The following is a 115,343-nucleotide window of genomic DNA, read 5'->3' as shown; positions in this document are numbered from 1 at the left end:
ATCAGGCCGTCCCGGCGTGGTGGGGGTCCCAGACCTCGGCGGCCGGCAGTTCGTCGAGGTCCAGGTCGTCGTCTTCGGGAACGGGCCGCAGCGGGAGGTCTTGCTGGTCGTCGGTTGGCGGTCTGCCTCGCTGGGCATCGCGGTGAGCGGCCCGGCCGCGGTGGGCGTCGCGGGTCTGTCGGATGCGCGCGGTGCGGGTCCAGGTTTCTGGCGCGTCGACGCGGTTCTGCAGTTCGAGTAGAGCGACGGCGACCTCGTCCTGGTCGGCGGGGTTCCGCCCGCGTAGGGCGACAAGCCGGCGGGCTTCGCGGACGGTGAGGTCGGTGAACGGCTGGTGGGCATCCAGTGCGTGGGTCCAGCGCAGCACGTGCCACCGTCCGTCGGCCGGGTCGTGGAAATAGGCGTGCAGCAGGTTGCGGGGATCGCGGCGGATGGGCCAGAGCCCGTCCGGGTAGGGCGAGCGGGTCTTGCGGTAGCGGTAGAGGATGTCCGCGTTGTAGGTGAGGTAGCCGATGCGGACGCCGGCCGGTTGGATGGTGCGGCCCTTGCCGTCCGCGATCGGCAGCAACTCGTAGTAGAGGTCCGGGTCGGTCGGGCAGTCGACGTATCCGGCGGCGGCTATGGCCATCGTGTATGCCTCGTTCGGGGAGGCGTGCAGGTCGGGGAAGCCGTGCAGGATCAGACCGGAGTGGTGGCGGCGCTGGTAGATCGCGACGACATATTCGGCGAACAGTTCGGCGAGGTCGTCGATGCTCCACCGGGCGCTGTCCTCGACGTGCGCGCCCCGGTGGGCGATGTCCGAACCTTTGTAGCCGGCCACGTGTTCGCAGAACTGCCGGTTGATCGTCTCGAAGACCCGCTCGACGTGAGGTTTGTCGGTGGGGGTGAATGTCCTGGCGTCCTGGATGCTGATACCCAGCCGTCGGCAGGCCCGGGTGACGACCTCGGACTTGTAGGGTTTGCCGTGGTCGAACAGCAACGTCTCCGGGTAGATCACCGGCCGGGCCGCGGCATGGGCGAGACGTTCGTCGACGGTCAGGATCCGTTCGTGCGGGATTCGCAGCATCGCGAAGCGCAGGGCGTCGGGCCAGTGCGGGCGCATCGGCTCTGGGCTCATGACGTCCGCGAGCAGCAGGCCGATGTCGACGCTTTTGGTGCTACGGGGTGTGAGCCGCCAGGCCAGCAGGGACCGGGTCGCCAGGTCCAAGGCGACGGTGAGTTCCACCGGCACGGTGACGTTGCAAGCCGGGTCGTACGCGATCACGTCGAGTCCGGTGGTGTCCATCATCACGACTTCGCCTGGTCTGGTGGCGGCCACCGCTCCGTAGGTCCGGTCGGGCTGATTCGCCGCGCGGATCCGCCGGGCGGCGGGATCGCTGGGTCTGCTGTCGACCAGCAGGTTCACGATCCGCCGGAAGCTGTCCTTGCCGGGCAGCACGACCACGCCGGGCCCGTGCTGGGCGTCGAGCGGTTCTGGGTCCGGCGGTGAAACCGGTTCCCGACCGTTGCTGAGGAGTCCAGCCGGTCGGCCGCGGCCTGCTCCCGGATGGCTGTGATGATCCGTGGATCGACGCGGGCCAGCGGTGCGTGGGGGCGGGTCTTGCGCTTGTCTGCGAGGCCGATCAGCCCGTCACGTTGCCAGGACCGGCGCAGCTGCCAGAGCCTGCGGCTGGTCAGTCCCAGCTCGCTGGCCTTGGCCTCGATCCGTTCACTCAACGTCGTGTGCGCCGGGTCGTAGCCGACGTGAGGTTTGCCGCTGGCAGGGTCGCCGGATCGGTAGCCGGTCTCGGCTTCCAGCAGGTGGGCTTCCATCTCCTCGACCCGTGCCCTTTCCGCGGCGGGCAGGCCGAGCAGCACCGCCTCCCGGTCCGCCGCGCCTGCGGTCGGGGCCGGCCGGCTGGTCGTCGGGGTCGGCTCGGTTTGGAAGCTGGGATCGCCCAGCAGGGCACCGACGAGGACGAGCTGCGTGCGGCCGGTCTGTGACCGTAGCCGGATGCCGGTGTCGGTGAACCCGACGACCTGGTGTCGCTGGTCGTCGAAGGTGATCCAGTCGCCCAGGGCGAGCCTGGTCTTCCCGGTCATGACGGCTGTGGGGGTGCCGCGTGGACCAGGGTGTGCTCGCGCAGCGGCGTATCCAGGTCGCAGAGCAGCCGGTGGTGCCAGAGGAGGTGGAAGACCACCGGCCGGGCCAGCTCTGGCGCGCCGGTCGCGGCGAGCAGGTCCGCCAGCCGCACCGGATCCGCCGCCGAGCTCAGGACGGGCGTCACCAGGCTGGCGGTGGCCCGTAGCGGCCGGCGGTAGCCGGCCAGCCAGGCAATGGTGGCGTATCGCTGCCTGGGTGGGACGGTCACCATCTCATAGGCCCAGCCCAGCCGGCCGCAGGCCACCGCGGTCCGCTCGGCTTGCCGGACCACCGCGGGATCGTGCCGTCGGTGAGGGTTCTTCACGTCCACGACGAGTACCGATCCGTCGCTGCGGCGGGTGAAGATGTCCGGGACGTGCCGCCATTTCCCGTCGGTGTCGTTGCCGTGCAGCTCCAGGGCCTGGGTGGCGATCGCGGTCACCGTCACGTCGAAGTCCAGCAGCGTCAGCCACTGGCATTCCAGAAAGCTTTCGTAGGCCAGCAGCCCGCTCGCGGTGGCCGACCAGTAGCGGCCCGGGGTGTGTTTCTGCCCGTGATAGGCGGGGATCGTGCGGACCGGCGGGCAGGTCTCGAACGCGACCTCGCCGACCTGTTCTGCCGTCACGAGCCGGTCGACGCCCCCGGCGTCGAGGTAGCGGACTTTCACCCTGCTGTCGCCGCTGGGGTGTCGGGTCATGCGCTGATCCCATGGCGGGCCAGCAGGCCGACGCCGTAGCGGCGGAGCTCTGCGGCGGCTGGCGCCGGCAGGTCCGCGACGAACGCGCGGCGGTGGGCGCCGTCCAGCCGGTGGGCGGCGCCGCGCACCGGCTGCCCGTCCGGCAGCCAGGCCGGATAGGCGGGGGCGTCACGGATGTCACCGCTGGTCAGCTCGGCCCAGATCCAGGCGGCGGCGTGCCGGCGTTGCCGTGGGACGATGCGCACCCCCGACCTGGCGTCGATCCGCTCCGCCACGGTCGGGGGGAGCTCGGCCAGGCTGGCCAGCGCTGTGCGGCGGGCGGCGTAGTCGACTGGCCCGCGGGCCGCCAGCCGGTCCATCACCGCCGACGCTGCGGCCCAGAAGGCGTCTGGCTCCGGCAGCCGGCGGACCAGCCCCGCGTTCTGGACTACGACTTTTGCGTGGCCAGGCATGCCGAGCCTCTCCGTCGCCGCGTGCCAGGAACGGGCGCCGAGCAGGCGCGCGCACGCCGCGGCCGTCAGCCGCCGTCCGACCACCTCATTGCATCCCGGAAGGCGGGAGGCGACCAGCTGCCGGTAGTCCTCGGCGCCGATCAGATGGGGAAGGTGGCGGAACTCCAGTCCCGCCGCAGTCGGCGTCCGCAGCACTGGCCGCACGGTGGCGTCGAAGACCCGGTGCCGGGAGCGGCGGATCGCCTTCCAGAGCCGCGGCAGGATCCCGGGGCAGTCCACGGTCCACATCTGGTCACGCCGCCGCTGGTCGGTCGACGTGTTCAGCAGCTGGGCCTCTGCCGCCGCCAGCGGCATCAGCAGCTGCGTGCACGCGTCGGGATCGGCGGCGGCCAGCGCCCGAAACGCCAGCAACAGATCTGCCGCGGCATGGCCGACGTTCGGCGGGTTCCGCGCCCGTAACGCGGCTTTGCTCGACCGGGTCTGCGCTGCGGTCGCGAACGCGTCAGCCGCCACCGGCGGCATCCCTGGATAGGCGGCGACGTAGTCGACGGGCGCGAACACGCGGTGCAGCGCCGCCGCGAACCGCAGCCCCCGGAACCAATCCGCGGCCCCGACGGGGACACCCGCGATCGTCGTGGGCCCGCCGAACGCCGCGTCCAGCACAGCCTGCTGCGCGGCGAGCAGGTCGACTGTGGCCGGGCGGCCCTCGATCTGGTCCAGCCGCTGGCTGCACCCGGCTCGCTCGGCGACGTGTGGGCCGGAATTGCCGCACCGCAGCACGTCCACCGCTCCTCGGCGTGCCACCCCTCCTCGGCTCGCGTGCCCCCGACGCAGCCGCAGCCCGCAGCGGGGACAGCAGTCCGCCAGCAGCACCCGGTGCCGGGGGCACGCCGCAGCAACGCCCAGCCGCCACCACAGCAGCCACATCCCGTTCGACTCGGCCAGGCACTGGGAGCAGGCGCGGCTACCGATGAACAGCGCCCACTCCCGCAGCGCCAGCGGCCTCAGCGACGCGTCACGCGCCACGTCCAACCCGGTGAAATCCAACGCCGTCCCAGCGAACCGTGACAGACACATCGTCTCGAACGTCACGCTGGGCAGCCCGGTCGAGGCGACCAGTCCGGCAGCCGTGGCCGGGGTCAACGTCACCCCGTAGAACCGGGGCTGCATGGTGCTGCCTCCCGGCCCCACCCGGCACTCCACCCCCAGCCACCTGGCCGCGTTCCCTGTCGATGTGCCTAAGTCGGCGGCGACCCGATCTACCCACGACCCGAACGCCTCACCTGCCGCTGGCACGACAACGGCCGCGAGGCGACGCACCGAGGTTTTCGATGGTCCGCCGACGACCCGCGTTTCTGAGGGGTTGGGCCATGTCCGATCACCAGCGGCCGAAACAGAAAGATCAGACGACATGATCCGAATCGTCGCGATAGACCCGGCTCCGGGCCGCCGGACACGCCGAGCGCCGTCCGGCCAAGAAAAGGAGGCAACGGGAGGATCACACCGTGGCGCCAGGTCAGGTCGGCTCGCGCTCTGCTGTGCCGACCGTGCGGGTAGGCCCCGCCGACGCCTGCGCGCCGGCAATGTAGGCAGCGGTCAAGACCGTTATCACGTACGCCTGGAGAAAAGCGATCACCGCCTCGAACCCGGTGAGAATGATCGCCAGCAGGAGCGACGTCACGCCAAAGATGTAGGGCGGCCTGGGAAGCAGATAGGTGGCCCCGAGCGAGAAGATCAACAGCAGCATGTGGCCGGCGAACATGTTGGCGAACAGTCGCACCGCGAGAGTGAACGGTCGGATGACCAGCATGTGGACCACTTCGAGGGGTGCCAGCAGGAATTTGATCCAGAGCGGCGCGATAGGCGCCGGATTGATCATTTCCAGGAAGTAGCCCCGTGCGCCGTGGGCCCGGATGCCCGCGTAGTTGAAAAGCACCAGGGTGACGGCCGCGAGCAGCATCGGGATCGCGATCCGCGACGTCGCTGGGAACTGTGCGACGGGAACGATCCCGAGGAGGTTGCAGGTCAGCACGAAGCAGAAGAGAACGACCAGGTAGAGGGTGTAACGGCGACCCTGTTCGCCGATCACCGCCCGGGAGACCTGCAGGTCGATGAAGTCGTAGATACTTTCGCAGATATTCTGCATGCCGCGGGGAACGATCTGCGGGCGGCGGAACCCGAGCCAGAAGACGACTCCGACAAAGAGAGCGGAGAATATTGTCAGTCCCGTAGCCTTGTTCAGATAGAAATCGATCGGTCCGAGGTGGACGTCGAACCAATGTCTTGGTTGGAAGACGGCCGTGGTTGGGGCGTGGAAGCCCTCGCCAGTGGTGGGTGGCGTTGTCATCGAAGTCTCCAAAGCCGCGATGCGGCGATAAGAGAATGCGGGATGCCTCGCGTCCGCCTTACGCGTCGACGAGAACCCGTGCCACGCGGTCTTTTTGGCCAGAGGGGAGCCGTGGTGCGGGAGGTTTTAGTTCTGCGGAGAGCGGTCCTGGGTGGAATCGAGGAAGGCGAGGAGGCGATTGTTGACGTCGCCGCCGTGCTGGAAGCCCGGTCCGTGGCCGACTCCGGGCAGGATCTCGGCGTGGCCGTGCGGCATGAGCGCCACGCGGGCCTGGGCGCGGGTGGGATGGAGTAGGGGGCTGCGTTGCCCGATCAGGACGAGGGCCGGGGTCTGGATGGCGCGCAGGTCCTCGTCGGACAGCGGTGCGGGCGCGGGCCGGCGGGTGCGGAACGTCCGCGCGCCGGTCAGCAGGACCTTCTTGAGCTCGGGGACGAGCAGGACCGGGTTGTCCAGCCAGACCGCGAGCCGCCGGCGTAGCGGTGCCGGCGCGAGTCCGGCCATCCCATGCAGATACATCATCCAGATGAACCGGGCGCTGACCTTCTCCAGCCCGCCCGGATCGAGCGCGGTCACGCTCACGACCCGGTCTGGGGCGTGGCGGGCCTGGTTGAGGGCCAGCCAACCGCCGTAGGAGTGCCCGATCAGGTGCGCCCGGTCGATGTCGAGGCCGGCGAGGGTCTGATCGAGCCAGGCGGCGCTGTCCGGCGGGTCGTGAATAGGCCGGCGGGCCACGCTGCGGCCAGGATCCCCGAGGGTGTCCAGCGCGATGACCGGGCGCCGGGCGAGGGCGACCAGGAACGGATACCACTGGACCGCGTTCGAGTTCGCGCCGTGCAGGAGCACGACCGGCACGCCGGTGTCGGGACCGTGGCGGTGCACATGGGTCGTGCCGAAGTCGGTCTCCACGTCGGCTTCCGTCCACGGCGTCGGCCACAGCGCGGCGAAGGCCGCGTCGTACGCGGCGAGGAACCTGGCACGCTGCTTGTCGCCGCGGAACCGGCCGACCGCCGGGTCCTCCTGAGCTATCATGGTACCGTTGTATCACGAAAGGATGCGATGCCGAAGCGGGTTGACCACGAGCAGCGCCGCCGCCACATCGCCGACGCACTGCTGCGCGTCGCGGCCACACAGGGGCTGCACACAGCCGGGTTCCGGGAGGTGGCGGCCGAGGCCGGGGTGTCGGTGCGGCTGGTCCAGTACTACTTCCAGACCAAGGAGCAGTTGCTGCTGTTCGGGCTGCGCCGGGTCGGTGAGCAGTTCGCCGAGCGGGTGCTGCCGCGCCTCGCCACCGCCGGGCTGCCTGCCGCAGGCCGGGAGCGGATCGAGTTCGTCCTGCTCGCGACGCTGCCCCTCGACGCCGAAAGCCGGTCGCTGCACGTCCTGTACAACCAGTACTTCGCACTCGCGCTGACCGACTCCTCGTTGGCGGCCCAGCCCTACGGCAGCGACCCCGACGCCCTGGAGGCATGGCTGATCGAGCAGCTACGCGCCTGTCAGGCCGACGGGCAGCTCCCCCCGGAACAGGACCTCGCCGACGAGGCGCTGGCCATCCTCGCCCTGGGCGTCGGGCTCGGCAACGCCATCCTCGGCGGTCGCCGATCAGCAGACGACGCCCGACGCGTCCTCGCCCGCCATCTCGACCACCGACTCGGCCCACCTCGCTGAACGGCGTGCACGCAGCGCGAGCGGCCCAGGCCGGCACACGGCGCTCCAGCCTCCCGTCGTCCGCGTCAGCCGCCGGCCGGCGTACTCGCTCCGAGGTAGAACTCTGATCCCCATCGGGCACCCACCGTCGCGGGAAACGGTTCGACGCGGACGTAAGCCCCCTCGTGAGGCGCGTCCACTATCATCGCCTGACCATTCTGGATGCCAAGGAAGATGCCGACATGGGCGACAGCGGCTGGTCCACCACCGAAGAACACCAGGTCCCCCGGCAGCAGGGGCCAACCAGCTGAAACAAGCGGGCCGGCGTTGTACTGACCCTGGGCCGTACGAGGGATCTGGACACCCGCGACGGCATAGGCGGCAGCCGTCAGACCACTGCAGTCGAACCCGGGCTCGCCATTACCACCCCAGACGTAGGGCTTACCGATCTGCCCGCAAGCGAACTGAACGGCAGTCAGCGCGACGCTACTGAAATGATCGATCCCGGACTGAAACGATGACTGAAATGTAGCGCACGCTACTGAAGCGTTCGGGTTCGGTTCAGAGTACTGGGTGGCTTGGGTGAGGACCTGGGCGATGTAGGCATCCGAGTGGTTGTAGTTCCAGAGGGCGCCGGTCAGGTCAGTGGCGGCGTGGTTGTCGCACAGGTAGGCCGCGGCGGCGTAGACGGCGTCCTGCGGGTTGTAGAGCGACGGCGGGTTCGCCCCTCCCGCCGGCAGTTGGTGGTGCGCGACGACTGCGGCGAATGTCGGGGCGAGGAACTGCATGGGACCGCCGGCTCCGGCGCTGTTGGTGCCGCTGGCCACGCCTGGAAGCCGGCTGCGGCCGTGATCGGATTCGACTTCACCGATGGCCGCGAGGGTTGTCCAGGATAGGCCGGGGCAGGTGGTCGCGGCCTGCATGTAGAGGGCGAGGTAGTCGGTGGGGATGTCGTCGAGCGCGGTCTGGCTGGGACTACCACCGCTGGTGCAGCCGAGGAACCAGCCGACGACGGGCACGCAGAGGGCCCGTTCGGCGAACTGCCCTGCGGCGGCTCCCATGATCGCGATGAGGAGGACCGCCACGGCGGCGGCGGCGGCGAGGTATTTGGACGTGGCCGCTCACCCCTGGTTGTTCGCGGGCGGCATCGGCGTCGGCGGGCGCAGTCCTGGGCCGGTCGAGGTGTTCGTGGAGCGGCCGTCGACGGGCGCGGGGGGTCGGAGTCGGGGCCAGGCGCGGGTCAGCTGGTCGAGGGGTAGTCGGCCGGCGCGGGTCTGGGTCAGTGGCAGCCAGCGGGCGAGGGTGGGATCGAGCTGGCTGTCGGCGGGGACGAGGCTCGCGGCGGTGGTGGCGACCGGGACCATGTCGGGCAGGTCGAGTCCGGTCACCGCCGCGGCGAGTGCTTGACGGGCGTGGGTCTCGCGCTGGGCGGTGGGGAACCAGAACAGCACGGGCGTGCTGATCCTCGTCGCCGTTGCGAGGCGGCCGTAGTCGCCGATCTTGAGGGCGAGGCGGCTGACCTGCTCGGTGGCCCAGTCGAGTTCGAGGAACCATTCGATCTCACCGCGGGTGGAGGTCCAGCGGCCGTAGGCGTCGGGGCGGACGAGGTCGCCGAACGCGCGCAGGCAGCGGGTTTCTGACCACCAGGCGGTGAGCGTGCCGGGTGGGGTGGGTTGGCGGGTGTGGGCGATGAGGCTGGTGAAGAAGCCGTTGACGGCGAGGGTGTGGGCGAGGCGCTGGGAGTGGGCGATCGCGAGGGCGCGGGTGTGGCGGTAGCCGGTGTCCTTCAGCTCGATGCCGTCCTCGGCGGCCAGGACGGTGGCGCCGGCGGTGTCACAGACGTAGTGCGCTGGGGGTAGTCCCTGTCCGACGGGGACGAGGGGTTGGAAGCGGTCGAGGACGCGCCAGCGGTAGAGCTCCAGCAGCCGGTGGTTGGCGGCCCGGCGGCTGGGCCAGGCGGCCTCGACGAGCTGGTGGGTGGTCAGTACCCGGTGCTCGTGGACGAGGCGGGTGATCCACCGGTCGCGGGGTGAGAGGTGGCGGGCGAGGAACGTCAGATGCGCGGCGTCGGCGACGATCCGGCCGTCGGTGGGCCGGGGCGGTGTGCGCAGGGCACGTTGGGGCTGCGGGTAGGCGACCATGAGGACTCCGGAGGTGGTCAGCGGGCGCGGCGGCGTGGATCGGCCTGCGGCTGGGGGGCCGTGGTATCTGGTGGTGTCGGCGCGGGGATGGGCGCGCGGCGGCGCAGCTCCCGGCGGATCTGCGTGGCGCGGCCGGGCACGGGGGCGGGCAGCTTCTGGGTGCGCAGGGTGAAGGCGGGTGCCTGTTCGCCGGCGACGACGAGGCGGGCGGCGGCGTGGAAGGCGCCGAGGTGGGCCAGGTCGTGCTCGGACAGCCGTGGCTCGACGTGGCGGACGAGGTGCTTCGCGTCCGCCGGTGACACCGTGAAGTAGATCTTGGAGCGGGCGTTCGCGGCGATGGCCTCTTCCAGATGGCGTGGCAGCTGGGCGAGGTTCTGGTGGGCCAGGGTGATCCCGAGCCGGTAGCCGCGGGCGGCGGCGAGCATGTCCTCCAACGCGTAAGGCAACGTCAAGAAATGGTGGGCTTCATCGAGGAACAGGCTGGCGTCTGGCCTTTTGCTTTGGGGCATCCGGGCGCGCCGGGTGGTGGCCTGCCAGACCGCCGACACGACGATCGAGCCCATGAGCGCGGCGGTCTCGACGCCGAGGGCGTCCTGGGCGATACGGACCAAACAGACCCCGCCGTTGTTCAGTACGGCGTCCATATCGACGGTGGACGGGCCGGCGGCGATCGCCGCCCGCACGAACGGCCGCAGCAAGAACCCCCTCAACTTGTTCATCAGCGGGCCGACGGCGTGCGCGCGCGCAGGCTCGGACAGCGCCTCGTACCACTGCCAGAAGCCAGCGAGGATCTCGTTGCCGTCACCCTTTTTGATCTCACCGACGAGGCGCTGCCGGTAAGCGACGTCGGTCAGGAGCCTGGGCAGCTGGGTCAGGACGGGAACCTCGGATTGGGCGGCGAGGGTGAGCAGGCCAGCGCGGAAGATGTCGTCGGTGCGTGGCCCCCACGACTCGGCGTAGACGCGGCTGAAGATGCTGACGAGGTTGTCGACGGCGCGGCCCCGGTCGGGCTGGTCGAGGGGGTTCAGGCACGGCGGGCGGCCCGGCGAGTCGGCGTCGAACAGCACGAGGCGGCCGAGGGCGTCTAGCGGGTAGCGGGCGAGGATGTCGACGACCATGTCGCCCTTCGGGTCGACGTTCACCACACCCCGGCCGGAGGCGATGTCGTCGAGCGTCATGCGGGCGAGCAGCTCGGACTTGCCGCTGCCGGTGGCGCCGAGAATGTGCAGGTGGTGGCGGGCGTCAGGGACCCGCAGGCCGACCGGACGGGCATGTCCGCCGTCGGAGCGGCCGACCGGGCGGACATGCGGGCCGACGCTGGCGACGCCGGGCGGTGGTGCGACCGCTTTCGCCCCGGCGCGTTGCAGGCCGGGGACCGCCGCGTCGAGGGGTAGGTGGGCCAACGCGCCGAGTTCACCGACGGACAGGAGGTCGCCGTGGCCGAGGTGGCGGGCGGCGAGGAACGGCAGAGGGTGGCGCAGCCGGGCGCGTGCGAGGTAGTTGTGCTCGCCGTAGGCGGCGAACGCTGAGGCGATGGCGTGGGCCCGTCCGCGCAGCGCTCCGTCGACGCGGCGAGTGGTGTCGTCGTCGGTGTGCTCGTCGACGACTGCGGCGATGGCGTAGCGGACGCGGACCTCGAACTGGGCGCCGCGGCCCTTGGTGACGATCGCGCGGTCTTCGGCGGACAGCGCGAGTGACGTCTGGTGGTCGAGTTTCGGTGGGGAGGTCTGGCGGGCGCGTCCGCTGCGCCGTGCGTGGGGGGTGAGGAGGTCGAGCAAGCTGCCGATCGGGGTGGGCGACCCGCCGCCCCGTAGCCGCCGGGCCGCTCGGCGGGCTTTGATGACGCGGCGGCCGGTGACCGGTCGGGCCAGGATCTGCACGGCGGCTCGCTGGTTGCGGGCCAGCCCACCGGGCGCGGCGAGCAGCGCGCGGATCGGGTCGGCGTCGTGGTCGGTGCGCAGCGGCAGCGCTTCGGGCCGGGCAAGGCGCAGTTCCCCTCCGGCCGCGAGCAGCCGCCGGCCAGGCCGGGTCACGACCGGCAGCGGTCCCCGCGCGGGATCGGCACGGGTGTGCGCCCCGGGCCAGGCCGCCTCGACGGCCCGTTCCACGAATCCGGTGGGGACGACGCCGGGCACCCAGATCTGGATGCGGACCCCGTCGGCGGAGAACAGGTATTCCCAGGCGAGGTGGGGTTGACCGGCCCACCGCTGCCAACGGGGGCGAAGCAGCCCGAGCAGGTTCGACCACAGCACGGTCGCCCCGGCCGGGTCGACGGAGGGCGGCGCGAGAACAGTGACAACCCGGGCACCAGCAGCCAGGTGCCGTTGATAGCGGCGGCGCAGGCGGGCCCGGCCGGTGAGCAGGCCGACGGCGGCTATCAGCAGGAGCGGGCCGGCGACGGGTCCCCACGTCAGCGTCCACGCGCGCAGCGCGCTGAGGAGCTGGTGGAGAAATCCCCACGGGTCGGTCAGGTAGGTGGCGAGCGGCGAGGACGGCGCGCCCGCCGCCGCGGCGAGCAGATCCATGGGTTCCGATCTCCTTGCGGGTTGGGGCGGTGGCGGTCAGGCGGGGTCGAGGTAGATCTGGCCGTCGTCCGCGGCCGGGTCGTCGGGCCCGGTGAGGTTGATGAAGCCGTCGTCGACGAGGTCGGGGTCGGCGGCGAGTTCGGCCGGGTTGGTCGTGATCAGGCGGTGTTCGATGTCGGAGGCCAGCGCTTGGAACGCGACCCGCTGGGCACCGGCGGCGAGCAGGCCTTGGCCGCGGTCGGCGGACAGCAGAAATTGCCGTTCGCCGTCGGACAGGTCGAACAGGCCGGTGATCTCGTCAATCGCTTGCGGCGCTTGGCGCAGCAGGATCTGGGTGGCCGAGTTCGTGACGATCGCTTTGCCGAGGTCGGTGGCCAGGACGTCGGCGGTGTCCTGGGTGGCGACGGTGAGTCCGGCCCAGTGCTTGCGGGCTGCCTTCGCCATCCGGAACAGGAACGCGGCGCCGGCGGGCTGGCGCATGAGCAGCCACGCCTCGTCGACGACGACCATCCGGGGACGGCGGTCGGCGGGGTTGGACACGCGGCGCCAGACGGCGTCCAGGACGAGCAGCGTCCCGATCGGTTTCACCTCGTCGGCGAGGTCGCGCAGGGAGTAGACGACGAGGTAGCCGTCGCCGCTGCCGCTGGTTGGTCCGTCGAACAGTCCGGAGAACGCGCCGGCGGTGTACGGGTGCAGCCGGGCGGCGAGCGCCACCGCCACCGGGTTCTGTGTCCCGGCGAGGGTGGTTGCGAGGTCGGACAGCAGCGGCGCCGGCTGGTTCCAGGTGCGCGGGTCGGCGGTGATCCCGGCCGCCTGGTAGGTCGCGGCGATCGCGACGTCGAGCACGGCGCGTTCGGTTGCCGTGAGTTCGCCGATGAGTACGGAGATCACGGTGTGCAGGAACAGGCTGCGCCGCACCAGGGCGTCACGCGGAGCGGTGCGCCGGCCGTCGGGGGTGGTCTGGATCGGCAGGTCGAAGGGGTTGAGGCGCACTCCGGCGGCGCCGAGATGCAGGTAGGTCGCGCCGACGGCGTGGGCGAGGCGGGCGTATTCGTCTTCGGGGTCGACGACGTGGATCTCGACGCCCCGGAAAAGCGACCGCAGGAGTTCGAGCTTGACCAGGTAGGACTTCCCCGACCCGGAGCGGCCGAGGACGACGGCGTTGTGGTTGTCGACGTCGCCGAACCGGTCCCAGTGCACCAGCCCGTTGCTGGCGACGTTGAGCCCGTAGAGCACCCCGGACGGGGCCAGCGACGTCGGGTCGACGGGCGGCAGGTCGGGCGAGGTGAACGGGAACGCCGCCGCGAGCGCCGCAGTGTCGAAGGTGCGCCGCATCCGGAGCTGATCGAGACCGAGAGGCAGAGTGGTGACCCAGCCTTGCAGGGACCGGTAGCTGGCGGGTTTCGCGTCCAGCAGCAGGCTGGCCGCGAGTGCCCGGACGGCGGCGACCTCGTCGGCCAGTTCCGCTTCGCTGGCCGCGTGGATGGTGAGGTAAAGGCCGAGGCGGTAGAGCTTGCCTTCGCCGCGGGCGACGCGGGCGGACAGGTCGTAGGCGTCCTCGGTCGCGGCCTCGACCTGCGGGTCCACGAGCCGGCCGCGTTCGTCGCCGAGCTGGCGGCCGGACTCCAGCTTGGCCAGCTGGCGGCGGAGCCGGTGGGCGGCGGTGACCGGGTCGATCGGGTCGATGTGGACCGCGACGTCGACGCGGCCCGGGTAGGTCAGCAGTGGTGCGAGCCAGCCGGCGTGGACCTCGCGGGGATAGCCGGTGATCGCCATCGTGGCGAGCAGGTCGCCTCCGACTTCGAGGTGTCGAGACGCGATCGTCAAGGAGTCCGGGACGAACGCCGCCGCGGCGGCGTCGATCGATCGCGGGGACGGGCCGTGGGACGGAGCGGCCTTATGGCGTCGGGCTCGACTCATCAGGCCCGCCCCCTGCGCACGTCGAGGGTGCGTCGCGCCGGCGGGCGGGAGCGTCGTGGGGGCGGCGGCACGTCGGGGACCCAGCCGTCGCGGCTGTCCCAGTTGTCGAAGGGGTCGGCGTAGCCGTCCGCGTCGATCGGGTCGTCCGGGTCCTCGACACCTGCGTCGTCCGAAAAGCCGTCGTCATCAGGCAGAAATCCGACGGCCGGGTCGGCGGTGATGACCTCGTCAGGGGCGGCGAGCGCCCCGGGTGGCACGAGGCCGGCGGGGTTGCAGGCCGCGGCGAGCACGCTGGTCGCCGTGCCGGCGTCCAGGGGCGTGACGACGATCCCGGCCGGGGCGAGCAGGTCGGTCGCTTCGGCGAGCCGGCGGGCGAGACGGGTGTGGGCAGCACGGCGGGTGGCGTCCCCGGTACGGCGGGCGTCGCGGGCCGCTGTCCGCCGGCTGGTGAACGTGGCCAGCGGGGACGCGCCGCCGAGCCCGTCGACAGGGCCGGCGGGGACGAGCGGTTCGCGCAGGACCAGCAGGACCTGGCGGGTCAACAACGCCATGTCGGCGGTGAGCTCGGCCAGGTAAGTGGCGTGTTGGCGGGCCGCGTGGGCGAGCGCGGGGTGGGGCAGCTGGTCGGCGGCGTCGTCGAGGTGGCGGATGTGGCTGGTCAGGTCGGCGGGCATCGCCCGGATGAGGATCTGCACCGGCGCGGTGAGGCTGTGCAGGTAGCGGGCGAACACGGCGACCAGGGCGTCCTGCTCGTCGGGGGTGCGCAGCGCGAAGTTCACCGTGGACACGACCGCGACCACGGCCAGCCCGTCGGCCCCGAGGTCGATCACGCCGAGTCCGCCGGTGCCGGTGCCGGTGACGGTGCGGGCCGGCAGCCGCAGCGGCGCCGCCGGCTGGCCGCCGGCGGGGTGACGGTCATCTGGGGTCGCGCGGGCCGCCAGCCACCTGGGCGGGGGGATCACCCCTTCCGGGGCGTTGATCCGCTGGCGTGGGCTGGTGCGTTGGCGGACCGCGGCGACGAGCAGCTGGTCCAGGGAAAGGCCATCACGGTGGCCCAGCACGAGGACACAAGCGGTGACGGTCACCGGGAGCGCGAGCAGCGCGAACACCGGCAGCGCCAGCAGCGGGCGGGTGAGGGTCCAGGCGAGATAGAGGCCAGCGGCGGTGAGGGTGAGGATCAGAACCTGCCGGGCGGTCAGGTTCGCGATCAACCGGTCCTCGCGGTCAACGTCAGCAGGGATGCGCACGGGATTCGTCATGACGGGTCGGGTCGCCTTTCAGGCTGGGACGGACGGGGTCGCGGCCGGGGCCGGGTGGTCATGCCGGGCAACATCGGCTGCCGGAAGCGCGCCACCGGCGGCACCGGAGCGGCTGTGCGCGTGCGGCGGGGAGCTGGCCGCGGCGCGCGAGTAGCCGCGCCGCGTCGGCTGCCCGCGCCCGGCTGCGGCGCGCGACGGCCTGGCGGGGCGGGGACGGGCGGGAGCTGCTCGACGTCGAACGGGAGCAGGGTCTGACCGTGCTGGTCGATCCACGTCCCGCCGTCGCGGGCCAGATACCGTCCGCCCTGGCCGAGGGCGCTGTTGAACGGGATCGACAGCTGGCGGTGACCGGGCCTGGCGCGCGTCCTGGCCGGTCGTGGGGGGCGGGGCACCCCGCGGGCCGGGCCGGGCCGGCGCACCCGGGGGACGCGGGTCATCGGGATCAGCCCCTGGCCGGTCGGGTCGACCTCGATGCGCTCGTAGGGATCCGACGGCCCGTTCCTGGGGCCGCCGCCGGGCCCACGCCGGCGCCCGCCGCGCCCACGACCGGGCCCGCCCCGGCCACGCCGGCGGCCTCGGGGAACGGTCGGGCGGCGGCGTGTTCCGAACCCGCCACGCAGCAGACCGAGTGCACGGCCCATCACGTAGGCACGCACGATCCGGCCGAGCACGCCGCGGCCCTGGCCGATCCGCGGCATCAACCAGAACGGCAGTTTGAACAGGAAATAGACCATCGTGATCGCCGCCAGCAGGTTCACGATCCCGTCCGGCGTCGGACCCAGCAACGTGAACCCGCCGGGGGTGAAGAACAGGCGGAACGAGGCGATCAGAACGAAGGCCTGGGCGACCTGAATACCCAGGACCGAGAACAACGCCCGCCACCACCAGAACGCGATCCGCTCGGTTTGCGGGAGGGCATGACAGGCCAACGCCAGCGGCCCTATCCCGATCAGTACCACCGTCAGGACGACTCGGCCGATGTAGACACAGAGCAGCGCGACAATCGCACCTGCCAGGAACAGGCCGAGGAAGATCGAGAAGATGTCGCGGTAGGCGCTGTCGGGGCCGCCACTAAGCGCGCCAAGAACGATGGTGCGTAGCTGAGTGGAGGCGGATTGCGGGTCGACGCCCTGGCCGAGAATCGCTGCGGGGAGCGGATTGGCCAGTGCGATCGCCTTGCTGGCGAGGAACTGGGAGAAGGCGGCGGCGAGGAAACCCACCGGGATGCGTGGCGCGATCTCTTTGATCGAGGTGCGTGTCTGGGTTGTCCCGTAGGCCATGACGGTGATCCCACCGGCCATGATCAGCAGGCCGTAAGCGGCGACGGTGATGGCCCAGGAGGTCGACCACAGCTGGCCGATCGCCGGAAGATCCGAGGGCGCTGGAGTCGTCAACAACGTCCGACCGAGCAGGTCCAACAGCGGATTCAGGCCGCCGATCACCAGCCCTCGGAAAAAGTTGTCGACGGCTTTCGTGATCTGGTCCACGAGCCAGCCGGCGACACCGCCAGACCCCCCGTCACCGGGGATGGTGGGCGCCGGTGGGGTCGTCGTCGGTACGGGAGCCGACGGCGTGACCGGGGTGCTCGGCGTCGCGGGAGGGGTCGTGCACGACTGGTCGCCGCTCGCGCAGGTCTGTGGTGTCGATCCACCGGACGGGGCGCTGCCCGTGCTGGGCGTATCGCCGGCGGTATCGCTGGGCGCGGTGGGAGACGGTCCCGGCTGTGCCTGCGGCGTCGCCGCGGGCGGTCCGGACGTCGTTGGCGTGGGCGGTGTGATGGGGGTGGCGCCGGCGGCCCAAGCCGTCCTGGGCAGGGCGAGGAGCACGACCACCGCGGCCAGCAGCAGCCCGGCGAGCCGCAGCCCCAGGCGTTTCCGGATGCCCGGCACGCGGACCGCGGGGCGGCGCTCTGTGGCGCGGGCGCCTCGGGGAAGCACGGTGGGGGTCATGGCTAGCCCCCGACGATCTGCTTGAGAATCGCCACGCCGACCGGGGCGAGCGCGGTCAGGGCATAGCCCCACCCGGCGTTGCGGAACGCCTCCTTGGCTTTGTTGATCTCTGCCGGGTCGCCGTTGGAGATCAGGTAGCGCACGCCGCCGGCTGTGAGAGCCACCGTCGAGAGCAGCGCGAGGATCCCCATGACCCAGTTGCGGATGTTGTTCAGGACCGCGTTCAGGTCGCCCGCGACCGGAGGTCCCGGCGGCACCGCGGGAATCGGCGCGGGGGCGGGGGTGGCGGCGAACGCCACGCCGCCGACGAGCATCATCACGGCGATGACGGCGGCGATCAGCAGAGTGCGACGCAGCGCGAGACGGCGACGGGTACCACCGTGTGCGGGACCAGCCGCGGCCGGCGGACCGGTCGGGGTCATGCGGACACCTCCGCCAGCGAGCGCGAGCCGGCCGGCAGAAAGCGGTCCGCGTCTGTCTGCGGCCGGGGCTGGCTCGGGTGCGAGCGCGGGGTCCGGCTGGTGTCGGCCGGGTCGGTGAGGTGGTCCGCGAGGCGCTGCTCGGCGCGCTGGCGCAGTCGGGAGGCCCGCTGAGGTGCCATCCCGTGGTGGCCGGCCCAGGTGCTGATCGAGAGGTCGTCGAGGCGGGTCGCGGCGATCAGGTCGGCCTCGGTGTCGGTCAGGAGTCCGGCGGCGACCGCGCCGGTGAGGACCTGGTCGGGACCGGTCGGGACCGGACCGAACCACGGCGCCTCCGCCTGGGCGAGGGTCTCGAACAGGTCCGTGGATGGACGGGGGGCTTCCCGCTGCTGGACGGTCGCCGCCAGGCCGGCCCGGTAGGTGGCCCACCGCAGCCGCACCGTGATCCGCGGTAGGTCCAGGCGGACCGTGGCCGCCGCTTCGAGGAATCCGGTCAGCACCTCGGCCTGCACGTCCGCGGTATCGAGGGCGCTGTAGCCACCGAGCCGGGCGGCCACCGCGCGCAGGGCCGGCAGCGCCATCCCGGCGACACCGACCGTCCACGCGCCGCCGTAGTGGCGGGAGCGGCGGAGCACCACCGCCCACGCCGCGTCGCGCACCGTCTGTGGGCAGGAGCCGGCCAGCAGGAGGTCGCGCAGCTCGTCCAACGCGACCAGCCGCGCTGGCAGGCCCGCCACCAACGCGCCGTCCAGCCCCAGCGGCGACGGGCCGGCGACGAGTAGGTCAAAGCAGTTCCGCAACGTCGCCAACGGCAACGCGGACACACCCCGGCCGACCGGCGGGGCAGGAGCAGAAGACATTCCGTCAGGCATTTATCGCCGTCCTTCGCTGTCGCGGATTTTGGACAGCCATCAGGAAGCCACGTCGTGCCCAGCAAAAAGCCAGAATGATCTACCGGTGAATGCACAGAGAAGATCGCTGTCTTCCACAAGAAGCCCAGAGATCTTGATCCGAGGCTCCTGGCCGCCCCCGAGTCGAGCTGCGGCCAGGCGTGGCTGGCGCCTGCACAGCAGGCCCACGAGCTGCGGTGCTGTGACAAATCACGAAGATCTCTGGGCGCCACCGCCGGCAACGCGACCGGTCGGCAAGAATGCCAGCGAGAAAAATCTTGAAAAAGTTTTTGGGCAGCTCTCTGGGTACTGCCCAGCGATCTCCCAGCGATCAATAGTCCGGTCGGACTAGGTCATGCCCAGCGAGAAAAATCTTGAAAAAGACTGTCGGCCTGGTGTCGGAAACATGCCCAGCAGACGGTCTCCTTTCACGACCGCGGAAACGCCCCGCCGTGAAAGGAACCCTCTCGATGCCCGTATCCGACCCGGACCGCGACACCCGTCCGGCGACCGTCTGGCCCTGCCCGCCCGAGGGCCCGGACCGAACGCCGGCCGGCTGGCTTCAGACCGCCGTCGAACAGCTCGTCGCCACCCACACCCGGCCCGGCGACCCGGTCCGGCTCCTGACCCCGCCGCCGGACGAGACCGACGCGCCCACCGACGGCCGCAGCGAGACGCAGGAGGACCTCCTCGCCGCGATAGCCGGGGCTGTCGCCCGACTCGGCCGCACCGTCGAGGTCCGCCCCGCGCCCACCGCCGAAGCCCCGCGTCCGTCCGGGTCCGAATCCGGACCGGACCTCCCCGAGCACAATCTGAGCGGCGACCGCCGCCCGCTGGTTCTCACGGTCGTCGAACCGACCGGGATCGGCTGGCTCCATGGCGTCCCGTGGGCCGACATGCTCACACCAGGCGGCCGGCTGGCCGTGATCACCCACAGCGACACCGTCGCCGGCTGGCTGATCGACCCCACGGTCGACCTGAACGCCGCCACCGCCCGCCACGGCCTCGCGCTGCTTGACCGGTTCGTCCTGCTCGAAGTCCACCTCGACGAGCTCGACCAGCCGCGGACCCCGCAGCCACGGCGAAGCGTCGCCCGCAGAGTCCACTCCGACCTGTTCCTGTTCGTCCCGGTCGCGCCCGCCGGGCCGCAGGAGCGCCGATGACCGGCCACGCCGCGCACCCGCCCGAGCGGCGGTCCAGGACCGGACTCGGACCGGTCAGCCTGCTCCCGACCGCGATCGGATCGCCGACCGACCCCGCCGACCGCCTCCGTCTCAGCGGCGACCAGCTCCCGGACCGCCCCGCCAGAAGTCGGGAACCAGGCCGGTCCGCCAGCCACCTCAATGACGATCTCCGACTGGCCAGGCGGACCGGTGCCGCTAGCCGCGAGGCACGCTGGCGACCCGCGCACCGCGCGGTCCCGCTCGCCACCGTGCCCCACCCCCCGAGGCTCGACGCCGCCCCGCCCGCGACTGGACGGGCCTGGCCCACCCACGACGATGTGCTGCTCTTTCCCGGCGGTGGGCAGCAGCCGCGGCTCCCACGACCACCGGACCAGCCGGCCGCCGCCGGCGCGCCTACCGCCGCGGCGAACCGCGCCGCCTAGACCCGCCCCGCGCTGGTCCGGCGGTGGCATCGCGCCGCGACCGGCCCCATCCCCTTTGGCTGGAGCCCACATGTCTGACCTGCTGCCCATCCCCGCGCTGCCGCCCGCCCGGCCCGAGCCGCAACGCCGGCCCAGCTGGTGGGAGCGGTTCACCCACCCCCGTGCCGTGCGCCAGGCGCGGCTACTCGCCGCCCACCACGCCTGGACCACCGAACGCGCCCGCCACGCTCAGATCGACCTCGTCCGCGCCGGCTTCCACCTCGGCCCCGTGCCCTACGGCTATCTCCCGCACCAGGTCAGCGTGCCGGATCAGCACGGCCAGTCCCGCCGCCGCATGCTCCTGGTCCTCGACCCCGAACCCGCGGCCGTCGTCGGGCTGATCTTTCAATGGCGAGTCGAGGACCGGCTCACCCCCAGCGCCATCGTCACCCGCCTACTCATCGTCGATGACCTCTACGGCATCGCCGACCCGGCCACCGGCCTGCCGCGTCCCTGGACGCCTGCGTCGGTCGGCCGCATCCTGGCCAACCCCGTGTACACCGGCGCCACCGTCTGGGGCCGCACCCATGCCGGCCGACCCGTCCCACCCGAACACTGGGTCGTCTGCCTCCACGCCCACCGTCCGATCATCGACGGGCGGACGTTCTACCGCGCCCAACTGCTCGCCCCTCCCGGTCAGGGGGTCTTCAGCCCGCATCTGCCGTCCTGGGAGATGCCCCCAGACCCTCCGACCGACCCGGGAACCGGTAGCGGCAACCGGGGTGTACGCGCGTGACGCCATTCCCACCACGCCTGTCCTCATTCCCAGTCAAGAGGGCGCCGGCCCCCGCGTCGCGGTATGACGGCTGCGGCTTCCCGCCGTATAGGAATCCGTGGTCGGAATCGAGATCACAATGAGCCACACGGCCGCTACAGGCGATTCGGGGTCTCCTTCCAGCGGAAGGCAAGACGTGGCCCGCCACGTCGACATCGACGGGATCGATACCGTCGAAATGACCGCCGAGGAATACGCCACCGCCGTGTCCGCTCTGACAGAACTCGTCCTACAGTGGGAAAGGAACGGGGCGCCGAACAAGGCGGCCTGACGCCCTTACCGACCCTCCCTCAAAGTGGGCCGCCGTCAACCCGCACAAGAAAGGAGCGTCGGTATGCCGCGCCCATTTTCGGCCCGTCAGTCCACCGCGAAGAACACGGCGGACATCGTTTCCGGTGCCGTGCCGGTTGTCCTCTACCTCCGGCACGGCACCTGCGACGGCGATCAGTCCCTTGATGCACAGCACGAGCAGGTCTTGGCCTTCCTCGCGGCCCACACCACCGGCTTCCACCTCACCCCTACCGGCAACGCCGCCGGCCGGTCTCGGGTCCGGGCCGCCGGACCACCCGGATCCCGCGCCGACCAGCGCCGCGAATAGACCCGCCCGTCCGTCGCAGCAGAAAGCATCCAGGCGCAGGAAAGGGGAATAGCCGCCATGCCGCGCTCGACCGCGCGCCGCACCACCGCAAAACGAACCCAGCAGGCCGTCGCAGCGCTGCCCGAGACCGTGCGGGTCGGGATCTATCTGCGCCGCTCCACCGACGACGAGCACCAGCCCTACTCCATCGAAGTCCAAGACGAACGCCTACGCTCCTACGTCGACTCCCAGCCCAACTGGGTCGTCGCCCTACGATTCGCCGACGACGCCTCCGGCGCCACCACCCAACGCAAGGACCTCCAACGGGCGCTGAGCGCGGCCCGCAACGGCCTGATCGACGTCCTGCTCGTCTACCGCGTCGACCGGCTCTCCCGCAGCCTGCGCGACACCGTCCAACTCCTCGAAGAACTCGACAAGGCCAAGGTCGTGTTCCGCTCGGCGACCGAGCCGATCGACACCTCGACTCCCATGGGCCGCATGCTCCTGCAACTGCTGGCGATGTTCGCCCAGTTCGAACGCGACATGATCATCGACCGGGTCATCGGCGGCATGGAACGCAAAGCCTCCAAGGGCCTCTGGATGGGAGGCAGGCGGCCGTTCGGCTACCAGGTCGACAAGACCGCGAACCAGCTCATCATCGACGAGACCGAAGCCCCGATCATCAGGACGATCTTCGACCTCTACATCCGCGAGCGCCTCGGTACACGGGCGATCGCCAAGACACTCAACAGCCGCGGCTACCGCACGACCGTCGGCGGGCCATGGTCCGGCCATCAGGTCATCCGCGTCCTAGACCACCGGATCTACCTCGGCGAACTGACCTTCCGAGAGATCACCGTCACCGGCACCCACGCCCCGATCATCGACGAGGAGACATTCGAGGCCGCCCAGAAAATCCTCACCGAACGCAGCGAGGACACCTCTCGCCGCGCCTCCAACCCCTCCGATTACTACCTCACCGGCCGGATGCGCTGCCCCCAATGCGGCAAAGCCGTCATCGGCACGCGCGCCACCGGCCGCAACCACACCTACCGCTACTACACCTGTCGGACACGCAACCGCTACGACAGCAACCAGTGCGACGCGCCCCGCCTCGACGCCGGCGCCGTCGACGCCGCCGTCCTCACCGCCCTCACGACCTTCTACCGCGACCACCAGCAACTCATCGCCGACACCGTCGCCAACGCCAAACGCCGCCACCGTGACGCCCGCTCCGACCGCACCGACGAACTCACCGCCATCGAAACCGAACTCATCCAGACTGACCAGGCCATCGACCGCTACCTGGGCGCCTTCGAGCGCGGTACCCTCGACGAAGGGATCCTCGCCGCCCGGCTCGAAGCGCTGCGTACCAAGCAGAAACAGCTCCGCCACAGGCAAGCCGAACTCACCGAAGAGATCGACGACGCCCCCGTCATGCCGACCCGCTCCACTCTCCGCGCGGTCACCAGACACATCGAGACGATCATCGAGACAGGTGACGATCTCCGACGCAAAGCCCTAATCGAAGCCCTCGTCGCCGAAGTGAAGATCGTCGGACCGGACAGGCTCAGGCCGATCTTCAAAGTGCCAAGACCCCACGCTCCAGGGGACGCCGCCAAGGCAGACACTGGAGCCACCGACCGGCCCAAAGCGACCCGACCAGCCTCGAACGACGCCCCCCAAAGAGCCGCCGCAGCCGTCCTACCAGCCACAACGCCCCCGAAGGGAGCGGTTCGCGCAATGCCTACATTGGTGGGGCGGGTGGGGCTCGAACCCACGACCGGAGGATTATGAGAGCGACCTTCGGCGACGTGGCCGCTTGTCGCCGCGTGCCGGCGAAGATCGTTTGATGCCGCGTCGTCCGCCCAGCAAGGCCCCCCGAGCCTTGGCCGCCGTCGGTATATGCCGCAATGTGCTCCACCGGGGCGCGCTGTGCTGTGTAGTTCGGCATCACGTCGGCGTCATCGATCCGCCGTCCTATCGGAGAAGCTGCAACACACTGTCAATGACACACAGTGATGTCGATCCGAGCCCGGTCCGGTACGCGGGCTCCCGCTGGCGGCCCATCCGATCTCGGCAGGGCGGCTCTGGCTTTCTGGATCGCGATACATGGGCATTACGAGCGTCGCCCACGACTGATGGCGGGACCGCGGGAGGTTGATCGTCTGGCGGCGAGGGAGATCATCGGCCAGCTCGATCTCTCCGACGCGCGCCTGGCCCGCCGCCGGCCGGTCCGGTCGCTCCTGCCGTTCTGCGGGGATGGGCGCGACCGCGCCGGCTCGCGTTTTGGCGTCCCCGCATGCTCGGAGAAGCGGCGTAGGCGCGACAGGTGCGCGACGCGGGGGCCCAGCGAGGGTCAGGGTGAGGGCGGTCGAATGGACGGTGTGATGTAACCGGGTGAGGGGTGCTGGACATTAGCCGGATGACGACCCGCGAAAGGACTGCCCCTGTGCACCGTGCCCTCGTTCGAGGCGCTGTTCGGGGAGCACCGCGGGGCGGTCCTGCGGTTCGCGCAGCGACGCCTTGGTAGTGACGCCGCCTGGGACGTCGTGTCGGAGACCTTCCTCGCGGCTTGGCGCCATTGGCAGGGCAGCCCCGCCACCTCGGAGGAGACCAGGGCGTGGCCGTTTGGAATCGCCGGCAATGTCGTGCGCGACCAGCGCCGCGCGGGGATCCGACGGCTACGGCTCGAAGTCCGGATGGTCGGGTTCGTGCGGCTTGTCCTCGCCGACATCGATCTCCTCATAGACCAACTCCGATCTTTCGGCAAAGATCTCGGTTACGGGGCCATGCTCCGGTCGATGGTTGTTCGTTCGGGGGGACGGCACAGCGTGGATGGTCTTTGGGCGGGCGAGGACGACGGGGCTGTCGCCGCTCCCGGCGGCGTGGCGCCGGAAAGCGCGATCGTGTGGGACCTTCCGTGGCCACGGAACCCGCACTTCGCGGGCCGCGTCGGCGAACTCGCGGCGCTGAACGCCGGGCTGGCCGCATCGGGCGCGTTAGTCCTGCTGCCGGCGCGGTCGCACGCGCTGGGTGGTGTCGGCCTTACCCAGCTGGCGGTCGAGTACTGCTACCTCCACGCCGCCGAATACCAGGTCGTCTGGTGGGTGCGAGCTGATGGCCTGGCCTTGATGACCGCGTCGCTCGCCAGGCTGGCGGATCGGCTCGGCGTCTCCCATGCCGGGTCCGTGATGAACACGGTCCGTGCGGTGACGGCGCTCCTGGCCTGGGGACCTCCGCAGGGCCGCTGGTTGCTGGTTCTGCAGGACGCCGACGCGCCAGAAGCGGTCGACGACACTGCTCGTGCCCTGGGCGACTGGATCTCCGGCGCAGAGCCGTCGACCATCGTGCTCGGTCTGCTCCAGGCGGCGCAGTCCGGCAACGGCCAGGTACTGGTGACGTCGCGCGACCCCGGGTGGTCGACGAGGATGCGGACCCTGGAGGTCGATGCGCTGCCGGCGGCCGATGCGGTGTCTCTCCTGCGCGGCCACGTGCCACAGATCGGCGCAGAGGACGCACACGAACTGGCGGCGGCGCTCGAGGGGCTCCCGCTGGCTCTGGACCAGGCGGGGGCGTTCCTCGGCGCCACTGGAATGGAACCGGCGGAGTACCTGAGCCGGCTGCATGCCCAGTCGCACAGCCAGGCGCGGGAGGAGCGATCCGCGCCGGCACCGGCGGTCGCGGCGACCTGGGCCGTCGCGCAAGACGTGCTGGGACCGGCGGAACCAGCCGTGTTGCTTCTCGCTCAACTCTGGGCGCATTTCGGCGCCAGCCCGATTCCCCTAGATCTGATCCGGCCCCGGACGGCCGGCCTACTGCCGCCGCCACTCCGAGAACTGGCCGATGCTCCGGCGCTGTTCACTGCGCTGTTCACTGCGCTGGTCGACCGGCTCGTCGCCTTGGCCTGCGTCCGCCGCACGAACGGCACCGTCTCGATGCACAGACTGACTCAGTGGACACTGCGTGACGACACCCCGGCCGATCTGCGATCAAAACTGCGTGCCGTGGCGCGAGCGCTGCTCGCGCAGGGCGAACTCGTTTCGTCGACACGGAACCCTGCCGCGTTGGAACGGTCCGCCGATATCCACGTCCACGCGCTTGCGACCGGTCTGGTCGGTGACGACGGTGCAGCCAGTCGACGCGTCGTCATTGTTCTCATTTCCCACCTGTCCGCGCTCGGCGACCACGTGAATGGCCGCCGCCTTGGTACCGACGCGCTGCGCAGGTGGTCGGAGCCTCTCGGCGAAGACCATCCCGATCTGATCACGACGCTCGGTAGCCTGGGCGCGGTGGCGCGCTCCCAAGGCGACTATCTCGCCGCACGCGACATGTTTAACGAGCTGCTGAACATGTCGCGTCGGACGCTCGGCGAGAACGCGGGCGACACTCTCCGCGCCTGGTGTTCGCTGGCGTCCGTGATCCTCGACGGTGGTGACCCGGCCTCCTCGCGGGAGATGTCCGCCGACCTCGTCAGCCGGGCGCGCACCGCCCTCGGAGAGGACCACCCCGTCACTCTGAAAGCCGAGCACAATCTCGCCCGCGCGCTTCGCTACCAGGGCGACACCCGAACGGCGCGCGAGATCTTCTCCGACGTGCTGGACCGAGCGCGCCGGGCGTTCGGCGAGGACGACCCTAACGTGCTCGTGACCGCGCACAACCTAGCTTCGACCTTGGCTGCCGAGGGCGATCATGAGTCGGCTCGAGGGATGTTCGAAGATGTACTCGCACGTGCACGGCGTGTTCTAGGCCCGGATCACCCGGCCACGCTCACCACCACTCACTACCTGGCAGTCGTCATGCACGCGGCGGGCGACTGGTCCGGCGCGCACGTGATTTTGGAAGATCTTCTTCCCAGGCGCCGTCGGGTTCTCGGCAATGACGACCCGCGCACGCTCGCGACCGCGCATGCCCTCGCGTCGGTGGCTCGCGAGCGCGGCGACTATGCGGCCGCGCAGGCGATGTTCAGCGATCTGCTCGCCCGGCGGCGGCGCAGGTTCGGCGCCGACGACCCGAGCGCCCTGAAGGCCGCCCACAACGTCGCGTCGGTCTTGCGGGTTCGGGGTGACCTCGCGGAGGCGAGGGGCTTGTTCGAAGATCTGCTGCGGAGGCGGACCCGCGTTTTGGGTGAGGATCACGTCGACACGCTGACGACCCGCTATGAGCTCGCGTTCGTTATACGGTCACAGGGTGACCCATCTGAGGCCAAGGAAAGGTTCAGGGATCTCCTTTCCAGGCTCCAGGAGGTGCTCGGCGCTCGACATCCACTGAGCGAATCGGTGCGGCGGGCGTCGGATGAGCTCGATTCTCTCGCTGCTGACGATGGCCCCGAGGAGCGGTGGGAATGAACCGGAGCTCGGCGCCAGGAGCAATCTCTGGCGCCGGAACGGGATTCCGCGCGGACCGGGCAATTGAGAAGTGGTGGAATTATGAAAGAGCTCTCCGAGCAAGAAATACAGGCGCTGATCGATGCATTTCCCGGGCCTGTGGAGGCCAGGGAGATCCTGATTCGTGCGGGTGTACGCGCGGGCAGCGTGACCTGGGAATCGGTGACCGCCACGATGTTTTGGCGAGGAGCCGCGCGTCAGCTCGCCAGCGGTCTGCTGATTGACGGCGCACTCAGGCTGCTCGAGGCTGCCAGTGACGAACGTCCGGGAAATTTCGTATTCACCGCCGGCGTCAAGGCTCGGCGCCCGGCCAGCGGCCCACGCCCCTCAGCCCGCGAAGATCCCGTCGACCCGGCGAATTGGCCACGTTATGAGGGCGTGCTGGCTGGCTATCTGCGGGCGCCCGCGCAGAGCATCTCGGACGCCGAAACCGACGCCAAGCTGCGCGCGGACCTTCTGAAGACCTGTACGTACCTGCACGCGGTTGGCCGATACGACGTGGCTCGCGAACTAGCCGCTGGCCTGCGCGGACACCTGACCGTCGCGCTGGGAGTCGACGACCTGGACACGTGGGCCGCGGCGCACCACCTTGCGAGCGCGCTCCTCGGCGGGAAGGACTATGAGACGGCGGCCGTGCTCCTGACCGAGGTGCTGGCCGCGCGCGAGCGGCGGCTGGGCGCACGCGACCCGGCCACCAGCGCCACCCGGGCGAACCTTGGCGTGGCCCTCACCCGGCTGAATCGACTCCAGGACGCGGAGGATCATCTCCGCACGGCGCTGCGAGACCGGATCGCAATCCTCGGTGCCAACCACGGGGACACGGTGATGTCGAGGTTGAACCTCGCCGCCTGGCACCGCGAGCGCGAGGAGGCGGACGACGCCTACCGGCTCGATGCCGAGGCCCTTGCCTCCGCCGAGAAGCACCTGGGCGGCAAGCATCCGCTGACGCTGGAGGCGGTGGTCCGCGTCAGCGTGGATCTCATCTGGCTGGCCCGCGGCTACCAGAAGCGAGACGCGAAGGAGGCGAACTATGCTTTGGCGGTCGAAGGGCTGAGACGCGGCCACGGCGGCCGGATGGAGATCTTCGGCGCGGACAGTGTGGCGACGCTCGAGTCGGCCGCGCCGTTGGTAGCGGTGCTACTCCAGCTCCGGCGCTGGGTCGAGGCCGAGCCACTCGCGCGGCGGACCTTCTTGGCGAGTCAGCGTGTCCTTGGCCCCTCCCATCCTTTGACCTCGCAACTCGGGCGCTACCTCGAACTGGCCGAGGAAGCCATGCAGGCCCGGCGCCGACGGTAGTCCTCACGGCAGCGGGTTCTGGATCTCGGGTGGGTCGTCCGGCTCACCGAAGGGCTCGCGGTCCGGTGCCGGCCGGCCGGCACCGGGGGCCGCGTCGGCGTTCCGCGGAACCGGACCATAGCCGTCCTCGGGCGGGTCGGTGTCCCGGCCATCGGTGTACCAGTCGGACAGATCACGTGCGCGGTCATTCCCGCGCTCGCGCGCTCGGGCGACGACCTGTTCCGGGCGGTCGAGCGGGTAGTCACTGGGGCTGTCGGCCTCGTCGAGCATCGTCACGGCGGCCTCGTTGCCGTGGCGCGCGAGGACCAGCGGCCCGGCAATCAAGGTGAACCCGGCCAGCATCGAGGTCTCGCGGAAGAATCCCAGCACTGCCTGACCGCCTCGCCGCGTGGCCTCGTCGAGCTCGGCGGAGCTGCTGGCACTCGCCGGCGCGACGGCATCCAGCGCGCGGCGCGCTTCCAGACGGACGGCCTCCGCCGTGTAGCCACCCACCGGCCGCAGCAGGTACATGCGCATCCAGGAGCCGCGAATCACGTCGCCGGCCAGGGAGACCTCGAGATGGAGCGCATCGAAGACCGGTTTGACGTCCTCCTCGAACTTCGAGGCTCCCTGGTCTGTCAGGTCGTCGGAGGAGTACACGCCGCCTTCGAACGCCATGCCGTATTTCTGATACAGCTCGCGCCGACGGGCGGCAGCTTTCAGCCGGACCTCGAGAATGCCGACCTCGAGCTCCATCTGCGCCGCGACGACCTCGCCACTCACCTGACGGCCCTCGCTGTCGGTGGAGGCGACTACCAGGCTCCGCTTGATGATGAGGGGTACCAGGTCGATGAGGACACCGGCGAGCAACAGGACCAGGCGGGTTGGCAGTCGGGTGGTCGGACGTTCCGCGAGGTAGTCGATACCTGCCTCGATGCGTGGCCCGATGCCGTCGTCGGCGGCTATGGCGGTCTGGCTGTCGAGCGTGCGGTCGTGCGTCTTTCCCTGAATCTCGCCGGCTTCGTTCTGCAGTTGCGTGAGCGTGGAACCGTTCTTGGCGTTCCATTCGTCCAGGGCTTTCGTCGCCGTGGTCAGATCCGAATCGCGCGCAGTCGCCGCGACCCAATGCCGTTGTAAGGCGCTTGATCGCGAGGTGTGAGGTACCCGGCCGCGCCTGAGCTAACGGTGACGTTGGGTGACGGTCGGGGGTGGGGTGGGAGGTCGCCGGAGCGGAGGATTTGGGTGCTGGGAGTGCCCGGATTGCGGGGTTTGAGCGGATCTCCGGGTGAGGTGAAGGGTGTCGAAGCCAGTTCCCTGACCCGGAGTCCGCCGTGTCCTGTTTCTATCCTGTCGTCCCGTCGGTCGCGCTGCCCGGGGTGGCCTTCGGCCGGGTCGGTGCCGGGCTGCTGGCGGTGCGTGCCGAGGACCTGGCCGCGGGGCCGGTTCGCACGGCCGGGCGCCGCGGCGGCGGCCGGGCGCCGGCCCGCGACCGCCGCGGCCTGCTCACGCTGGCTGAGGGCGCGCTCCCGGCCCGCCACGGCGACCAGGTGATCGTCTACCGGCCGGTGCTGGCCGGGACGCTCAGGGCCTACGACAACGGGGATCTGGCCCTGTCGGGCCGGGCGGCGGACCACGTGTCGCTGGGAGCGGCGGAGGCCGAGCTCGACCGGCGGCTCGGCCCCGGCGCGCTCGACCGGCTGATCGCCGAGGCGTTCACCCAGTTCCAGGCGACGACACCGCCCGGCAGCGACGACGCCGCACCTGATGACGCCGTGCGCGGGCAGGAGACGGCGTTGGCGTTGACCCGGGGGGTCGTCGTGCGGGCGCTGGTCCTGGGGTCGTGGATGGCGGGCACCGGGTGGGACGACGTGCTGGCGGCGTTGTTCGCGCCGGTCGCGGACGTCCCGTTCACCCGCTGCTCCGCCACGCCCGGCGGGCCGGCGTTCTCCCGGGCGCGGCGCGGCGTGCCGGGGGTGGTGGTCGCCGCGGTGTGCGAGGCGGTCCTGGTGGTGCTGCGCGCGGAGCTCCTCGACCCGCACGACCCACAGGCGCTGGCCGCGGGAGCGTTCCGGGTCGCCGGCTTCGACGGGACCCTCCTGCGGCTGCCCGACACGGCGGCGAACCGGGAGCGCTTCGGGGCGGGCACCGACCCGGCGCCGTTCCCGCACGTCCGCCTTCTGATCGACGTCGACGCTGGGACGAAGACCCCGCTCGGCTACGCCCACGGCCCGTCCTCGGGCGCGAAGGACGCCGGTGAGCAGACGCTGCTCGAGCAGGTCGCGACCGCCACCCCGGCGATCTGTCACCCTGGGCTCCTGCACGTCGGGGACCGTAACTTCCCCGGCGCCGAGCGGCTGAGGCGGCTGACCGGCGCCGGGATGAACCTCGCGGTGCGGCTGCGCGCCGGGATCACCGTCGACGTCGACACGTGGCTGCCCGACGGCTCGGCGCTCGTCGACCTCGGCACCGACGACGTGCTGCACGGCTGGCGCGACGTCGAGTGGGACGTGTTCGCCGACGGCGTCCACACCGGTGAGACGTTCGCCGTGGCCACGAACATCACCGACCCCGCCGCGCTGCCCGCGCTCGCTCTCACCGCCGGCTACCGGGCCCGATGGGGCGCGACCGAGACCCCGATCCGCGAGACCAAGGCCACCCTGAACGACTCCGGACCCGGAGCCGGGCCGATGCTGCGCGCCACCGACCCGTTCGAGGTCGACCAGGAGATCCCCGCTCTCCTGCTCGGGGCGGCTCTCCTGCGCGCGGTGCAGCGCAGCGCCGCCGCGCAGGCCACCCCCGCCCAGCGCGGCGCCCGCGCCGGGCAGCCGGTCCTGGCCCGGGAACTGTCCACCAAGGCCACGGTGCTCGCGCTCACCCGCCACCTCGGCGCGGCGACCCCCGGCCTGCCCGACGAGGTCGTCGCGCACCGGCTCGCCGCCATCCACAGCGCACTCAGCCGGCGGCGCAACACCCCCGACCGCAACCGCACCCGCGAACGCCGGGCGAAGAGCGTCTCGGAGTTCCCCCACGCCGGACCCGGCCTCACCACCCGCAAGGTCGTCTACGAGACCCGGATCTGCGGACCGATCACCGACACCCTCACCACGGCGGCCCCAACACTCACGCTTCCCGATGTCACCGAACGTGACCACACTCAGCCAGCCATGGCAGCCTGACCCACGCGATCAAGAGAGTTTCACTGGCATTGCGCCGCGACCTCGTAACCCGGCCGGCCCGTTCCTGGGAAGGAGGCGCAGTCGACTGTGGTTTCGGGATCATTCGTCAGGTGGCTGACGTTACCATTCTGCTCGCAGGCGAGCCGCTCGCGCGCGGCGTTCTTATTGTTCTGCAGCTGGCGTTGCTGGTTGAGCAGCTGGGCGTAGACACCGGTGGGCTGCCCCTTCGCATCGACCAGCCCGTTCGCCTGCGCGCCGGTCGCCGTGTTCGTCTCCGTATTGACTGCGGCCGTGTTCTCCTTGGAATGGTTGGCGGCCACCACTCGGGTCAGGCTCGGCGCGAAAAGCAGCTGAACGAGCATCTCGGAGACGAGAACACCGAACACGATAGCGACACCGACCCGGCCCCAGAGCCCGTACAGCCGATGAACGCCGTGGCGCCGGCCGGACTTGGTCGTCGCCGGGCGCACCGAAGACGTCCCGACCTGGCTGGTGATGGAAAGCTCAAGCGCGTAGATGAAAATGGCCCAGACGGTGGCCGCCTCCCAGTAGCTCAGGTGACCCACGAACCTCGCCGCGCCCCTGGTGCTCGATGAGCCGGTCAGGTCGCGCAGCGCTTGGGCGTCGAGGGCGAGTGTCAGGAAAATACGCGCGCAGATCCAGTGAATGGCGATGACGACCACCATGGAGAGCCCGAGCGCGCGGTAGCCCGCGCGGCGGCCCGCGGTCATCACGTCACTCGGCCGAGTTCCCGTCAGCCGAATCGGCAGCCCGAGCAGCTCCCACCAGAGCTGCTTCACGGCCGTGACCGTGTGACTGCGTGCCTGCGCCGCCCAGATCCTCAGGACCTTCAGCGACGAACGGACCCTGTCGGCTGCCGGCGACATCAGACCCTACCGCTCGGCGACGTAGGGGAAACACCAGGAGTAGAGCAGCCGACCTCGACGGAAAATATCTTCATGCGCCCCCCGACCCATGACTGTCGCGTGTCGCGACGTGCACATCATCCACCCGGCGGGAGTCGCTGCTCAACCGGCCCTGCTGATGGGACGGCGAGGACCTGGACGTGTGTCGGTCTGGGTCGGGACGTCGTGACGCGAAACGCGACCGAGAGGATCATCATCTGGCGGCCCGGTCGGGCGAGGGATCATTCGACTGGCCGGAGCCCGCGCGAGCAAGGACCGCGCCGAGAGCGGCAGCGCCAAGGGTCGGACGGGCGCCGCCGCCGGCCACGAGGCGCGCCCGCCGTGGTCAGCCGACCAGGGCTGTCCGGCGGCCAGTCGGGGGCAGGGGCGGCGGCGGCAAGCGTGGCATCGTGAGGCGGAGGTCCCCGGTGCCGCGCTGCAGGACCCGCAGTATTGCCACGGAGACGCCGGAGCGATCGGCGAGTTCGCGCTGTGAGACGCGGCGTTCAGCCCGGCGGGGGACTTCCCGGAAGTGCGGCAGAGCCGCAGGTCAGGCGCTCCCGCCCGATGCGCCCGATCTCAGGGGCGCGACGCTGGCGCTCATCCGATGGGAGGTAGCACAACTGCGCTCTCCCCTGGCGGACCGCGGCGCGCTGACGCGACCGGAGCTCCGATCCGCGGTCATCACGTCCGGTCAAGTCGATCGGCCATAGGCCCCTGATGCTGGGGACAGTGAGGACGTCCGTCCAGGCGGCGGGCCCGGTCGCGATGCTCCTCTCGCGCGCCTGACGACGGTAGCCGGCTGCCGGCCGCGCGAGGTAGTCGGCCAGAACCACGGCGTGGTTGATGGCCTCGTCCTTGGCTGCATAGAGAAACGTCCTCGTCGGGAGCGTTGCCACAGTTTCGCGGAGGCGGCCGACCGCGTGATTCTCGTTGAACTCGGCCCGGTAGCGGTTGCCGAAGTCCGAGAAACGATTCTGGTGTTGGCCGTAAAAGGTACGTAGCTGCCCGCTGGGAGCGACCTCCTTGCACCACTGGTCGACGGCGGCGCGCTCTTTCGACAGGCGCCGCGGCCGCAGTCGGTCGGCTGGGACCCGCAACCCGCCTTCGGACTCTGGGGCGTCATGGGCGCGCTTGACTCGCACCACCGTGTGCTCTGTATCCTCGCTGACGGTCAGCCAGTCTCGACGTGCCCGATCGTGTTGTTGTCCTCGCCATGGGCATGATCAGGCAAGATCCGCCGCCCAGATCCGGCCGGCCTGCCTGCCCTTCCGAGCGAGTACGATCGCGCCATTCGCGAGCCGGGCGGTGCGTGGCTGATCGAGCCGTGTCCGTGGCCAGTCGGGTGAGCGGCGTCGGCAGCACGGGGGTTGTCATGACGGACGATGTGAAGCAGTTGCGCCAGCTGCGCGCTGAAGATCTCGCGGAACTCGCGGACGTCTTCTACCAGCGGCAGACAGCCGACCACCTGCTGGCGGACGCCGGGTTCAGCCGCAAGAACCTTCCGGACGCCTCTACCTCGGGTGGCCGGTGGGCTGATGTGAACGTCACCCTCGGCGACGGCTCGGTGCCTGGCGGACGGCTGCGGATTCTCGAGCTCGCGCTGGACCGCTACCCGGCGAACGACGTCTTCAAGCAGGGGGTCGCCGAGGCCCGGCGCGCGGCGCAGCGCTTGGCGGCCACCGAATCCGGGGGCGCGGCAGCCGAGCCGGCCGGTAAGCCCACCGGCCGCGACCGGCTCCCACGGCCCGCTACCGTGGCCGTGCTGGACGCTGTCGGTTACAGCCGCAATGGCGTCATGGTTCAGCTTGCGATCCGTGATGGCCTACGAGAGATTTTCTACGACGCGCTCGCGGATGCCGATATCTCCGCTGCCGCCGTGAAGGTTCAGGACACCGGCGACGGTCTCATCGTCGTCATCTCCGGTGACGTGCCGAAAGCGGTGGTGGCCGCCGACCTGGTCGAACAGCTGCGCCGCGGCGTGCGCGGCTACAACCGCGGCCGCAAGGATGCCGGCGCCATCCGCCTACGACTGTCGCTGCACCACGGCGACGTCGTGGAGGACCGCACCGGCTGGGCCGGGGACGCCGTCATCGTCGGCACGCGGCTGGTGGACGCACCGCCGATCCGCGCGGTATTCCCCACAAACCCCGCGGCGAGCCTCGCGGTCATCATGTCCTCGGAGTTCTACGGCACCACTGCGGCGCAGGAGTTGCTCGGCCTGGACCCCGGCTCGTACCGCGAGGTCGAGGTCGTGGTACCCAAGTTCACCGGTAGGGCCTGGCTGACGGTGCCCGGCCTGACCGGCTGGACGCTCGAGGTGCCGGCCGACGGCGACGGCGCTGCGACCCCTGGCTCCGCGTCGGCCGCGGCCGACGCGAGTGGTGCCGACGAGCTGCCTGAGGACGCCGTGCAGTGGGATTTCCTGATCGCCGCCGCCGACACGGACGAGAGCTGGGGCGCGTGGATCGCCCACACGCTGGAAAAAGACGCTGCGTACAACGTCCACATCGAGACCTGGGACATCCAGGCGGCGGAGAACCTCATATGGAAACTCGAGGAGGCGATGGCCGTCGCGAAACGAACGATCGTGATCGTCTCCGCGAACCTCCTCAGCTCGCCGAAGGCTCAGGCCGTGTGGATGGAGGCGTGGCGCAAGGACCCGGTCGGGCAGGGCCGCTCCCTCGTCCCGGTGATCGTCGGCGACTACCAGCCAACCGGCTTCCTGGCCAGCATCAAACCCATCCGGCTGACCGGCACGAGTCCGGACGCTGACGAGCGCGAGCTGCGCGAGCAACTCCGCCGGACGGTCAACGGCAAGTACCGGCCGGCCACACCGCCTGTCTATCCCGGAATGGCCTCATAGCGCCGCTCGCCTTCCCGCTCGCCGCATCGGCGCGGGCGATTCTCGCACTCATCCCGAGTACCGGGGAGAGGGAATTTCTGATGAGCGACAAGTCCGAGGCGATACTCGCCTACTGGACCGAGCAGCGCACGCAGCTACGGCAGTCGGAGAGCCAGCGGTCGTCCATGACGAACTACGTGCTCGTCATCGCGGCCGGTCTCAGCGGACTGATCGCCCAGCAGAAGTACGCCACGACCACGATTCCGCTGGCCGCGCTGATCGTCGTCGTCGGGCTCTACGGCGCCATCACGGCGGCGAAGTTCCACGAGCGCGCGAACTACCACCTCTCGCAGGCCCGCGCCTTGACCAAGGATCTGAAGGACGAAGGCGCCCTGCCAGCCACCACGGCGACACCGGCCTACCGCGTCGACCATTACGCGAAGTACCCGCGGCTGTCACGGCTGCGGCTGCACTGGCTGTGGACAGGTCTGCACCTGGCGGTCGCCGCCTACGGCTGCGCGCTGGTCGTCATCGCCAGCGTCTGACACGCCGGTTCCCGTCACGGCTGGTGCCCTGGCTAGGGATGTCCACGGTGTCTCCATCGGGACAGCGCTGAATCCAGAAAGAGGACCACGACCTATAGCATGCTGGCCTTGTGAGCGACAGCGACGTGAATCCGGACGCGGAGAGCCAACGCTTCTTCATCTCCTACACTAGCGCCGACGAGCGCTGGGCGGAGTGGGTCGCCTGGACACTGGAGGAGCAGGGCCACCAAACCACCATCCAGGCATGGGACTTCGGCCCCGGATCACATTTCCTCGGCGAGATGCAACGCGCGCTCAGCGATCCCGGCCGGCGCACCATAGCCATTCTGTCGGCGGCCTACCTGCGCTCCGTGTACGCGAGCAACGAGTGGCAGGCCGCGTACGGCGTCGACCCCGACGGAACGAAACGCCACCTACTGGTCGTCCGAGTGGAGGACTGCGACCGCCCTGGCCTCCTTCGGGAACTCGTCTCCGTCGACCTGTTCGACATCGACCGTGAGAAGGCACGCGGCCGCCTCGATCGAATGATCGTCCGCAGCCGACGCAAGATCACCGAGGAGCCCGACTTCCCGGGGCAGTGATCACATGGGCGGCGCAAGGGCCGCCGGGACCGGAACCGTTGTTCCAGGCCGTCCTGGGGAAGATCCGCGTCCTGCGGAACGGCCCAGGCCGGCCTGGCTTCTCACCCGGGAAGCCGGTGGCTGGCACAGCGTGGAAGCGGACCTGCGCGCCGCCGCCGACCCGGACCCCCGCTTGGTCTCGCTCGGACGCGCGGCTGCGCGCCTGGCTGGCAGCAGACGCCGCGACGACCTGGCAACCCCTTCCCAAAGCCCAGCAGGCATGGATGGCCGTCTACCTCTCCAACGCTGGACGCTACGACGCCGGCCCCACGCCAGTTGGCCTTCTACGCCGGAATCAGACCCAGAGCCCCACTGCCACGCACCGAACGCGAAACGGTGACAACAACCAAACTCCGTCGCCGGCCGCGCCTCGCCTGGGCGCTGACCACCGCAACGACTACGGCAATCTCATCGCTCGTGCCCGTTGGCGGACGCGACGGCACACAATGACATTCACCCACGATGCACAGGTTGATGCACCGCGACGTTGATCGCGATGACTCCATGGAAATTGCGGCGCAGCCGCAATTTCCATGTGTGCCGGGCGAGTTTCGCGGACGAGTTCGGTGCCGCGTTGGGCCGCTGGGTTCCCATGGCGACAAGTCCACCTTCTACCGCCGTGTAGCGGAGGGGCGATGCGGGAGGGGTTCGCCGCTGTCGCTTGCACATCAACTGCAACGATCAATAACCTCAGGCCAGTCGACATCGTCAGCGTATCTACTGAGGGCGCTGGCGCGTGGCAGCGCCCAGTTCGAGCACGGCGGCGGCAGTCGTGTCTGCGTGTGGCGGCTGGGGCGGGACGAGGTCTGAGGTCCGCAGGCCAGGGTCGCTCTTGGCGATCTCATCCAGCCATTCGTCTGTCGTTGACCGCGCCGAAGGCGGTTTTGGCGCGCGGTGGCCGCGCCGCGGGACCGGCGCTGGCGTGGCCACCGTGCAGCTCCAAGCGGCGCGGACCTGAGCCTGAGAGCGCCGTGGTTGGCGGGTGAGTGGTCGACGGCGCTGTCAAGAAACGGGTTGACATTTGCGCGATCTGACGGCACGGGTCCGTCGGCGGTATCGGCCCGGCTCACTCGTCGGCGAGCTCCTGGCGGCGAGTTGTCGGTGGCGCAGCCTAAGGTTGGTGACATGTCAAGCGACCGGGACGCGGCGCCTGCCTTCCGCATCGAACTCGTGCTGGACGTCGAGGTGTGCGATGCCGTCGCACTCCGACAGCAGGCATTGGACGCCCTCGTGGGTACCTCTTACACCGCAGAGGACCATGCGACTCCCGAAGAACTCGCCGAACGCGACCGCGCCGACGTACGCACCGATCTTGCCTACGCTTTGGGCGTGGTCCTCAATCCGCACAGTCTCGCGGACGACCTCGACGGCGTCGAAGCGCACGGTTCCCACTACTCGGTGACGACCACCGACAACGACACCGAGTCAGACCTCGCGAAAGACCGGGAGGCACGGCCGCCGTTCGACGTGCTCTTCGCTGCCTGCACGTGCAACCGGGACGACTGCGAACTATGCGGAGGGTTTCAGCTGACGCCTCGGACGGCGGCGGGCTTGTGGTTCGCGCTGCAGCACTTCGCGGACCAAGGCTACCGCGATGTCGAGGAACACGGCGACGAACCCGTCGAGGAGAGCGGAATTTGGGTGTTATTCGCCGACTATCCCCGTATCACCTTCAGCCAGGATGCCGTCTGGCGACGCCAAGCCGCTCGCAGCTTCGACGACCTGGCAGCCGACCTCGCTGCGGGCGCCTGGCCAACCCCACGCAGTCCAGGCGAAGAAATGGCACTTCACCTAGCAATCGGCCTTGCGACCGACCTCGGCGCCGATGGTGCTCTGGATGACTGGATCGCAGCTTACCCCGCCCATCCCGATGACTTCGACAAGGAAGCATGCGTCGAAGAGCTATTCGAAGACACCGACATCCTCGGTCTTTTCAATGCGAGTCGCGATGGGATGGAAGACCCGGACGACCCTGAGAACCAGAGGCTTGGCATCGGAGACTATCGGCCCGTCGCTTGGTTCAGACCCTTCCGCAGCGAGAAAGCACGCGACGGGCGGCGCCCATTCCGGAGGTAGCCCGGTAGCGCCACGCCCGCCGTGTCGCTACGCCACCTCGCTACCGACATCAGGCTCCTCTGACAAGCCAACGGTCCTGAGGGAGCCCGCAGTGGCGCCGACCTCGGGAGCGCTGGCCGGTCGGCCCTTCGATGTCCAGCTTCTCGGTGGATGCCCGTGTCGGTCTTGGTCGTCGTCGTACCCGGCGTGATGCACGGGGTCGGGTGCGCGCGGGGGCTGACAATCGACTTGCCTCGGTGGCCTTCCAACCGGAGACGAGTCGCCCGTGTGGGGAGACGTGCTGCCAGGCAGATAGGGCCTCGTCGGGAGACGGAAAGATCCACAGCACGTGCCGCCCCTCCGGCGCCGCCGGACGGGTCTGCCGGCGGGGCGTCGCCATCAGGCGTCGGCGTCTCACGCTGCCGACGGGAACGGCCGCTAACATGATTCCGAATGACCGTTTGCAGCGCCGGTTGCCGTTGCGGTGACACGAACGGATGAGATCGGATAACTAGATGCCCGATCTACCTCAGGCCTTGTAGGAGATATCTTGCGTGAAGTGGAAGTGAAGTATGCGCTGTCGGACGCCCAGGCGGTGGCTGTAGCGTTCGCAGAGCGCGGAATAGTTCTCGATGGTCCGGTTTTTCAGGATGACCAGGCTTTTGCGCCCGTCGGGTGGTCTTTCGGCGACAGCAAGCTGGGTGTCTCGTTCCTACGCCTACGCACGGTGAACGGTCGCCACTGGTTTGCTCTCAAGCAGCCCGTCGCGAATGCACAGGACTGTTTGGAGTATGAAACAGAGGTCCTGGACCGAGGGCAGATGCACCAGGCGGTCCTGCTGATGGGGTACGCGGCCACTGTTCGTGTAGCGAAGTCGCGGCGTACGGGCCGGCACGGCGATATCTCGCTGTGCCTCGATGAGGTCGAGGGCGTGGGGGCGTTCCTGGAACTCGAACGGCTGGTGCCCGACGACGAGCCGGCCGACGCGGTTCAGGCGGAGTTGGCGGCGTTCGTCGCGTCCCTGGGTATCGACGCGGTGCGAACGAGTGAGACGTATGACTCGCTGGTCCGCGCGGCTCAGGACGGTCCGGCGGTCGCGCTGCCTGCTAGCCGGGTCAGCACCGAGTCCGCGAGGAACGCGGCCACTTCGGCGGCGCTCTGAGCGCCGATGTCGTGCACGAGGACGGGGTAGCCGGCCGCGTGTAGCTCGGCGGCGACATTGCGGTAGGTCGCGGCTTCGGCTAACGCGGCCTCGGGGCCGCCGCCGTGAAAGCGGCTGTAGTGGCCGCGCTGGGCTGCCCGCTCGCGGGAGCGGGTGGGTTCGCCCAGCAGGATGACGGTCAGGTCGGGCCGGTCGGCCTGCTCGGCGAGCGCCCAGAGGAAGCCGGCCGGTACACCGTCAAGGCGTTGTAGGACGAGGGTTGAGGCGATGTACCGATCGCAGATGACGATGGCGCCTCGGGCGAGGGCTGGGCGGATGTCGGTGTCGAGGTGCTGGTCGCGGTCGGCGGCCACCAGGCAGGCCAAGGCCAGGCCTCGGTAGTCGTCGGTCCCGAAGCGGACGAGGTTGCCCAGCGGGCTGGTGCTGGGTTCCTTGGTAGCGAGCGCGGGCAATCCTGCCTGGGCAAGGCGGTGCACCAGGGCTGCGGTGACGGTGGTCTTGCCGATGCCGCTCGGCCCGTCGATGGCCACGAAATATCCGGCGCTCATCGCCGCCCGCTGCGCTCGTACTGCTCCCGGGAGAGGTCGACCAGAGCGGCCCGAATCTCGTCGGTGCTGGCTTCTCCGAACTGAAGGTTCACGGAGAAGTTGAATTCGTCCCGCCCACGCATGGCTTCGTCGAGTCCGCCGCTGGTGAGATCGACGGCGGTGTAGTCGAGCAGTTGGGCGGGTTTGTGGCGGCCGGTGGCGAGCAGGCGATCCCATTCCGGGGTGCCCGGGTAGGGGCGGAACTCGAAGACAGACGCTCGGAAGGTTCCGGGACGCGCGTCCGTCAACTCCCAGAGCTCTCGTACGTGGCGTACGGTGGCGGCCAGTTCGTCGCGGGTTTCGGTGGGGAATCCGAGGATGAAGTAGCCCTTGACCGAGATACCGCGTTCGGTGAGGCGCCGGACGACGGAACGGGTCAGGTCGGGGTTGATGCGCTTGCCCATGTAGCCGAGTAGCCGCTCGCTGCCGGACTCGACGCCGAGGGCGACCTCGCGCAGCCCGTTGGCGGCGAGTTGGTCGAGGAGCGTGTCGTCGGCGCGGTGCAGGATGTTGATGCGCCCGGTGGCGTCCCAGACGTATCGGTCACCGACGCGTTGGGCGGTGAACGCGTCCATGGCGCGGCGGATAAAGCGTTCGTAGCCGAGGAAGAGGTCGTCCACGAAGCGGAACGCCGTGACGTTGTGGGTCGCGTGCAGGACTTCCATTTCGGCGAGAATGCCTGTGGGTGTGCGGGTGCGGATGGTGATGTCTGGGTTGGCGCTGACGGCGGCGCCGCAGAAGGAGCAGTCGTAGGGGCAGCCGCGGGCGCCGACCATGTTGGCCTCGACTCTGCCGTCTGGGCTTGGGTAGGGGTCGTTGACCAGGTAGCGGCGGTCGACGAAGGGCAGCCGGTCGACGTCCGGGGCCAGGTGGTGCCCGGCGCCGGGCCTGCCACCCGTGACCGGTGTGTGCAGGATGGGGTCGAGCCACATCACGCCGGGCAGGTCGGCGCGGGAACGCTTGTCGTCCAGTAGTTCCGCTACCCGCGTTTCCCCTTCGCCGAGCACGAGGGCTTCCAATGCTGTGAAGCGGGGGTCTGTGATGATGGCGTCGGGCATGGCTTTGGCCTGGTGGCCGCCGACCATGACCATGATTCCTGGGTCCAGGCCGGCGGCGATCTGAGCGCTTATCTCGTAGGTGGGGGCGAGAAGGTTGAATCCTGCCCACCGTGGTCCGAGGCGGTTGACGAGTCGGTAGGTCTCTTCAATGCCGAGGCCCAGGGATTCGGCGTCGAGTACTCCCACGTTGAAGCCTTGCGTGGCGGCGTAGGTGGCGATGTAGGCCATGCCCAGGACGGGCAGGGTGAAGTCGTTGACCCTGGGTCTCTGGCCGTAGTCGCGTAGCGGCGCGTTGATGAATATGGCGTCGAGTGGACGACTCAGGTCGGCGCCTCGGACGGCGCCGTCATCCGATGTCTCCATGCTGCGATCCCCAAGCGAGGGTGAGGAGAGTAAGTGAGGAAAGGTGCGCGTCGGCCAGGTGTCGCCACTGGGCGCCGAAGGCACGCTCGTTGTCGAACCAGGCGTGTGAGGGGGCGGCTCGTCGTGCCCAGGTGCGCACAGCCAGATCGGCGTAGGGATACAGGTCCCAGCGGTTGGTGTAGTCCGCGACGGCGGCTCCCGCCGTCCACGGTCCGACGCGTCGGACAGCTTGCAGTTCGTCAACCAGGGCCGGTTGGGATAGACGCATCCATTCATCGCCGTGGGCGATGAATGCTGTGGCTGCGGATCGCAACACCGGCCGTTTGAAGGCTAGTCCCAGGTTGGTGAACTGTGCGTCATCCAGGTCGAGAAGTGTTTCGGGTGTCGGGAACAGCGCGTAGGATTCGCCGTCCGGCAGCGTCACCCGCCGGCCGTGGGCCGCGCACAGCGCCCGGTAGAGCCTCTTGGACTGTCCCGCCCGGATGACCTGGCGCAGGATGGCGGTTCCTAGTGCCTCCCACAGCGACGGGTTCCGCAGACGTCCGACCCGGCCGAGGTCTGTCAGTTCCTTCGCTAGTTCGGGCACATCGTCGGCGGCGCCTTGCGGCAGGGCGAAGACGTCTGCCGCCGGTTCTGTATCCCCGCCGTCCAGCGCGGTGAGCACGAGGGTTCCGCGCGTCACCTGTGCCAGAACGAGACCGCCGGCCAGTGGACATACCCGGTGTGCCCCGTCGGGCGTGGGAAGCCACGCGGGGTGTTCGGTCATCCAGTGATCTGCGGCGAGCGGCATGAGGAAACACTCCGAGTGGAAGGCGCGTTGGGTAGTCAGGCGGATGATTAGTCTCTCATGACGTCACTCCTGGGGAAGACGGGCGTCCGGAACGCGTTGGCCGTCGCCGTTCCGAAGCAATACCTGTGGATCATCAGAACGTGCGAGTTGAAATCGGCGCGGGAGACGTCCCGAAAGGCCCGCGGTGACGGTGGTTGCCGGTTCGCGGGCCGCGCACTTCTTCTAGGACGGTCAGCGCGACAATCGGTGGCTCGGCGGCTGTGAGAATTCTGCTGTGGCGGCGTATCGCCTGTCAGATGGGTAGCTGGCCGGTGGCCAGGAGCTGCCAGACGAACTTGTCGTGGGTCCGCCCGGCGGTGGTGAGGTGGATGTCGTGTCGCACGGTGGTCAGCCCGTTGTTGAGAGGCGGGGGCGTCCCGCTGGTGACCGTGCCTGGCACCCTGGGGTGATCCGGTTCGGTGAGCAGGTCCGCGACCGCAAGCGCGAGCGCTGTCTGCTGGGGCGAGGCGCCGGGCGGGTGGAGCACGACAACGCGAACCGGCGGCAGTCGGGCCAACGCGTTGGCGGCTTTTATCAGTTCAGCCTGGTGCACGGGGAGGAACGACAGCCCCGGCCGGTCGCCGAGAATATGGATGAAGCGTCGTTCCGAAGCGGAGCCCCAGCCTGTTGGCTCGCCCGGTCGGCGGCGTAGCAACAGGCCCGCATGGTTGGCGGGGAGCTGTAGCCCGAGGACCGGTGTGTGCCTGGCGTCGGCCTCCCTGCTCAGAGCCACGGTGGCGGACGTCGGGGTAGCGGTGGCCGCCGGATGAACGGTCCTGCGGGCGGGCGGTCTAGGCGCGGCCGACGGCGGCATAGCAGCTGACCTCCGCGTCGGTGGGTGCATCGGCGGCGGCGGTATCGAGGTTCCAGCGCTGGCAGCAGGTGAGGCCGGGGGCGTCGAGGTCGAGGCCGGTGAAGAATCGGGCGACCTGCTCGCGGCTACGTGCCTGCACCGGGATGCCGGCGGCTTCGTAGGTGGCGACGAGTTCGGCCATCGGGGCGGGGTCGTGGTCGGCGGTGATGTGGCTGAGCATCAGCGCGCTTCCCGGTGGCAGTCCGGCGAGCAGCGTGGCGACGATGCCGTAGGGGTCGAATGCGTCGGGGATGAAGTGCAGGACCGCGACGAGGCTCAGCACCACGGGACGGGTCAGGTCCAACGCGTCGGCGAGTTCCGGCGCGGCGAGGATGCCTTCCGGTTCGCGGAGATCGCCGTGCAGGTAGGCGGTCCGCCCCGCCGGGTCGCTGGTCAGCAGTGCGCGGGCCTGCGTCAGGACCAGCGGATCGTTGTCGGCGTAGACCACCCGCGCCTCCTTGGCGATGCTCTGGGCGACCTCGTGCAGGTTGGGCGTGGTGGGGACGCCGGTTCCGATGTCGAGGAACTGCCGGTACCCGGCCCGGGTCAGATGCGCGGTGGCGCGCCGCAGGAACGCCCGATTCTCCCGCGCGGTGGTCCGCAGATGCGGAAACACTTCCAGCGCCTTCTCCGCCGCCTCCCGGTCCGCGGGGAAATGGTCCTTACCGTCGAGGTAATAGTCGTACATCCGGGCCGGGTGGGCTCGGTCCAGCGCCAGTCCGACCCTCGTCGGGGAGAAATTATCGCGGGTCACGGCTTGGTCCAACCTTTCGTCGTCAGGCGCGTATGCGTCGGGTCTGTTGAGCCGGACGGCCTGTGCACACAGCCGGTCCTCCATATCGAACAGTTCGCATATGTGCTGGATACGACGGGACTCCCGGGGATCGGTGTCCATTCGGCGGAATAGGTCGGCGATGCTCTCGTCGCTCCCCCCACCATCGGGCGAGTTCTGCGCGAGCAGTTTCAAAGCCTCGTCAACGTTCACCGAACCTCCGCTTCCCGGGTTCCACGCCGTCCACGGCCGCCGACCGGGCCGGCGGCCAGGAACTGCCAGACGACCCAGTCACTACATCCGCTCGGAGCATTCAGCCGAACCTCGTGGCGCACTACGCTCAGCCCCGCACCTGCTGGCAGCTCGGACCCGCAGACAACCGTCGCGGACAACACCCGCCGCGACGGACGGGGCAGCAGATCACCGACCGCGAACGCCAGCGCGGCCCGCGACGGCGCGCCATTTAGCGGACAGATCACCACATGACGCACCTGAGGGAGCAGGGACATCGCCACTGCGGCCGGCCACAGACCTCCCGGGCGCACGGCGTGGAACTCCACCGCCGCCGCGTCGGGAACATGGCAGGCGACCGGCCCCTCCCAGCCCCCGCCGCCCGGGCCCGACTGACGGCGGATCAACAACCCCGCTGTTCCCGCCGGAAGCCGCAGCCACGGCAAACGCGCCTCACCATCAACCTCGTCATCACCACGCAGCCGTGCGGTCCTCGGCGCGAGGGTGACCGTCCGAGCGTCCTCGTCCCGGCTGGCGGGACGGTTAGCGACGGGCGAAGGCGCCACAGCACCTCACCTCCACGTCGGCCGCCAGATCGGCCTGTGCCGCCGCAGGGGGACGGTTGAGGCCAGCCGTGGACCCCTGCTCGACTTCAGGTCGCGCGTCTTCCTGGATCTCGTACCAAGGGTCCAAAGCTCGCAAGAGGCGAGCGACGCGCGCGACGACCTCAGGGTCGGTGCTGAATTCCGTAGGGGCGTCCATAGGCCTCGTTGGCTCGTCCACGGGTTGCGGCCTCCGGGTCGGCATCGGCAGGCTGTCGTCGCCGACACGGGGGGCAGACAGCCGATGGCCTGGGAACACTGGTGGAGATCACTTAATCGGACCATGCGGTATTCCTAGATATCGATCTTCGTTGGTTGGTGGACATCCCCTGGTCGGCTCGGGCGGCGATGAAGCTCGTCCAGTCGTGGCGGGTGCGCTGTGCCCATCGGGCGGCTGTGGTGATGTGGATGCCGAGGAGGTCTGCGAGGACCGGGGCGGGGAGTTCGCTGGCCCAGTCCGCGAGGGCGCGGTTGCGTGAGTGGCGAGGTTCGATGCCGTGCTGGCGGAGCCGGCGGGTCAGGACCTCGTTGGAGGCTCGTGCTCCTGGGGCGCGGCCGGGGAAGAGCGGCCGGTCGGGGTCTGCGGAGTTTCGTCGTCGTGTGGCTGCGTCCTGCTGTGCGCGCACGACGGTGGCGAGCTTGCCAGGGATCAGCACCGGAACGTTGTCGAGCCGCAGGTAGGTCTCGGCCTGGTTGTGGTGGATGTCGCCGCTGGTCAGACGGGTCAGGCGGGAGATCATCTGGCCGTAGAGCAGGAGCAGTCCGCCGGCGGTGCGGACATCGAGGGGCATCTGCCCGTCGTTGAGGCAGCGCTCGAGTAGCTGCCAGCGGCTGGCCTCGTCGAGGAAGGTGTCCGGCTCGGAGTGGGGCAGCGTCGGCACCTGGAGGTCGCTGGTCAGTCGGCGGGCCCTGGTCCAGGCGAGGAAGGCGCGCACCAGGTAGCGAGTTTGAGCGGCGTCGTGCAGCCAGTCGTCGATGTCGGCCTGGCGGGCGTCGGCGAGGCTGGTGCCGCGTTCATCGAGCCAGGCGAGGAACTCCAGGGCGATGAGGACGTGGGTCCGCGCCCAGCGCGCGGCGTGTGAGGTGAAGCCCTGGCGGGCGGCTCGGGCACGGGCGCGGCGTAGGAGGTGCCACTGCGCGAACGGGCGCACGACCCGGGCGTGCGCTTTAGGGCAGCCGCTGAGGGTCTGGTCGAGCCACGGTTCGAGGCGTTCAAGGTACTCGAGACGTTCGGGCAGGACACCGGCGCGGACGAGCATGCCGCGCAGGTGGTGCAGGTCGTAGGTCTGGGGGTAGCTGTCGAGGAGGGCGTGGCTGACCGGTTCGTGGTGTGCGCGGCGGGCGAGGTCTGCGAGCAGTCGGCCGCCGGAGCACCGGGTCAGCCAGTCCAGGGCTGACGTCGGGTTGGGCGCGGCGGCGAGTGCGGTGGCCAGGGGCGTCAGCTGCTCGGGCATGGTGCCCACGGAGTCGGCGAGCAGGGCGTGCAGACGCTCGGGCACGAGCCGGCGGGCGCGTGCGACGCGATACTCACGCTCGTTGCTGTAGCGACGGCGTCGGGTTTGTGGTTCTGGTTCGCCGCTGCAGGTCAGGCAGACCGGTGCCAGCATCCAGGGATCGCAGCGGCGTGGCTGCCCGCATCGGGTGCAGGTCACCAGCGGGCGCCGACGGCAGCGATCGCATGTGTCTGGCTGGCCGTCGCGGCCCCGGCGGGACAGCGGGCGTTGCTGGCCGCAGACGCCGCAGGGCCGGGTTGGCTGGGTGTAGCAGGCGCGGCAGACCGGCCCCGCGGGCGTCCGGGCGTAGCCGGCGCGGACCTGGCCGCACGAGGCGCAGGTGTGTTGGGGTGGCTGGTAGCAGTTCCGGCAGAGCGGCCCGCCGTCGTGGTCGCGGGCCGTCGGACGGCAGAGCTCGCCGCAGCGGGCGCAGGGCCTGACGGGCCGGGCGCAGGCCGAGCACAGCGGGCCCTGCGCCGACGCGGTGTCCACCCTGCGGGTCTGGCCGCAGCGGTGGCACGGTCTGCGGGTCGACGTGCGGTAGCAGGTGTCGCAGAGCCGCCCGCCCGCAGCGCGGTGACGTAGGTCCGCCGTCCGCAGGCACCGCAGGCAGTGCGGCGCACGGACGCCACCCTGACCGGCCTCGACCAGCAGGCGGGTCAACGCGATCAGGCTGCTGGGGACGTCGGAGGCACCAGACCGTAGCGCGTCCGGGTGAGCGGCCAGATGTTCGTCGAGGGCACGCAGCGCCGCGGGCCGTGGCGCCGCCCTGTCCACCAGAGCGCAGGCCGCGGTCAGGCCCAGCCCGGTCGTCGTGCCCACGATCGCGGTCGCGACGCGGGTCACCGCGCCCTCGTCCCGAGCCGGTCGGCCCGGTCGGCCAGTCACGGCAGGCCCGGTCGGCGGACGACGGTGCGCCGGCCGGTCGGCACCGGCCGCGCCTGCCCGGCCGCCTTGGCGACCTGAACGTTGACGACCTCGATGTCGACAAGGTCGTTGGGAGTCGCGGCGAGGATGTCGCACAACGCGGCGAGAGTATCCATCGACAGCCGCTGCGGCGGCTGGGTCACCAGCCGGAAGACCTGCTCCCGAGACAGGTGAACACCCCGTTCGGCCAGCAGCGGCACCAGGTCACTTGTCTGGAACAGGCCACGGTCGGCCATGACTTTCCGCAGGTTCCAGCGATAGCCCATCTTCCGTATCACTGGGCACGCTCCCACAACTCTTCGTGCCGCTCCAGCGACCGACGCACCAACCGATTGCGGTACTCGTCCGAGACACCCGTGTAAATCGCGGTCGTCGAGGTGCACCGGTGCCCGACCTGCTCGGCGACGAACCGCTCGGGATAGTCGAACTCAACAAGGTGCGTGACGTAGGAATGCCGCAGGCAGTGCAGGTCAAGCTCCGCGGGCAGCCCCGCTGCCCGCCGCGCGGTCTCGAACGCCTCGTTGACGCCTCGCGTGGAGATCCTGCTCGCACGTTCGGTCACCCACAGCGCCGTCAGAGGCCCCGGCCCGAACAACGGCCGCAGCTCGCCGACCCAGTGCGCGAGCACCTCGACGACCCAGTCCATCTCGGGAACCGTCAACACCGTTCGCCGTTTCGGCGGGCTGCCACGGGACGCCTTCCCGTATCGGACGAACAGCGCGCCATACTGCCCGTATTGCGCCGTTTTCGGAGACCGCCGCAGGTCCGTCAGATCCAGACCACGCGCCTCCCGGCGCCGGAGGCCGAACGCGTAGATCGTCTTGAGTAGGGCGGCGTCACGCATCGCCGGCAACGCGCCCTTGCGGCCCCGGCCCCGGATCTCCTCGACGAGCCCGTCCGCGGCGTCGAACAACGCCTGCACCTCGTCGTATGTCAACGGCCGCCTGCCCGCCGACCCCTCGTACTCGACGACATGCGCCACGCTGTTCCACTCATGGAAGATCTGCGCAGGGCACCGGCCGAACCGCTCCTCACAGACCCGCGGCCACTCGTAGCGAGGGTCCGTGACGTACTCGCAGAACATCCGCAGCGCAACTTCGTACCCGCGCGCCGTCGACACGGATACCGGGCGAGAACCGGACCGCCGATCGCTGATGAACGCCTCGCCCTCCGCCGGCGTCCACTCCCACGGGAACAGCCCGCTGAACGCCACCAGCCGCCTCACCAGCGCCAGCCGCGGCGCTATCGTCTCCGCCTCCCGCAGGAACCGCGCGCGCTGCTGACGTGCCCAGCCTGACAGCATCGCCTCAAACGTCGTCCCCGCCTGATCCAAAGGGACAACGTTCTCCACAATCTCCAAACGAGCCGAACCAGGCAACCCGGTCGCACTCACCCGAACCTCCCGTTGCATCAGACGCAACATTGATGCGGAGACGCTAGCGTTCACGAAATCCCGGCTCAACCACCCAGAACTCTCGCGTGTCGCAACACAGCGCCCAGGCAGACCCGACCCATAATCAGCATTATCGGGCAATGGCGAGTGTTGTATCCGATGCAATAACGCTCATAACTCCGCGCGCACGACGATCCCGCCCGACGCCGCCCGGTAGGAATGCCACTGGCTGCACAGCGCGTCGACCAGCTGCAGGCCACGGCCTGTCTCGCTGTCGACGTCGGGCGGGGTCAGGCGCGGTACGGATCCGTGGTCGCGGTTCCAGACTTCGATGACGACCGTGCCGTTGCTCGCGGTCAGCCGTACAGCCCCGTACTCGTCGCCGGGCTTGCTCGCTTGGACGCCATTCGCGACTAGCTCGCAGGCGACGGTCTCAGCAACCGCGACGGCGTCCGCATCGACCGACCATGCGGTCAATGTTTCGACCGTGCCCTTCCGCACCGCCGGCACGGCCTCATCGGTCAGTGGGAATCGAGCGGCAGCGACCCGCTCGGCCGGTGCAGGACGCTGAGCGAGCAGCGCGACAGGTCCTCGCGGGCCGCCGGGAGTGCGGTCTATGCGCCGCAATCGGTCGCCGGAGTCGGTCATGGCTAATTCCCTCTGCATGCGGTTCACGCGGCGGATGTCCCGCTGCGCCGATGGCTGGAACAAGGCAATTCGCTCTCGGGCCGAGAGCGCGAATGCCCGACGAATGGCCGAATAAGCCCACTCGTGGGCTGCGCCTTCCGCCGTCGACCGGTTTCAGTACTCAGGATCGGGCTCCGTGCGGTCCATGTCGCCGTTGGCTGTTGCCGCCACAGCGTTGCGGCAACGATCCACGACGACGTTCCGGCCCAGAAGACCCTTATGCCGCGATCAGACGGTGCCGTGGCCGGTATGTTTGGTGCCGATACGTTGCGCGGCCCTGGCGGGAGGCCACTACGTGATCAGCGGCGACGACCTGCGGACCGCGCGTCTGAGCTGTGGGCTGAGTCTGGGCCAGCTGGGCCGTCTGATCGGCCGCGACAAGGGCCATCTCAGCCGTGTCGAGACGGGGCATGGCCGGCAGGTCACCCCAGCGCTCCTTCACGCCTACGAACAGGCACTCGGGGTCAAGATCGTAGCGGCTTCCTCCGAGGATCCGGCCCCGTCCGACGAAACCGCCGAGGCTCGCACGCTGTCTGCGCTGCGTGAGGTATCGGCGGTCGGCTCCGGCGAGACCGAGGCAGATCTCCTGATCGTGCGTGGGACCTCGACCGCAGAACTGATCAGCCGTTTCACGAAGGAGGATCTTGCCTATGACCGTCGTGAAGCAGCACGTTCCCTTGTCGCCATCCTCTTCGGTGCGGCGTTGCTCGAACGAGCTGAGGGTTGGCTGTTCGCCGCCGAGCCGTCGTTGACGCCGCGACGTACCGCCGGCATTGGGTATCAGGAGATCGAGCAGATTGAGCAGGGGGCGCGGCTGTTCCGTTCGTGGGACAACCAGTTCGGCGGCGGTCTTCGTCGTAAGGCGGTCATCGGCCAACTGACGGAGGTCGCCGACGAGCTGCGCGACTTCTCCCACCCTGCTGAGCTGACGCGGCGCCTGCACGGCGCGATGGCACAGCTCGCCGCGACCGCGGCGACGATGTCCTGGGACTCGGGCCAAGGCGGGGTCGCGCAGCGGTACTACCTGCTCGCGCTGCGCGCGGCCAAGGCCGCTGACGATCCCGCGTTCTGCGCGAACATCCTCGCCGGGATGGCGCGCCAGCAGTACTACCTCGGCCGTGTCTCTGAAGGACTTGAACTGGTTCGCCTCGCGCAGGACGGCACCGGCCGGCGTCTGACCCCTGCTGTCCTCGGGATGTTGCACACGCGGGAGGCGTGGGCGTATGCGAAGCAGGGCCGGCTCGGTGCGTTCCGCCGGGCGACTGGTTACGCGGAGGATCGCTTGCGGGACGCCGATCCGACCGTCGAACCGTACTGGATCTCCTACTTCGATCAGGCTGAACTCGCCGGCGTCACCGGAGGACGGCTCCTTGAGATCGCCTACCAGGCACCCGAGCATGCCGACGAAGCGGCGACCTGGCTGGGCCAGGCCGTAGCGCTGCGAGATCGCCACAGCCTGCGGAGCGCGGCGCTCGACCAACTCGGGTTCGCTGAGGTCCGCCTGATCCAGGGCGAGTACGACGAAGCGGCCCGGCTCGGTCATGAAGCCGTGAACACGGTGGAACAGACGCAGTCGACCCGGGTGCGGGTCAAGCTTGCCGAGTTCTACCGCCACGCCGGAAGTACGACAGCGACGGGCACGATCGCCGCGCTGCGCAGCCGAATAGAACCCATCCTGCGCGCGGCGCCGGCCGCCTGACCCGTCGCGACAGATCGAAGAGGAGGCCGGATTCGTGGTCCGCGTCGGCATAACCGGTCATATGGATCTCACACCCGCCAGCGCAGAACTTGTCCGCGCTGCCCTCACCGAAGCTCTCACCCCGCAGGCGCAGAAGGGACTCACGGGAGTCAGTTGCATCGCGGCCGGAGCGGACAGCATCTTCGCCGATGTTGCGCTCAGTCTTGGCGGCGAGTTGGAAGTCATCCTGCCGGCCTCCGACTACCGAGCGCGGAAGGTCAAACCAGACCACGCCGAGCTGTTCGACGCGCTCATTAGTCGCGCCGCGCACGTGCGAGTTATGCCCTTCGAGGAGTCCAACCGTGCAGCCTACGAGGCTGCGAACGAGGCGCTCCTGGGCTCCGTCGACCTCCTCATGGCCGTCTGGGACGGCCGGTCACCGGTCGACCGAGGTGGTACGGCGGCGGTGGTCGAGTCCGCCAGGTCCAGGAGCCTGCGGGTGGAGATCATCTGGCCTTCCGGCGCTGAACGTCTCAGCGACGTCAAACGATGACCGCCGCGCGGTCCGAAGCACACTGGGCGGGAATCCCGCTTCACATCATGGCGACGAAGATCCGCTTGGCTCGATCCGCTGTCGACCAGGGATGACGGAACTGTGTTTCCTCCTTGCTCCACGGACCCGGAATACAGGACGTTGAGAGGGTCCTGCTGGCATTTCAGAGATGAGATGCGCTGGGAAGGCGTCCCAGGATCGGGACGGCCGTGAAGGGTTCGGCGTAGTGGGTGCCACAGCGGGCTCCCCAGAGGCGGGCAAGGTTTTCGGCCATGGGACCGAAGTGATCGGTGATGGGCTGTGTGGTGCTGTGTGCGGCGAGGGCGCGCATCTTCGTCGAGTAGGTCTGGGTGATATCGATGATCGCAGTGGCGGCGAGTGGGCCGTCCAGGGTCAGCGAGTTGTACGTGTCGCAGGTATAGAGCCGCCGCGGGAAGCCGGTGGCGATGACCGCGTCGGGGAGGGCCGCGAGGACGGACGCCGCGAGGCCCCGGTGGTCCGGGTGGACATCGGCGAACGGATGGGTGATGACCACGTCCGGACGTAGCTCCGTCAGCACAGCGCTCAGCGCCTGGGGCGTCACGGGATCGTCGAGGAGCTGGAGGTGCGCGCCGAGGATGTCGGCGCCAGCAGCGGCCTCAGCGAGGCGGGCGGGGTCTGACGGCGGGATCGCGATGGTGACGTGGGCGGACTGGGCGTGAAGCGCGAGGGTGCCGCCGGCCCACAGCTCCGCGTCGTCGGGGTGGGCCATCACCGCGAGCAGCGCGGAGCGTCGAGAAGCTCCGGGCCCGGTCATGGCGCCGTGGGGGCGCCGTCGGCCCACCAGAGCCCGAGTTTGGTGATGATCTCGCCTGGGATCGGGAACGCGGCGGTCGGAGTGCCAGCGGGCTCGTGCGGTACTGGGAGGTCACGGCGCAGGCGGATCATGTCGCGCCAGGCGAGGATCTGCGGCCATGCGGTGTGGATCGCGGCGCCTCGGGTGCCGGTCAGGCGGCCGGAGGCTGGGAGGTCGTCGAGACTGAGGCCGTCGGCGAGGAGCGCGGCGGCGGTCTTCGGCCCGATGCCGCGGATGCCTGGGATGTTGTCGGCGGGGTCACCGGCGAGCGCGCGCAGGTCGGGGAACTGGGCGGGTTCGACGCCATAGCGTGCGCGGACGTCGGCTGGTCCGAGGAGGCGGTTGCCGGGGTGGCGGGCGGTGTTGAGGACGCGGACCGCCTGGCCGAGCCCGTCCGGCCCGGTGAGGAGCTGGAAGTAGTCCTGGTCGGTCGAGAGGATCAGCACCTCGCGGGCGGGTCGGGCCGCGTGGGCGAGGGTGGCGATGGCGTCGTCCGCCTCGGCGTCCTCGCATTCGAGCCAGGCGACGGCGAGCAGGTCGAGGCCGGTCTTAATGTCGGCCAGCGCTTCGAGCGGCCGGCGGGCCTCCTCGTTAGTAGGCCGGTTGGCTTTGTAGGCAGGATCTGCGGCCTGGCGGCCGGCGGCGCCGTGCTCACCGTCGAAGACGACAAGGACCTCAGGCCAGCCGGCGAGCTCGGCGGTGATCGCCTTGCGTAGCAGCGCGAAGAACATGAACTGGGTCGTGATGTCACGCCGAGCCGGATCCCGGGAGTAGATCTGCGCGGGCGTGGCGAAGCAGGCGCGGTAAAGCAGGTTGTGCCCGTCAACGAGCAGGAGAGGTACCAGGGACATCGTTCACCACACCGCTTTCAGGAATGCGTCAGCGACAGTGGTGGGCCGATAGTCCCGTGACCGGTAGTACGCAGCACCACACGTTGCGCTGTAGCGTAGCGGATCAGTGAGTAGCGTCTTCACGGCCTCCCAAAGCCCGGCGGGGCCGCGGTCGGGTGGGACGAGGATGCCGGCGTCGCCGATGAGGTCGGGCAGGTTCCCGACGGAGTAGGCGATGACGGGTGTGCCGGCGGACAGGGACTCGGCGGCGACGAGGCCGAAGGTCTCGCGCAGCGACGGCACGATGGTCACTGCGGCGCGGGCCAGCCAGGCGGGCACCTGCGCCCAGCGCAGCGGTGGATGCAACGTCGCGCCGGCTGCGGTGGCGGCGGTCTGGCAGGCGGCGAGCAGCGTCGTCTGGCCGCCGGGGTGTTCCTCGAAGCCGGCCCTGGCGAGCGTGACCTCGACGGGGCGGGTTCGTGGGCCTGAGGGTCGGGCGGCGAGGAGTTCGAGGACGCCCTTCTCGCGTCCGAGTCGGGCCGCGACTCGGACGGGCCCGCGTCGGCGGAGCTGTTCGCGCTCAGCGGCATCGGGTCGGGGGACGTCGTCGGGATCGATGAGCAGCGGGTTGGGGACGACGCGCCAGCTGTCCGTCCGATAGCCCTGGGCGTTCGCCTCGTGCAGGACGGTGGCCGACGGGGAGATCACGGTGTCGGCGGAGTCGAGGGCGGGGCGGAGGTCCTGGGGGTCGCCGACGACGTGGACGGCCAGGACGGCCCGGACGGGGAGGTCGGCGGCGATCCGGCCGAGGCCCCAGAGCGCGTCCGCGTAGACGATGACGTCGGCGCGGGTCCGTGCCGCGAGTGCGCCGAGCTGAGCGGCAAGCGCGGGGCGGTTGTTCTCGATGCAGGCGCGTAGCGCGTCGTCGTCGCAGGGGAACGACACCGGTAGCTGCAGCGGCACCACGTCGGGGTCGTCGGGAGGGTGCGGCGCTGCGGTGGCGATGAGGGACCGGTGGCCGGTGGCGTTCAACCCGGTCGTCAGGCCGGCGATGGCGCGTTCGATCCCGGCGGGTGCGTCGCGCCGGTAGGACGCGAGGACGAACAGGACAGTGCCGCTGGTCGGGCGTGGGCCGCCAGGGGTCATCGCCGGTACGCCTGCGTGGGGAGTGGCAGGTCTGTCATCGTGTCGGCGGGCGGTTGGGTCTCCCAGGGGAAGACGACCCAGTCCCGGAGGTCGGCCCAGACCCACAGGTCGGGTGGGGCCGTGGATCCGGCGTTCAGGCAGAGCGTGGCGGTGACCAGCTGGGTACCGGTCGGTGCGCGCTCGGCGAGCGCGGCGACAACGGTCCGCAGGGTGGCTCCGGAGCCGCAGATGTCGTCAACGACGAGGACCCGGCCTGCTGGCGCGAGGTCGCCTGGGTCGCACCAGACCTGGCCGGTGGCGGGGCTGTAGTGGGCGTCGGTCGGGTTGTGGCGGGCACGCACCATCGTGGGTCTGACGCCGAGCTGGGTCGCGATCTGGGTGGCGGGGACGGTGCCGCCGTCGGCGATCCCGACGACCTGGGTGAAAGCGCCGAAGTTCTCGGTGGCCGCGGTGGCGAGCAGCTGGACGGCCCGATCGAGAGCGGGAGCCGTCAACCGCCACAGGCGGCTGTGCTCGAACACGCGGGCGGTCACGCGGAGCCGTCCGGTGCCGTCAACGCCAAGCCGGTCGGACCGTGCAGGCGGTCGGTCGGGCCGATGCCGGCGGCGTCGGGCTGGTTGCGCCAGACCTGGCCGTCGGCGCGAACGACCGTGAAGTTGCCGGCGGCGGCGCGGGTCCGCAACCGGACGGCCAGACCGGCGGGGACGGCGAGGCTGTCCACAAGAGCGCGGGCGACGGCGTCACCGACGAGCTCGGCCGTCAGCGCGGCGCCCTCGCCGAGCGGCAGCATCTGCAGGAACGTGACCCCCTGCGCGCCGAGACGGGCGGCCAGATCGACAAGGCACTGCAGGTCGCGGCGGGTGAGGCTGGCGCGGATCACCGTCTGGATCTGGACCGGGAGGCCGGCAGCGCGGGCGGCGACGATGCCGCCGAGGGCCCGGTCGAAGCTTCGCCGACCGCGCATGGCGTCGTGGCGGTCGGGGTCCGGCCCGTCGAGGCTGACGCGGACCGCGTCGACGTGCCTGGCCAGGGCTGCGGCGCGGCGCGCCAGCTGCCAGCCGTTCGTGGTGACACTGACCGCCAGGCCGCCGGCGACGAGGAGATCGGCGAGGTCGGGCAGGTCGGTGAGGAGCAGCGGTTCGCCACCGGAGATGTCCACGCCAAGGACGCCGGAGCTGGCGATGGCCTGGCCGGTGCGGGCACGGTCCGCCGCTGGCAGCTCGGGGAGCTGTTTGTCGTCCAGGCAGTGGGGACAGGCCAGGTTGCAACGCACCAGCGGCGACCAGCACAGCGAGACCGGCCAGCCCGAGTTCAGCGAGGCTGGGTCGATCTGCGGCCAGCCGGCGAGCTCGCGGTCGTCGTAAGTCCGGCGGCCTGCCGGGAGCGGCCGGTCGGCGAGTCGGGTCTGACCGGTGAGCGGGTCGTAGACGATGGTCTGCCCGCCGATCTCGGCGGCGGCGACCGTGCGGTTCACGACAGCACCTCGCAATCCGCCAGCAGCTCGCGGGTGGCGCGCAGGAACTCCGCGGATTGGCCGCCCGGTGGCGGTTGAGCGAGTAGACGGCGGTAGAGCGCGAGGGTGTCAGGCCAGGTGGCGAGCTTCGCCGCCCACGCTGCGGGGGCGTCTGGCGGGTCGAGGTGGTAACCGACGAGCTGGCGCAACGGGGCGACCCGCAGCCCTGCGGCGATCAGTACCGCGCCCAGGTAGGTGTCCTCGCAGCCCCAGCCCGTCCTGCCGAACGCGGCGTGCAAACCACCGACGTCCAGGAGCGCGGCGCGTGGCGCGGCCATGACGGCGGTGACGACCATGCGAGGTAGATCCCAGTCGTAGTACCACCGGCCCTCGCCCAAAGCGCGCAGGTCGTCGGTGGCATCCAGCGGCCGGCCATCGAGCGGAGCGGTCAGCGTGATGCCGGAGTAGGGCAGGACCGTCTCGACGGGCGGGGTCCACCGCACCCGCAGGTCCGCGGCCAGGCTTGCGGCCTGTACCGGGACCACCGCGTGCCCATCGCCGTCGGCGGTGAAGGGCACGTTGTGGCGAAACCCGACCAGCACGAGGTCCGCGGTCGCACGGGCAGCGACGTCCGCGAGGGCATGCGGCGGAAGCACCATGTCGGCGTCCAGGAAGAGGACGGTGTCCGCCTGCGCGAGCGCGGTGCCGGCGTTGCGGGCGGCGGCGCTGCCCTGCCGCGACGGCAGCCGCACGACCGTGGGCCCGAGCGGATGGCCAACGGCGACGCGGAACGTCGCGTCGGTGGAGGCGTCATCAACGACGATGACCTCGAACGGCCCCCGGGTGTCCTGCGCGCGCAGCGCGTCGAGGACCTGGCCCAGGCAGTAGGCGACGTTGCGCGCCGGGATGACGACCGAGACCGCGCCGCCGCTGGTCTCGGCGGGTGTCGGCGCGTGCCAGTCGAGTTCGTGGCGCTGTTCGAATCGGCGCAGCGCGTCGGTGTACTCGTTGTCCCGCCGGGCAAGGGTGTCCCGGACGGAGAGGGTGCTGGTCAGCGGCATGGCTGGCTCCAGGTCGTGAGGATCTGTTCGGCTCGCGGCCAGCCGCCGACCGGGTCCTCGACCCAGTGCAGGAGACCGGGCGCGAGCAGGCCGGGCAGGTCGGCAAGGGCCAGAAGATAGAGCGGTTCGGCGACGATCAGGACCTCCCTGGGAGGACCGCCAGCAGCCAGTTCACGGCCGGCCGCGTGAGCGACCTGGGGACGTAGCTCGAGCGCACGCGCGGCATCGAGGCGCCGGTCGTAGGGCAGCAGCGGGGTGCCACCGTGGATCAGGCCGTGTTCGGCGGAGAGGATCCAGACGCGGCGCCGCAGGTCGGGCTGGTCGGCGAGGACCGATCGCAGCTCGGGGATCCGGCCGCCCTGGTAGAGGTCGAGAGCCGGAATCGGGACGGTGGTCGACGTCTTGCGCCGTGAGCAGCCGATGATCACTGCGGGTGCGGTCTGGCCGGGGGTCGTCATGGTTCTCGGACCAGGCGGAACCCGATGCCGGGTGAACGCAGCTCGGCCGGGGCGGCGTTGAGGAAGGTGCACTGCGCGTAGAGAGGTGGCGAGGCATACGAGCCACCGCGGATGACCGCGCCGCCGCCGAGCACCGTGGTGGCGGTCCACTCCCAGACGTTGCCCGCCACATCCAGCAACCCCTCGGGCGTCGCGCCCAGCGGGCAACTCCCGGCCGTCTGGGGCTGCTCGTGTCCGGCCGGCACCAGGACGGCCTTCCCCGGAGCCCACTCATGGTCGCCCCACGGATAGCGGCGTCGGCCTGGGCCGGCGGCCATCCACTCCCACTCGACCGACCGCGGAAGCCGGCCCCCAAGCTGGCGTGCCAGGTTGGAGGCGCCGTCCCAGTCGACCATGGTGACCGGGATGTCCGTTCCGGGACCGCTCCCCAGATCGGTGTAGGTGACAGGGGTCGCGGTCCACCACAGCGCGGGCACGGCAATCGGACGCAGCCGGTCGCCGAACAGGCAGGTGCCCGCTTCCACGAATCTCCAGGTGAGGGACACAGGGCTCTCCTTTCGGTCACCCGGCGATGAGGAACAGGTCCTCGACATTCGCGGCCGTCCGGACCCTGCTCTTGGTCAGGTGCGGGCGTAGGCCTTCCGCGGCGAGCGCCTCGGTCACGGCCCCGAACGCACGGACGGCGGCGTCCTGCGTGGCGGTGAAGACGCAGTAGTTGTCCGCGAACCGGACCACCGGCAGATGCGCGAGGCGGGCGTCGACCCGGGAAAGCCGCAGGTTGATCAGGAGCGGGGCGAGGCCGCTGCCCGGGATCATCGGATCGGAAAGGCCGCCAAGGATCGTCCGGAGCCGGTCGAGGAAAGTGCCGTCGTGGACATGGGCTGCTACCCAGTCGACCACCTGGTCCACCGTGGCGCCCTCGGACGCTCGGGCCACGTCGAGGTCCGCGACGAACCCCAGGCCCTTGGCGAGATGGTTGCTCGCGGTCCGCAGCGCGGTGATCCGATTGCGCCCAGGCCGGTAGCCCGACACCCAGGGAGCGAGGACGGTCGCTTCCAACACGGGCTCGACAGCGCCGCGCAGCGCGCGGTGTACGACGCGGTCCTCGGCGGTCGGTATCGCGACCGTGAAGGTCTTGCCGGTGTAGGCCGTGACCGAGGTGAGGCGCAGCGGGCCCGGTTGCCACGTCCCGTCGAACAGCCGGCGACTCAACGCGTGCAGCCGCTCGGGTAGGCCCTGGCGGTACTGAGCCCAGGTGACCCTGTCAGCCCCGGGCGCCGAACGGCGACGCATACACGCCCGCGCCGCCCGGTGAAGATACTTCTCGTCGGCGAACAGCGGCATCAGGGAATGTGTCGCCGGCAGCCGCGCACTTTCTGCTATTGTCGGTACTGCCTGAGCGGCAGGAACGCTCCCGCCGCCCCCAATAACGGGTTCGCTCTCCCACACGCGCGGCCCGGGGCGACGGGAAAGACGTCCCCGCTCAGGTCCTTCACCAGACTTTTCAACGGCCACGTTCGTCTCCCCACAGGACAATGTGCAGCCTGCTGGACAAATGCCAGCCCCTGGCAAGCACAGGCCCGGCGAGCGCACGCAGCCCGCCGCCGATCTGCTCCTCGGAGGTGCCCTCCGGCATGACCCAGACGGGCGCCAAGCTGTAGTCCTCGACAAGCTGCCCCACCTCGTCGAGGTCCCTCGGATCGCAGGCAACGAACTTGAACACCGCCCGCCCGCTCGCCGCGAACGCGCGCAGCGCGTCGGGTCGGATGCGTCGGCGCTCCGGAAGACCGCTGTTGGCGAGCTTCGGGGACACCACGAACCGCGCCACCGCGGCGAGCAGATCGCCGCCTGGGGCGATGATTCCGCTGGTCTCGACCTCGACCCGACGGCCATCGCCCGTCAGCGACCGGGCCAGCTCGATCAACGCGCTCTGCTGGGCCAAAGGCTCGCCGCCCGTCAACACCACCAACTCGCAAGCGTGGCCCCGCACCCAGCCGAGCAGCTCGGCGACCTCGACCTGCCGGCTCTGCGCGGCCAGGTCAAACCGAGACCGATCCCAGGTATACGGCGTGTCGCACCACTGGCAGGCAAGCGGGCAACCGGACAGCCGGACGAACAGAGCGCGCTGCCCGCTCGCAGGCCCCTCGCCCTGAAACGTCGGACCGAACGTCTCGGCCACCCGCAGCACCGTGGCGCTCACGTCGAGGTCTGCCGGTACTCGGCCCAGCTCGACGGCGTCTCCGACACCCGGACCGCGACAATCTGCCCGCAGGCAAGGGTCGGCGCGAGATGCTGCGTGCACCAGCCGAACAGATGCGCCGCCAATGCCTCCGACGTCGGCTCGACAGCGAGTACGTCGTTAAGAAGCCGATGGTCGAACTGCTCATCGAGGTACCGGCCTAACGGCGCCAGATCGGCGAAGTCAGTCACGAACCCCGGGTCGACCAGGCCGTCGGCCTGTAGGTGCAGTTCGACGGTGTAGGTGTGACCGTGCAGCCGGCCGCATTTGTGACCGGCGGGCAGGCCGTGCAGCACATGCGCCGCGTCGAAGGTGAACCGCTTCCCGATAGAGAACATCGCTCACCGCTCGACGTAGTCAGTCGGGTCGGTGACCCCCGCGAGCACGAACGCTTCCCGCCGCTCGGTACAGGTCCCGCAGGTGCCGCAGTGCGCGACCTCGCCCCGATAGCACGACCAGGTGTCACCAAACGGAACACCCAACTGCGCACCACGCCGGACGATCTCTGCCTTCGTCCAGGTCAGGAACGGCGCGAGCACCTGGAACCCGTCAGCCACGAACCCCTCGTTCGCGACCCGCGCCGAATACTCGAAGGCCTGGACGAACTCCTCCCGACAGTCCGGGTAGATAGCGTGGTCACCGCTGTGCGCGCCGAAGGCCACCGCGCCCGCGCCATGCGCAACCGCCAGCGCGACCGCGATGTCGAGCAGCAGCGCGTTGCGGTTCGGCACGACAGTGATCCGCATCGTGGCGTCGGTGTAGTGGCCGTCCGGGACGCTGACCGCAGCGTCCGTCAGCGCGCTACCGGCCAGCAGCCGCCCCACCGCGCGCAGGTCGATCACGTCATGCGGCACATCAAGCCGTCCAGCCAGCGCCACTGCGAAGTCCAACTCGCGACGATGCCGTTGGCCGTAGTCGACCGAGACCAGCCGCAGCCCATAACCGCCGTCTGCCAGGTGATAGGCGAGCGTCGTACTGTCCAGGCCGCCTGAAGCGACCACCACCGCGCTCGACCCCGATGGAACAGAAGAATTGATCATCTCCGTGCCTCTCATCTACGAGTGCCACCAACAGGCATGAGGCGGAGCAAAATCGAGCGCGCTGCGAGACCTCCGCGTCCACTCACGCCCAACGACGAGGATTGCGGTCAGTGATGGACTTGTCGCTGTTGCCCGTTGCCGCCACAGTGTTGCGGCAACGGTCAGCGCAGATGAGGCGACGACCAGGTCGCGTATGTCCCGTCTAGGCAGTGCGACCGGCGGTACGTTGGAGCCGCTTCAGTGCGGTCCGTATGGCGGGAGACCATGACGTGATCAGAGGCAACGACCTGCGAACCGCACGCCTGGGTTGCGGAATCAGCCTCGGACAACTCGCCCGCATGATCGACCGCGACAAAGGCCATCTCAGCCGGGTCGAGACCGGAAGTCGTGAGGCAACACCCGCGCTCATCCGCGACTACGAGCAGGCACTCGGCGTCCGCGTCGCGGCTCCCATCGATCGGCGAGCTGATGCCGCACCTACTGATGGCGACGGGACGTCTGACGTCACACAGACGACGGGCGCTCCTGACCGCACTGCGGGCGTCGAGGCGAGCCCTGGGACCCACCTGTCCGGGGCGGGAGGTGTTACAGCTCTTTCCGAGTGGGATGAACTATCGATGATCCACCGTCGAGACTTTCTCGCTGGCGCCGCTGGACTCAGTGCGCTGGCGCATCTGGAGTCATACCTGGTCACCCTGCAGCGAGAACCAGCTGCCCAGGTCGCTGTGCTGCGCGCCGCCTTGTCCGCGCAGCGGCTGCGCGACGGCACCCTGCCCCCGACGGAACTCGCCGACATCGTGGCAGGTCACCTACGGCTGCTACGAGACGTGGCCGTCGCCGCCGGAGACGAGGAGACCGTCGCATCGGCGCACGAGGCAGCGAGCGAGGGCTTCGGATTCCTGGCCTGGCTCGCGTGGGATACGTGGGAGATCGGCTCAGCGCAACGCCACTACCGCACGGCGGTTCGGTTCGCCCGTGCGTCAGGCCACCCGACACTGCCCGCCTACATGCTAGGGAGCGCCGCTGCATTTGCCGCCCAGACAGGCGACCTGCACCGAGCGGTCCTCCTTGTAGGGAGGTCACAACAGGCACTCCCCGTCCGCCGGCACCCGGTGGCCGATGCCTGGATGGACGCCGTGTCTGCCTCCGTCTATGCCGCTGCCGGCGACGAGCACGAGACGTGGCGCAGTCTGGACGCAGCGGAGACCGCTGTCGGGCGAATTCCCCACGGCGAGGCGCCGCCCTGGCCGTGGATCATGCGTTTCGACAAGGCCAAACTCGCCGGCTACCGGCTCACCGCGGCCGTCGACCTGCGCCGCCCTCAGGTCGCCCTCGATGCCGCCCGCGACCTCACGGCCGGCACAAACCCGAACCGCAACGCACAGCACGGGCTGACCCTCCTGCGCGAAGCAGACGCGCACGCGCAGGCCGGCGACTACGACCAGTGCGCTGCACTCGCGACCCACGCGCTGGTCACCGCCGCACCGACAAGCTCCCAGCGAGTCATACGCGCGGCCTGGCACACCCGGCACGCCATCCCCGGCCAGACAACGTCAGAAGAGATCCGCCGGTTCGACGCGGCACTGCACGGCACCGACCCCGCCGATATCTGAAGGACCACACATGCCCACGATCGGGATCACAGGTCACCGAGGACTGCCCGCCGACATCGAGGACTACGCCCGCAGCGAGATCCTCAAAATCCTCAGCCGATACGAAGGCCCCGACCTCGTCGGAATCAGCTGCATCGCCGACGGCCCCGACAGCATCTTCGCGCAGGAAGTTCTAAACCACGGCGGGCAGCTGACAGTCGTTGTCCCGGCGACACGCTACCGCGAGGGCCTTCCGGAGACACATCACGCGCTGTACGACGAGCTACTCGGCGAAGCCACCAGCATCGTAGCTCTTCCACACGAAGCATCCGAGTCGACCGCGCATCAAGACGCCAGCGAAAGGCTCGTAGACAAGGCCGACCTGCTCATTGCTGTATGGGACGGCCAGCCCAGCCGCGGCTTCGGTGGCACCGCGGACGTCGTTGCATACGCCTACAACACTGGAAAGACCGTCGACATCGTGTGGCCAGCAGGAGCGCAACGGCCATAGACGTGACGGTGGGAAGCCTGACGGCAATCTATCTATCCCGTTTGGGCGACCTGAGCGTGTGTCGGGATGATGGCGAGGGTGTCGGAGCGTCCTTGAGGCCGGGTTTGGTCGGCGCGCGGATCGTCGTGCGACGCCAAGCGGTTGATCACTGCGACCCGCCGCACGGCACCGCGTCCCCGGCCACTCGTCTCGCGGCTGGGTCGGACCGCCTCGCAACGCGCGCGTCCTCGCGTCCGACAGCGGTGGCACGATGCGGCTGTCGGCAGCGATGACCTGTGGGCTCAATGCAACACCGCCGACTTGCCGGATTGCACGTGACCAAGCCCGACTACGTTCGTCTGAACGTCTGATTGTGCGCGCTGCGCCAGCTCTGCCATCCTGGGATGCAGTACGGGGGTGGGCGCAGACGCGGCGTCGCCGGCCAGTTTTCCGGTCGTCGCGGCGGATCTCACGCTGCCGGATCGTGCCGTGGCTGAGGGCCTAACCTCCGGCGAGATCGCGGAGCTGGCGGGCCTGTTCTACGGGGAGCGGGTGGCGCGCCAGTTGCTGGAGGCCGCTGGTTTGACGCGGGCGGATCAGCCGGCCTGGGGGCCGACCGCCCGGACGTTCTGGACTGAGGTCAGCATGCTGCTGGCGGCCGGAGTGCTGGCGGACGGCTGCCGCCGAGTTATCACGGAGGCCCACAGGCGATTCCCTGCGAACCAGGTCCTCGGCCGTGCCGACAGGTTCGCGACGCGAGCCGAGGCTCCACGTCCCAGGGCCGACATGTGGTCATCCCGGGCCGCCGACCAGGGTGTGTCAACGGTTTCTGAAATTTGACCCCCTGGGGGTCCGTGAAATTTGACCCCGGGTCGAATTCAAGATCAGGTAGTGCGGTGGTGCGGGCAGGTCGTGGTGGTCTTGCCGGCGTGGTTCGCGCGGGTGATCAGGCCGGCGAGGACGGCGATGGTGGTGGCTTCCCAGGTGCGGGCGAGCCAGGCGACGATCCGGGCGTCGAACGCGCCGAGGGTGACGCCGGTGGCCGTGAGGACGGCCAGGAGGTGGTCGTGGCGCAGCGCCGGGGCCTGGAGGGGGTCGAAGTCGGTGTGGACGGCTCGGGCGAGCGGGCTGTGGCGGGCTTGGGCTTCGGTGGTGAACGGGCCGTCGGGCGGGGCCTGCCCGGTGGTGGTCACGGGCGGTCCTGGTCGGGGCGGCCCTTGGTGAGGAGTTCGCGGCGTTGGCGGGTGCGGTAGGAGTCGCCGGTGAGGGTGAGGACCTCGGCGTGGTGGACGAGCCGGTCGATCATCGCGGCGGCGACGATGTCGTCGGAGAACGTCTCGCCCCAGCGGCCGAAGGGGAGGTTCGAGGTGACCAGGACGGAGCCCTGTTCGTAGCGGGAGGCGATGAGTTGGAAGAACAGGTTCGCGGCGTCCTGGCCGAAGGGGATGTAGCCGACCTCGTCGATGATGATGAGCTTGTAGCGGCGGATCTTCGTGAGTTCGGCGTCGAGGCGGCCGGCGTGGTGGGCGTCGGACAGCCGGGTGATCCAGTTCGAGGCGGTGTCGAACAGGACGGAGTAGCCAGCCTGGGTGGCCTTGACGCCGAGGCCGATCGCGAGGTGGGTCTTGCCGATCCCGGGCGGGCCGAGTAGGACGACGTTCTCGGCCTTCGCGACGTAGGTCGAGGTCGCGAGGTGCGCGAGGAGGTCGCGGCGCAGGGACGGCAGGTGGTCGAGGTTGAAGTCCTCCAGCGTTTTGACGGTCGGGAAGTGGGCGGTGCGGATCCGCATGACGGTGCCCTTGGACTCGCGGTCGGCGACCTGGCGCTGGAGCAGCGCGGCGAGGTAGTCCTCATGCGACCAGTTCTCGGCGCGGGCTTGGTCGGCGAGCTGTTCCCAGAACGCGCCGATCGTCGGGGTCTTCAGGACCCGGGACAGGTAGGCGATCATCGCGGGGAGGCCGTCGCGGGGCGGGGCGGTGCTGGTCATGGCTGGTTCTCCGTTCCGGTGGGGTTGAAGTCGACGCCGAACAGGGCGTCGTAGTCGGGCAGGGCGCGCAGCGCGACCGGGTGCCCGTCGGCGTGCCGGCGGCTCTGGCGGGCCTGGCGGTCGGCGGCCAGGGCCTGGCGCATCGCCTTCGCGGCCGCCGCGTGGGCGGGGTCGGTGACGACTGCGTGCGGCGCCCAGCTGCGCGGGTGGCGGGCCGCCTCCTGGCCGTCGCAGGTCACGGTGACGGTGTCGAGCGACGCGATGACGTCGACGAACCGGCCGATCCTCCGCGGGTCGACGGAGTAGTCGGACGCGTCGACGCGGACGTAGTAGTCCCGGCCGAGCCGGACCCGGCTGGCCAGGCCGACCGCCGGGGCGACCGGCGGCAGCGGCAGCATCGCGGCCTGGTCGGTTTCGAGCAGGTCGACCGGGCGGGCGCCGAGCGACCGGACGGTGCGGGTGTTCGCCGAGGCCAGCCAGTCCGTCAGCTGGCCGTTGAAGTCGGCCGGCGACGCGAACCCCCGCCCGGGGAGGAACGACGTCTCCAGATAGCCGTTCGCCCGCTCGACGACGCCCTTGAACTCCGGGTCCCGCGGCGGCGCGAGCCGGATCCGCGTCGCCAGCGTGCCCGCGAACGCCGCCGCCGGCGCGGTCGGACGGCCACCCCCGCCGATCGCGGCCTCCCGGTCCCAGACCAGCGTCTTCGTGACCCGCCCGATCCCGGAGATCAGCAGCCACATCCCCGCGAGGATGTCCCCGGCCTGCCGCGACGGGATCATCGTCGCCGCCAGGAACCGGGAGAACCCCAGCGCCATCACCAGCACCGGCGCCACCCGCTCCCGGCCGGGGGCGACCGGCACCGGCACCGGCGGGAACCACAGGTCACACTGCGCGACCTGCCCCGGCTCGTAGACGACCCGGTCCACCGGGTCGATCCCGACATACTCCGGCCGGATCACCGCCAGACGCCGCTTCAACGGCGACAACGAGTAAGTCCAGCCGATCCGCGCAGCGACCACCGGCGCCGGCATCCGCGGCCACTCCACCAGCAACGCCCGAATCTGAGGCTCGAACGGATCGACCACCGACCCCCGCGCCGCCCGCTCGTATCTCGGGGGACCGTCCGACGCCAACGCCCTACGGACCGTGTTCCGCGCAACCCCAAGCCGCCGGGCGATCTCCTTGATCGGGACCTGCTCGGCCCGATGCAACCTACGGATCTCCGCCCAGTCCTCCACCTTCAGCACCTCCCTACGCAAGCAGGGGGGTCAACATTCGGAGGTCCCCAGGGGGTCAGTTTTCACGGACCGGCGACAGGGTGCTCCGCAGACACAGACTCCCGGTGTGGTGGGGTCGCAGGGCGTTCGCCGAGACTCCCTCCTCTCACAGGAAGACGTTTTCGACCGCTACGGTACGGAGTCTGATGTCGTCAACGGCCGGTACGCGTTGGGAGCTGGAATCGGCTATGGCGGCATGGTCGAGGTCTACCACGGCCGCGATGTCCGGATGGGCCGGGACACAGCCATCAAGGTGCTGCGCTCGGACCACGCCCGTGACCCTAACTTCCTGAAGCGCTTCGAGCGGGAAGCCCGGTCCGCTGCCCACCTGCACCACCCGGCGATCGTGCACGTATTCGACATGGGCGAGGGTGTGATCAACGGAAGCACCCTGCCCTACATGGTCATGGAGTTCATCGAGGGCCGGACTTTACGCGAGGCGCTCCAGCGGGAAGGGCCGTTCGATGAGCGGCGCGCGATGGAGATTACGTCTGACATCTGCGCCGCACTAGACCACAGCCATAGCAGGGGCATCTTTCACCGGGGCATCAGGCCCGCGAAGGTCATGCTCGCCCCGGACGGCGGGGTCAAGATTATAGGCTTTGGCAGCACCATATCGGTGACGATGGCCGGCGCCCGAGGCGTTCCGAGCATCGCCCCGTACATTTCCCCCGAGCAAGCCTGCGGGGGCAGATCCGACGCCCGCAGCGACGTCTATTCTGTCGGTGCGTTGTTCCACGAGCTGATCACCGGAGAGCCGCCCTTCCGCGGCGACAGCCCGGTCGCGGTCGCCTACCAGCACGTCCGGAAGATCCCCGGCCCGCCGTCGCGGCTCAATCCGAGGGTCTCCGCCGCCGCCGATGCGATCACGCTCAAGGCGTTGGAGAATGAGCCGGATGACCGGTACTCCACTGCCGGGGCGATGCGTGATGACCTGGAAGCGGCGCTCGTCGGCCGCCGGGTAGGCGCCCAGACGACCGGGGCCCGCCCGCTCGCCGACGGCTCGATGACCGGCGCACAAATCGCCGGGTCGCCTGGCAGCGGGTACGGGAACGAATATGAGCCCGGTAGCAACGCCTACCAGTACGCCCGCCCCGACTGGGGCGAAACCAACGACACCTACGAGTTCGACCACCTCGCCGACGCCGTCGAACAAGACGACCACGGTGGCCCGCTGCGCGCGGAGTCGGTCCTCGATCGCCGCTACCGCCTCATCGGGGTTCTGTCGTCTCACGGCCCGGTCACGCTGTGGCGCGGTGACGACACCGTTCTGACCCGGCCCGTCGCGGTCCTGGTCGTCGAGCACGTCCACGACGATCCCGCCCGTCGCAAGGCCGGCCACTCGCTGCTGGCGGCGGCGGTCGCCTCCGGCCGGCTCGTGCACCCGGGTGCCGCGTCCACCTACGATGCGAGCGTCACGGACACCGAGAACGGCGAGGTCTCCTACGTCATCACCGAGTGGGCCGACGGCCGCACGCTGCGCCAGCTCACCCAGGAGGGCCCGCTGCGTCCGGAGCAGGCGGCCGCCGTCGTCCTCGGCGCCGCGCGGGTCATCGCCGCGGCGCACGAGCGCGGCCTGCGGCACGGCGGCCTGCGCCCCAGCGACGTCATCGTCTCTATCGACGGCATCGTCAAGGTGATCGACCTCGAGATCGGCGCCGTACTCGCTAGCCTCGATGGCACCGGGCCGGCCTCCGTCTCCGGGCCTGAGGTTCAGGCTGCGGACGTCCGCGCGCTCGGTGGCCTGCTCTACGCGACCCTTACCGGCCGCTGGCCGTTGCCAGGAGACGCCGGGCTGCCACCGGCGCCCTACGGGACGTTCGGACGACTGCAGAGCCCGCGTCAGCTCAACCACGAGGTGCCCCGGGACCTCGACGCCGCCACCATAGCTGCGCTCGGCGGCGAGGAGGCGGGAACCGAGCCGATCACCACCGCCGCCGAGCTGATCTCCGAACTGGAAGCGGCGCTAGATTACCGCCCACGACGAGCACAGACCATCCGGCGACCGCAAGCACCTTGGCGCGCCGCGGATGGGCACCCGGGTAGCGCCGGCTGGTGACGTCGGTGCGGCTGTGCGGGGAAAGGCCCACAGGCTCGGCCTGTTCTCGGTCGCGGGCCGGCTCGCCCACCACGCCCGACAAACCGTGCTGCGCCTGGCCGCACATCACCCCCCGGACCCACTGACCGTCGAGGCGATGACGACGCTGCGCGCACTGCCCGCCCCCGGATAACCCGGGCCACCGACCTCCCACCCCACCGACAAGAAGGAAAACCCACCCCCGGACGTGGACCGGACGCCACCGGGCGACAGCGACACACCGCCACGACCATGGGGCAGGCACCACAATTCGACATCAACAACTATGCGAGAGCAGACCGCGATCACACCCGACCGACGCGCGTGGATCAGCGATCAGTGGGCTGGCACTGTGTCTGTGCAGGTCGCGGTCCCGTGGACGGCACCGACGACGCTGATCACCGGTCCCGGCAGGATCGGGTAGCGGATCGTATTGTGGCCAATCAGGTCCACCCCTGAGAGTAGTCGAACCGTGACCTTAACCTATGTCATTCTGTGACGGCTTGGCTACCCGTGTCTAGAGTTGTTGGCGCAGGTCGGGGACCTGCTGAGGTGGTTCGAGTCCCCTCAGCTTTCCTCTGCTCGTCGGCTACTGAGCGTGTCTTGGCGGGCGGTGCTGGTTAGGTCGTGGGGTGCCTATTCGCCGAGGATGCTGGGCGCGGCCCGGCTGTGGCTGGGCCTGCGGTCCGCTTTGGCGTCTGTGGGCCATTGGGTTCCTGCGGCGGCCAGGGCTTTGAGGGAGAGCAATGGGCCGGTGCGGATCTCGTCGAGCAGCGTGGCCTGGGTGGGTTCGAGTTCAGTGAGCTGGGTCAGGATGGTGAGCAGTTCGATGAGTTCCGTGGTCCAGTCCGGGTTCCAGGTCGTTGGGTGGAGGTGGTCGAGCTGGGAGGTGCGCTTCCCGCCTGGGTCCTTCTTGCGGTAGTTGAACCAGGACTTCAGAACGTTCTTGCCACCGACCGCGTAGGCGGCTGCGGCGGCGCTGACGGGGCCGATCTCGCCGTCGCCGATGACCAGTACGTCAAAGGTGTCGTCGTGACGGAGGTTCTCGGGCATCGTCGTGATCGCTTTGATCGACCGTGGCTGGCGTGCGTCGCCGTGGGGGTAGCGGATCGAGCTGGCCGGTTGTCCTGGCGGGGCGGCGGCGCCGTAGGTGTGCAGCTTGAGCACCTGGCGGCCGAGGCCAACGGCCCTGGTCCACAGGGCCGGGTCGGCGGTGACCGGGACTCGGATACCCGGGGTGGTCAGCTGATCGACGAACGTGCTGGTGTAGCCCGGGTGGGCGATGGCACCGGCGAGGTATGCGAGCACCTCGTCGGCGCGGACCGACTGGCCGTAGGCGGCCGTGAGCGCCGCTGTGAGGCCAGGTGCGAGGTTTGCCGTGCCGTCGGGGTGCAGAAACGGGAGCACACGCCCGCCTTCGCTTCCCTTGAAGTGGTGGTAGTCAGGGAGGAGTGCGGAAAAGACCAGGCCGGGTCCGTCCTTCACGCGCTGCATGTGCTGCTCGACAACAAAGATCTGGCCGGGTACACGTGCGGCCCACAGGTCGAGGCGGGGTCTGTCCATGAGCCGGCTGTCGGGCAGAATCCACTGCCGGTCGAAGGCCCGGTAGCCGACTCGTATGGGCTGTGGCTCGGTGACTCGATCGTCGCGGAGCAGCGTCAGCGTGGTCTGGTGTGTGTCCGAGCCGGGCAGCGGACTCTTCGGTTTGGTGAGCGCGCCATCATGGCCTTCCTTGAACAGCCTTGCCTGTACTGCTGGATCGCGTTCAGCGAGCAACGTGGTCCAGCGTTCACGCAGGGTGTCCGGCGACGGGGCGTAGATCCAGGTGCGGAGCGGGAAGACTCCGGGGGAGTACCAGGGCAGCAGGTCGGCCACAGCGGGGTAGGTGTCCCAGCCGCCGTCGGCGGCGGGGGTCAGCGGGTCGGTCCAGCCGCTGCGGACTTCGCGCCATCCGTCGCCGTCGAGGCGCAGCTGCGCTAGGGCGCCGAATTTTTCCTCGCGGCGGCCGTGCAGGGCGCGGTAGCGGATGGTCGCGGGCATCTCGTGGCTGGCGCCCGGGGTGCGTAGGAACAGGCCGATAGCGAGCGGCTGGCGGACGCCCGGGAATGGTCGGGTGGGGATGTCGGGGGTCTGGCCCTCGGGGGTGAGGTCGATGATCCAGCCGTCGGTGGCGTTGCGGCGTAGGTACTCGCGCATCGCTGTGAACGCCGGGCCGGTCAGATATCCCGAGGTGGAGATGAAGCAGACGACACCGGAGTCGCCGTTGGGCCGACGGGCCGTCAGTGGGGTGGATTCCCAGACCTTCCAGGTCGCCCAGCGCCAGAAGTAGACGTAGAGGTTCTTCACCTTGGCGGAGAACTTGCCTGGTACATCCCGCAGGAAGTCGTTCAGGATGGCTGGGTGGCCCTCGCCGCCGTGCTCGACCCAGCTGCCACCGCCCGCGGCGAGTTCCTTGTAGGGCGGGTTGCCGAGGACGACCTGCACGTCGGCCTTGGCCTTGATGTCGTTGGCCTTGCGCCTCGACTGGCTGATGAGGCGCAGGGCTGAGCTGATCTGGGCGCGGGCGCTGTATGGGTCGTCGAGGGTGTCGGTGACGAACAGCCCCATCCCGTCCTTGGGCGGCTTGGCGCCGTGAGCGTTGAGCAGGTCGGTGGTGCGCAGTTCGGCGACGGCGTAGGGGCCCATCTGGACCTCGAAGCCGACCAGGCGTTCGGCGACCTGCGACAGGACGCCTGGGATCGTGCCGGGGCCATCTTGGCGTTCGGCCTGGTCTGCGACCCGGTCGAGGATCGCGTGCAGGTAGGTGCCGGTGCCCATCGCCGGGTCGATGGTGAGTACCCCGGGGTCGCGGAACCCGGCCGGCTTTCCGAGCCGGGTGACGAGGGCTTCTTCGACGAGGCGGACCATCTCCTCTACGACGGGCCGCGGGGTGTAGTAGGACCCGGACTTCTTGCGCAGCCCTGGGTCGTAGAGCTCGAGGAAGTCCTCATAGAGGTGCAGGTAGGTGTCGCGGCCGGTGCGGCGCACCCGGGGCCAGTTAACGGCACCGACGACGCGGACCATCAGGTCGAGGGTGACCTTGAAGTCGGTGGCCACGTCGTCGGTGAGCAGCTGAAGGGCTTTGCCCATCAGTGAGTGGCCCGCGCCGAGCGCGACCCCGATCTGGTGTAGTGACGTGTTCGCCAGCTCGATGCCTTCGGTGCGGGCCAGCAGTAGTGCGAAGGCGACGGTCTGGGCGTAGCCGTCGGCGAAGGTGGCGTCGTCGGCCTGCGGGAACAGCAACGCCCGCCAGTCGCGGGCCAGGCCCGTGAACGGCTGGGCCTCGGAGTCGGCCCCAGCGTCGACCGCGCGCTGCTCGGCTGCCAGCTGGTCGAGGACCTCGCCGCGCAGCAGCCGGGTGAGCGGTGCGACCGAGCGCACCAGGACCCGTACCGAGGTGATCGGCGCCGGCTTCCAGCGCAGGAAATCTGTCAGCAGCGCCTCGAACTCGGGGACCGCGCGCAGTTCGCGACCGGCGTGAGCCAGGTCGCCACCGCCGAGCACGACCGGGCCGAGATAGGCCTCACCGTCGCGGAACAGCCGCCAATGCGTGCCGTTCGTGTAGACCAGGTTCGGCAGGTCGCGCTGACGTTCCCACTGCGTGCGGTCGTGGCCGGTGAAGGCTTCCGGGTCGACCGGCTTTCCGGGTGCCTTGACCTCGACGTAGCCGAAGACCGCGCCATCGACGCTGACCCCGTAGTCGGGGCGAACCCGTCGCTCGACATCGCGGACCTCGTCGTGGAAGACCGCCGGCACGCCGAGGCGCTGCCCGGCCGTCGTCAGCAGCGAGTCCAACGGCGCCCTGATCGCGGCCTCCCGATCACCCGGTCCAGCCAGCTTCGCCCGACAGCCGTCCCCGAACGAGCTCACCGCGTCCTGAAGCCACCCCGCCGCCCCCGATGCCACTGCTAGCCCCCTTGCGCCGAGCCGGAGACGAAACATACCGAAATAGCCACGCTCGGCACAGACCCAATCGCGCTGCGCACCAGAGTCTGCCCGGGCGGGCCGGCGATGTCGGACCGCCGGCGTAACTTCTCGGTCACATTCCGGCGCAGCGAGGGGCAGCGATGGACACCGACTTGAGCGGGCTCACCAAGGAGATCGCCGCTTTGACTGCAGAACTCGGCCTTGTGACACTGCCGGTCCGTGTGACCCCGGGCGTCGATGGGCCGGAGGCCGAGCTCGGCCCCGAGAACCTGCCTGCGGCCGACTTCGTCCGCGTCGCCAACCAGGTCGGCGCCCGCCTCCTCTACACCGCGACGGCGACCTTCGACTACCAGGCGTTCGCCGACGATCTCCCGGCCAACGAGGACCCAGAGGGGCAGAAGGCGCGACGCCGCCTCTTGCGGACCGCCAAACCCCGCGACGGGGAGATCATCGACGTCGAGCTGGCCTTCGCGCATGCGGGTGTGCTGAACCGCTGGGAACTGACCGCGCCCTGGCACGCGCGTCTGCTGACAGAGGTTGAGGAGCTCCGCCCCGCCAACGCCCCGGCCAGCTACAGGACAATCGACCCGGCGGAACGGGATCTCCGCGTCGAGCGGTTCGTCACTGAACTCGTCGCGATCCCCGCCTTCCGGCGCAGGTCCGGCTCCGATCGGGCCTCCCGGGCGGTCGTCATGGACCAGCACCCGGAGATGGCGGACCTTCTAACAGGCCCCGACTCGGACTACGTCGCCAATTCGGTTCTTCGCCAAGCGCGGGACAAGATCGGCGTCGAGTGCGAGCGGATCTACCAGGCACTCCGCGACCAGCTTCCCACGCTAGCAGCCGAACTCGCTGCGGACGAGGCTTTCCGCCGCTTGCCCCGGATCGATGGCCGTCGCACGCATGTCGACGACTTCCTCGCTGCGAGGAACGACAGCTACCCGCCGCCCTCCTGGTACCGCGAGATCCTCCTCGACACACACCCGCTGCAAGGTGGCAAGGTCGCTCCCGCCAACACTGCGGCCACGCTGTACTGACGGTCTGAGGGATGCTCGGCAAGCTGGGAGCGGCCCGGACGACCGATCCTGTCGGCCGCTGTCTCCCAACGGCGCCGTTCGGCCCGCGCACGGTTGCCGGCTTACCTCCGCGCCCGGGCTGGTTGTTCTTGGTGTCGAGAAGGCGGGCCACCCGATCCAGAGCCGGGTCCTACTTACAGGAGTGGGGCATCGATCGACCCAGAACGCCCTCGGGGACGCGATCGGTGTCCTAACGTCATCATGTGGCTACTTCACGACGTGGCGGGCGAAGCGGGAAGCAGCGACGAAGCGGAGCCGGCTTCGCCCGGCCCGTGCCTCCAGCGGGAGAGCCCACCAGTAAACCTGGGATCTCACGCCCAGAAGGACCAGGCAGAATCCCCGAGAATACCGATCTACTCGCCGGCATCATGGCCGAGGCTCCTGCCGACAGCCTGCTCGAATTACTCCTTCCCACACTGTTGCTCAACATCATCGCCGGAAGCCCAGCCAACGCCTGCATCGACGCCGGACACATCCTGCGGCACGCCTTCGGACAGTTCGGAGCCCACAGCAGCCTCCAACTCGTGGACCTCGTGATCCGTGACCGCATACGCGGAGACGGGGTCATGTACGGCACGCCAGAGCCGTCGTGGGACGAGGCCGGCCGAGTGTTCAACGGCCACTGCGTGTTGTGGCTGCCGGAGTCGAAGCGGTTCATCGACGCAACCGTCGAACAGTTCCCCATGGTGCGGCGGCTGCGGATGGGGCCGGTGATCGGCCGGTTGATGTTCAGCACCGAGCCGTTCAACAGCGAGACGCCACCGCCCGGCACGCACATCGGCGTCACCCGCGGCGACCTCCTGTTGCTCTACACGATCGCCGCCGAGGAGTTCGCCAACCTGACCGATACGCCGTGGATCCGCGAGCGAGCCGGCCAGAACCGCCGCTCGGGCATCAATCTCGCCTCGACCGCGCTCGATGCCCTACGAACGCCGCTCCTGCGAAAACGAGCCTTGGCTACTCCTTACCCCCGCTTGCACGCGCTGCTCATGGCGGTTGGCGCGACTCCCAGCAACCTCGACGACAACCGCGACGTGCTATTTAGCATCGTGACAGATACGAACACGCGGCTGTTGCGCCTTGATGAGATTCCACTACCGACGGGCACGCCGGCCGACCCGACGACTCCTGTCGGATAGCCCTCAGCCGCGCTTGGCGGGTGCGGCGCAATGGTATGTCGCCGCAGACGCGGACCGGCCACAGGCAGCGCAACCTGACACCATGACCGGCATCAGGCGAGCCAACGCCAAACCAGCAACTACCGCCGTCCAGGCTACCAACCCAATTGACCACTAGACAGCGGCTGGAGCACTAAGCTGCGGCCTTGAAGACCGGAGGCGGATCGAGACCGTGCTCTGGGCCGATAGGCCAAGATCGCGTTCCCCCCTTGAACGTGAAATTGACCTGCGCGGCGGCCTCGCCGCCGAGACGCCGCGACAGGTTGCCCAGGCCCCTGTTATCGAAGGGCAGCGGCAAGAAGATGCCCTCCCTGCCCCAGACGGAAAGCAGGCTCTGGCAGTCGGTCGGTTCCCTGACGATCCACAGCTCACGACGATCGTCGTTCCAGCCCGAGGAACTAAAAGACAGCGGGGGCAGCCTGTTGCCTCCGCGTTCGGCCAGCGCATCCCGGATCGGCTGAAGCGTCGGCGAGAGAATATATCGCCAGCCGAAGAGAGCAAATGCGGACAGATACGCTGCCCTGATCCACGACAAGCGGGCACGCTCGGCCGAGTACGTCGTGAAGGTCGCCGTGAACGCTGGATCGGCGCCGGTACGAGCCATGGCGTCCAGGCAGGGCCTCGGCGAGGTAGCTCATCGTGTTGATCTGTTGCACACGGTGGCGAGGAGTGGAAGGGCTCTATAGCGGTCAGCGGCTACGTGTTCGAGAGTTTCCTTTATCTTCCTGGTGCCGTTGAGACGGATCACCCCGATGGCGAGATTGCGGAAACTCGCGAGGGAATGGTTGGTGTTCCCTGTGTAGGTGGGGTTGGCGTCCTCGCGCCAGGCCGTGTCGCGGGTGTAGTGGATTTCGTTCTCGATGCCCCAGTGCCCTCGGATGTGGGTGTGGAGATATTCGGCGGTCGCGTTCTTCGGGGATACGCTGGTGAGTATGAGGGCGTGTTCACGGCTGATACGGGTTCCGGTGAGATCGAACTCGTCACGGCGGATGACGCCGGCCGTGGCGGCGTGCGGGAAGTCGATCTCGTCGGCTTTCGTGGTCCAGGTCATCCAGTTCTTGATCCTGCCGTGCCCGCGTTCCTCGATCTCGTGGTTCGGTGCTTCCTGGAGCAATGGGAGGACCAGCTCGAAGATCTTTCGCTGCAAGGTTGGCTGGTTTCCCTTGATGGTCAGAATGTAGTCCAACCCGGCTTTGACGAGAAGTTCCGCGGTGGCGTGCTGGGCGTGGACGGCGTCGAGAGTCACTGCTGGCGTGCCGGGAATTTTCGGGAGTTTCCCAACCAGTTCTTCGACGACGGTGATCTCGTTGGTGTCATCGGGGACCCGGACCTGCGCGATGACCACGCCCTGGCCCTGGAGCATCGCGGAGAGCAGCCTGACCTGGGTGTCCTCGCCGGACCAGGCGCCGCGTAGAACCTTGCCGTCGATCGCGAGGGCGACCTGCCCACGGGCGGCCTGCGCGTACAGCCAGCCGCCAAAGGCCGCGTCCAGGGCGTCTACGTCGATCTTCTTCAGGAGAAGACGGATCGTCTTTTCCGAAGGCGTCCGCCAGCTTCCGCGGAAGTGATCTAGCGGAGCTCCCAGGCGGGCGAGAAGAGGTTGTGGGAGGTCCGCGGCCCGGCGGTGGAGCTCACGTGGGCACTTCGCACCCGTCAGCGTCGCGACAAGTATCACGGCCAGCAGGAAAGAAAGACTGTAGATCTTGCCCCGGCTGCGCCGCGGATCGGGAATCTCCTCCAGCATTTCCAGGAGACTTGTGATGTCACAGCGTTCGACGTCGAGCGGGACGATGGACATGCCGGGGCCAGACTGGCATGATGACACGCGGTGGCCTTCTGTTCGTGCGGACAATGGTTGTTGGCGCTTTCATTGTCCGAACAGGAGGCCACTTTTCTCACAACACAGGTACCAGGCACTCCCATCGCATTGCCGGATGTTTCCAAAACTCGCCGGTCGTGCCTCGTTCAGATCACGCCAGGCATCCGGCCGCGACCAAGCGTGAGATTTCCCCAGTCCACCTGGCCAGCGGCTGACCGGGAATTGCCGAAACCACGGTCAGCGGACTCGCGAGACCGCAAGGGAACCACGGACGTCACTACGCCCCGTAGTTGATCACATCCTGTTTGCTACCTTGCCGCAGCCCTGGCGTCCAGGTGGGCCGCGCTCGCCGCGAGGTTAGCCGGATTGTTTATCTTCGGCGTCTCGGCGATAAGAAATCCCGACGTGCCGGTGAGATGAAGCTCGGCTCTGGTGATGACGCCGCCGATGTCGAGGGTGACGGTCTCGGCTCGACCGCTCTGCCCGGTGAGGTACTCGTGAAACTGGCGCCTCCTGTAGGCCTGGGCGTCCCACCTGCTCCCCGCGTAGTTGTTGCAGCGCCGGCACGTGAGGACCATCGCGTGCCCGCCGAGCGACCGGGGAGGGACATGCTCGACAGTGAGTTCCCCGGTATCGAGCTCCTCGACCGTGAACATCGAGTCCAGGCAGAGAGGGCAGACGTACCAGTCCTCCCCGCTGGGGAGCCTGTCTTCCAGCCTCCGCTCACGCAGGACGGCCCGCAGCGTGCCCGCGCCCAACTGGAACCACTTGACGTACCTTGGACGAGCCACTGTCTCGCCGCTCCCCTCGTCGGAGGCGCTGTCTCGGGGGACGATCTTAAAAGGCATCGCGTCGCGCCTGATCGGCGGCCGTGCGATGGCACCAGCCGCCGTGGGCCGGAGGAGGTGAGGGACACGTGATCATGCAGAGCGAGGTATGTCTGCGGAGGCTTCGTTCTCGCGATTCCTCGATCGGAGCGTGCGTTGCCGTCCTGAGGGCACGAAATGTGCCGGACAGCGTCCTATACTAATTCGGTCGGCCGATGCTTGATCAAGTGGCAACGTTCACGTGGCTAAGACCAGAAGCCAGAAGGGCACAGTTGGGCACGGCGGCATGTCGCCAACCGTTAGGCCTCATGAGGTGAACCACAGGCCTTCAACAGTCCGAAATCAAAATATTCAAACTGACTCGACCCCCTCTCAAGAGTGTAGGCCTCCGTGGTCACAAACGTACCTCGAAGCGTCGGTGCCACTTTGTCCGGATCTTCGATCTCTGCCCACGATCCATCTCTTTGGGTCGGAATCTCGCCAATCGGCAGGTGCGAAGCCAGGAAACTGTTACTGTCGTGGTAATTGATGAGGCCGCGGCAAGAGTGAGGTTCGAACTGACCCAGCCAGGCGCGTCGGGTGACTTTGTACAGCACGCAGAAGTCAAATACCGGACGGCGGACCTGCTCTCCGTGCTTGTCAAGTACTAGGGCCTCCAGCGGTTCTGTCGACCGAATCGCATGTGGAACGTCGAGCTCGCGAGATGCCCGTCCGCCGTTCCAATGATCCTCGAAGGTCTCCAGGATATCGATCGGCGTGTTCTCGCCGACCCTGGATAGTGGTATGAACCCCCCGGGAGTCCATATCTGGTCCCCTTCGCCAAACCACACCCTCATGGCGATTCTTGCTCGCGGAAGGAGGTCGACCCACAGAATTGGCACGGTCAACTCGTGGCGCCACTTGCGCGATCGAGCATCGTGAAGGTTGTGAAGCGAGATCCCGACGTTTCGCGCGTAGGTCTTCGCCGTTTCCGTAAATCCCGAGCGGCAGACCATAATGCCTCGACTTGCGCGTACGTCGCGAACGACGGACGCGAACTCGCCAACTGCTGTCACGTCCGCCGGAGTCGACCAATCCTTAGCCTGAACTATCAGCAGATAGCTATCGTCGTTGTCCGCCCAGCGTACTGACACGTCGATCTGCCGCTTCGTCTCCGACTCGTGTCCGTAAATGCGGTCATTCCACTTGACGACAGCATCGGGCGCCAACTCGCTGTAGATCTGCTCCGCGAGTCGCTCGAAGTCCTGCCATCCTTCCACGAGGTGATCCTATCGGATCTTCGGCAGCGAGATATCGCACCGACGGGAGGCGTGGCTGTGGAACGGCGCCCACGTGACCAGAGCCCGAGCGACTGGCGACCCATCGCCAGCCACGGCCGCGCCATGTCGTCCGTTGCCTTTTCAGGGTTGACGGGCGCGCACTCGCCACTGGCTGCGGGGGATACGACCTGCGGCTGTGGGAAGTGGCCGACTCGCCCCCAGCCGATCGGCGATCGGCTTACCGAACACACTGAGCCTTTCCCTGCAACCGACCGTCACCCTGGGTGAGTATCAATAGTGTGATCGTGTGTTGGTCGTCAGGTGGTCCTCTGGTACTCGGTGTGGAGGATGACGAGGGACGCTTTCGCGACCAGCCCGATCTTCCAGGGGTCGATCGTGACGTTGCGGAGCAGGCGGAAGGTGACCTTGAGCAGCGCGTTCGCGCGCTCCCCGACCGCCCGCAGGGCGTAGTGGATGCGGTTGTGCAGTTTCTGTTCGGCGGTCAGCTCCCCGCCCTTCGGCTTCTTGAACGGGACCGCGAACTGCCCCTCCTGGGTTCCGAACGCTTCGTAGCCGCCGTCGCCGAGCACCTGCCCGCCGTCGGCGAACCACTCCTCGAAGACCTCCGGGGCGCCGGAGGCGCGCAGGGCGGTGGTGTCGTGCTCCCGGCCGGGACGGACGTCGGACACCCACAGCGGCCAGCCGTCCTCGGGACCCGAGACGACTTGCACGTTCGCGCCGTGGTTCTTGATTTTTCCTGACCACCACAGGTCCACGCCCTTCGTCGGGCCGGGGACGGTCACCCGGTCGGTCTCGATCACCGTCCCGTCGACGATCACGTGGTCGTAGCCGGCGAACTTCGCGGCGATCAGTGCGTTGCGCAGGTCAGGGGCCTGCCAGGCCAGGACTGCGAGGCCCTCGTGCAGGTAGCGGTAGCCCACCGACTTGCCGATGTTGTTGTCCCGACACAGCCGGATGACCGGGGTTCCGTCACAGAACCAGCGCAGGACGAACACGGCCTGCTCCCATGGAGACAGGGCGCGGGTCCCGCTCCGCGTACCGATCCGCCTACGTTCCGCAATCAGGAGCGTGGCAAGGCGGACGACCGTGTGATCGCTCAGGGGCAGGACGCTCGTGTATGTGACACTCATGAGGACGCGGGGCTCCGGCGGAAGTGATCTGTGAGAGGACTACTTCCTACCGGTTGCCCCGCGTTTCGTCGTCGGCGACCCAGCCGTCGATCACGACCCGTGATGATTACCTAGCATGACGGGTCGTTGCAGGGAAAGGCTCACTGGGGCGTATCAGGGGTGTCGTTGACGGCGGAAGGCCGTTCGGTAGCCACCGGCAGCGCGGGCACGACATTGCAGCTCGTTGGCGTGCCCGACATCGGATCGGTTCTTTCTCCACCGTTCAATGTAGGCGCGAAGCGCGGCGAGCGTCACCGGGTCGAGCGCCCGCGGACGCAGTCCAGTCTCCGCCTTCGTGTCCGAGGTCGCCGTCTGCCCGTTGACCCCAATGCGGGACGCTCGGCACCACCGTGCAGAGGGTCAGGTCAACGTCCTCACCGCGCCCAGGCCGAATAGCTCGCGCGCCCCGTCCCGGTCGTGACCGCGAGCAGATAGAGCGCGCAGAGCCGATCGCCGCGGATGCGCGCGCGCCGAACGCCCGCAACTGCTCCGGCGTCGACACCGTCGCCGCCCGCCCCGGCCGACCGAAGGGGGCAGCGCGTTCTCGGCGACGTTGGGGGTCAGGTAGCCCTACCGCAGCGCGTCCCCCAACGCCTGGCGCAGCGCCCGCTGCACAGTTGCGCGGGTCATCCCCGGCCCTTGCTTGCCCTGAACTCAGATCAGCTGGCTGGCGACGTGTGTCCGCAGGTCGCGGTCCCCCAGACGGCACCGCCGATGCTGATCAACGGTCCTGGCAGAATCGGGTAGCGGTTCGCATTGTGGTCAGTCAGGTCCACCGGTTCGAGTCCCACGAGGTCCACCGGTTCGAGTCCCACGAGGTCCACGGGTTGGATTACCGTGCTCAGCGCCCCCTTCGGGGGGCGCTTTCGCGTTTGCCGCGATGTCTGCCCAGGGGCGCGACCCCCTGGAACCCCCGTGTCAGGGGGCTTCGCCCCCCGACACCCCCCTTCGTTCGCGTTCCGCGTTGCTCATTCTGGTGGGGTTCGAGTCCCCTCAGCTCCACCCCTGAATAGCTGGGCTTTAGTCCTCATCGTCGCCACCTTCCAGTGGCGACGTTTTCATTTCGTGCACAGATTCGTGCACGTCGCTCTCCTGGCCCTTGTCCTGCGGGCCGAGGATCACCCCGGCCACGAGGCCCGCCGCGGCCTCGTCCATGCCCGGGATGACGTGGCTGTAGATCCGCGACGTGAAGGCCACGTCCGCGTGGCCGAGGCGCTCGCTGACCACCTTCGGGTGCGCGCCCGACTTGAGGGCGGCGGTCGCGTAGCTGTGCCGGACGTCGTGCAGCCGGATCACCGGCAGTCCGGCGGCGCGGGCGTGGCCCTGGAACCAGTCGGTGATCGAGTCCGGGTGGATGTCGCACCCGTCCGGGTGGCAGAACAGCAGCTCGTTGGCGTGCCCGACGTCGGCGCGGTTCTTCTCCCACCGGTCGACGTGGTGCCGCAGCGCCTTGAGCGTCATCGGGTCGAGCGCCCGCGGGCGCAGGCCCGTCTCGGTCTTCGTGTCCGAGGTAGCGGTCTTCCCGTCGACGACGATGCGCGGGACGCTCGGCACGACCGTGCCGGCCGTCAGGTCGACGTCCTGGCGGCGCAGGCCGACGAGCTCGCCCCGGCGCATCCCGGTCGTGACCGCGAGCAGGTACAGCGCGTACAGCCGATCGCCCCTGATGTGCCCGACGAACGTCCGCCACTGCTCAGGTGTCCAGACTAGGGCCGGCCGTCGCCCGACCGACGGGGGTTGGGCGTCCTCGGCGACGTTGCGCGCGAGGTAGCCCCAGCGCACCGCATCGCCCAGCGCCCGGCGTAGCACCGGTGCACCGTCGCCACCGTCGCCCGCGACAGGCCCGCGCCTGCTTTCCGCGCTGGTGCACGCGGCCCTTTTCCAACAGGTGGCCGTAGAGCAGGTTGAGCCGGACCGGCATCAGGTCCTGCAACGCCGTCTCGCCGATCAACGGCACGACGTAGGCGTCCTTGCACAGCCGGTATTTGGCGAGCGTCTTGGGCTTCACCGAGGCGGCCATCGCCGCGCACCACTCGTCCAGGAATGCCGCGACGGTGCGCCGCGACACGTTGACGTGCCGGCCCGCCTCGGCCGCTGCGATGGCGGCGCGCATGGCCTTCTCCGGCGACCGGATCGCGTTTCTTCGGAGAGAACTCAACATGTCGCAGGCCGCCTTCGGCCGGCTAATCGGCCGCTCCGAAAGCTGGGTATCGCAGGTAGAGGGAGGAACGCGGGAGATCGACAGACTCTCAGTCCTCAAATCGATGGCTACGCATCTCGGCGTACCGCTGACCGATCTCGTGCCAGACATAGCTGGTTCGGGAGCCAGCTAACCGCGAACTCCGTCTACTTCCCCCTGCCGAGGCCGCCCAGGACCGTACTCGTGTCGGAGAGTCTTGTGGCCAATCGCGGATCAATCTGCACTAGAATTGAAATTGCTGCCAGCGTTCCGGTAAATAGAAAGAGTGAGGTCAAGAAGCTCCCCTCGACCTTATGTGTTCGCGCGAGCGCGTAAGTTACCAAGAGAGGAGACGAGCCGGCGACCACCGTCCTAAAGGCCCTCAAAGAGCGGACTGCTACCGATTCCCTCAGATGGGGAGTCTGATCTCCGACGAAGCAGTCCCAGTTGCCAGCGGCAGCAGCTAGCAACATCGTTGTCAATCGCCTCTCCAAGAATTCCCGGGTGTCGGCCTTTGGGGCAAGGATGGACCGCTTCATTCCTCTGACGCCCCGAGCCATCTCGCGTGATTCGTGCCGCCACCACTCGGCGGTTTCGCGGTCGCCAGGGATGGCTCTTGGCACGATGCCACGCTCTAGCGTTACAGCCGCTGTCTCGCATAATGTAACGAGTGAATTGCGGTCATGCATCTTTGGCCATGCCTTCTTGTTCTTAATTCCCGCGAGAACTCCCGCCAAGCAATCAACAATGATTGCTTGAGCTTCACGGTAGATGTCAGCTCTATACCACTCCAGGACGGCGGGTGTGACTCTGTCTAGGACTTGTGAGGCGAGCGCAATACTTGGAATAAGTGGGAGGATCTTGCCGTATGACTCCGCTGGGAGATGTAAATGATGATAGTGATGGGTGTTGATCTCAACCGCGTTCCCCTTGGCCGCAATTAGTGCAATCAAGGTGCCCGCCGTCGATGTATATGTGAACACAAAAGCCCGGCCTGACAATGAGCCTTTCCCTGCAACGACCCGTCATGCTAGGTAATCATCACGGGTCGTGATCGACGGCTGGGTCGCCGACGACGAAACGCGGGGCAACCGGTAGGAAGTAGTCCTCTCACAGATCACTTCCGCCGGAGCCCCGCGTCCTCATGAGTGTCACATACACGAGCGTCCTGCCCCTGAGCGATCACACGGTCGTCCGCCTTGCCACGCTCCTGATTGCGGAACGTAGGCGGATTTGGTACTGGAGGCGGGACCCGCGCCCTGTCTCCATGGGAGCAGGCCGTGTTCGTCCTGCGCTGGTTCTGTGACGGAACCCCGGTCATCCGGCTGTGTTCGGGACAACAACAATCGGCAAGTCGGTGGGCTACCGCTACCTGCACGAGGGCCTCGCGCAGTCCTGGGCTGGCAGAGCTGCCCTGACCTGCGCAACGCACTGATCGCCGCGAAGTTCGCCGGCTACGACCACGTGATCGTCGACGGGACGTTGATCGAGACCGACCGGGTGACCGTCCCCGGCCCGACGAAGGGCGTGGACCTGTGGTGGTCAGGAAAAATCAAGAACCACGGCGCGAACGTGCAAGTCGTCTCGGGTCCCGAGGACGGCTGGCCGCTGTGGGTGTCCGACGTCCGTCCCGGCCGGGAGCACGACACCACCGCCCTGCGCGCCTCCGGCGCCCCGGAGGTCTTCGAGGAGTGGTTCGCCGACGGCGGGCAGGTGCTCGGCGGACGGCGGCTACGAAACGCTTCTCGGAACCCAGGAGGGGCAGTTCGCGGTCCCGTTCAAGAAGCCGAAGGGCGGGGAGCTGACCGCCGAACAGAAACTGCACAACCGCATCCACTACGCCCTGCGGGCGGTCGGGGAGCGCGCGAACGCGCTGCTCAAGGTCACCTTCCGCCTGCTCCGCAACGTCACGATCGACCCCTGGAAGATCGGGCTGGTCGCGAAAGCGTCCCTCGTCATCCTCCACACCGAGTACCAGAGGACCACCTGACGACCAACACACGATCACACTATTGATACTCACCCAGGGTGACGGTCGGTTGCAGGGAAAGGCTCAATGTGCCCACCATAAATGCCGCGATGGTAATTAAGAAGCTCAGAGCAACAAGAATTGCGCCTTCCTTGAAGTGCCAGTGTGAATCCGAGAAATTGACAAGTATCGCCCAGAGGTAGATGAGTGGAAGGGCCCATCCGGCTACCTCATGTACAGCATGAATTGTCGCAACCTTGTCAACCTCATTGGCTCCGACCCTAACTATTGATCGCCGTATCCATTTCCAGTGCTCCGAGGATCGTACGTCGGGTATAGCCTGTAGCGCCGAAATTCGATTCCGGGTCCTCGCAAGAAGGGCTAGCTGATACTGGTCTGTGAGCACGTCCCGAGTATCCCAAGTAGCACTTGCCGGGCCACCTCCGGGTCAGCTTCAGCATCGTCCCCCGTCGACGGTCGAGGATGGAGGGAAGGTTCCTGCGCGGCCGTCTCGCGCGCGGTTCGTACAGGCCGTGAGGCGACACCTGTCGAGGCGAGGTCGAGGCGACACCGGCTTGTGCCAACTTTCCTTGCTTGTTCGAGGCTACACCGGCTTGTGCCAACTTTCCTTGCTTGTTCAAGACCGGCCTTCGGCCGGACAAGCAGAAACGCCCCGGGCCGGATGATCGGCACGGGGCGGTTGTCGTATGGGAAGACCTCAGGGGGCGCTGCCCCCCGAACCCCCCGGCCCAATGCCAGTGAAACTCTCTTGATCGCGTGGGTCAGGCTGCCATGGCTGGCTGAGTGTGGTCACGTTCGGTGACATCGGGAAGCGTGAGTGTTGGGGCCGCCGTGGTGAGGGTGTCGGTGATCGGTCCGCAGATCCGGGTCTCGTAGACGACCTTGCGGGTGGTGAGGCCGGGTCCGGCGTGGGGGAACTCCGAGACGCTCTTCGCCCGGCGTTCGCGGGTGCGGTTGCGGTCGGGGGTGTTGCGCCGCCGGCTGAGTGCGCTGTGGATGGCGGCGAGCCGGTGTGCGACGACCTCGTCGGGCAGGCCGGGGGTCGCCGCGCCGAGGTGGCGGGTGAGCGCGAGCACCGTGGCCTTGGTGGACAGTTCCCGGGCCAGGACCGGCTGCCCGGCGCGGGCGCCGCGCTGGGCGGGGGTGGCCTGCGCGGCGGCGCTGCGCTGCACCGCGCGCAGGAGAGCCGCCCCGAGCAGGAGAGCGGGGATCTCCTGGTCGACCTCGAACGGGTCGGTGGCGCGCAGCATCGGCCCGGCTCCGGGTCCGGAGTCGTTCAGGGTGGCCTTGGTCTCGCGGATCGGGGTCTCGGTCGCGCCCCATCGGGCCCGGTAGCCGGCGGTGAGAGCGAGCGCGGGCAGCGCGGCGGGGTCGGTGATGTTCGTGGCCACGGCGAACGTCTCACCGGTGTGGACGCCGTCGGCGAACACGTCCCACTCGACGTCGCGCCAGCCGTGCAGCACGTCGTCGGTGCCGAGGTCGACGAGCGCCGAGCCGTCGGGCAGCCACGTGTCGACGTCGACGGTGATCCCGGCGCGCAGCCGCACCGCGAGGTTCATCCCGGCGCCGGTCAGCCGCCTCAGCCGCTCGGCGCCGGGGAAGTTACGGTCCCCGACGTGCAGGAGCCCAGGGTGACAGATCGCCGGGGTGGCGGTCGCGACCTGCTCGAGCAGCGTCTGCTCACCGGCGTCCTTCGCGCCCGAGGACGGGCCGTGGGCGTAGCCGAGCGGGGTCTTCGTCCCAGCGTCGACGTCGATCAGAAGGCGGACGTGCGGGAACGGCGCCGGGTCGGTGCCCGCCCCGAAGCGCTCCCGGTTCGCCGCCGTGTCGGGCAGCCGCAGGAGGGTCCCGTCGAAGCCGGCGACCCGGAACGCTCCCGCGGCCAGCGCCTGTGGGTCGTGCGGGTCGAGGAGCTCCGCGCGCAGCACCACCAGGACCGCCTCGCACACCGCGGCGACCACCACCCCCGGCACGCCGCGCCGCGCCCGGGAGAACGCCGGCCCGCCGGGCGTGGCGGAGCAGCGGGTGAACGGGACGTCCGCGACCGGCGCGAACAACGCCGCCAGCACGTCGTCCCACCCGGTGCCCGCCATCCACGACCCCAGGACCAGCGCCCGCACGACGACCCCCCGGGTCAACGCCAACGCCGTCTCCTGCCCGCGCACGGCGTCATCAGGTGCGGCGTCGTCGCTGCCGGGCGGTGTCGTCGCCTGGAACTGGGTGAACGCCTCGGCGATCAGCCGGTCGAGCGCGCCGGGGCCGAGCCGCCGGTCGAGCTCGGCCTCCGCCGCTCCCAGCGACACGTGGTCCGCCGCCCGGCCCGACAGGGCCAGATCCCCGTTGTCGTAGGCCCTGAGCGTCCCGGCCAGCACCGGCCGGTAGACGATCACCTGGTCGCCGTGGCGGGCCGGGAGCGCGCCCTCAGCCAGCGTGAGCAGGCCGCGGCGGTCGCGGGCCGGCGCCCGGCCGCCGCCGCGGCGCCCGGCCGTGCGAACCGGCCCCGCGGCCAGGTCCTCGGCACGCACCGCCAGCAGCCCGGCACCGACCCGGCCGAAGGCCACCCCGGGCAGCGCGACCGACGGGACGACAGGATAGAAACAGGACACGGCGGACTCCGGGTCAGGGAACTGGCTTCGACACCCTTCACCTCACCCGGAGATCCGCTCAAACCCCGCAATCCGGGCACTCCCAGCACCCAAATCCTCCGCTCCGGCGACCTCCCACCCCACCCCCGACCGTCACCCAACGTCACCGTTAGCTCAGGCGCGGCCGGGTACCTCACACCTCGCGATCAAGCGCCTTACAACGGCATTGCCCCCCGGCCAGATCCAGGGGGATGAGAAGAACGAGAACGTGTCCGCGTGATTCCTCCGCGGATCTGGCGCCCGGGGCTACCACCGGAACCCCGACCGCGCAAGATCCGCGCAGCCGAGGCTGGGTCAGGGAACGTCGGCGGATCTTGCCCGGTCGAGAACCCGGCGGTAGGACAAGCCCGCCAGCTCGCCGGAGGGATCAGGCTCTGCCTCAGCCATGTGGCGGAGTCAGTCTTCGTCGTCAGGGTCGTCGAGGTTCTCGTAGAAGTCTTGGTCCGCGACGAAATCGGTGATCTCGACAACCGGCCCGGTAGGGCGAGCGACCAGCACGGCGTAGAAGACGATCGGTCCGAAGATCCCGCTCGGTGGTAGGAACACCATCCGCGCCGAGGAGCCGGTCACCGACGGCTGGCCTTCCCAGTCCTGCCCGAACGCCAGTCGCGCCGCTCCAACGGGCAGCCTCATGAAGTCGTCGAATGTCGGGCCGCCGTACTCCATGCCGCGGAACTCGGGGAAGGTGGCCTTCGCGGTGCTGAGGAAGCGTTCCCCATAGGTGACCTGGTACGCGCTCACTCGGCCAGGCGGCCCGCTCGGGCGTATTCCTCGTGGATCTGACGCATCCGCTCGGCCATCCGCGCGGACGGCCGAGGCTGGACCTGGGGCAGCAGAGCGGACACGAACGGGATGTCTTCGCCCTCGTCGACCAGCCGCCAGCCGGGCTCTCGGCGGGACCGTTCCGCGGTGTCGTCGCCGGTGTGACCGCGAAGCAGGTCCACCGCTTCCTGGACCGCCTTGAGCTCGGTCGCGCTGAACAGCTCGCGGTGAACCGGGCGGACCGGAATCAGGCGCTGTTGCTCGTGCCCCAGGACGCGTTCCCGGGCGAGCGCCGCATCCCCAGCCGCGACCAGCTGGTCTCGGACCGCTCGCGCGCCCCGGGGGACGGGGCCGCGGTCGGTCTTGCGGTAGCGGACGCCGCTGATCGGAACGCCGGTCTCGCGGACGTGCCCGAACTCGGCGAAGTACAGCACGCCGTTCGCTTTGGCGGCACCGCCGTATGGGTCGTCGGCGAGTTCCTCGGCGACCAGCAGGAGCAGTTCGGCGAACTTGGCTTCGTCCGGATCGACGTCCAGATCATCCCGCTGGAGGCTCTCCGCGACACTGCGATCACGAGTGTCCATATGCCGGTCCTCCCTCGCCGCGACCCCGCAACCGTACCCGGTCGTCGCAAGCAATGCGTAACCACTCGATGCCGGACGAGCGCGGACCAGCAACGATGCTAGTCGAACAATTGTTCTAGGGCAAGCCTGCAACCTGGACCACCGTGAAGCCACCGCCGCATCTCCGGTTAGACTCGGAAGTCCCTCCATCGAGACAACTTCACGGTCGGTCACTGTCTGCGAGTCAGATCCGCCCCTCGCGCGTCGGGTTGCGCGCCATGTGTCGATCCAGCGGCAGGCGACCCACCAGGCGGCAGCCCGCGCGCTGGTCTGGCGCGCCCTGCCGGGTCGAGTCCGCATGGCCGGCTCGGAGCGCGCCGGGTCGGCCTGGTCCTCGGCGCCCAGGTCGAGCGTCTTCATGCCGCGACCTCGTGGTGGGCCGCTGGTACGGCGAGGTCGCGCAGGATGCGGCCGATGTGTCCGGCAACCTGCACGACGACGCCGTTCCCGAGGGCGCGTAGCCGCTCGGTCTGGTGCTGGACGCCGGTGGCCAGCCGGGGCGTGTCGCGTTCCCAGGGCTCTACTCGATCTCGGTCCACCCCGGTGGCAGGCCCATCAGGAGTTCCACCCATTCCGGGTTCAGGCGCCCATCGAGACTACAAGCTGACGTCCGTGGGCGTCCTCGCACGGAGGAGGCCAGGGGTCGAGTCCCCTCACCTCCACTACGCTGCGTAGCGTATGTCTGACCTCGGCAAATAGGTTTGATGATTATCTTGGGCTTTGATGTCAGCCCTAAACGTCCAGGTAGGCGTCTCGCGGCTGGTTCGTATGGAACGTCTGATTCCCGCTGCCTGGCGTTCTAGTGGCTGTGCGTCACGAATGCTGGTGGCTTGGAGGGCTGAGTCTCGCGGGTGCCGGCTGCCGCCGAGCTGGGTCGTTCGGCGGTTTCGGTCGCTTCGCCGGCACCAGCGGTGGCGGACAGCGGCGCCGTAGTCGCACCCCCAGCCCGTCTTGGGGCGTCAACCGCACCGAACGCAGCGCCCTCGCGGTCCTGTGCTGCGGCGCGGTCGCGGCCTCAGGACCACCTTCTGTTCCGGAGGCGGGCGCGGCTTCCTGACCTTCAGCGTTCGGGTTTCACCGCCCGGGCGCAGACGGTGATGGGAAATCGTGGGTCGATCAGGTCGAGTTCCTTGCGGCTGACGTCCTGGATGGTGAGTCCGTAGATCGTGCACAAGCAGGCCAAGACGTTGCCGAATCCCTCGACGATCGCAGGGATGCCGGCCTTGGTGAACTCGCGGCGCAGTCCTGCTGGGGTGTACCGGACATAGTCGATCTCCGGGATCTCCGCGTCCGTGCGGGCCAGCGCGGGTGCGGTCAGGAGCAGGACGCCGCCCGGGGTGAGCGACTGCCACAGGTTTGCCAGTGCGGGCTGCGGCTCTAGATACTGGATGGTGTTGGTGACGATCGCGGCGTTGAAGGCTCCCGCCGGGAGGCTTCCTGGCTCGTCGAGGTCCGCGAACAGGGTCGCCTTCGAGTTCTCCCGGTCGATGTCGACGATGGTCACCTCGTCCGGCCGGCCGAACTGGTCCACGTAGTGCGAGGTTTTGATCTCCATGACGTGGCCGACGAGGTCGGCGCGGTGGCGTTCGATGAAGCCGTCGATGTACCGCCGGTCAGCGGGCCAGCCTCGCTCGTTGCCGTACCAGTCGGAGAACGGGCCGGTGCGGCGCAGGTTGCCCCACCGGACCGGCCGGACGACGTTGCGGTGGCCCCATTCGACGGTCCGCCGCGCTGCCTTCTTGCCGATCCGGATCTGTTCGTCGAGCATGCGTCGCCTTTCGGAGGTGCGGACGCGAGGTCCGCGGATCAGGAGACCGGCCGAGGTCGAGACGTTTCCTTGCCGCGCGTCCATGTAGGTGCGACTGACCGATGGACCTGCCGCCGGCTGCGGGCCACACGACGTGCGCCGGGCGTGACGTCGAACGGCCACACTATCGAAAATTGCACCGAATCGGACGTAGTGGACCTGGGTGCGCAGTGACCTGAGTCCGCGGCGCGGATTGGCCGGGTCGCGGCGGAGTTGCGAGCTCCGATGAAGAGTCGGAGGGCGAGCGGTGTGGAGTTGGGAGGTGCGGTGAGATCTCGGGGTTTGCTTGGCGTCGGAACGGGCGCGGTGGTGGGAGAGGGTGTCGGCGGAGTGCTGGCCGGATAGTTGACGGTCGCGCTGGGGGTCGTCGGGTCGAGAACCGCGGGGGCGGCCGTGGAGCTGGTGATCTGTGGGAATGAGGATGCGGCGGGGGAGCTGGCGGCCGTGGTGGGCTGGCTGCCGCTAGGTATGGCGAGAGTGGTCGTTGCCTGGCCGGCGGGTGTGTTTTCGTCGTGGCCGAGGAGCAGGAGCAGGCCGATCAGGGGAATCCCGAGAAGGTGGACCGGTCCGAGAGTCCGGCTGTTGGTCGGCCGGGTTCTGCGGTGTGCGCCTGGGCGGGGGCCGGGGAGGTTCGGCGCGGTGGTCGCGGCCGTGAGCCGTTGCTGGGGTCTGGTCGGTGAGACGGCGGGCAGCTGTTTGGTGGTCGCCAAGTGCCGGTGGCGCGTGGTCGCGTTGGCTGGGGGCGGCGGGGGATTGGCTCGTCGGTGCCGGCTCACCGGGAGAAGCCTCCTTTCCGGGTCGGGTTGCTGTCGCCTGGCGTTGTTTGGTGGCGACGTCGAGAGGATCTTGGGGTCATTGGGTCGTGGTGGGGCTGGGTGTGGGTCGGGAGCTCGCGATGGTGGCAGCCGGGGCTGAGGTGCTGGCGGGCCGGATGACGTTGGTGATCGTGATGGTCGTCAGAGCTCGGCCCGGGCATCCGGGCGGGGTGGTGGTGAGGGTGAGCGTGAGGGTCGTGGTGTGGCCGGGGTCAGTGAGTTGGTCGAGGGGAAGTCGGGTGAGTAGGGCGGGGACGTCGCCGGGCTTGAGCGGCAGGGGTAGGTCGGTGTCGGCAAGGGCGTGGCCGGTGACGTCGCGGGCGATGGTGTGAATGGTGATCGTTGCGTCGTGGGCGGGACTGAGGCCGGGGTTGGTATAGCGCCCGGTGAGATCGAGGGTGGTGGTGGTGATGACCGCCTTGAGGCTGCTCGTCGTGAGGGTGATGGATGCGCAGTTGGTTGCGGTCGGGGAAAGGAGTGGCGTGGCGAGGGTGTGGACAGGGGTGAGCGCGAAGATCGGGTACGGATCGCTGGTCGATGCGTCGTCCGGGCTGGTGCGAGTGGGCGTGGGGACGGCTATGGGCGCGGGGGTGGTGGCGGTGTACCCGGTGGTCCAGGCAAGGACTGCGCGGACGTAGGCGTCCGACGGGTTATAGGCCCGGATCGCGGTCGAGAGCTGCGCGGGGTCGGTCAGGTCGCGGTGGTGGGTGCACAGGTAGCCGGCGGCGGTGAGGCCGGCGTCATAGATGTTGTTGGGGTCTTTGTGGCCGTCGGCGTTGCCGTCGCGGCCGGCGCCGGCCCAGGTGGAGGGCAGGAACTGCATCGGGCCGACGGCGCGGTCGTAGGTGGTGTCGGCGTCGAGGGTGCCGTGGTCGGTGTCGAGGATGCGGGCGAAGCCGCTGGTGCCGGTGAGGCGGGGCCCGAGGATGCTGGGGGTGACGGTGCCGTCGGGGCTGATCTGGCGGCCCTGGGCGTTGCCGGATTCGACTTTTCCGATGCCGGCGAGGAGTTGCCAGCGCAGATGGCAGGCGGGTTGCTCGCCGGCCAGGGTAGTGGCGGCTTTCCGGTAGGCGGCCAGGACCGGGGCCGGGATCTGTCGTTGCCCCGCGGTCAGGGTGACCAGATTGCCCGTCGGGCTGGAGGGCCGCGGGCTCGCGGCCGCGGCGGTGGCGAGCGCGCCGATCGGCACCTGGCCACCGGCGGTGCCCGCCGGTCCTTGGCCGCCGGATCCCCGCAAGGCGCCCGGGTTGAGCGCCGGCATGGGATAGCCGGTCGAGCGTGTGGCGGTGGTCTGGCTGGTGGCCGTGGTGTCGTGTGTGGGCGGGTGTGACTGGCAGAGGATCAGCATCAGGACGACCAGAGGCAGAGCGGCGGTGGGCGGGCCGAGGGTCCTGGCCAGGCTGAGTGCACGTGACGGCGGCCGGCGATGCCGCCCCCGCTTCGTGCCGCGGGCGGTGGGCGCCTTGTGATTCGCGGGGTTGTCGTTGCCCGTTGGGTCGGGGCCTGGGCGGGTGCTGGGGAGCTCAGTTGTGGGCGCCGTGGCCACCGTCGGTTCCCTCGGGGAGAGCGCCTTCGAGCCGGAGGGCTGGTTCGGAGCGGTCTGTGCGCAACTGGTCAAGGTTCGCGGTAGCGACGAGAGCTGGCGGCTGCTCAGGTGACTGCGTCGAAGGCGGCTCGGCTCGGCGCCGGGCGTTAGTTGGTGGCGTGTTGGCCAGGGCGCGGCGCATGGCGGCGTGCTCGATGCGCAGGCGCAGGAGCTCCTGGCGGTCTCCCGTGGTCATGCCTTCGCGGTGGCCGGTGTCGATCTCGGCTTGGCGGACCCAGCCGCGCAGTGTCTCGGGGCTGATTCCCAGCTCGGTGGCGACGGTTTGGATGGTGGCCCAGCTGGATCTGTGGCTGGGGCGGGCGCGCAGGACGCGTGCGACGGCGTTGGCGCGGAAGGGCGGCGGTAGCGGATCGAACGGCTCATCGGCCGGTCTTTGGAGACGACGGCTGGCGGTAGGGGTGGGCGCGCATTTTCCGTCTCGGCCTCATTCAGGTGGCTGGATGGCGGGGTACGTGCTGCTCCTAGCTCCGTGTCGTCGTCGTCGACGGGTATGGCATGCGGTTAGTTCGGGTGCGGATGTACGGGCGAGATAAATACCACGGCTGACGTTGTGTGCGCTACCTGTTTGGCGCTCCACCTCCTCAACCGTCTACTCGCAGGTAGATGGTTCTCCCGCCAGTCATTACGAAAATGTTAACGAAATTTGTGTGACGCACATCACTTTCTAAGCTTTCCGTAACGAGGTCGGTGGCGATCGGTGGCCGACCTGCACTGTTCGGACCGCGCGACGTGCGACTTCTTTGTGGCGGGTCGTGGAACCTTAAGGTGCTGAGGCTGTCGGTGTTACTTTCCGCTACGGCACTGTTGATCAATTGGTGGGTTCTGCTCTTGCGCTGACTGCTGTGTAGGCCTCATTTTCGGTGGTCCCATCGCGGCCGCGGGGACGGTGTCGTTCTCTGGTTTCCGCGCTGGCTTGTCCTGTGCCCTTTGTTGCTGGTTTCGGGATCGGAGTCGGTGTGTTCGCGACCGTGCTGGCGCGGCGGATGTCCGTGCGCGTTCTGGTGGTGCTGCTGGCGATGGCGTTGGTGTCGGCGGCAGCGGCGTTCGTGCCCGCGCTGCGCGTCGGCGCCCATGCTGCCGGGGGTGCCGCGCCGAGCGCGGCTGCGTCGGGGCCGGCGGAGCGGCCGGACTTCGTCTCGGCGCAGCTCGCGGCGCGGGCGGAGAAACGCCGGATCGAGGTGACGGATGCCCGCACGGAGACCACCTCGACGTTCGTGAACCCGGACGGCTCGACGACGGTCGAGTCGGCGTCCGGGGTGGTGCGGGTCCGCCGGGGCGATGACTGGGCACCGGTCGATACGACGCTCGCCGTCGTCGGCGGCAAGGTCGTCCCGAAGGCGGTCAAGGGCACGGTGACGCTGTCGGCGGGCGGTAGCTCTGGCGGCGACGTCGCCTCGCTCGTCGATTCCGGGCGGACCGTGGCGTTCACCTGGCCCGACGCGCTTCCCGCACCCAAGCTTGCCGGCAACACCGCTACCTACCCGGGCGTCGCGCCGGGCACCGATCTTGTGGTCGTGGTGCTGCCGACCGGTTTTGACATGCGGATCGTCGCGCATACGGCGGCGGCGGCGAAGGCCGCGGGCCGGTTGCCGTTGCGGCTGTCGGGGATGACGGCGTCGCGGACGGCGGGCGGTGAGGTGCGGCTGTCCGCCGGGGGGAAGACGGTGATGCGTTCCCCGACGCCGGTGATGTGGGACGCCCACGTCGACGCGAAGAACGGCCTGCCGGACCGGACCCGGACCGTTGACGGCGCCCTGGACACGGCGAAGCCGGAGGCGCCGACGTTGACGTTGAAGCCTGATGCGTCGTGGTTGGATGACCCGTCCCGGCAGTATCCGGTGACGATCGACCCGGCGGCGGTGCTCGCGGACACCCTCGACACCGAGGTCAGCAGCGGCAGCGCGACGACGAACTACGACACCTATCAGTACCTGCAGGTCGGGAACTATCTGACTGGGACGGTCACTCGGTCGTTCCTGAAATTCGACTCCACGACGATCGCCAGCCATCACGTCTCGGCCGCGACGTTGAAGCTCACGCAGGTCGGGTCGCAGGTCTGCACCGCCGAGCCGACGCTGGTGCAGGGCTCGGCGGCGCTGTCGGCGGGGACGACGTGGAACACCCAGCCCGCCTCCGACGGCACCACCTGGGCGACGTCGACGGCCAACGTGGGAACGGCCAATAGCTGCGGCACCGGCGCGGTCAGCATCGACATCACCTCGCTGGCGCAGGCCTGGGCGGCCAACGGCCTGTCGTCGGAGTCGCTGACGCTGCGCGCGGGCGACGAGGCCAACGCCGACCAGTTCAAGTACTTCAACTCCGGCAACACCACAACCCCGCCGACGATTTCCGTCACCTACAACGGTTTCCCGGGCACGGTCGCGAACCGCTCCACCATCCCCTGCTCGGCCCAGTGCGGTGGCAGCCCCGCCACAGTCCTGACAAACACGACCACCCCGACACTGCGCGGCGCCGCGACCGACCCCGACGGGACGCCGCTGCGGCTGGACTTCGAGGTCTGGAACTCCACGGGCACCACCCAGATCACCAGCGGATCAGTCTCCAACATCCCGTCGAACGCGACAGGCTCGTGGACCGTCCCAGCGAGCACGCTGACGAACGGGACGTCCTACGAATGGCGGGCACGCGCCTTCGACGGGTTGGATTACTCGGCGGCCTGGTCGGACTGGATTCCGTTCACCGTCGACACCGCCGCCCCCGCCGCCCCGACGGGAGTGAGCTCGACGGCGTGGCCGACGGCCGGCGGCTGGACGGCGACGACCTCGGGGACGTTTACCTGGACCTCACCAGGCGGGGACACGCAGTCCTTCCTTTACGGCGTCGACCAGCCCTCGCCGGCGACCGAAACCACATCGACAGCCACGGCCACCCTGACGGCGACCGCCGGGCTGCACACCTTCTACCTGCGCACGAAAGATAAGGCCGGCAACCTCTCCCCGGTCGCGACCTACATCTTCGGCGTCGGGACCGGCGCCCTGCAACAACCCGCAGACGGAGCTCGCACCCAGCGGTACACCTCGGTAGAAGGCCAGGCGCCGGCCAGCCAGGTGTCGGTGACGTTCCAGTACCACCTCGGCCAGGCGTCCTCCGCCCCGTGGGTGAACGTCCCGACCGGGGATGTCACCGTCGCCGGGACCTCGACGCATCCGTCCTGGCCGATGGCCCGTAACGGCTCGGGCGTGTTCGACAAGCTCACCTGGGACCTAGGCACCACCATGAGCGCCATCGGCGCGCCCGACGGTCCGCTGCAGTTGCAGGCCTGCTTCCGCGACTCCTCGAGCACCGTCACCTGCGCACCAGCACGCACAGTCCAGTACGCACGGCACGCCTTCGCCGACGCCACTGCGACCTCCCCGGTCGGCCCGGGCACAGCCGCGTTGCTGACGGGCGACTACTCAGTGTCGGCGACGGACGCGTCGCTTCCGTCCTACACCGGCAGCGTCTCGGTCGGGCGGACCTACGCCGCGCTGGCGACGAACGCGCCCGGCGCGGGGCTGGCTGTTGACTCGTCGTCCCCGGCGGCGGTCGGGTGGGACGGCTCGCTCTGCACCGTGGCGGGTAACGCGGTGACGGCGTCGTTCACAGCGCCGGCGGGCGCGCTGCTGCTCGCGCTCGGGGACACCACGTCGAACTTCTCTGGGACGTCGAACGGTCCGGCGATCTTCGACTCGGGCGGTCTGGTCTGGACGAAGATCGGCGTGACCGGCGCAACGAGTCTGAAGGACGAGTCGGTCGCCTGGTGGGCGCGGACCTCGTCGGCGACGGCTCGGACGGTGTCGCTGACGGCGGCGACGAACACCTGCGCGAAGTTCCTCCAGGTCCTCGTGGTCACGGGCGCCAACCTCGACAGCCCGATCGGCGCCACAAACGTCGGCCCGCCTGGGGACGCGTCGGCCGGTGTTCTCAGCCAGTCGCTAACGTCCTCGGCAGCGGGTTCGATGGTGTTCGCCGCAGTCTCCGACTGGCAGGCCCAAGCTGTCCCGACCCCTGCGGCCGGGGTGACGCTCGCCGGCAGCTACCACGTCTCCGACGCGACGGGCGCGGCCCTCTACCGGACCGCGGCCGCGACCGGCCCGGGGCAGACGATGACGATCGCCACGACGGCGCCGTCGGCCGCGAAGAACTCCTGGGCGATGTTTGAGGTGCTGCCCGCGGGCGCCTCCACCAGCATCTTCGGCCCTGGCTGGACCGCGTCGATGCCTGGCCCGGATGCCGGTACCGCCGATGAGACGTTGACCGAGAACGCCGACTCGGGCGGGTTCGTCACACTCACTGACGAGACCGGCGTCCAGTCCATCTACTCCCTGACCAGCTCGTCCAGCTACCCATACACCTACACCGGTGTCGGTGACACCGGTGCCGACGGGACGAAGCTGGCCAAGGACTCCGCGACTCAGTTCACGCTGACCGATATGGACGGCACGAAGACCGTCTATACCGCGCAGACCGTGGGCGGGGTGACCGTCTGGCGTGCCGGCTCGGTCGTCGAACCAGGCACCAACACCACTTCGTCGTTCACCACCGACAGCGCCGGGCGCACGACTCGCATCCTGGCGCCGGTGCCAGCCGGGGTGTCGTGCACGACGCTGGTCGCCGGCTGCCGCGCCCTCACCATGACCTATGCGACGTCGGTCACCGCGACCGGCAATGGCACGAATCCGGCGACGTGGGGTGACTACACCGGCCGGTTGACCGCGGTCGCAATGGCGCTCAACGGCGCCACGCCCGTCACGGTCGCGGCATTCGCCTACGACACCGACGGCCGGCTGCGCTCCGCCAGCGACCCCCGCACCAGCCTGGCGACCACCTACAGCTACGACACGGCCGGCCGGCTTTCGACGATCACACCACCGGGTCGGGCCACCTGGAGCCTGACCTACGACGGCTCGAGCCGGATCAGTTCCGCGTCCCGGCCAGCCCCCGTCGGAGGCACGGCGACGCAGACGGTTGCCTACGACATTCCCGTCACCGGCACAGGGGCGCCGATCGACATGTCCGCCGGTCAGGTCGCCGGCTGGGCGCAGACCGACCTGCCCGTCTACGCGGCCGGGGTGTTCTCCGCCGACCATGTGCCGTCCAGCCCGCCGGCGGCTGCGGACTGGCCGTACGCCGACCTGACCTATCTCGACACCGCCGGCCGCGGAGTCAACACCGCCTCTTACGGCAACGGTGCCTGGCAGATCACCACCACCGAGCACGACGCCAAGGGCAACCCGGTCCGCACCCTGTCCGCGGAAAACCGCAACCAGGCACTCAGCCCCACCGCGGACACCGACCCGACCGTGGTGGCCGAGACGACGTCGGCGGCCCGTTCCCAGCTCCTCGACGAGCAGACCGTCTATGCCGCCGACGGCGTGCTGGTCACCGACACCTACGGGCCTACGCATCCGATCGTCGATGACTCCGGCGCGCAGTATTCCGGCCGGGAACACACCCATACCGACTACGACCAGGGCGCCCCAGGCACAGGCGGCCCTTACAGGCTGGCGACCACGGTCACGAGTTCGGTCCGGATTCCGAACGGCACGGACCTCGACGTGCGTAAGACGGTCAACGGCTACGCCGCCAAAACGGGGGCCGATCCGAACACCTCCGGCTGGGTCCTGCGCAAACCCACCACCGTCACCACCTGGATGGGCGGCGGCTCCACCCCCGACATCGTCCACACCACCTACTACGACCTCGCGGGCAACACCGTCGAAGACCGCCAGCCGGCCGCGAACAGCACCGGCACCGACGCCTATACGACGCTGACCACCTACTACACCGCCACCGGCTCTGGTGGTTGCGTCAACGCCTCCAACTCCGGCCTGGCCTGCACCGCCGGACCGGCCGCCCAGCCATCCACCGGTAACCCGCTCCCGGTCACGACCTACACCTACAACAACCTCGGCGAGGTCCTCACCAGCGCCGACGCGGTCACCGTCTCCAGCACCACGACGACCCGCACCACGACTGATACCTACGACTCCGCAGGGCGCAAGACCTCGGAGGCAGTGGTGGTCAGCCCAGCCGCCAATGGCGGAACTGCGATCCCGACCGCGACCTACGGCTACGACTCCGCGACCGGCCTACCCACCACCACGACCGCGAACAGCGTCACCCTGACCACCGGCTACGACTCCTGGGGCCAGGTCGCCTCACAGACCGACGCCGATGCAAACAGCTCCACCACCAGTTACGACCTCGACGGCCGGATCTCCTCACGGGCCGACGGGAAGGGCGCCTACAGCTACGTCTACGACGGCACTGGCGAACACCGCGGCCTGCTCACCTCGCTCGGCGTCGGCGCCGGCAGCGCGCCCTCGACGTTCACCGCGACCTACGACGGCGACGGGAAACTGACCTCGCAGACCTACCCGAACGGCCTGGTCGCGACGACCCGTTACGACAACGTCGAGCAGCCGACCAGCCTCACCTACGCCAAATCTGGTTCGATCTGGCTGTCGTTCACCCAGGCCCGCTCGGTCCACGGCCAGGTTCGCCGCGACGCCACCCCACCGTCCACCAAGACAATCGGCTACGACAACGACGGTCGACTCACCTCCGTTATCGACGCCGTCTCCTACGGCGGACCCCGCACCTGCAGCACCCGCCTCTACAGCTACGACGCCGAATCCAACCGCACCGCCCTGACCAGCTACCCCGACGCCGGCGGCCAACCCGACACCGGCAACTGCTCCACCACCACCAGCCCCACCGGCTACCCCGCAAGCTACGACCAAGCCGACCGACTCACCACCACCGGCTACACCTACGACCTGTTCGGCCGCACCCTCACCGACCCCTACACCCCGTCCGGCAGTGCGGCTACCCTCGGCTACTACACCAACGACCTCATCAACACCGAAACCGTAGGCACCACCACCCGCACCTACACCCTCGACCCCGCCTTGCGGTTCCGCTCCTGGACCGACAGCGGAAGCTCCACCACCTCCACCAACCACTACACGACCTCATCCGGCGACAGCCCCGCCTGGATCGCCACCGGCACCACCAGCTGGACCCGCAACATCACCGGCATCGACGGCGGCCTCGCCGCCATCCAAACCAATGCCGGCACCGTCACCCTCCAACTCACCAACCTCCACGGCGACACCGTCTCCACCGCCGATGACCTGACCACCGCCACCTCCATCACCAGCTACACCGAATCCTCCGAGTTCGGCCTCCCCTACTTCCAAGCCAGCGCCTACCCTCGCTACGGCTGGCTCGGCGCCAAACAACGCACCCACGACACCCTCTCCGGCATCACGTTGATGGGTGTCCGCCTCTACAACCCCGACACCGGCCGCTTCGACCAAACCGACCCCGTCCCCGGCGGCTCCGCCAACCCCTACGACTACGTCAACCAAGACCCCGTCAATGGCAATGACCTCGACGGCCGCCTGTGCGTGTGGTGTCCGCACCCCAACCTGCACAGTCCTCGGAGCTCCTACCATCGGTATAGTTCAAATCAAATTGGAAAAATAGCTGAGGCTATGGCCCTCAGGGATATCCGTGCGAGGTGGGGCAATAGCGTCAGAGTAACGCCGCAAAAAAGACTGGAGGTGCACTTCCCGAGGTCCCCAGCGCCGGCCATTCGCATCGTAGACTATGTGGTAACGAACCCAAGGGAACACTGGACGCTACTTATCGAGGTGAAAGCCAATGGTGCGCGCTATAGCGATTGGCAGAGTAAGGCGGATCGGTGGCTCGTCGCTCAAAATCCCGGGTGGCGTAGAACCGTTTGGAGATACAACGTTCCAAGGGGGCATTGGAATAACGTCGCGTAGGGTTCTCTCTCGCCTGGTGCGTTCATGGCTGCACAGCGTGGATTGGGGCGGTTGAACTGGTGAGTATCTTTCCAGGAATAGAATCGTGGGTTGAGGATGATTTTGAGCGGCTTCGCTCGGCGAAGATGTCAGCGGAGCAGTTCGACGTGCTGATAAGCGAGCTGGGGAAGCGGGCTTCCCTGGGATCTGACTGGGCATGTCGAGCGCTGCTCGGACGGCTAGAGGAGGAGGGATCAGATCGGCGGCGCACTTCGCTTCTCAAAGCAATCACGAAATGCCCGGCGTCGGACTATCCAATCGATCTGCTGGAGCGACTTGTGCGGGCTCCAGATCTAGGTGTCTGCGCCGAAGCGGCTTACCTCCTTGTGAAGGCCGGCGGTGAAGGTGAGCGTGTCGTCCTGGCATTGCTGGACAGCCTGGGTAAACTTGAACGTGGGATATGTCTTGGTGTGCTCGCACACGGCTCTGGCAAGGTTGACGTAGACGCGGTGGCGGCGTATGCTGATGACCCATTCGCCTTCATCAGGACTTCGGCGCTCTTCACGCTTGCGATGAGAGGTGATGATTCGTGCACCGACCGCCTGGTCCCTCCATTGCGGCGGCGCGATGTCGAAACCAGAGAATCCGCGCTTAGGGCCTTGATATGTGTAGGTGACGCCCGTGCGGTCGACGCGGTCGTAAGTCGGCTCAGGCTAGACGCGGCGCGCCGAGCAGATGGCACGACCGTAGCGCTGGAGCTAGAGCTGAATTATCTGGGTCAACAGAGCGCCGTGCGACTGGATGCATTCACGGAGGCGCGTTCTGTGATAGCGAAGCACTGGGCGAAACGCGATGAGACCGAGGTAGCCTGGATCCAGGCCAACCTTCCGCAGCTCGCGCGGGGCTTCCGCGGCGAGTTCGGCCCCTTGTCGCAGGTCGAACGGGCACAGCTCCGTGCGACGGTGTCATCAAGGCTTGATCGCCAGTTGGCCAAGGTGGCGCTCTGAGCTTTTCGTTCAGCTTGTCTGTATGTCTCAGTTCAGAACCGACCCCGGTGCCGCGAGACCGACGGCCGCGCCGAGGCCAGCGCGACAAGGTACACCGCGACCTGACGGCGTTCCATTCCCGCGACCCAGGCCGTCTGGTCCCTGGGACACCGTCCGGGTCCTCCACACGCTCGTCTGCCCGGTCTGTCCTGTCATCCTCGCAGCTCACCGGCACCGCGCCGCCCGCCACCCGCGCGGCGCCGTTTACGACCCGACGGTCCTCGCCGCATCCCGGCGGCCGGGGCGGGCGCCCAGGACGACCGGTCCAGCGACGGTCCGGCAGGCCGCGCGGCGGCGACGGCGGACCACGACGGCTCCAACAAACGCGACGCCGGCCACGACCCCCAGCGGGGGCACCCACACAGCGGCGACGGTCGCCACCGCGGCGACGCCACCAAGCATCGCGAGCAGTGGCCCAGCGCAGCACAGCGCACACGCAGCAATCGCGGCGACCAAGGCGCCGATCGTGGACCACGGACGCGGACGGCCGATCGACGCGGTCATGCGGTTGCGCCGAACAGGTCGGTGAGCAGGCCGGTGGCGGTCTGCGGGGCGCGCACGGTGAGGACAAGCGCCGTAGGCATGAAATCAAGGCTGAAGGCGAAGAACGCACAGCAGTCCTGCTCAGCCACGGCGAGCGCGGCGATCCGCGCGGCGAGGTCCGCGCCAGGTGGAACGTCAGACGCAGCCCGTCAGCGATCTCCTCCCGGCCGACCGCCTCCTCCAGCAGCGCCCGCCATTGGGCGGCTCGGTCGGTCTGCTCGTCGACGCCCAGGGTGCAGGCCGCCGGCACGTCGGGCCACACTTCGGCGGCCGTGACGTCAGGTCGGACCGGGGACAGCGTGAGCGACACGGGACCGGCAGGTACGGAGCTGGCGGTGGTCAGGCAGCCGCAGTCCGGACCGCAGCCACCCGCAGGGGCCGCCTGACCGAGTTCGGCGTGGAACGCGGCCAACCGTGCCGAGAACGCCGACAGCTCGGCGGCCCGCTGATCGGCGTCAGCGATCCGGGCGGCGATCGGCGGCAGCATACGTTCCCGGACCGCCGCGCACACCCCCTGCTCCCACACGCTCGACAGGTCGCCGATCTCCTCCAGCGACAGCCCCAGCAGCTTCCCGGAGAAGATGAACGCCAACCGCTCCACCGCCTCCTCGCCATACATCCGGCAACCCGTAGGGGTGCGCTCCGCGGCCAGCAGCCCAGCCGTTTCATAGAACCGCAGCGTCGTCGCCGGCACTCCAACACGATCCGCCAACTGCGAGATGCGAAAGGAAGCCATGGCAGCACCGTAAACCTTCGACCCGACTCGAAGGTCAACACAGACGGTGAACGGATCTTGACGAGACCGCGGTGAATCGCTGTACGAGGACCCAGCGGACCCAAGTTCCCGGGCGGAGGCGAGCTTGCCTTGACCCACACAAAGCCTCGCGGGCTCGCGACGACGAGGCCCGGACCGCCGAAGCGGACGGGCGGTGGTGGCGGTCCGCATCTAGCCGAGCCCGACCATGGAGCTATCTGTCTGGTACCGACGCCATCACGCCATGACATCTGTGCAGCTGGCTGGCCTGGCAACGGTGTCGATGACGTTGATGACCGGCCCGCGCAGGATCGGGTACCGGTTCGTATTGTGGTCACTCAGCTCCACCGGTTCGAGTCCCACGAGCGCGCGCCTCCGGCGCGGCGCTCGTGGAGATCAGTCCATTTTGGGCGTCACGTCCGGGCGCGGACGACGGTGGCCTGGCCGCTCTTGTGGGTGGTGTGGTCAGGTGGCGGGGATGCCGGTGACGCCGAGTTTGTGGCCGAGGGCGACCCAGTTGGTGGCGATCTGCTGTTGGACGTCGGCGAGGCTCATCTGGCCGGAGCAAACGGCGCGTTTGGCGGCGTTCTCGACGGGGTCCTTGTCGTTGTGTTCGCCTTTTTCGGGCCAGAGGTTCGCGACCGCGGTCGGGGAGCCGCCGATCTCCAGGGAGATGAGGTGGTCGAGTTCGTAGTTGCCCATCGCGGTGCCGGCGTAGTCGCCGTACGCGGCGATCGCCTCAGCTTTGATCTTGTTGGTGTAGGACGTCGGCGGGCGGATCGTCGCGGTCCAGCCGGACTTGCAGATCGTCGATCCGATCGTGGCCTGGGTGACCGCCGGGTTCAGCGCGCCGGGTGTGCAGGTCGGGTCGGGCTCTTCGTTGTTGTCCGTCGCCTGACAGTGCGCCGGGTAGACCGTCGAGGTCGACGTCGAGACGACCAGCGGTCCGGGCTGGGCCGGTCCGGCGCTGGCCGGTCTGGCGGGGGTAGGCGTGGTGTCTGTCCCGGCGGCGCTCGATCCGGGCAGGGTGCAGCCCGCGACGGTGAGTGTGAACAGGACGGCGAGGGCGAAGCGTCGCGGGCGAATCATGGCGCCGATTATGCCGTCGATCAGGACAGTGGGGATCTATTCCGGCAGGTCACTCGACCCTCGGGTGAATGGGCCGAAGCCGGCTACGGTGACGGCCGTGGACATCACTACCGGTACGGGCACGTTGGCGTGGCAGCGTGGGCTGCCGCGTACGTGGATGGCCGCCGCAGTGATCCTCGTGGACGACGACCGGGTCCTGATCGTGCGACCGACGTACTGGCTCGGCTGGGACCTCCCAGGGGGTGTCGTCGAACGCGCAGATCGCCACCAACTGGGTCGCCCTCGGCCACCCCCAAGAGCGGCCAGGCCACCGTCGTCCGCGACCGGCCCGCCACGCTGGAGGCCGAGTGTCGCCCACACGCGGTCGGCCGGCGATGCGGGTCGGCCGCCGGTCCGGTCGGGCTGGGCGGGACGGCCTACGTCGCATCTGTGGCGGATCGCGGCGTGTCCGGGACACGTCTTGGCCGGGGTGTCACGGGGCGGGGTGCTGGCCGTTGGCGCCTGGTCGGCCATGACCGAAACGATCCGCCAGCGCCCCGATGGGGGGCAATGCCGTTGTAAGGCGCTTGATCGCGAGGTGTGAGGTACCCGGCCGCGCCTGAGCTAGCGGTGACGTTGGGTGACGGTCGGGGGTGGGGTGGGAGGTCGCCGGAGCGGAGGATTTGGGTGCTGGGAGTGCCCGGATTGCGGGGTTTGAGCGGATCTCCGGGTGAGGTGAAGGGTGTCGAAGCCAGTTCCCTGACCCGGAGTCCGCCGTGTCCTGTTTCTATCCTGTCGTCCCGTCGGTCGCGCTGCCCGGGGTGGCCTTCGGCCGGGTCGGTGCCGGGCTGCTGGCGGTGCGTGCCGAGGACCTGGCCGCGGGGCCGGTTCGCACGGCCGGGCGCCGCGGCGGCGGCCGGGCGCCGGCCCGCGACCGCCGCGGCCTGCTCACGCTGGCTGAGGGCGCGCTCCCGGCCCGCCACGGCGACCAGGTGATCGTCTACCGGCCGGTGCTGGCCGGGACGCTCAGGGCCTACGACAACGGGGATCTGGCCCTGTCGGGCCGGGCGGCGGACCACGTGTCGCTGGGAGCGGCGGAGGCCGAGCTCGACCGGCGGCTCGGCCCCGGCGCGCTCGACCGGCTGATCGCCGAGGCGTTCACCCAGTTCCAGGCGACGACACCGCCCGGCAGCGACGACGCCGCACCTGATGACGCCGTGCGCGGGCAGGAGACGGCGTTGGCGTTGACCCGGGGGGTCGTCGTGCGGGCGCTGGTCCTGGGGTCGTGGATGGCGGGCACCGGGTGGGACGACGTGCTGGCGGCGTTGTTCGCGCCGGTCGCGGACGTCCCGTTCACCCGCTGCTCCGCCACGCCCGGCGGGCCGGCGTTCTCCCGGGCGCGGCGCGGCGTGCCGGGGGTGGTGGTCGCCGCGGTGTGCGAGGCGGTCCTGGTGGTGCTGCGCGCGGAGCTCCTCGACCCGCACGACCCACAGGCGCTGGCCGCGGGAGCGTTCCGGGTCGCCGGCTTCGACGGGACCCTCCTGCGGCTGCCCGACACGGCGGCGAACCGGGAGCGCTTCGGGGCGGGCACCGACCCGGCGCCGTTCCCGCACGTCCGCCTTCTGATCGACGTCGACGCTGGGACGAAGACCCCGCTCGGCTACGCCCACGGCCCGTCCTCGGGCGCGAAGGACGCCGGTGAGCAGACGCTGCTCGAGCAGGTCGCGACCGCCACCCCGGCGATCTGTCACCCTGGGCTCCTGCACGTCGGGGACCGTAACTTCCCCGGCGCCGAGCGGCTGAGGCGGCTGACCGGCGCCGGGATGAACCTCGCGGTGCGGCTGCGCGCCGGGATCACCGTCGACGTCGACACGTGGCTGCCCGACGGCTCGGCGCTCGTCGACCTCGGCACCGACGACGTGCTGCACGGCTGGCGCGACGTCGAGTGGGACGTGTTCGCCGACGGCGTCCACACCGGTGAGACGTTCGCCGTGGCCACGAACATCACCGACCCCGCCGCGCTGCCCGCGCTCGCTCTCACCGCCGGCTACCGGGCCCGATGGGGCGCGACCGAGACCCCGATCCGCGAGACCAAGGCCACCCTGAACGACTCCGGACCCGGAGCCGGGCCGATGCTGCGCGCCACCGACCCGTTCGAGGTCGACCAGGAGATCCCCGCTCTCCTGCTCGGGGCGGCTCTCCTGCGCGCGGTGCAGCGCAGCGCCGCCGCGCAGGCCACCCCCGCCCAGCGCGGCGCCCGCGCCGGGCAGCCGGTCCTGGCCCGGGAACTGTCCACCAAGGCCACGGTGCTCGCGCTCACCCGCCACCTCGGCGCGGCGACCCCCGGCCTGCCCGACGAGGTCGTCGCGCACCGGCTCGCCGCCATCCACAGCGCACTCAGCCGGCGGCGCAACACCCCCGACCGCAACCGCACCCGCGAACGCCGGGCGAAGAGCGTCTCGGAGTTCCCCCACGCCGGACCCGGCCTCACCACCCGCAAGGTCGTCTACGAGACCCGGATCTGCGGACCGATCACCGACACCCTCACCACGGCGGCCCCAACACTCACGCTTCCCGATGTCACCGAACGTGACCACACTCAGCCAGCCATGGCAGCCTGACCCACGCGATCAAGAGAGTTTCACTGGCATTGCGATGGGGGGCCACGCCCACCTGACGCCCACAACGATCACCAACGAAAAAGACCGGCTCTAGGCCGGTCAGTTCCCGCAGGTCACAGGCCTGCGTACGGGTGCGCCGCCAGGGACTCGAACCCCGAACCCGCGGAAAAGCAAAGTGCCCTTTTCAACGTTGTTCAGCAACGTTCGCGAACTGTCGGATCTGCCTGCAGCACAGGCACTTTCGAGACGTTGAATAGTCGACGTCGGTCGACGGCCTTCGTCCATAGCGCGGGGTAAACGCGGGAAATCGCAGGTATGCTCTGACTAGGCCGCGCCGCCCTTGGAGATGGTGGTGATACACCGTGGCACGTCCCGTCATGGAGCTCGGAACGAGCGGGAACTTCTATTTCAGCAGGATCGCCTCTGGTTACCGTGCGCGATGCCGTTACCGGGACCACGACGGGGTGCTGCGTGAGGTTGAGCGTGCGGGCAGGTCGAAGACCGCGGCGACGCATGCGCTGCGCAAGGCGCTGCGCGACCGGAACCGGTCCGCGGTCGGCGACGGCGAGCTGACCGGCGAGAGCACGGTCAGCGAGCTCGGCAAGGCGTACTTCGAGGCGCTGGGCCAGCGGGACCTCTCCCCGAACACGCTCGCCGCCTACGAGATCGCCCTGAAGAAGCACATCGTTCCCGCGCTCGGCGAGATCCGGCTGCGCCAGCTGACTGTCAGCCTCGTCGACCGGTTCCTCGCGACGCTCGCGAAGCGCAGCGGGTACGGGTCCGCGAAGACGGCGCGTTCGGTGCTGTCCGGGATGTGCGCGCACGCGGCCCGCCTCGATGCCATGGACCGCAACGTCGTCCGTGACACCGGGCAGATCGCCCGCACGTCCGGCCGCGACACGGTACGCGCGATGACCGTCGCGCAGCTCAGGCAGCTGCGCGCGCTGCTGACCTACGACGCGAAGGCTTGCCGCCGCGACATCCCCGACCTCGTCGACATGGTCATCGCCACCGGCGCCCGCCTCGGCGAGGTCTGCGCCATTGTCTGGGACGCCGTCGACCTGCAGGCAGGCACCGTCGAGATCCGCGCAACCGTCGTCCGGGTCACGGGCAAGGGGATCTACATCAAGCCGCGTCCCAAGTCCAAGGCCGGCCACCGCCGCATCGCGCTACCGCCCTGGGCGGTCAAGATGCTCCGCGCCCGCTACCACGGCCAGAAGCCCGACGACGTCGTCTTCCTCGCCCCGGCCGGCGGCCTGCGCGACCCGCGCAACACCAACGCCGACATTCGCGATGCCCTCGACGCCGCGGGCTTCCCTGGTTGGACCTCGCACCTGTTCGGCCGCAAGTCCGTCGCCACCATCCTCGACGACCAGGGCCACTCTCCCCGCCAGATCGCCGACGTCCTCGGCCACGCCAATCCATCCATGACGCTCAGCACCTACATCGGCCGCAAGGTCTCCAACCCCGGCGCCGCCGAAACCCTCTCGATCCTCGACTTCGACTGATGATCCGCCCGTCTTTTGAACGCCAGCGACGTCATCCGCCGAGGACTACGCGCCTGGCTTGACGTCGCCTGAAATCTTCGCATCACTAGGGATCTGACGACACTGGACGGCACGACCTTTGCCTGGGAATTCGTGGCGACGCCAGGAATTCCATATGTGCCGGACGCGTTTCGGTGGCCCAGTGGGTTTCGCGGTGTCCCGAGGTCGCGTTCACTTTCTGCCGCCGCGTACCGGCGGTGCGATGCTGGAAGACAGGTCAGCGGGTATCCGCGGTTGCCCGCCTCGGCTCCACTATAAAGATCAATATCTGGGGCGCATTCGATCTTTCAGGTTCGCAGGAGATCCCACCGCGATGGGCGGGCGTTGCTGCACGGTCCCACGCGAGCGCTGCGACGGTTCCGGGCGAGCAACGGGGGCGTCGGCGGCGTGAGGGCTGTGGATAACGGGCCCGGCCTCGACCATTCGTACATATCATGATGATATGAATGAACGAACGGATGTGGCGGACCGACGGACCGTCTGTGCCTACCCCGGCTGCGGCGAGCCGGCCGCGCCACCGCCGACGACCGGCGGGCCAGCGCCCCGGTACTGCGTCCGGCCGGACCACACCGCGCAGACGGCGTTCCGCGCGCGCCGGGCCCGCAGGTCCGTCGGCGCGCCGTCGGACTCAGCGGAGGCCGGCGAACGGCCAGCGAGCCTCGCGGGCGCGTCCCTGCGGACCACCGTCGACCGGCTCGCCGAGTTGCTCGCCGAGTTCGAGGCCGCCGCCGGCGTAGCGCGCGAGCTGCTGGGAACCGCGACCGACCCGGAAGCCGTCACCGCCGAGCTCGCGGCCGTACGCGCCGAGGCGTTGAAGACAGTCGCAGACGCGGAAGTGAGCCTCGCCGCGGAACAGCAGGCCCGGCTGACCGCCGAAGACGCCGCGACCGAGATGCAGGCCGATTTGGAGCGTGCCCGCGCCGACGCCGCCCAGGCACGTCAAGAGGCCGCCACAGCAGCCGCGCAGGCGGCGCAGCAGACACAGCTGGCGCAGTCCGCCGATGACCGGGCCGCTGAGGCCGTCCGCAATGCTCAGGTTGGCGACGCCGCGCGCGCCGCTGCCGAAGCTGGCCGCGAGCAGGCCCAACGTGCGGCTGAGGCCGCCGTCCACCGCGCCGAGATCGCCGAAACCGAAGCCAAGCACCTGCAGACCGACCTCAACCGCGCGACCGAACGCCTCGCGGCCACCGAAGCTGGCCGCGACGCAGCGCACCGGGCGCGGATGGACGCCGACCGGCAGCTCGCCGCAGCCCGCGAAGACGAGTCGGCCGCCCGCCAGACTGCCGAACTCGCCCAGCTACGCGCCGCCACCACCGAACAGCTTCTGGCCGCCGCCCGCGAGACCGCCGCTGCCCAGCAAGCCCGCGCCGACCAAGCCGTCACCCACCTGGCCGCCGCCCGCGCCGAGGCCCTCGACGCGATCAACCGCGCCGCCCACGCCGACGCCGCCCGTCGGGCCGCCGAACATGCCCGCGACGACGCCCTGACCCAACTCGCCACGATCCCCCGGCGGACACGCCAGGGCACGGCCGGCGAGCCACCATCGCCACCGACGTCCTGATCGCACCGCCCGGTGAACGCCCGCGTGGCTGGCCTCGGCGATGACCCGGTCCGGCGCGATGCCTGCCGTGACGCAGTCGGCGAGTGGTCGCCGTTCGGTGCTCGTGGGCATGCGGCGTTACGATGTTGTCGTGACTGAGATGCCTTTGCCGGAGGGTGAGCAGCTGACCCTCGTGGCCCGTGAGGCCGCCGAGTCCGGACAGGTTGTTTACCTGACCGACCACGGCCGGCGGCTGGCAGCGATCGTCCCCGCGAACCTGGCCGAGCTGCTCGAACACGGCGCCGAGGCGCGCGGAGGCCGTAGGGTCTTGGGCGCCCGCGGGGCGGGGCGCAGCGGACAGCATGACATCTCCGAGCGGATTGAGGAGATCCTCGCCAACGAGGTGACGCCGTAGCTCTCGTCGTCGACGCCGGGCCGCTCTACGCCTACGTCGACGCCGATGACCAGCATCACGAAGCCTGCGCGGACTTGTTGGAGACGCACCCCGGCCCGTTGATCGTCCCGACCCTGGTCCTGACGGAGGTCGTCTATCTGCTCGGTTCCCGGCTCGGGACCCGCGCGGAGCTGCGATTCCTCGGGGATCTCGCGTCTGGTGTCTTCGACATCGAGCCCGTTCATCCGACCGACTGGCTTCGCATCGCGGACCTCGTCGACCGATACCAGAATCTTCCGCTCGGCACCGTCGACGCCTCTGTCATTGCGTGCGCGGAACGCCTCGGTATTGACGAGGTCGCGACGGTCGACCGACGTCACTTCACCATCGTCAAGGCAAACCGGACACTGAGCCTTCTGCCCTGACCTCGTCTCCCCGAGCGTTCGTCAGCCTTCACTGATCACCCGGCGATCCGCGGAGCCGCCCTTCTCCCGTCGGCGTCCGGCTCGCGGCTCCGGTGAGGCCGTTCGGTGTTCGGTATTGACCGAACGCCAAACCGGGCGGGGCCTCCGCGAGGACCGACTCGGGGGATGTCCTCGGTGATGGCACGCGCGGTGAGGCAGGCGATGCCATCGGGCCCACGGTTGCGTTGGGCCGGTCGTTCAGGAGGGCCTCCGCGGTGACTGGTCTTGTCCCGGTGACGGTGGCGGTGATGTTGGCGGTGACTTCCGTGGTGATGTCGGTGATGCCTGTCGTGGCATGGGGCCGGGGTCTTGGTAGGGAGGGCCGCTACGAGGGCCTTCACGAGGGCTTCCGCGATGACTGACCTTGTCGCGGTGATGGTGGCGGTGACGTTGGCGATGGCCTTCGCGGTGACTTCGGTCGTCAGTGTCGGGTGCTGTTGGGGCGTGTCCCGGCTGGTTCGGGGCCGTCGTCCTGCGGGGCTTGGAGCAGTCGATGTCGTGTCCCCTTGGGTATTTTCCTCCTGACGGCGTTCGGCGCTGTCGCGGTCCGCGGGGCGTGGCTTTCGGTGTTTGTCGGTGATCGCGACGGCGAAGGTGCTGCGGGTCCGGGCGCGCCGGGCGCAGGATGTCGATCGCGCGGCGGGGGCGGTGGTGGCCTATGTGCAGGGTGGCCAGCCGGAGGATGCGCTGGCTGGCTACTACGGCCGGGGGCACGCGCGTGGCCGGGCCCGGGGTCGGCTGGCTGGGTTGGTCGGGCTGCGCGGGGAGGTCTCGGGTGCCGGGTTGGAGCGGCTGTTGCGCGGCCGGCACGCGGTCACCGGTCTGCCGTTGCTGAGCGGACCGGGTCCGGCGAGCCGGATGTCCCGGGCCGCCGGTAGAAGGCAGGAAGCCGGCGCCGCGGAGGCGGAGTGGTTGACGTTGGCCGAGGCGGCGCCGGTGGTCCAAGTGAGCGCGGACTATCTGCGGCGGCTGGTCAAGCGCACGGCCGAGGCAGGCGCCGCCGTGTCAGCCGCCCGGACTGGTGATCTCGACGAGTCCGGCGGCGATGCCGCGGTGTCGGGCGGCTCGACTGGCGCTGAGGCGGCGGCGTCGGCCGGGAGGCCGGGCGAGCAGTTGGCCGGTGTGCGGGGGTCGGATGGCCGGTGGCGGGTGCGGCGGGCCGACCTGGAGCGGTGGAACGCCGGCCGGGTGCCGCCGGCGACGGTGTTGGGCTATGACGTGGTGTGTGCGGCGCCGAAGTCGGTGAGCCTGCTGTGGGCGTTCGGCGATGAGGCGCTGCGCGCGGATGTCGGGGCCGCGTTGGACGCGGCGGTGGAGGCGACGATCGGCTATCTGGAGCGGCACGCCGCGTTCGGCCTGGTGTTAGGCGCCGCGCTGGATGTCCATGATGGCGTCGTTGACGGTGGGCATGATCTTGGATGAGGAAGGCCCCGTCGGCGGGGTGCCGGCGGGGCCTTGGTGCTCGGGTTGTCGTCGTGGTGCTCAGCTTGTCGCCGCCTTTGTGATCATTCGGTGGTGACCTCGGTGATGGCGGTGCGGGCGGCGGCGTGGTCGACGATGGTCTTGTTCTGGGCGTAGGTGGCGATGAGGGCTTGGATGGCGAGGTTGTTGACGGCGCGGGGCAGGCCGCGGGCGGTGGTGTGGATGAGGTCGATGGCGTCGTCGGAGAACAGGGTGTCGGAGCGGCCGGCGAAGCGGACGTGGTGGGTGATGTAGGCGCGGGTCTCGTCGGGGTCGAGGCCGGGCATGGTGTAGCGCAGGGTGATGCGCTGGTCGAGGGCGGCCATGTCGCCGAGTTTGAGGCGGCGCCGCAGGGTGGGCTGGCCGATCAGGAGGCAGGTCAGGGGGCTTGCGGAGTCCATGTCGGCGTTGGTGATCATGCGGACGGCCTCGAGTTGGGTGGTGTCGAGGAGGTGGGCCTCGTCGATGATCAGGATGACGTGGCGGCCGCGTTCGGTGGTTTCGGCGGCGAGGGCGTCGGCGGTCTGGGGGACGAGGGTGGCGTGGTGGAAGCGGGGGGTGACGCCGAGGGCGGTGACGATGGCGTTGTGGATGCCGCGGACGCCGACGGCGGGGTTGGGCAGGTAGACGACGGTGTTCCGCGACGGGTCGAGGGTGGCGGTGGCGGCGCGGGTGGCGGCGGTCTTGCCGGCGCCGACCTCGCCGGTGAGTACGCCGAGGCCGTGGGTGTGGATGAGCCAGCCGATACGGGCGACGGCCTCGTTGTGGGCGCGGTGGCGGTGCAGCGCGGAGATGGGTAGGTCGCGGCCGAAGGGCATGCGGGTGAAGCCGTAGTGGGCCTGCATCCGGTCGATGCTCACCGGCTGGGTCCTTCCTGGTCGGGGTTTGGGTCCTCGATGCACTGGTCGATGAGGGTGGTGGCGAGGCGTTCGACGGCGAGGGCGGTGGTCAGGACGGTTTCGGCGATGAGGAGCTGGTCGTCGGTGTGGTAGGGGTCGGCGAGGGTGGCGGCGGCGTGGGCGAGGTCGGCGGCGCGGTGCGCGAGGGCGAGGGCGTCGTCGAGGTGGGCGCCGGTCACGGGGTGTCCTGGCCGGTGGGGGCGGTGGCCGCCGCGTAGCTGATGGTCGCGGCGGCGAGCTCGGTGTCGTGGGCGGCGGTGAGCAGGTCGACGTAGTCGATGCCGGTCGCCGCCGGTGGTGGGGTGGGCGGGGTCTCGGGGCGGGCTTTCGGGTGCGCGTGGCGGCCGATCACGGCGGGGATCGCGACCCCGGCGGGGCGGCCCTGCCAGCGGATCTCGACGTGTGACAGGTCGAACGGGTCGTAGACGGCGGCGACGGTGCGCCCGACGAGGTGCGGTTCGACCTGGTAGGTGTTGCCGTGCAGGGAGATCGTCGCGGTCTTGCGGACCTTGCGGTGTTCCTCCCACTTGAACGCCTCGGCCAGGGCGGCGTCGCTGGGATGGGTGAACGGGCCGCCGGCCTCGAAGCGGGCCAGCGGCGCCATCTGTGTTTCGGAATGCACCCGGCGGTGATAGACCGTCTCCACCCAGGCGGTGAACGCGTTGTTCAACGCCGACAGGTCACCGAACACATGGGTGCCGACCGGGGCGATCTCGACGAGGAACTCGCCCCGAACAGTCTCGAAGAAACGTTCGATTTTCCCCCGGCCCTCGGGCCGGCCCGGGGTGGAATGTATGAGTCTGATCCCGAGGACTGCGCAGGCCCGGCGCAGCGCCGCGTCCACGAACGCCGAGCCGTTATCCACGTAGACAGCGGCGGGAACACCGCGCGAGGCCAGCGCCCACCGCAACGCTACCGCGAGACGGACGGAGTCCTCGGCATAGCCGAACCGGTAGCCCACCAGCGCCCTGGAACGGTCGTCAATGAAAGCGAAAAGGTAGGTCTTGCGGCCGGCGACCGGCGGCCCGTGCAACGCATCCCCGATCCACAGGTCGTTGGGACGATCGGCCTCGAACCGGCCGAACGCCGCCGGCGCCGTCCCGTCGGGCCGGGTATTGAGCTCCAGGGCTTCGAAATGCCGCTGCAGCGTGCGGTCCGACGGCGCCCACCCCGAACTCGCGCGCAGTAGCCGCCCGACCTGCGCCGCGGTGCGCGCCGGGTTCTCCCGCTTGAGCGCGGCGGCCAACGCCAACACCTCGGCCGGGGTGCGCGCCTCCACCCGCCTGGGCGCGGGCACCAGCGCGTCGAACCCCCCGACCCGCCACGCCCGGATCCACCGGTCAAGCGTCTTGCGCGACACCCGCACCGGCGTCCCGTCCGGCCCGGCATGCTCCCCAGCCGCCAACTGGCGCACCAGCCGGCCCCGCGCCCGCGCCGAGAGCCCCGGGTCCGCCGCCTCCCGCACCAGCCCGTAGCGGAACAGGCCCACCGCACGCGCCCGCTCCGCCCGCCGCGCCATCTCGGCGTCCGACACCGACATCCACCACCTCCACAAGACGGTTGACAGCAACATCAACAGCCTTGCGGAACGATCACCAGGTGGGCAGACGCGGACCCGTGTTGATCGACTCGGGGGCGAACGCAGGCAGAAGCAGACCGCCGGCCGTCACGAACGACACCAACTCCCAGGCCGACAACGTGGGCACCGCCCAGCGGCCCGCCGCCGCGTCGCGTACCGCGACGACCAGCGCCACCAGACCCGCGAACAGCCCACCGCCGATCTCCAGGACCCGGGGGTCGACGGCCACCGCCCGCAGCCGCACCGCCAGCGCCGCCCGCAGCCGCGGCGCCCGCCCGGTCAGCCGGCCAAGCCAGCCCCGCACTGTCGAGGGCGCCCGGCCAACCGCCGCCGCGACCCGGCGCACCCCCATCCCCCCGGCCGCGAGCCCGACCGCCTCACCGATCACCGCCACCGCGTCCGCCCGCCGCGCCAGGCACGACACCGGCAGCAGCACATGCGTCACCAGACAGCCCGAACACCGCCCCCGCCGCGGCCGGATCTCCCCGTCGATCCCCCGCACCCGGCGCACCCGCGCCCACCCCCAGCCAGCCAGACCACTCCCGCACCCCGGACAGGTCAAGCCACCCACCGCCAACCGCCGTTCGACCTCGACCAGATCCACGTCTACGGTGAACACCAGCGCCTCCGCGCGCCTCGCACGGCCCTCCCCGAACCGGCCAAGGTGATCAGGGGAGGGCCGTCGCCATTTCCGACGTGCTCACCCTGTCGTCGCGCACCAACAAGAAACCCACCACAAGATCACAGTTGGCACATGCCCACGCACGATGGCGCCGACCCGCCTCGCCGTGCCCACCTAGAACGACGCGTGACACCTGGTCGCCGGTCGTAGCCGGCATTCGCTGGGGCTGGCGGTCGCGTCGTATCTGCATGACGTGTCTCGTAACACCGAGGCGCACCTGCATGTTCACAACATCATCGTCAACGCCGTCGCTGTCCCGGCCGACGGCGAGCTGGTCGACGGTGGGGCGGGGGTGGCGGGCTGGGACTGGCGGGCGATCGATGGGGAGGTGCTGCTCGCGAACGTCCGGACCGCCGGTTTTGTCGGGGCGGCGGTGTTGCGCCGGGAGCTTTCGGCGCGGCGGGGTCTGGCCTGGGAGCCGGTGCGTAACGGGGTGGCGGAGCTGGCCGGGTTCCCGACCGAACTGTTGGAGGCGTTCTCGACCCGGCGCGGCGAGGTCGAGGCCGAGTTCGCGCAGCTGGTCGCCCAGGGGCTGGAACCGTCGGGGGCGACGAAGGCCGCGGCGCAGCGCGGCTCGCGTAAGGCCAAGAAAGTCCTAGCCGACGACGCGGTCCACGCCGCCCAGCTGGAAACGCTGAGGGCCGCCGGGTTCACCGTCGATCAGGTCCGTCAGCTCGCGGCACCCACGCCCGCCCGGCCGGCGCCGCTCGGCGAGCCGGAGGTCGCCGACCTGTTTGATCTGCTGGCCGGGGCGGTGGGGCTGACGGAGAAGACCTCGACGTTCCTGCGCCGGGACGTGGTGCGCGCAGTCGCCGGATGGGTCGGGGCGCGGGCCGACGCGGACACGATCGAAGCACTGACCGACCGTTTCCTCGCGGACCCCCGGGTCGTCCTCGTGCAGACCACAGCACCCGGGCAGCGGCGTCGCCACCAGCCCGAACTCGTCTTCACCACCGAGGATCTGCTGGCCGCCGAGGATTCCCTCGCCGCGCTGATCCGCGACGGCCAAGTCACCGCTGGCGCGCCGCCTCGCCTGCTGGTCGACCCCGCCTACCTGGGCGCGCGTCTTGCCGCTGCTCGCCAACCGCGCCGCGCCGGTCCTGGACCCGAGCCGAGCGGCGCGGGCGCGGCGGGCGCCGATCCTGGCGGCCGGGTGGTGCTGTCCAGGGAGCAGGTGGAGCTGGTCCGCCGGCTGCTGTCCGGGGGCGACCTGGTCCGCCCGGCAATCGGGCCGGCGGGCACCGGCAAGACCGAGGCGATGCGTGTCCTGACTGGCCTCCTGCATGCCGCCGGGCGGCGGGTGTTCGCGACCGCGCACGGCGGCCGCCAAGCCGAGGAGCTCGCCGACCGGATCGGTATCCCGGCCCGGGTCGTCGCCGGCTGGC

The 115,343-nt window shown here is 69.4% G+C and carries 92 protein-coding genes and 5 pseudogenes; 34 read left to right on the top strand and 63 right to left on the bottom strand.

The window, feature by feature from the left end; genetic code table 11:
* Window position 1 precedes the first annotated feature (1 nt).
* The 6 genes from FRADC12_RS05685 to FRADC12_RS05665 all read right to left on the bottom strand — a co-directional run bounded on the left by FRADC12_RS05685 (window position 2) and on the right by FRADC12_RS05665 (window position 6,647).
* Complete coding sequence (locus tag FRADC12_RS05685; protein WP_198152790.1) at window positions 2-1,444, bottom strand: TnsB C-terminal domain-containing protein; 1,443 nt, start codon at window positions 1,442-1,444, stop codon at window positions 2-4.
* On the bottom strand, window positions 1,402-2,082 hold the full coding sequence (locus FRADC12_RS32005) for a hypothetical protein (RefSeq protein WP_198152789.1): 681 nt from the start codon (window positions 2,080-2,082) through the stop codon (window positions 1,402-1,404). The genes FRADC12_RS05685 and FRADC12_RS32005 overlap by 43 nt, the downstream gene beginning before the upstream one ends.
* Window positions 2,079-2,819: a TnsA-like heteromeric transposase endonuclease subunit gene (locus FRADC12_RS05680; RefSeq protein WP_045875842.1), complete on the bottom strand. Its 741-nt coding sequence runs from the start codon at window positions 2,817-2,819 to the stop codon at window positions 2,079-2,081. Before FRADC12_RS05680 ends, FRADC12_RS32005 begins: the two co-directional genes overlap by 4 nt.
* Complete coding sequence (locus FRADC12_RS30915; protein WP_157488714.1) at window positions 2,816-4,684, bottom strand: TniQ family protein; 1,869 nt, start codon at window positions 4,682-4,684, stop codon at window positions 2,816-2,818. The genes FRADC12_RS05680 and FRADC12_RS30915 overlap by 4 nt, the downstream gene beginning before the upstream one ends.
* Window positions 4,685-4,787: 103 nt before the next feature.
* Window positions 4,788-5,618 (bottom strand): F0F1 ATP synthase subunit A, encoded by an 831-nt coding sequence (gene atpB / locus FRADC12_RS05670; RefSeq protein WP_045875840.1) that lies wholly within the window; start codon window positions 5,616-5,618, stop codon window positions 4,788-4,790.
* A gap of 126 nt (window positions 5,619-5,744) precedes the next feature.
* The gene (locus FRADC12_RS05665) at window positions 5,745-6,647 is read right to left on the bottom strand and encodes an alpha/beta fold hydrolase (protein ID WP_045875839.1); all 903 of its coding nucleotides are present in this window, start codon (window positions 6,645-6,647) and stop codon (window positions 5,745-5,747) included.
* A 27-nt stretch (window positions 6,648-6,674) separates the two neighbouring features.
* Between FRADC12_RS05665 and FRADC12_RS05660 the strand changes: the two genes are divergently transcribed.
* Window positions 6,675-7,283, top strand: coding sequence for a TetR/AcrR family transcriptional regulator (locus tag FRADC12_RS05660; protein ID WP_045875838.1), 609 nt, complete (start codon window positions 6,675-6,677; stop codon window positions 7,281-7,283).
* 65 nt (window positions 7,284-7,348) lie between these two features.
* On the opposite strand, the gene FRADC12_RS05655 is transcribed toward FRADC12_RS05660, so the two are convergent.
* From FRADC12_RS05655 to FRADC12_RS05620, 8 genes are read right to left on the bottom strand one after another with little or no spacing between them, the layout of a single operon-like run.
* Complete coding sequence (locus FRADC12_RS05655) at window positions 7,349-8,323, bottom strand: NlpC/P60 family protein (protein ID WP_045879140.1); 975 nt, start codon at window positions 8,321-8,323, stop codon at window positions 7,349-7,351.
* A gap of 60 nt (window positions 8,324-8,383) precedes the next feature.
* Complete coding sequence (locus FRADC12_RS05650; RefSeq protein ID WP_045875837.1) at window positions 8,384-9,403, bottom strand: replication-relaxation family protein; 1,020 nt, start codon at window positions 9,401-9,403, stop codon at window positions 8,384-8,386.
* Between the two features lie 17 nt (window positions 9,404-9,420).
* Complete coding sequence (locus FRADC12_RS05645) at window positions 9,421-11,928, bottom strand: type IV secretory system conjugative DNA transfer family protein (RefSeq protein ID WP_045875836.1); 2,508 nt, start codon at window positions 11,926-11,928, stop codon at window positions 9,421-9,423.
* 36 nt (window positions 11,929-11,964) lie between these two features.
* On the bottom strand, window positions 11,965-13,848 hold the full coding sequence (locus FRADC12_RS05640; RefSeq protein WP_045875835.1) for a VirB4 family type IV secretion system protein: 1,884 nt from the start codon (window positions 13,846-13,848) through the stop codon (window positions 11,965-11,967).
* Entirely contained in the window at window positions 13,848-15,107 is a 1,260-nt protein-coding gene (locus FRADC12_RS05635; protein WP_045875834.1) for a PrgI family protein, read from the bottom strand. Before FRADC12_RS05635 ends, FRADC12_RS05640 begins: the two co-directional genes overlap by 1 nt.
* Window positions 15,104-17,056: a TrbL/VirB6 family protein gene (locus FRADC12_RS05630; RefSeq protein WP_157488713.1), complete on the bottom strand. Its 1,953-nt coding sequence runs from the start codon at window positions 17,054-17,056 to the stop codon at window positions 15,104-15,106. The genes FRADC12_RS05635 and FRADC12_RS05630 overlap by 4 nt, the downstream gene beginning before the upstream one ends.
* A 2-nt stretch (window positions 17,057-17,058) precedes the next feature.
* Window positions 17,059-17,478, bottom strand: a complete 420-nt coding sequence (locus FRADC12_RS05625; protein WP_045875833.1) for a pilin — start codon at window positions 17,476-17,478, stop codon at window positions 17,059-17,061.
* The gene (locus FRADC12_RS05620; RefSeq protein ID WP_045875832.1) at window positions 17,475-18,347 is read right to left on the bottom strand and encodes a hypothetical protein; all 873 of its coding nucleotides are present in this window, start codon (window positions 18,345-18,347) and stop codon (window positions 17,475-17,477) included. The genes FRADC12_RS05625 and FRADC12_RS05620 overlap by 4 nt, the downstream gene beginning before the upstream one ends.
* A gap of 488 nt (window positions 18,348-18,835) precedes the next feature.
* Between FRADC12_RS05620 and FRADC12_RS05615 the strand changes: the two genes are divergently transcribed.
* The 7 genes from FRADC12_RS05615 (at window position 18,836) to FRADC12_RS05575 (ending at window position 28,045) form a co-directional block, all read left to right on the top strand.
* Window positions 18,836-19,528, top strand: a complete 693-nt coding sequence (locus FRADC12_RS05615; protein ID WP_045875831.1) for a hypothetical protein — start codon at window positions 18,836-18,838, stop codon at window positions 19,526-19,528.
* Between the two features lie 513 nt (window positions 19,529-20,041).
* Window positions 20,042-20,746 (top strand): recombinase family protein, encoded by a 705-nt coding sequence (locus FRADC12_RS05605; protein ID WP_045875830.1) that lies wholly within the window; start codon window positions 20,042-20,044, stop codon window positions 20,744-20,746.
* Window positions 20,747-20,921: 175 nt separating this feature from the next.
* A complete protein-coding gene (locus tag FRADC12_RS33755; protein ID WP_255355172.1) occupies window positions 20,922-21,056 on the top strand; it encodes a hypothetical protein in 135 nt (44 codons plus the stop codon).
* 63 nt (window positions 21,057-21,119) lie between these two features.
* Window positions 21,120-21,383 (top strand): hypothetical protein, encoded by a 264-nt coding sequence (locus FRADC12_RS05595; protein WP_157488712.1) that lies wholly within the window; start codon window positions 21,120-21,122, stop codon window positions 21,381-21,383.
* Window positions 21,384-21,440: 57 nt separating this feature from the next.
* Window positions 21,441-23,159 carry a recombinase family protein gene (locus FRADC12_RS05590; protein ID WP_045875827.1) on the top strand — a complete coding sequence of 573 codons (1,719 nt, stop codon included), beginning with the start codon at window positions 21,441-21,443 and terminating at the stop codon, window positions 23,157-23,159.
* A 662-nt stretch (window positions 23,160-23,821) separates the two neighbouring features.
* Window positions 23,822-26,710 (top strand): FxSxx-COOH system tetratricopeptide repeat protein, encoded by a 2,889-nt coding sequence (gene fxsT, locus FRADC12_RS05580; RefSeq protein ID WP_052710709.1) that lies wholly within the window; start codon window positions 23,822-23,824, stop codon window positions 26,708-26,710.
* An 81-nt stretch (window positions 26,711-26,791) separates the two neighbouring features.
* The gene (locus FRADC12_RS05575; protein ID WP_084010470.1) at window positions 26,792-28,045 is read left to right on the top strand and encodes a tetratricopeptide repeat protein; all 1,254 of its coding nucleotides are present in this window, start codon (window positions 26,792-26,794) and stop codon (window positions 28,043-28,045) included.
* A 3-nt stretch (window positions 28,046-28,048) separates the two neighbouring features.
* Here FRADC12_RS05575 and FRADC12_RS05570 read toward each other — a convergent pair.
* Window positions 28,049-29,131 (bottom strand): annotated as a pseudogene (locus FRADC12_RS05570) (DUF4407 domain-containing protein); the annotation flags it as partial.
* A gap of 224 nt (window positions 29,132-29,355) precedes the next feature.
* Between FRADC12_RS05570 and FRADC12_RS05565 the strand changes: the two are divergent.
* Entirely contained in the window at window positions 29,356-31,200 is a 1,845-nt protein-coding gene (locus tag FRADC12_RS05565) for a hypothetical protein (RefSeq protein WP_045875092.1), read from the top strand.
* A 20-nt stretch (window positions 31,201-31,220) separates the two neighbouring features.
* Here the strand turns inward: FRADC12_RS05565 and FRADC12_RS05560 are convergent, their stop codons facing one another.
* Both FRADC12_RS05560 and FRADC12_RS29255 read right to left on the bottom strand, forming a co-directional pair.
* On the bottom strand, window positions 31,221-32,000 hold the full coding sequence (locus FRADC12_RS05560) for a DUF4407 domain-containing protein (RefSeq protein WP_198152787.1): 780 nt from the start codon (window positions 31,998-32,000) through the stop codon (window positions 31,221-31,223).
* 611 nt (window positions 32,001-32,611) lie between these two features.
* Window positions 32,612-33,253, bottom strand: a complete 642-nt coding sequence (locus FRADC12_RS29255) for a DUF488 domain-containing protein (protein ID WP_084010469.1) — start codon at window positions 33,251-33,253, stop codon at window positions 32,612-32,614.
* A 227-nt stretch (window positions 33,254-33,480) separates the two neighbouring features.
* On the opposite strand from FRADC12_RS29255, the gene FRADC12_RS28130 reads away from it, so the two are divergent.
* From FRADC12_RS28130 to FRADC12_RS05530, 5 genes are all read left to right on the top strand, one after another.
* Complete coding sequence (locus FRADC12_RS28130; RefSeq protein WP_198152786.1) at window positions 33,481-34,971, top strand: TIR domain-containing protein; 1,491 nt, start codon at window positions 33,481-33,483, stop codon at window positions 34,969-34,971.
* Window positions 34,972-35,051: 80 nt separating this feature from the next.
* Window positions 35,052-35,495, top strand: a complete 444-nt coding sequence (locus tag FRADC12_RS05545) for a hypothetical protein (protein ID WP_045875822.1) — start codon at window positions 35,052-35,054, stop codon at window positions 35,493-35,495.
* A 110-nt stretch (window positions 35,496-35,605) separates the two neighbouring features.
* On the top strand, window positions 35,606-36,076 hold the full coding sequence (locus FRADC12_RS05540; protein ID WP_045875821.1) for a toll/interleukin-1 receptor domain-containing protein: 471 nt from the start codon (window positions 35,606-35,608) through the stop codon (window positions 36,074-36,076).
* Window positions 36,077-37,240: 1,164 nt separating this feature from the next.
* The gene (locus FRADC12_RS28125) at window positions 37,241-38,191 is read left to right on the top strand and encodes a hypothetical protein (RefSeq protein ID WP_052710707.1); all 951 of its coding nucleotides are present in this window, start codon (window positions 37,241-37,243) and stop codon (window positions 38,189-38,191) included.
* 538 nt (window positions 38,192-38,729) lie between these two features.
* Entirely contained in the window at window positions 38,730-39,332 is a 603-nt protein-coding gene (locus tag FRADC12_RS05530) for a class IV adenylate cyclase (protein WP_232304122.1), read from the top strand.
* Here the strand turns inward: FRADC12_RS05530 and tmk are convergent.
* From tmk to FRADC12_RS30910, 9 genes are all read right to left on the bottom strand, one after another.
* The gene (gene tmk, locus FRADC12_RS05525) at window positions 39,248-39,880 is read right to left on the bottom strand and encodes a dTMP kinase (protein ID WP_045875820.1); all 633 of its coding nucleotides are present in this window, start codon (window positions 39,878-39,880) and stop codon (window positions 39,248-39,250) included. The two genes, FRADC12_RS05530 and tmk, sit on opposite strands and share 85 nt — an antisense overlap.
* Window positions 39,877-41,340, bottom strand: coding sequence for a B12-binding domain-containing radical SAM protein (locus FRADC12_RS05520; protein ID WP_045875819.1), 1,464 nt, complete (start codon window positions 41,338-41,340; stop codon window positions 39,877-39,879). The genes tmk and FRADC12_RS05520 overlap by 4 nt, the downstream gene beginning before the upstream one ends.
* Window positions 41,324-42,130 (bottom strand): DNA glycosylase family protein, encoded by an 807-nt coding sequence (locus FRADC12_RS05515; protein ID WP_198152785.1) that lies wholly within the window; start codon window positions 42,128-42,130, stop codon window positions 41,324-41,326. Before FRADC12_RS05515 ends, FRADC12_RS05520 begins: the two co-directional genes overlap by 17 nt.
* Before the next feature lie 292 nt (window positions 42,131-42,422).
* Window positions 42,423-42,656, bottom strand: a complete 234-nt coding sequence (locus FRADC12_RS28120) for a hypothetical protein (RefSeq protein ID WP_052710706.1) — start codon at window positions 42,654-42,656, stop codon at window positions 42,423-42,425.
* A 304-nt stretch (window positions 42,657-42,960) separates the two neighbouring features.
* Window positions 42,961-43,776 (bottom strand): SAM-dependent methyltransferase, encoded by an 816-nt coding sequence (locus FRADC12_RS05505; RefSeq protein WP_045875818.1) that lies wholly within the window; start codon window positions 43,774-43,776, stop codon window positions 42,961-42,963.
* Between the two features lie 1,123 nt (window positions 43,777-44,899).
* Window positions 44,900-46,966, bottom strand: coding sequence for a hypothetical protein (locus FRADC12_RS05495; protein ID WP_045875816.1), 2,067 nt, complete (start codon window positions 46,964-46,966; stop codon window positions 44,900-44,902).
* Between the two features lie 38 nt (window positions 46,967-47,004).
* Window positions 47,005-47,313 carry a helix-turn-helix domain-containing protein gene (locus tag FRADC12_RS05490; protein WP_198152784.1) on the bottom strand — a complete coding sequence of 103 codons (309 nt, stop codon included), beginning with the start codon at window positions 47,311-47,313 and terminating at the stop codon, window positions 47,005-47,007.
* An 8-nt stretch (window positions 47,314-47,321) separates the two neighbouring features.
* Entirely contained in the window at window positions 47,322-48,380 is a 1,059-nt protein-coding gene (locus tag FRADC12_RS05485) for a tyrosine-type recombinase/integrase (protein ID WP_198152783.1), read from the bottom strand.
* A 231-nt stretch (window positions 48,381-48,611) separates the two neighbouring features.
* Window positions 48,612-49,088 (bottom strand): ATP-binding protein, encoded by a 477-nt coding sequence (locus tag FRADC12_RS30910; protein ID WP_198152782.1) that lies wholly within the window; start codon window positions 49,086-49,088, stop codon window positions 48,612-48,614.
* Between the two features lie 334 nt (window positions 49,089-49,422).
* Between FRADC12_RS30910 and FRADC12_RS29250 the strand changes: the two genes are divergently transcribed.
* Together FRADC12_RS29250 and FRADC12_RS05470 are read left to right on the top strand one after the other, a co-directional pair.
* Window positions 49,423-50,826: a helix-turn-helix domain-containing protein gene (locus tag FRADC12_RS29250; RefSeq protein WP_198152781.1), complete on the top strand. Its 1,404-nt coding sequence runs from the start codon at window positions 49,423-49,425 to the stop codon at window positions 50,824-50,826.
* Window positions 50,827-50,860: 34 nt separating this feature from the next.
* Complete coding sequence (locus tag FRADC12_RS05470; RefSeq protein WP_232303629.1) at window positions 50,861-51,358, top strand: hypothetical protein; 498 nt, start codon at window positions 50,861-50,863, stop codon at window positions 51,356-51,358.
* A 163-nt stretch (window positions 51,359-51,521) separates the two neighbouring features.
* Here the strand turns inward: FRADC12_RS05470 and FRADC12_RS05465 are convergent, their stop codons facing one another.
* The 12 genes from FRADC12_RS05465 to queC all read right to left on the bottom strand — a co-directional run bounded on the left by FRADC12_RS05465 (window position 51,522) and on the right by queC (window position 60,381).
* On the bottom strand, window positions 51,522-52,154 hold the full coding sequence (locus FRADC12_RS05465) for a PIG-L deacetylase family protein (protein WP_045879126.1): 633 nt from the start codon (window positions 52,152-52,154) through the stop codon (window positions 51,522-51,524).
* Window positions 52,151-53,044: a 5'-3' exonuclease gene (locus FRADC12_RS05460; protein ID WP_045875814.1), complete on the bottom strand. Its 894-nt coding sequence runs from the start codon at window positions 53,042-53,044 to the stop codon at window positions 52,151-52,153. The genes FRADC12_RS05465 and FRADC12_RS05460 overlap by 4 nt, the downstream gene beginning before the upstream one ends.
* Before the next feature lie 3 nt (window positions 53,045-53,047).
* Window positions 53,048-54,169: a glycosyltransferase family 4 protein gene (locus FRADC12_RS05455; RefSeq protein WP_045875813.1), complete on the bottom strand. Its 1,122-nt coding sequence runs from the start codon at window positions 54,167-54,169 to the stop codon at window positions 53,048-53,050.
* Window positions 54,166-54,702, bottom strand: a complete 537-nt coding sequence (locus FRADC12_RS05450; RefSeq protein ID WP_045875812.1) for a phosphoribosyltransferase — start codon at window positions 54,700-54,702, stop codon at window positions 54,166-54,168. The genes FRADC12_RS05455 and FRADC12_RS05450 overlap by 4 nt, the downstream gene beginning before the upstream one ends.
* Complete coding sequence (locus FRADC12_RS05445) at window positions 54,699-55,643, bottom strand: radical SAM protein (protein WP_045875811.1); 945 nt, start codon at window positions 55,641-55,643, stop codon at window positions 54,699-54,701. The genes FRADC12_RS05450 and FRADC12_RS05445 overlap by 4 nt, the downstream gene beginning before the upstream one ends.
* Window positions 55,640-56,683 (bottom strand): glycosyltransferase family 2 protein, encoded by a 1,044-nt coding sequence (locus FRADC12_RS05440; RefSeq protein ID WP_052710703.1) that lies wholly within the window; start codon window positions 56,681-56,683, stop codon window positions 55,640-55,642. The genes FRADC12_RS05445 and FRADC12_RS05440 overlap by 4 nt, the downstream gene beginning before the upstream one ends.
* Complete coding sequence (locus FRADC12_RS05435; RefSeq protein ID WP_045875810.1) at window positions 56,674-57,141, bottom strand: DUF6884 domain-containing protein; 468 nt, start codon at window positions 57,139-57,141, stop codon at window positions 56,674-56,676. The genes FRADC12_RS05440 and FRADC12_RS05435 overlap by 10 nt, the downstream gene beginning before the upstream one ends.
* On the bottom strand, window positions 57,138-57,686 hold the full coding sequence (locus tag FRADC12_RS05430; protein ID WP_045875809.1) for a formylglycine-generating enzyme family protein: 549 nt from the start codon (window positions 57,684-57,686) through the stop codon (window positions 57,138-57,140). Before FRADC12_RS05430 ends, FRADC12_RS05435 begins: the two co-directional genes overlap by 4 nt.
* A gap of 16 nt (window positions 57,687-57,702) precedes the next feature.
* Window positions 57,703-58,485, bottom strand: coding sequence for a reverse transcriptase family protein (locus tag FRADC12_RS05425; protein ID WP_045875808.1), 783 nt, complete (start codon window positions 58,483-58,485; stop codon window positions 57,703-57,705).
* Between the two features lie 160 nt (window positions 58,486-58,645).
* Window positions 58,646-59,341, bottom strand: coding sequence for a 7-carboxy-7-deazaguanine synthase QueE (locus FRADC12_RS05420; protein ID WP_045875807.1), 696 nt, complete (start codon window positions 59,339-59,341; stop codon window positions 58,646-58,648).
* Window positions 59,338-59,718 carry a 6-carboxytetrahydropterin synthase QueD gene (gene queD / locus FRADC12_RS05415; protein ID WP_045875806.1) on the bottom strand — a complete coding sequence of 127 codons (381 nt, stop codon included), beginning with the start codon at window positions 59,716-59,718 and terminating at the stop codon, window positions 59,338-59,340. Before queD ends, FRADC12_RS05420 begins: the two co-directional genes overlap by 4 nt.
* Before the next feature lie 3 nt (window positions 59,719-59,721).
* Complete coding sequence (queC, locus tag FRADC12_RS05410; RefSeq protein ID WP_198152780.1) at window positions 59,722-60,381, bottom strand: 7-cyano-7-deazaguanine synthase QueC; 660 nt, start codon at window positions 60,379-60,381, stop codon at window positions 59,722-59,724.
* Between the two features lie 290 nt (window positions 60,382-60,671).
* Between queC and FRADC12_RS28115 the strand changes: the two genes are divergently transcribed.
* From FRADC12_RS28115 to FRADC12_RS28110, 3 genes are all read left to right on the top strand, one after another.
* A complete protein-coding gene (locus FRADC12_RS28115) occupies window positions 60,672-62,033 on the top strand; it encodes a helix-turn-helix domain-containing protein (protein ID WP_157488707.1) in 1,362 nt (453 codons plus the stop codon).
* 10 nt (window positions 62,034-62,043) lie between these two features.
* A complete protein-coding gene (locus FRADC12_RS05400; protein WP_198152778.1) occupies window positions 62,044-62,523 on the top strand; it encodes a restriction endonuclease subunit S domain-containing protein in 480 nt (159 codons plus the stop codon).
* A 396-nt stretch (window positions 62,524-62,919) separates the two neighbouring features.
* Window positions 62,920-63,342: an effector-associated domain EAD1-containing protein gene (locus FRADC12_RS28110; RefSeq protein WP_157488706.1), complete on the top strand. Its 423-nt coding sequence runs from the start codon at window positions 62,920-62,922 to the stop codon at window positions 63,340-63,342.
* A gap of 44 nt (window positions 63,343-63,386) precedes the next feature.
* On the opposite strand, the gene FRADC12_RS05390 is transcribed toward FRADC12_RS28110, so the two are convergent.
* From FRADC12_RS05390 to istA, 3 genes are read right to left on the bottom strand one after another with little or no spacing between them, the layout of a single operon-like run.
* Window positions 63,387-63,695, bottom strand: a complete 309-nt coding sequence (locus FRADC12_RS05390; protein WP_045875804.1) for a hypothetical protein — start codon at window positions 63,693-63,695, stop codon at window positions 63,387-63,389.
* Complete coding sequence (istB, locus tag FRADC12_RS05385) at window positions 63,692-64,489, bottom strand: IS21-like element helper ATPase IstB (RefSeq protein WP_045875803.1); 798 nt, start codon at window positions 64,487-64,489, stop codon at window positions 63,692-63,694. The genes FRADC12_RS05390 and istB overlap by 4 nt, the downstream gene beginning before the upstream one ends.
* Entirely contained in the window at window positions 64,486-65,736 is a 1,251-nt protein-coding gene (istA, locus tag FRADC12_RS05380) for an IS21 family transposase (protein ID WP_157488705.1), read from the bottom strand. The genes istB and istA overlap by 4 nt, the downstream gene beginning before the upstream one ends.
* A 226-nt stretch (window positions 65,737-65,962) precedes the next feature.
* Between istA and FRADC12_RS32855 the strand changes: the two genes are divergently transcribed.
* Window positions 65,963-67,825 carry a protein kinase domain-containing protein gene (locus tag FRADC12_RS32855; protein ID WP_232304121.1) on the top strand — a complete coding sequence of 621 codons (1,863 nt, stop codon included), beginning with the start codon at window positions 65,963-65,965 and terminating at the stop codon, window positions 67,823-67,825.
* 22 nt (window positions 67,826-67,847) lie between these two features.
* Window positions 67,848-67,997: pseudogene (locus tag FRADC12_RS05365) on the top strand (IS1380 family transposase); the annotation flags it as partial.
* A gap of 482 nt (window positions 67,998-68,479) precedes the next feature.
* Here the strand turns inward: FRADC12_RS05365 and FRADC12_RS05360 are convergent.
* A complete protein-coding gene (locus tag FRADC12_RS05360; RefSeq protein WP_045875801.1) occupies window positions 68,480-71,788 on the bottom strand; it encodes a type ISP restriction/modification enzyme in 3,309 nt (1,102 codons plus the stop codon).
* Between the two features lie 161 nt (window positions 71,789-71,949).
* Here FRADC12_RS05360 and FRADC12_RS05355 point away from each other — a divergent pair, with 161 nt between their 5' ends.
* Complete coding sequence (locus FRADC12_RS05355; protein ID WP_045875800.1) at window positions 71,950-72,846, top strand: hypothetical protein; 897 nt, start codon at window positions 71,950-71,952, stop codon at window positions 72,844-72,846.
* A gap of 407 nt (window positions 72,847-73,253) precedes the next feature.
* The gene (locus tag FRADC12_RS05350) at window positions 73,254-74,024 is read left to right on the top strand and encodes a hypothetical protein (protein WP_045875799.1); all 771 of its coding nucleotides are present in this window, start codon (window positions 73,254-73,256) and stop codon (window positions 74,022-74,024) included.
* Window positions 74,025-74,196: 172 nt separating this feature from the next.
* Here the strand turns inward: FRADC12_RS05350 and FRADC12_RS05345 are convergent, their stop codons facing one another.
* The 6 genes from FRADC12_RS05345 to FRADC12_RS05325 all read right to left on the bottom strand — a co-directional run bounded on the left by FRADC12_RS05345 (window position 74,197) and on the right by FRADC12_RS05325 (window position 80,967).
* The gene (locus tag FRADC12_RS05345) at window positions 74,197-74,667 is read right to left on the bottom strand and encodes a hypothetical protein (protein WP_045875798.1); all 471 of its coding nucleotides are present in this window, start codon (window positions 74,665-74,667) and stop codon (window positions 74,197-74,199) included.
* Window positions 74,668-74,697: 30 nt separating this feature from the next.
* On the bottom strand, window positions 74,698-75,861 hold the full coding sequence (locus FRADC12_RS05340; RefSeq protein WP_045875797.1) for an ISAs1 family transposase: 1,164 nt from the start codon (window positions 75,859-75,861) through the stop codon (window positions 74,698-74,700).
* A gap of 329 nt (window positions 75,862-76,190) precedes the next feature.
* Window positions 76,191-76,730: an HNH endonuclease gene (locus tag FRADC12_RS05335; protein WP_045875796.1), complete on the bottom strand. Its 540-nt coding sequence runs from the start codon at window positions 76,728-76,730 to the stop codon at window positions 76,191-76,193.
* 278 nt (window positions 76,731-77,008) lie between these two features.
* Window positions 77,009-77,968 carry a restriction endonuclease gene (locus tag FRADC12_RS29240; RefSeq protein WP_084010464.1) on the bottom strand — a complete coding sequence of 320 codons (960 nt, stop codon included), beginning with the start codon at window positions 77,966-77,968 and terminating at the stop codon, window positions 77,009-77,011.
* A 317-nt stretch (window positions 77,969-78,285) separates the two neighbouring features.
* Entirely contained in the window at window positions 78,286-79,119 is an 834-nt protein-coding gene (locus tag FRADC12_RS05330) for an HARBI1 family protein (protein ID WP_045875135.1), read from the bottom strand.
* Between the two features lie 1,059 nt (window positions 79,120-80,178).
* Entirely contained in the window at window positions 80,179-80,967 is a 789-nt protein-coding gene (locus tag FRADC12_RS05325; RefSeq protein ID WP_045875795.1) for a tyrosine-type recombinase/integrase, read from the bottom strand.
* A gap of 188 nt (window positions 80,968-81,155) precedes the next feature.
* Between FRADC12_RS05325 and FRADC12_RS32845 the strand changes: the two genes are divergently transcribed.
* The gene (locus FRADC12_RS32845; protein ID WP_232303626.1) at window positions 81,156-81,491 is read left to right on the top strand and encodes a helix-turn-helix domain-containing protein; all 336 of its coding nucleotides are present in this window, start codon (window positions 81,156-81,158) and stop codon (window positions 81,489-81,491) included.
* Between the two features lie 13 nt (window positions 81,492-81,504).
* Here FRADC12_RS32845 and FRADC12_RS30905 read toward each other — a convergent pair whose 3' ends face one another.
* Window positions 81,505-82,320 carry a hypothetical protein gene (locus FRADC12_RS30905; protein ID WP_157488702.1) on the bottom strand — a complete coding sequence of 272 codons (816 nt, stop codon included), beginning with the start codon at window positions 82,318-82,320 and terminating at the stop codon, window positions 81,505-81,507.
* A gap of 161 nt (window positions 82,321-82,481) precedes the next feature.
* On the opposite strand from FRADC12_RS30905, the pseudogene FRADC12_RS29230 reads away from it, so the two are divergent.
* A pseudogene (locus tag FRADC12_RS29230) lies at window positions 82,482-83,327 on the top strand (HARBI1 family protein).
* Between the two features lie 761 nt (window positions 83,328-84,088).
* On the opposite strand, the gene FRADC12_RS05315 reads toward FRADC12_RS29230, so the two are convergent.
* The 7 genes from FRADC12_RS05315 to FRADC12_RS29220 form a co-directional block, all read right to left on the bottom strand.
* The gene (locus tag FRADC12_RS05315; RefSeq protein WP_045875092.1) at window positions 84,089-85,933 is read right to left on the bottom strand and encodes a hypothetical protein; all 1,845 of its coding nucleotides are present in this window, start codon (window positions 85,931-85,933) and stop codon (window positions 84,089-84,091) included.
* 435 nt (window positions 85,934-86,368) lie between these two features.
* Window positions 86,369-86,713 (bottom strand): hypothetical protein, encoded by a 345-nt coding sequence (locus FRADC12_RS05310; protein WP_045875793.1) that lies wholly within the window; start codon window positions 86,711-86,713, stop codon window positions 86,369-86,371.
* Window positions 86,710-87,318 (bottom strand): type II toxin-antitoxin system antitoxin SocA domain-containing protein, encoded by a 609-nt coding sequence (locus FRADC12_RS32000; RefSeq protein WP_045875792.1) that lies wholly within the window; start codon window positions 87,316-87,318, stop codon window positions 86,710-86,712. Before FRADC12_RS32000 ends, FRADC12_RS05310 begins: the two co-directional genes overlap by 4 nt.
* A gap of 395 nt (window positions 87,319-87,713) precedes the next feature.
* Window positions 87,714-87,896, bottom strand: coding sequence for a hypothetical protein (locus FRADC12_RS05300; protein ID WP_045875791.1), 183 nt, complete (start codon window positions 87,894-87,896; stop codon window positions 87,714-87,716).
* Window positions 87,897-88,417: 521 nt separating this feature from the next.
* On the bottom strand, window positions 88,418-89,125 hold the full coding sequence (locus FRADC12_RS05295) for a class I SAM-dependent methyltransferase (protein ID WP_045875790.1): 708 nt from the start codon (window positions 89,123-89,125) through the stop codon (window positions 88,418-88,420).
* An 891-nt stretch (window positions 89,126-90,016) separates the two neighbouring features.
* On the bottom strand, window positions 90,017-91,327 hold the full coding sequence (locus FRADC12_RS28105; protein WP_052710697.1) for a lytic transglycosylase domain-containing protein: 1,311 nt from the start codon (window positions 91,325-91,327) through the stop codon (window positions 90,017-90,019).
* Window positions 91,328-91,502: 175 nt separating this feature from the next.
* A complete protein-coding gene (locus tag FRADC12_RS29220) occupies window positions 91,503-91,853 on the bottom strand; it encodes a transposase (protein ID WP_255355241.1) in 351 nt (116 codons plus the stop codon).
* Window positions 91,854-92,541: 688 nt separating this feature from the next.
* On the opposite strand from FRADC12_RS29220, the gene FRADC12_RS32840 reads away from it, so the two are divergent.
* Entirely contained in the window at window positions 92,542-99,381 is a 6,840-nt protein-coding gene (locus FRADC12_RS32840) for a DNRLRE domain-containing protein (protein WP_052710696.1), read from the top strand.
* A 59-nt stretch (window positions 99,382-99,440) separates the two neighbouring features.
* The gene (locus tag FRADC12_RS30890) at window positions 99,441-100,367 is read left to right on the top strand and encodes a HEAT repeat domain-containing protein (RefSeq protein WP_157488700.1); all 927 of its coding nucleotides are present in this window, start codon (window positions 99,441-99,443) and stop codon (window positions 100,365-100,367) included.
* A gap of 539 nt (window positions 100,368-100,906) precedes the next feature.
* Here the strand turns inward: FRADC12_RS30890 and FRADC12_RS33750 are convergent.
* The 3 genes and pseudogenes from FRADC12_RS33750 to FRADC12_RS05265 form a co-directional block, all read right to left on the bottom strand.
* Entirely contained in the window at window positions 100,907-101,038 is a 132-nt protein-coding gene (locus FRADC12_RS33750; protein WP_255355259.1) for a hypothetical protein, read from the bottom strand.
* A gap of 374 nt (window positions 101,039-101,412) precedes the next feature.
* Window positions 101,413-101,685, bottom strand: a pseudogene (locus FRADC12_RS32835) (MerR family transcriptional regulator); the annotation flags it as partial.
* 483 nt (window positions 101,686-102,168) lie between these two features.
* Window positions 102,169-102,792: a hypothetical protein gene (locus tag FRADC12_RS05265; protein WP_045875788.1), complete on the bottom strand. Its 624-nt coding sequence runs from the start codon at window positions 102,790-102,792 to the stop codon at window positions 102,169-102,171.
* A 755-nt stretch (window positions 102,793-103,547) separates the two neighbouring features.
* Here FRADC12_RS05265 and FRADC12_RS05260 point away from each other — a divergent pair.
* The 6 genes and pseudogenes from FRADC12_RS05260 (at window position 103,548) to FRADC12_RS05235 (ending at window position 110,759) form a co-directional block, all read left to right on the top strand.
* Window positions 103,548-105,392, top strand: coding sequence for a hypothetical protein (locus FRADC12_RS05260; protein WP_045875092.1), 1,845 nt, complete (start codon window positions 103,548-103,550; stop codon window positions 105,390-105,392).
* Window positions 105,393-105,754: 362 nt separating this feature from the next.
* Window positions 105,755-106,900 carry a site-specific integrase gene (locus FRADC12_RS05255; protein WP_045875787.1) on the top strand — a complete coding sequence of 382 codons (1,146 nt, stop codon included), beginning with the start codon at window positions 105,755-105,757 and terminating at the stop codon, window positions 106,898-106,900.
* A gap of 499 nt (window positions 106,901-107,399) precedes the next feature.
* Window positions 107,400-108,500, top strand: coding sequence for a coiled-coil domain-containing protein (locus tag FRADC12_RS05250; RefSeq protein WP_045875786.1), 1,101 nt, complete (start codon window positions 107,400-107,402; stop codon window positions 108,498-108,500).
* A 139-nt stretch (window positions 108,501-108,639) separates the two neighbouring features.
* Window positions 108,640-108,894: a hypothetical protein gene (locus FRADC12_RS05245; RefSeq protein ID WP_232304119.1), complete on the top strand. Its 255-nt coding sequence runs from the start codon at window positions 108,640-108,642 to the stop codon at window positions 108,892-108,894.
* Between the two features lie 17 nt (window positions 108,895-108,911).
* A pseudogene (locus FRADC12_RS05240) lies at window positions 108,912-109,298 on the top strand (type II toxin-antitoxin system VapC family toxin); the annotation flags it as partial.
* A 615-nt stretch (window positions 109,299-109,913) separates the two neighbouring features.
* Complete coding sequence (locus FRADC12_RS05235) at window positions 109,914-110,759, top strand: relaxase domain-containing protein (RefSeq protein WP_045875785.1); 846 nt, start codon at window positions 109,914-109,916, stop codon at window positions 110,757-110,759.
* A gap of 83 nt (window positions 110,760-110,842) precedes the next feature.
* On the opposite strand, the gene FRADC12_RS05230 is transcribed toward FRADC12_RS05235, so the two are convergent.
* From FRADC12_RS05230 to FRADC12_RS05215, 4 genes are read right to left on the bottom strand one after another with little or no spacing between them, the layout of a single operon-like run.
* Window positions 110,843-111,658: an ExeA family protein gene (locus tag FRADC12_RS05230; RefSeq protein WP_045875784.1), complete on the bottom strand. Its 816-nt coding sequence runs from the start codon at window positions 111,656-111,658 to the stop codon at window positions 110,843-110,845.
* Window positions 111,655-111,876 (bottom strand): hypothetical protein, encoded by a 222-nt coding sequence (locus tag FRADC12_RS05225; protein WP_045875783.1) that lies wholly within the window; start codon window positions 111,874-111,876, stop codon window positions 111,655-111,657. Before FRADC12_RS05225 ends, FRADC12_RS05230 begins: the two co-directional genes overlap by 4 nt.
* A complete protein-coding gene (locus tag FRADC12_RS05220; protein WP_045875782.1) occupies window positions 111,873-113,237 on the bottom strand; it encodes a DDE-type integrase/transposase/recombinase in 1,365 nt (454 codons plus the stop codon). Before FRADC12_RS05220 ends, FRADC12_RS05225 begins: the two co-directional genes overlap by 4 nt.
* A gap of 52 nt (window positions 113,238-113,289) precedes the next feature.
* A complete protein-coding gene (locus FRADC12_RS05215; protein WP_198152776.1) occupies window positions 113,290-113,721 on the bottom strand; it encodes a hypothetical protein in 432 nt (143 codons plus the stop codon).
* A 430-nt stretch (window positions 113,722-114,151) separates the two neighbouring features.
* Between FRADC12_RS05215 and FRADC12_RS05210 the strand changes: the two genes are divergently transcribed.
* Window positions 114,152-115,343 (top strand): relaxase domain-containing protein (locus FRADC12_RS05210; RefSeq protein WP_232303625.1); only part of this gene is annotated, 1,192 nt, incomplete at its 3' end.

The sequence above is a fragment of the Pseudofrankia sp. DC12 genome (assembly GCF_000966285.1).
Lineage (GTDB): Bacteria > Actinomycetota > Actinomycetes > Frankiales > Frankiaceae > Pseudofrankia.
The sequence above is the reverse complement of the archived record's forward strand: the minus strand, read 5'-3'. Positions and strand labels throughout refer to the sequence as shown.

Excerpts from the sequence above, each read along its gene's own strand:
- FRADC12_RS05435 (WP_045875810.1), bottom strand. The coding sequence starts at position 57,141 with ATGACGACCCCCGGCCAGACCGCACCCGCAGTGATCATCGGCTGCTCA.
- FRADC12_RS05350 (WP_045875799.1), top strand. The coding sequence starts at position 73,254 with ATGGCCGAGGCTCCTGCCGACAGCCTGCTCGAATTACTCCTTCCCACA.
- FRADC12_RS05605 (WP_045875830.1), top strand. The coding sequence starts at position 20,042 with ATGTCTGACCTGCTGCCCATCCCCGCGCTGCCGCCCGCCCGGCCCGAG.
- FRADC12_RS05465 (WP_045879126.1), bottom strand. The coding sequence starts at position 52,154 with ATGACCGGGCCCGGAGCTTCTCGACGCTCCGCGCTGCTCGCGGTGATG.
- FRADC12_RS05295 (WP_045875790.1), bottom strand. The coding sequence starts at position 89,125 with ATGCTCGACGAACAGATCCGGATCGGCAAGAAGGCAGCGCGGCGGACC.
- queD (WP_045875806.1), bottom strand. The coding sequence starts at position 59,718 with ATGTTCTCTATCGGGAAGCGGTTCACCTTCGACGCGGCGCATGTGCTG.
- FRADC12_RS05590 (WP_045875827.1), top strand. The coding sequence starts at position 21,441 with ATGCCGCGCTCGACCGCGCGCCGCACCACCGCAAAACGAACCCAGCAG.
- FRADC12_RS05400 (WP_198152778.1), top strand. The coding sequence starts at position 62,044 with ATGCCCACGATCGGGATCACAGGTCACCGAGGACTGCCCGCCGACATC.
- FRADC12_RS05330 (WP_045875135.1), bottom strand. The coding sequence starts at position 79,119 with ATGAGTGTCACATACACGAGCGTCCTGCCCCTGAGCGATCACACGGTC.
- FRADC12_RS05455 (WP_045875813.1), bottom strand. The coding sequence starts at position 54,169 with ATGACCCCTGGCGGCCCACGCCCGACCAGCGGCACTGTCCTGTTCGTC.
- FRADC12_RS05635 (WP_045875834.1), bottom strand. The coding sequence starts at position 15,107 with ATGACGAATCCCGTGCGCATCCCTGCTGACGTTGACCGCGAGGACCGG.
- FRADC12_RS05575 (WP_084010470.1), top strand. The coding sequence starts at position 26,792 with ATGAAAGAGCTCTCCGAGCAAGAAATACAGGCGCTGATCGATGCATTT.
- FRADC12_RS05220 (WP_045875782.1), bottom strand. The coding sequence starts at position 113,237 with ATGTCGGTGTCGGACGCCGAGATGGCGCGGCGGGCGGAGCGGGCGCGT.
- FRADC12_RS05595 (WP_157488712.1), top strand. The coding sequence starts at position 21,120 with ATGCCGCGCCCATTTTCGGCCCGTCAGTCCACCGCGAAGAACACGGCG.
- FRADC12_RS05245 (WP_232304119.1), top strand. The coding sequence starts at position 108,640 with ATGCCTTTGCCGGAGGGTGAGCAGCTGACCCTCGTGGCCCGTGAGGCC.
- FRADC12_RS05620 (WP_045875832.1), bottom strand. The coding sequence starts at position 18,347 with ATGCCTGACGGAATGTCTTCTGCTCCTGCCCCGCCGGTCGGCCGGGGT.
- FRADC12_RS05490 (WP_198152784.1), bottom strand. The coding sequence starts at position 47,313 with ATGGGCTATCGCTGGAACCTGCGGAAAGTCATGGCCGACCGTGGCCTG.
- FRADC12_RS28130 (WP_198152786.1), top strand. The coding sequence starts at position 33,481 with ATGACGGACGATGTGAAGCAGTTGCGCCAGCTGCGCGCTGAAGATCTC.
- FRADC12_RS05355 (WP_045875800.1), top strand. The coding sequence starts at position 71,950 with ATGGACACCGACTTGAGCGGGCTCACCAAGGAGATCGCCGCTTTGACT.
- FRADC12_RS05630 (WP_157488713.1), bottom strand. The coding sequence starts at position 17,056 with ATGACCCCCACCGTGCTTCCCCGAGGCGCCCGCGCCACAGAGCGCCGC.
- FRADC12_RS32005 (WP_198152789.1), bottom strand. The coding sequence starts at position 2,082 with ATGACCGGGAAGACCAGGCTCGCCCTGGGCGACTGGATCACCTTCGAC.
- FRADC12_RS30915 (WP_157488714.1), bottom strand. The coding sequence starts at position 4,684 with ATGTCGTCTGATCTTTCTGTTTCGGCCGCTGGTGATCGGACATGGCCC.
- FRADC12_RS05520 (WP_045875819.1), bottom strand. The coding sequence starts at position 41,340 with ATGGAGACATCGGATGACGGCGCCGTCCGAGGCGCCGACCTGAGTCGT.
- atpB (WP_045875840.1), bottom strand. The coding sequence starts at position 5,618 with ATGACAACGCCACCCACCACTGGCGAGGGCTTCCACGCCCCAACCACG.
- FRADC12_RS05660 (WP_045875838.1), top strand. The coding sequence starts at position 6,675 with ATGCCGAAGCGGGTTGACCACGAGCAGCGCCGCCGCCACATCGCCGAC.
- FRADC12_RS05615 (WP_045875831.1), top strand. The coding sequence starts at position 18,836 with ATGCCCGTATCCGACCCGGACCGCGACACCCGTCCGGCGACCGTCTGG.
- tmk (WP_045875820.1), bottom strand. The coding sequence starts at position 39,880 with ATGAGCGCCGGATATTTCGTGGCCATCGACGGGCCGAGCGGCATCGGC.
- FRADC12_RS05665 (WP_045875839.1), bottom strand. The coding sequence starts at position 6,647 with ATGATAGCTCAGGAGGACCCGGCGGTCGGCCGGTTCCGCGGCGACAAG.
- FRADC12_RS05425 (WP_045875808.1), bottom strand. The coding sequence starts at position 58,485 with ATGCCGCTGTTCGCCGACGAGAAGTATCTTCACCGGGCGGCGCGGGCG.
- FRADC12_RS05655 (WP_045879140.1), bottom strand. The coding sequence starts at position 8,323 with ATGGGAGCCGCCGCAGGGCAGTTCGCCGAACGGGCCCTCTGCGTGCCC.
- FRADC12_RS05645 (WP_045875836.1), bottom strand. The coding sequence starts at position 11,928 with ATGGATCTGCTCGCCGCGGCGGCGGGCGCGCCGTCCTCGCCGCTCGCC.
- FRADC12_RS30910 (WP_198152782.1), bottom strand. The coding sequence starts at position 49,088 with ATGACCGACTCCGGCGACCGATTGCGGCGCATAGACCGCACTCCCGGC.
- FRADC12_RS28105 (WP_052710697.1), bottom strand. The coding sequence starts at position 91,327 with ATGCTGATCCTCTGCCAGTCACACCCGCCCACACACGACACCACGGCC.
- FRADC12_RS28115 (WP_157488707.1), top strand. The coding sequence starts at position 60,672 with ATGGCGGGAGACCATGACGTGATCAGAGGCAACGACCTGCGAACCGCA.
- FRADC12_RS05335 (WP_045875796.1), bottom strand. The coding sequence starts at position 76,730 with ATGCCTTTTAAGATCGTCCCCCGAGACAGCGCCTCCGACGAGGGGAGC.
- FRADC12_RS05340 (WP_045875797.1), bottom strand. The coding sequence starts at position 75,861 with ATGTCCATCGTCCCGCTCGACGTCGAACGCTGTGACATCACAAGTCTC.
- FRADC12_RS05640 (WP_045875835.1), bottom strand. The coding sequence starts at position 13,848 with ATGAGTCGAGCCCGACGCCATAAGGCCGCTCCGTCCCACGGCCCGTCC.
- istB (WP_045875803.1), bottom strand. The coding sequence starts at position 64,489 with ATGACCAGCACCGCCCCGCCCCGCGACGGCCTCCCCGCGATGATCGCC.
- FRADC12_RS05460 (WP_045875814.1), bottom strand. The coding sequence starts at position 53,044 with ATGTCCCTGGTACCTCTCCTGCTCGTTGACGGGCACAACCTGCTTTAC.
- FRADC12_RS28125 (WP_052710707.1), top strand. The coding sequence starts at position 37,241 with ATGTCAAGCGACCGGGACGCGGCGCCTGCCTTCCGCATCGAACTCGTG.
- FRADC12_RS05265 (WP_045875788.1), bottom strand. The coding sequence starts at position 102,792 with ATGATTCGCCCGCGACGCTTCGCCCTCGCCGTCCTGTTCACACTCACC.
- FRADC12_RS05625 (WP_045875833.1), bottom strand. The coding sequence starts at position 17,478 with ATGACCCCGACCGGTCCGCCGGCCGCGGCTGGTCCCGCACACGGTGGT.
- FRADC12_RS05650 (WP_045875837.1), bottom strand. The coding sequence starts at position 9,403 with ATGGTCGCCTACCCGCAGCCCCAACGTGCCCTGCGCACACCGCCCCGG.
- FRADC12_RS32855 (WP_232304121.1), top strand. The coding sequence starts at position 65,963 with ATGGTCGAGGTCTACCACGGCCGCGATGTCCGGATGGGCCGGGACACA.
- FRADC12_RS32000 (WP_045875792.1), bottom strand. The coding sequence starts at position 87,318 with ATGGACACTCGTGATCGCAGTGTCGCGGAGAGCCTCCAGCGGGATGAT.
- FRADC12_RS05680 (WP_045875842.1), bottom strand. The coding sequence starts at position 2,819 with ATGACCCGACACCCCAGCGGCGACAGCAGGGTGAAAGTCCGCTACCTC.
- FRADC12_RS05440 (WP_052710703.1), bottom strand. The coding sequence starts at position 56,683 with ATGCCGCTGACCAGCACCCTCTCCGTCCGGGACACCCTTGCCCGGCGG.
- FRADC12_RS05345 (WP_045875798.1), bottom strand. The coding sequence starts at position 74,667 with ATGGCTCGTACCGGCGCCGATCCAGCGTTCACGGCGACCTTCACGACG.
- FRADC12_RS05545 (WP_045875822.1), top strand. The coding sequence starts at position 35,052 with ATGAGCGACAAGTCCGAGGCGATACTCGCCTACTGGACCGAGCAGCGC.
- FRADC12_RS05515 (WP_198152785.1), bottom strand. The coding sequence starts at position 42,130 with ATGCCGCTCGCCGCAGATCACTGGATGACCGAACACCCCGCGTGGCTT.